Origin of the sequence: Chromobacterium indicum, assembly GCF_039708975.1 — a bacterium.
Classification (GTDB): Bacteria; Pseudomonadota; Gammaproteobacteria; order Burkholderiales; family Chromobacteriaceae; genus Chromobacterium; species Chromobacterium piscinae.
This window is the reverse complement of record NZ_JAYFSJ010000005.1, coordinates 55,962-165,450: the sequence shown is the minus strand read 5'-3', so window position 1 is coordinate 165,450 and position 109,489 is coordinate 55,962. Positions and strand designations below refer to the sequence as shown.

The following is a 109,489-nucleotide window of genomic DNA, read 5'->3' as shown; positions in this document are numbered from 1 at the left end:
TGCAGATCACCATTTCCGAGGAACTGGGCGTCGGCAGCCGCGGCGATTTCTACGACGGCACCGGCGCGCTGCGCGACATGGTGCAGAACCACCTGTTGCAGCTGCTCTGCATCGTGGCGATGGAGCCGCCGGCCAATCTGGAGGCCGACGCCGTCCGCGACGAGAAGCTGAAAGTGCTGAAGGCGCTGCGCCCCTTCGCCGAGCAGGACGTCGCCGCCAAGACCGTGCGCGGCCAGTACAAGGCCGGCGCCAGCGGCGGCCAGCCGGTGGTGGGCTACCAGCAGGAAAACGGCATCCCGGCCGGCAGCCAGACCGAGACCTTCGTCGCCATCAAGGCCGAGATCGACAACTGGCGCTGGGCCGGCGTGCCTTTCTTCCTGCGCACCGGCAAGCGGATGCAGGAGCGCCTGGCCGAGATCGTCATCAATTTCCGCGACGTGCCGCACCAGGTGTTTTCCGGCCCGCTAGGCGGCAGCCACCACGCCAACCGGCTGGTGATCCGCCTGCAGCCGGAGGAAAGCATCCGCCTGTACTTCCTGGCCAAGGAGCCGGGCGACACCATGCGCCTGCAGCCGACCTACCTCGACCTGGACTTCTACAAGGCGTTCAAGGTGCGCCGCGCCGACGCCTACGAGCGCCTGCTCTTGGACGTGATCCGCGGCAAGCTGGCGCTGTTCATGCGCCGCGACGAGCTGATCGAGGCCTGGCGCTGGGTGGAGCCGATCATGGACACCTGGACCGCCAGCACCAACAGCCCGCCCAAACAGTACACCGCCGGCAGCTGGGGCCCGGCCGCGTCCAGCGCGCTGCTGTCGCGCGACGGCATCAGCTGGCACGAGGAGTGCTGACATGAACTGGCTGGAATTCCCCGACGCCGCGCAGCAGACCGACGCGCTGGCCAACAGCGTCGCCGCCCGCTTGGCGGCGGCCATCGAAAGCCGCGGCAGCGCGGCGCTGGCGGTATCCGGCGGCAAGTCGCCGATCCCGCTGTTCAAACTGCTGTCCGAGATGGCGATAGACTGGGCGCGCGTCACCGTCAGCCTGGTGGACGAGCGCTTCGTCACCCCCGGCCACGCCGACAGCAACGGCGCGCTGGTGCGCCAACACCTGCTGCAGGGCCGCGCCGCGACCGCCCGCTTCCTGCCGCTGGTGCGCGCCGTCGCCAATATCGACGCCGAAGTGGCGGCCGACAACCGCGACTTCATCGCGCCGGACGTCGCCATCCTGGGCATGGGCGAGGACGGCCACACCGCCTCGCTGTTCCCCGGCGCGCCGGAGCTGGCCGCCGGCCTGGACCCGGCCAATCCGGCGCCCTTCCTGGCGGTGACGCCGCAAACCGCGCCGCACCGCCGGGTGTCGCTGAGCTACGCCGCGCTGCTGCAGGCCGGCTGCCTGATCCTGTCCATCCAGGGCGCGAAGAAGCGTGAAGTGCTGGAAGCCGCCGCCGCCGGCCCCGACGACGCGCTGCCGATCAGCCATTTCCTGGCCCAGGACAAGGTGCCGCTCGATGTCTACTGGTCTGCCTGAAGCCTGGCCGCGGCTGCTCGGCGACGTCGGCGGCAGCAACGCGCGCTTCGCGCTGGAAACCGCGCCCGGGGTGATTGAAGACATCCTGACGCTGTCCAACGACCGCTACCCGACGCTGGAGGACGCGCTGCGCGACTACCTGGCCCAGGTCGGCGCGCGCCGCGTCGCCCACGCCGCGATCGGCATCGCCAATCCGCTGAACGGCGACCAGGTGACGATGACCAATTGCCATTGGCGGTTTTCGATCGAGGCGACGCGCCGCGCGCTGGGTTTCTCCACGCTGCTGCTGCTCAACGATTTCACCGCGCTGGCGCTGGCCCTGCCCAGGCTGCCGCGCGGCGAGCTCTCAAGGATAGGCGGCGGCGAGCCGCGGCCGGATTCGCCGCTGGCGCTGATCGGCCCCGGCACCGGCCTGGGCGTGTCGGCGCTGGTGCCGCACGCCGGCGGCTGGCGCGCGCTGTCCGGCGAGGGCGGCCACACCTCGTTCGCGCCGGCCAATGAGCGCGAGATCGGCATCTGGCGCTACGTCTCGGCCCGCTTTGGCCACGTGTCCCACGAACGGCTGCTGTCCGGCTCCGGCCTCAGCCTGCTGCACCGGGCGCTGTGCGCGCTGGACGGCGCGGCGGAGCTCGATCTGGCCCCATCCGAAGTCAGCGCCCGCGGCCTGTCCGGCGCCGATGCGCGCTGCCGCGAAACGCTGGAAATCTTCTGCGGATTGCTGGGTTCCGCGGCCGGGAACCTGGCCTTGACCCTCGGTGCCCGTGGCGGGGTATACATAGGTGGTGGTATTGTGCCGCGTTTGAGCGGTTTTTTTGAACAATCCCCATTTCGCCGCCGTTTCGAGGACAAGGGGCGGATGTCGGCCTACTTGGCCGACATCCCGGTTTACCTGATCACCAGCGCCTATCCGGCCTTGCCGGGCGTGGCCGCCCATCTGGCGGACCACCTGGCGCCGCGCGACCCGGCCCCGGTGGACACGACCACCCATCCTCGCGGCGGCACCGCAGGAGACATGCATGCTTGATCGCATTCGCGGCCAGCTGGAACAGCTGTCCTCGGCCGAACGCAAGGTGGCCGATCTGGTGCTGGAGCAGCCGTACACCGTGATCCAGGCCGCCGTCGCCGAGATCGCCAAGAACGCCGGCGTCAGCCAACCCACCGTGATCCGCTTCTGCCGCACCGTCGGCTGCTCCGGCCTGCCCGACTTCAAGCTGAAGCTGGCCGGCAGCCTGGTGACCGGCGTGCCCTACGTCCATTCCAGCGTGCGGCCGGAAGACCCCACGTCCGAGATCGTGGCCAAGGTGTTCGACAACACCGTGTCGGCGCTGCTGAAGTGCCGCAACGACGTCAATCCGCAGGCGATAGAGGCCGCGGTGCGGCTGCTGACCGACGCCAACCGCATCGAGTTCTACGGCCTGGGCAACTCCGGCATCATCGCCGCCGACGCCCAGCACAAGTTCTTCCGCTTCGGCATCCCCACCGTCGCCTATTCCGACACCCACATCCAGATGATGGCGGCGTCGGTGCTGGGCCCGGATGACGTGCTGGTGGCCATATCCAGCTCTGGCCGCACCATGGAGCTCTTGGACGCGGTGGACGTGGCGCTGGCCTCCGGCGCCAAGGTGATCGCGCTGACCACCAGCGGTTCGCCGCTGGCGCGCCGCGCCACGGTGTCGCTGATCGCCGACACGCTGGAAGACAACGAAACCTACAGCCCGATGATTTCGCGCATCGTGCACCTGGTGCAGATCGACATCCTGACCGTCAGCGTGGCGCTGCGCCGCGGCCCGGGCCTGATCCGCCAGCTGGAAAAGACCAAGCACAGCCTGAAGAACCGCAGGCTGGACAATAAACAACAGGAATAGGACGAGACATCATGAGTGAACTGACCGAACTGCCGGCCTGGCAATCCCTGTGGGATCATTTTGCCGAGGCCAAGCACCTGCACATGCGAGACCTGTTCGCCGCCGATCCCGGCCGCGCCGAACGCTACTCGCTGGAAGTGGGCGGACTGTTCCTCGACTATTCCAAGAACCGCATCACCGACGCCACCCTGCTGGGCCTGATGGAGCTGGCGCGCGAAGCCGGCCTGCCCGCGCGCATCAAGGCGATGTTCAAGGGCGAGAAGATCAACCGCACCGAGGACCGCGCGGTGCTGCACGTGGCGCTGCGCAACCGCACCAACTCGCCGATCCGCGTCGACGGCGCGGACGTGATGCCCAAGGTCAACTCGGTGCTGGAGCGGATGGGCAAGTTTGCCCACGCGGTGCGCTCCGGCGACTGGCTGGGCTACACCAACCAGCCGATCACCGACATCGTCAACATCGGCATCGGCGGCTCCGACCTCGGCCCGCTGATGGTCTGTAGCGCGCTGAAGCCCTTCGGCCATCCGCGGCTGAACATGCACTTTGTCTCCAACGTCGACGGCGCGCAGCTGAAGGAAACGCTGAAGAAGGTGCACCCGGAAACCACATTGTTCGTGGTGGAATCCAAGACCTTCACCACCCAGGAAACGCTGACCAACGCGCTGACCGCGCGCGAGTGGTTCCTGGCCCGCGCCCGCGACGAAAAGGCAGTGGCCAAGCACTTCGTCGCAGTGTCCACCAACCAGAAGGCGGTGGCCGATTTCGGCATCGACCCGGCGAACATGTTCGAATTCTGGGATTGGGTCGGCGGCCGCTACAGCCTGTGGTCGGCCATCGGCCTGCCCATCATGCTCTACCTGGGCGAAGAAAACTTCACCGAGCTGCTCAACGGCGCCCACATCATGGACCAGCACTTCATGAACGCGCCGTTCGAGCAGAACATGCCGGTGCTGCTGGCGATGATAGGCGTCTGGTACATCAACTACTACGGCGGCGGCAGCCACGTGATCGCGCCCTACGACCAGTACCTGCACCGGCTGCCGGCCTTCATCCAGCAGCTGGACATGGAGTCCAACGGCAAGAAGACCATGCTGGACGGCCAGCCGGTCGACTTTGAAACCGCGCCCATCATCTGGGGCGAGACCGGCATCAACGGCCAGCACGCCTTCTTCCAGCTCTTGCACCAGGGCACCCATATTTCGCCGATCGACCTGATCGCCTCGCTGGAAAACCGCTCCAGCCTGCCGGGCCACCACGAGATCCTGCTGGCCAACGTGTTCGCCCAGGCCGAGGCCTTCATGCGCGGCAAGACCGCCGACGAGGCGCGCGCCGAACTGGCGGAGCAGGGCCTGAAGGGCGCGGCGCTGGACGATCTGGTGCCGCACAAGGTGTTCGATGGCAACCGCCCCACCAACACCCTGCTGATGAGCCGGCTGGACCCGCGCAATCTCGGCTCGCTGATCGCGCTGTACGAGCACAAGATCTTCGTCCAGGGCGTGATCTGGCACATCAACAGCTTCGATCAATGGGGCGTGGAGCTGGGCAAGCAGCTGGCCAAGACCATCCACGCCGAACTGACCGGCAAGCTGGGCCAGGCCGAGCATGACAGCTCCACCCTCCGGCTGATCCAGCTGTACCGCAAGGTCAACGGCTGAGCCGTTCTCCGGCATTGAAAAAAGCCCCCGTCATCAAACGTGGGCTTTTTTTATTTGGCCAACGTCGGGATATCCCTGATTGTCGGACAGATGAATCGCTGGTGAAATGGCGGCACAAGTCTGAAAAAAATAATGGACTGGTAGATTCATCGGGATGAGTAAGCTCTGCAGTACCGCGCTGGCCGGCTTCATGCTGGCGAGCAGCCTGGCCGGCCATGCCGCCGGCCAGGTTTTCCGCATCGACGGAGATTCCGCCGCCCCCCTGACCCTGCATGGCACCGTGATCGGTCCCGTGCGCTCCGGCAGCAAGGCCGAAGGCACCCTGTTCCAGGCCTATCATCTGAAGCTGGATCATCCGCTGCGGCTGGACGACGACGGCGCCTGCGGCGAGCAGGAAATGCGCAGCCTGGCGCTGAGCCAGGAGGACATGGCCAAGCTGAAGGGCCGCGCCGTCACCGTGCGCGCCCGCGTCTTCTGCCAGGAAGACCGCGCCGGCAGCTACCGGCTGGCCGACATCACCGTGCTGTGAACAGGCCCGCCAGCGCCTGAGCCGCCGCCGCCGTGTCGGCCGCTTCGAATATCCCCCCTACTACCGCGACCGCGTCCGCGCCGGCCTCGACCACTTGCGCCGCGTTGGCCGGCGCGATGCCGCCTATCGCCACCGCGTTGGCGCCCAGCGCCGCCGCCTCGGCGAACAGCGACAGCGGCGCGGCGGCCGCGTTCGGCTTGGTCCGCGACGGAAACACCGCGCCGAAGGCGACGTAGCTGGCCCCGGCGGCCAGCGCCGCGCGCGCCAGCTCGATGCGGTCGTAGCAGGACGCGCCCACCACCGCGTCCGCGCCCAGCCGGACGCGCGCGGCGGCGATGTCGCCGTCGTCCCGGCCCAGGTGGACGCCGTCGGCGCCGATCCGCTCCGCCAATTCGACATCGTCGTTGACGATGAACAGCGCGCCGTGGACACGGCACAGCCGCCGCAGCTCGGCCGCCTGGCGCAGCCGGCGCGCGGCGTCGCCGCTCTTGTCGCGGTACTGCAGCGCGTTCGCGCCGCCGGCCAGCGCCGCTTCGGCCAGCGCGAACAGGCGGGCGTCGTCCAGGCCATCCGGCGTCACCGCGTACAGGCCCTCAACTCTTGGCGGCATCGCCGTCTTCCTCGTCGTCGCCGCGCGCCCAGAACATCCGGTCCGGCAGGAACTGGCCCATGCCGGGGCGGAAGCCGTTGACCAGCGTCTGGTAGGTGTATTCCTGCGCCTCACGCACCGCCTCCGGCAGCAACAGGCCGGTGGCCAGCATGCCGGCGATCGCCGAGGCCAAGGTGCAGCCGGAGCCATGATAGCTGCCGGGCAGCCGCTCCCAGTGGTCGGCGCGCACCACGCCGTCCTGGCCGTACAGGCTGTTGACCACTTCCTTGGTGTTTTCATGGGTGCCGGTGATCAGCAGGTAAGGGCAGCCCAGCCCCAGCAGGCGCTCGGCGCACTGGTCCAGCGTCAGCTCCTCGTCCTCGTCCGGATCGTTGCTGGCCAGCCGACGCGCCTCCAAGCTGTTCGGCGTCAGGATGGACACCTGCGGAATCAGCATGTCGCGCATCGCGCCGATCAGGTCTTCGTCGGCCAGCTCGTGGCCGCCGCCGCTGGCCAGCACCGGGTCCAGCACCACCGGGATGTCCGGGTAGTCGGCGATCAGCTGCGCCACCACGGCGACGTTTTCCACGCTGCCCAGCATGCCGATCTTGAACGCCGCCACCTGCATGTCTTCCATCAGGAAGCGGGCCTGGTCGTTGACCCAGTCCGCGTCCAGCACCATCAGGTCGTTGACGCCCACGGTGTCCTGCACCGTGATCGCGGTGATTACCGACAGCGGATGGCAGCCCAGGCTGGCCAGCGTCAGGATGTCGGCCTGGATGCCGGCGCCGCCGGAGGGGTCGGAACCGGCCAGGGTCAGCACCACGGGAGGGGGGGGAGGAGTGGTCAAGGGCGAACCTCTTCTGTTTTATTGCGGTGGCACGATTTAGAATACCCATTTTATCCGAACACGAGGGCGAAGCGATGCGTACTTGGATGTGTCTGATCTGCGGTTTCATCTACGACGAAGAAGCCGGCCGTCCGGAAGACGGCATTCCGCCGGGCACGCGCTGGGAAGACCTGCCGCCCAACTGGACCTGCCCCGACTGCGACGCCCGCAAGGACGATTTCCAGATGGTGGAAATCTGATGGCCGGAAGACGGACCCGCTGGATCGGCGGCGCGCTGCTGGCCGCGCTATTGGCCGCCTGTGCCCAGGTGAACACCACCGCCGGCGGCGCGGTCGGCGTCAACCGCGGCCAGAGCATGCTGCTGTCCAGCCAGGAAGTGGAGCAGATGTCGGCCAAGTCCTACGCCGGCGAGCTGCAGAAGGCCCGCGCCGCGGGCCGCCTGAACACCGATCCGGCGCTGACCTCGCGCGTGCGCCGCGTGTCGCAGCGCCTGATCGCCCAGACGCCGTCCTTCCGCCCCGACGCCCGCAACTGGCGCTGGGAAGTGAACGTGCTGACCACCGACGACATGAACGCCTACGCGATGGCCGGCGGCAAGATCATGGTCTACACCGGCCTGGTCAAGCAGCTGAAGCTGTCCGACGCCGAGCTGGCCGCCGTGATCGGCCACGAGATCTCGCACGCGCTGCGCGAGCACACCCGCGAGAACATGAGCCAGGCCTACGCGCAGCAAATGGGCCTCGGCCTGGTCGGCGCGCTGGTCGGCCTCAACGACAGCCAGCTGAAGCTGGCCTCGCTGGTGGGCGACGTGACGCTGTCCAAGCCGCACAGCCGCGCGATGGAGTCCGAAGCCGACATCATGGGCCTGGAGCTGATGGCCCGCGCCGGCTACGACCCCAACTCCGCGGTCAACGTCTGGCAGAAGATGCAGGCGGCCGGCGGCGGCAACGGCATGGAGTTCCTGTCCACCCACCCGTCCGGCCCCACCCGCATCCGCGACCTGCAGGCCCATATCCCGCAAGTGTGGCCGCTGTACCAGGCCGCGCCGAAGAAAGGCTGAGCGATGCCGCTGCCCACCGCCCTGTTCGACGAGATGCTGGACCACGCCCGCACGCTGCCGGGCGCCGAGTACGACGTCAAATGGGGCGGGACGCGCGTGGTCTCCATCGGCGGCAAGATGTTCCTGGTCTGCGGCGAAGCCGGCATCAGCTACAAGGTCGACGATGGCGATTTCCTGGCGCTGTCCGGCCTGCCCGGCATGCGGCCGGCGCCGTATCTGGCCCGCGCCCGCTGGGTGCAGGTGGTCTCGCTGGAGGCGCTGGCGCCGGACGACATCCGCCGCGGCATCGAACGCTCGCGCGAGCTGGTGCTGGGCAAGCTGCCGAAGGCGCAACGGCAGGCCTGGTCCTGATCCGGCGGGAACCGGTCCGGCGACGTCCGGTCCATCGCCCCATCCCGCCCCAATAGGAAAGTCGATGAGCTATCTGTACCTGAAAGCCTTCCACATCTTTTTCGTGGTGTCCTGGTTCGCCGGGCTGTTCTACCTGCCGCGGCTGTTCGTCAATCTGGCGATGGCGCGCCAGCCGGCGGAATACGACCGCCTGCTGCTGATGGCCAGGAAGCTGTTCCGCTTCATGACGCCGCTGGGCGTGCTGGCGATAGGCTCCGGCCTGCTGCTGTGGCTGGATTTCGGCATTTCCGGCGGCTGGCTGCACGCCAAGATGGCGCTGGTGGCGCTGCTGGCCGTTTACCATGGCTACTGCGCCAAATTGGGCCGCGACTTCGTCACCCACAGCAACCGCAAGAGCCATGTCTGGTTCCGCGTGTTCAACGAGCTGCCGGTGCTGATTTTGCTGGCGGTGGTGATCCTGGTGGTGGTCAAGCCGTTCTGACGCGCCCCTAACCCTGAATTCGCTTGAGGATTTGATCGATGGCATTGGAAATCGAACGCCGTTTCGTGGTGAGCGGCGACGGCTGGCGCGGCCTGGCCCCGGCCGTGCAATACCGGCAGGGCTATCTGTCGGTGGAAAAAGAGCGCACGGTGCGGGTGCGGGTGGTGGGCGAGCAGGCCTGGCTGACGCTGAAGAGCAATATCAGCAACGTCAGCCGCCACGAGTTCGAATACCTCATCCCGCTGGCCGACGCGCAAACCATCATGGCCGCGATGTGCCCGATGGTGGTGGACAAGCTGCGCCACCGCATCGAGCACGGCGGCTTCGTCTGGGAAGTGGACGAGTTCTTCGGCGACAACGCCGGCCTGGTGCTGGCCGAGATCGAGCTGCCCGGCGAGGACACCCCGTTCGCCAAGCCGGAATGGGTGGGCGAGGAGGTGACCGAGGACGGCCGCTACACCAACGCCTACCTGTCCAAGCATCCGTATAGCCGCTGGTAAAACGGCCCGGCCGGACGAACCAGTCCCGGCCGGCCGGGTCTATCGTCTTTTGCCCGAGCCAAACGCCAGACCGATGTCTACCCCTTCCTCCGAATGGATTCCCACCGCCGCGCTGCTGGGCCTGTACCTGGGCTCGCTGCTGTATTCGCTGTTCCAGGGCTGGCATCAGCGCCGGCTGTACTGGCTGGGCTGCGCGCTGCTGCTGGTCGGCGGCCTGCTGATGATGCTGCTGGCCGAGCCCGCCGCGACCGACTCCGGCGAAATGCCGCCCGGCTTCGGCCTGGGCGTGTGGGTGGCCGCGCTGGGCATCGCCGCCACCGCGGCCGGCGCGCTGACGCGGCGCTGGCGCGCCCGCCGCGGCTGAGCGCCTGTCCCTTTCCCCGGTAGACGGCCGCCCGCGCGGCTCCTAGCATCGCGTCCATCCCCACCTCAAAAAGCGCGAACATGGACGACGCGTCAACTCGCCGGGCCTTGCTGAAAGCCGGCCTCGCCGCCAGCCTGCTGGGCCTGGCCGGCCGGAGCCGCGCCGGCGCCTGGCTGGACCAAGGCTTCGACAACGGCTGGCGCGAGCTGGTGCCTTATCCGCAAAAGATGCCGCTGATGCGCATCACCACCCGCCCGGTGCATCTGGAAACGCCGTTTTCCCAATTCGACCGCGGCCTGATCACGCCCAACGAGGCGGTATTCGTCCGCTACCACCTGGCCGGCCACCCGCTGGACATCGATCCCTCATCCCACACCCTGACCATAGACGGCAAGGTGAAACAGCCGCTGACGCTGACGCTGGCCGACCTGCAAAAGCGCTTCGAGACGGTGCGCCAGACCGTGGTGATGCAGTGCGCCGGCAACGGCCGCGGCCTGTCGCAGCCGCGGGTGCAGGGCGCGCAGTTGGGCAATGGCTCGATGGCCTGCGTCGAGATGGCCGGCGCGCGGCTGGCCGACGTGCTGGCCGCCGCCGGCGTGCAGGATGGCGCGCGCCATATCGCCTGCCGCGGCACCGACCAACCGGCGCTGGAGCAAACGCCGGCCTTCATCCGCTCGCTGGACCTCGCCGACGCGCGGCGGCCGGAAGCGATGATCGCCTGGGAGATGAACGGCCAGCCGCTGCCGGTGCTGAACGGCTACCCTATCCGGCTGGTGATTCCCGGCTTCTACGCCGCCTACTGGATCAAGCACCTGTCGCATATCGAAGTGCTCGACCACGTGTTCGACGGCTGGTTCGCCAGCCAGGCCTACACCGTGCCCGACACGCCGGACAACGGCGTGCCGCCCGGAACCAAGCCGGACAAGACTGCGCGGCTGACGCGGATGAAGGCGCGCAGCTTCATCACCAACCTCGCCCACCTCGACGCCGTCTCCGCGCCGGACGGCCGGCTGGCGCTGCGCGGCATCGCCTTCGACGGCGGCAGCGGCATCCGCCGGGTGGACGTCTCCGCCGACGGCGGCGCCCGCTGGCGGCAGGCGGAGCTGGGCGCGAACGCCGGACGCTTCGCCTTCCGGCCATGGACGCTGACGCTGGACGACGTGAAACCGGGGCCGCTGACGTTGATGGCACGCGCCACCGCCAACGACGGCCAGGTCCAGCCGCTGGTCCAGCCATGGAATCCCGGCGGCTACGCCCGCGACGTGGTCGAGCGGGTGGAGATCGTCGTCGCGGAGACCGGGCGATGAGGGCCGCGCTGCTGGTTCTGGCCCTGGCGGCGGCTCCCGTCGGCGCGGCGAGCATCGCGCTGCCCAATGAGACGGCGATGCTGCCGGACAGCGGCCATCCCGGCTATCTGCCGGCGCTGCAGCGCTGCATGATCTGCCATTCCGTCGATTACATCGCGCTGCAGCCGGACTTCGACGAGGCGCGCTGGCGCGCCGTGGTCGACAAGATGCGGCAGGCGTTCAAGGCGCCCATTCCGGCGGCGGAGGTGGCGACCATCGCCGCCTACCTGGCCGACGCCCAGCGCCGCCGGCTGCTGCGGCCGCATCCGCCCAAGCCCTGAGCGCCGGGCCGGGAACCGTTTGGCCTCGCCGCGTCCAAGCCTTATCATCGGACGCTTGCCCATCCCGCGACGGAGCCGCCATGTTCACGCTTCCCTCCCTGACGCTGGCCGCCTACGGCCTGCTGGCGCTGGGGCTGCTCGCCGCCAGCCTGCGCCAGGAAGCGCCCGGCTGGATCGCCCTGATCACCAGCGCGATGCTGGCGCTGGCCGCCGGCGTGCTGCAGCCGCTGGGCGTGCTGAGCGCGGCCGCCGTCGCCGGGCTGACGCTGGCGCTGCGCCGCTACCCGCGGCCGGAGCTCTACTTGGTGTGGGTCGCCGCGCTGCTGGCGCTGGCGGTGCACGCGTTGCCCGGCTTCGACAATCCGCTGCTGTGGCAGGGCCGGGCCAGCCCGGACAGCGCGCCGTACCGGCTGTTCTGGAGCTACGACAAGGGTTTCGCCGGCCTGCTGCTGCTGCTGAACCTCTGCCGCGCGCCGCTGCCGGAACGGCAGCTGGGCTGGCCGGCCGCGGCGGTCGGCGCGCTGGCGCTGCTGTTCGTGCTCGGCATCGCCGCCGCCGTCGGAACGATAAGCTTCGCGCCGAAGTGGCCGGCCTGGCTGCTGCCGTGGCTGCTGGCCAACTGTTTCCTGGTGTCGCTGGTGGAAGAGGCCTTCTTCCGCGCCGGCGTCCAGCGCTGGCTGGAGCTGCGCACCGAGCCCTTCGCCGCGCTGATGGCGGCGTCGCTGCTGTTCGGCCTGGCCCACCTGGCCGGCGGCTGGTCCTGGATGGGGCTGGCCACCTTGGCCGGCATCGGCTACGGCCTGATCTACGCCGCGCGCCGCCAGCTGTGGCTGGCAGTGCTGGCCCACCTGGCTTTCAACACGCTGCACCTGCTGTTGTTCACCTATCCGAAACTGGCGTGAAGCCGCCGATTCGGGACAGCTTTATACGCTAACTGTCTTGATATGAAAATAAAAAACCATAACGGGTAGCCTGTCGCATCGGTTAAAATCGCGGTCTTCGTTCACCATCCGCGAGCAGCATCGCCATGATTGAAGTCGGCATCGTGATGGGTAGCAACAGCGACTGGGAAGTGATGCAGCACGCCGCCCGCGTGCTGAAGAGCTTCGGCATCGCCTGTGAAACCCGCGTCGTCTCCGCCCACCGCACCCCGGACCTGCTGTTCCAGTACGCGGAAGAAGCCGCGCCCCGCGGCCTGAAAGCCATCATCGCCGGCGCCGGCGGCGCCGCCCACCTGCCGGGCATGCTGGCCGCCAAGACCCACGTGCCGGTGCTGGGCGTGCCGGTGCCGTCCAAATACCTGCGCGGCGAGGACTCGCTGCTGTCCATCGTGCAAATGCCCAAGGGCATTCCAGTGGCCACCTTCGCCATCGGCGAGGCCGGCGCCGCCAACGCCGCGCTGTTCGCGGTGGCGATGCTGGCCGCCACTCGCCCGGAGCTGGCCGAGCAACTGGTCGCCTTCCGCAAGCAACAGGAAGAGACCGTGCTGGCGATGACGCTGCCGGAGGTCGAGTAATGGCCGCCATCCTGCCGCCGGCGATGCTGGGCATACTCGGCGGCGGCCAGCTGGGCCGCATGTTCGCCGTCGCCGCCAAAACCATGGGCTACCGCGTCACCGTGCTGGACCCGGACGAAAACGCGCCGGCGGCGGCCTTCGCCGACCGCCACATCCGCGCGCCGTACAACGACCAGGCGGCGCTGCGCGAGCTGGCCGACAGCTGCGCCGCCGTCACCACCGAATTCGAGAACGTCAACGCCGACGCGATGCGCGAGCTGGCGCGCCGCACCCGCGTGTCGCCGTCCGGCGACTGCGTCGCCGTGGCCCAGGACCGCATCGCCGAGAAGGCGTGGATCAACAAGGCCGGCCTGCCGACCGCGCCCTACTTGGCCATCGAAAGCGTCGAAGACATCCAGGTGGACCTGGCACCCTACCTGCCCGGCATCCTGAAAACCGCCCGCCTCGGCTACGACGGCAAGGGCCAGGTGCGGGTACAGACCGCGGCCGAGGCGCGCGCCGCCTACGCCAATCTGGGCGGCCAGGCCTGCGTGCTGGAAAAGATGCTGGACCTGCAGCTGGAAGTGTCGGCCATCGTCACCCGCGTCAGCTCGGCGCAGAGCGCGGTGTTCCCGGTAGCGGAAAACATCCACAAGAACGGCATCCTCGACGAATCCATCGTCCCGGCCCGCATCGCCCCGGCGCTGGCCAAGCAGGCGCAGGAGATGGCCCGGAAACTGGCCGAAGCGCTGGACTACGTCGGCGTGCTGGCGGTGGAGTTCTTCGTGCTGGCCGATGACAGCCTGGTGGTCAACGAGATCGCCCCGCGGCCGCACAACTCCGGCCACTACACGCTCACCGCCTGCCTGACCGACCAGTTCCAGCAGCAGGTGCGCGCGATGTGCGGTCTGCTGCCGGGCCGCACCGACCTGCTCAGCCCGGTGGTGATGGTGAACCTGCTGGGCGACGTGTGGAAGGACAACGGCCACGAGCCCAACTGGGACGTGCTGGCCGAGGCTCCCAACGCCCAGCTGCACCTGTACGGCAAGAAACAGGCGCGGCCGGGCCGCAAGATGGGCCACTTCAACGTGATGGCCGCCAGCGCCGACGAAGCGCTGGACCAGGCCAGGGCGTTGAAGGACACCCTGTAGCGAAAGAAATGGCGAGGCCGGCGGCTTCGCCATTTTTCATGCCGATGAAGCTGAACGGACTCAACCATCTGACCCTGGCGGTCGCCGACCTGGACCGGTCCTGGGATTTCTACCACGGCCTGCTCGGCGCGCAAGCGCACGCCCGCTGGGCCGGCGGCGCCTACCTGAGCCTGGGCGGACTGTGGCTGTGCCTGTCGCTGGACACGCCCGAACCCGGCCGCGGCTACACCCATTACGCGTTCGATGTCGCCGCCGCCGACTTTCCGGCCTGGTCCGCGCGCTTGCGCGACGCCGGCGTCGGCGTCTGGAAAGACAACCGCAGCGAGGGCGACTCGTTTTATTTTCTGGACCCGGACGGCCACCGGCTGGAGCTGCACGTCGGCTCGCTGCAAAGCCGTCTCGCCGCCTGCCGCGCCCAGCCTTACCCGGATATGGTGTTCTTCGACCAGGAGGCCTGCTGATGGGCGCGATAGACGATCTGCGTGACGCGCTGGCCGCCGCTGCCGATCCGGCGCGCGCGCCGGCGATGCGCGCCTATATGCGCGAGCAGTTCGATTTTCTCGGCGTCGCCGCGCCCGCCCGGCGCAAGGCCGCCGGACCGTGGATCAAATCGCATGACGCGGCCGGCCCCGACGGCTGGCTGGAACTGGCCGACGCGCTATGGCGGCAGCCGGAACGCGAATTCCAGTACGTGGCGGTGGACCTGCTGGCCCGGCACGCCGCCAGGCTGCCGGCCTCCGCCCTGCCGCGGCTGCTGGCGCTGGTTACCGCTAAATCATGGTGGGACACCGTCGACGGCCTGGCGGCCTGGATCATAGGCGAGCTGGTCCGCGCCCGGCGCGAGCTCCAGACCGACATGGACAGGCTATCCGGCGACGGCGACTTCTGGCTGCGCCGCGTCGCCATCCTGCACCAGCTGTACTGGAAGCGCGACACCGACGCCGAGCGGCTATTCCGCTACTGCGCCGCCAACGCCGTCGACCCCGAATTCTTCATCCGCAAGGCCATAGGCTGGGCCTTGCGCGAATACGCTTACACCGACGCCGAGGCCGTGCGCGGCTTCGTCGCGTCCGCCGCGTTGTCGCCGCTATCGCGGCGAGAAGCGCTGAAACGAATCCAACAGAAACCCCTGCCCGCGAAGGAAGCATGATGACCGGACTGAACACCACCCACCTGAAAAGCCTACGCAAGATCTACTCCGGCAAGGTGCGCGACCTCTATGAGATCGACGACCAGCGCATGCTGATGATCGCCACCGACCGGCTATCCGCCTTCGACGTGATTCTGGACGACCCGATCCCGGCCAAGGGCCAGATCCTGACCGCGATCTCCAACTTCTGGTTCGACAAGCTCAAGGACGTGGTGCCCAACCACCTGACCGGCGACCAGCCGGAAGACGTGGTGGCGGCGGAAGACCTGCCGCAGGTGGAGGGCCGCGCCGTGGTCGCCAAGCGGCTGAAGACAGTGCCGATCGAAGCGGTGGTGCGCGGCTACCTGGCCGGCTCCGGCTGGAAGGAATACCAGCAGTCCGGCTCCGTCTGCGGCATCGCGCTGCCGGCCGGCCTGCGCGAGGCGGACAAGCTGCCCGAGCCGATCTTCACCCCGTCCACCAAGGCGGCGGTGGGCGACCACGACGAGAACATCGACTTCGCGCAGTGCGAGGCCATCGTCGGCAAGGAGCTGGCGGCCAAGGTGCGCGACACCGCCATCCTGCTGTACCAGACCGCCGCCGCCTACGCGGCGACGCGCGGCATCATCATCTGCGACACCAAGTTCGAGTTCGGCCTGGACGAAAACGGCACGCTGACGCTGATGGACGAGGCGCTGACGCCGGACTCCAGCCGATTCTGGCCGGCCGACAGCTACCAGCCGGGCAGCAACCCGCCGTCGTTCGACAAACAGTTCGTCCGCGACTGGCTGGAAGCCTCCGGCTGGAACAAGCAAGCGCCGGCCCCGGCCGTGCCGCTGGACGTGCGCGAGAAAACCGCCGCCAAATACCGCGAGGCGCTGGAGCGTCTGACCGGCTAAGCCTCAACTTCGTCGCCGCCGGCGCTCGCTGGCGGCGAAGTTTCCGCTTTCCACCCGCGCTCTGGAAGTGACAAAGTTCTTTTGATAGCATCCAATGCTTTGTCATAAAGCGCGCGCCATGTCATTCGATCTCCCCACCCTGGATACCCCGCGCCTGCGCTTGCTGCCCGCCGCGCCGGAGCTGGCCGCCGCCATGCTGAGCCACTGGCAGCGCAATCGCGAGCACTTCGCTCCCTGGGACCCGAAGCCGGGCCCCGACTTCTTCACCGAAGGCTATTGGACAAAACAGCTGGCGCAGCGCGCGCAAGCATGGCGCGAGGGCCGCGAGGCGCGCTATGTGCTGACCTTGCGCGAAGCGCCGGAACGGATCATCGGCACCGCCAGCCTCAGCAATATCGTGCGCGGCGTGTTCCAGGCCTGCCATCTGGGCTATGGCATCGATCAGAACTGCGAAGGCCAGGGGCTGATGCGCGAGGCGCTGCAGGCGGTGATCCGCCTCGCCTTCGACGAATTGAAGCTGCACCGCATCCAGGCCAATTACCAGCCGCAAAACACCCGCAGCGGCGCGCTGCTGCGGCGGCTGGGTTTTGTCGAGGAAGGCGTGGCCAAGGATTATTTGTTCATCAACGGCGAGTGGCGCGACCACGCGCTGACCTCGCTGCGCAATCCGGATTTCGACGCTTCCGCGCTGCTGGCCTGATTCCGGGCTTGAGCGGCGCTTCGCCTTGCGACTACTATCTAGGCTGTCGTCATCAAGAAGCGACGCATGAGCCTGATCCAGCCCGCACTCGACACCGCGCGCCTGAAGTTGTTGCCGGCCCATCCGGACCTGGCGGCGGCCGCGCTCGACTACTACCGCCGCAACCGCGCCCATCTCGAACCCTGGGGACCGACGCCGGGTCCGCAGTACTACAGCGAGGAATATTGGCGCAGCCAGCTGCGCCAAGGCGCGCGCTCATGGATGGAGGGACATAGCGCGCGCTTCCTGCTGACGATGCCGGCCGAGCCGGAACGGATCATCGGCACCGTCGGCTTCAGCAACATCGTCCGCGGCGTGTTCCAGGCCTGCCACCTCGGCTATGGCATCGACCGCGCGCGCGAAGGGCAGGGCCTGATGCGCGAGGCGCTGCAGTCGGCCATCGCCTTCGCCTTCGACGAACTCAAGCTGCACCGCATCCAGGCCAATTACCAGCCTGACAATGCGCGCAGCGCCGCGCTGCTGCAAAGGCTGGGGTTTTCCATCGAAGGACAGGCCAAGGATTATCTGTTTCTCGACGGAGCCTGGCGCGACCACGTGCTGACTTCGCTGACCAACCCGAACTTCAACGGCCGGCCGCTGCTGGGCTGACGCGACGGTCGCGTCAGCCCAGCCAGGGAAACCCGCTTCACCAACGCAAGGGCAAGCGCATGCACCGTACCTTTCTGACCGCCGCCGACGGCGAAGCCATCCCGCTGTGCGAATGGCTGCCGGACGGCCCGCCGCGCGCCGTGGTGCTGATCTCGCACGGCATGAGCGAATACGCGGCGCGCTACGACCGCTTCGCCGGGACGCTGACGGCGGCCGGCTACGCGGTGTACGCGCACGACCACCGCGGCCATGGCGCCTCGACCGCGCCGCGCGGCTATTTCGCCGCCGACGACGGCTGGCGCAAGGTTGTGGACGACGTGGAGACGGCGCGCCGCCACGCGGCGGAGCGGCATCCCGGCCTGCCGGTCGTCCTGTTCGGCCACAGCATGGGCAGCTTCATCGCCCGCGCCCACTTCCTGCGCTACGGCGGCCAGCTGGCCGGCCTGATGCTGTCGTCCACCGGCTACCGCCAGCGGCCGCTGGCGCTGTTGCTGGGCGCTCTCGCCCGCTTCCTGGGACGGCGCAAGGGCTGGGACCGGCCCAGCCGGCTGATGGCCGCGCTGGTGTTCGGCAGCTTCAACCTGGGCTTTCCGCCGTGGCGGACCAAGATGGAGTGGCTGAGCCGCGACCCGGCCGAAGTGGACGCCTACCTCGCCGATCCGGACTGCGGCTTCGATCCGGCCCCGGGCCTGTGGGCCGATCTGTTCGCCGGCATCGTCGCCATGGAGCAAGGCGAGGCGGCGGGGCAGGGCATCAACCGCCGCTGCCCGGTGCTGCTGTTCGCCGGCAGCCGCGATCCGGTCAGCCTGGGCCGGCTGGCGCTGGGACAGCTGGAGATCCGCTACCGCGACGCCGGCGTGCTGGACCTGCAAAGCAAGGTTTACCCGGGCGGCCGCCACGAGATGCTGAACGAAAGCAACCGCGCCGAAGTGGAAGGCGATATCCTGGCCTGGCTGGCCAGGATCGTCCCCGCCTGAGCGCCGCCTGTTCCCCATTTCGACTGGAGTTTCGCCATGATAGAAGTGCACCACCTGAACGAATCGCGCTCGCGCCGCATCACCTGGCTGCTGGAAGAGCTGGGGCTGGATTACCGGGTGATCCGCTACCAGCGCGATCCTCAAACCCGGCTGGCGCCGCCGGAGCTGAAAGCCATCCACCCGCTGGGCAAGGCGCCGGTGCTGCGCGACGGCGACGCGGTGCTGATCGAGTCCGGCGCCATCATCGACTACCTGATCCGCGCCTACGGCGACGGCCGCTTCGCGCCAGCGCCGGACAGCCCCGACTACAACCGCTACGTCCAGCTGCTGCATTACGCCGAAGGCTCGGCGATGCTGCCCATCCTGCTGCAGCTTTACGTCGGCCGGCTGGGCGAGGCCGGCGCGCCGCTGCATCCGCGCATCCACGGCGAGCTGCAAAACCACCTCGGCTATCTGGACGGCGAACTGGCCGGCCGCGACTACTTCGTCGGCAACGATCTCACCGGCGCCGATGTGCAGCTGTCCTTCGTCGCCCAGATCGCGGTGAAGGGCGATGGCCGCGGCCGCTACCCCAATCTGGCGCGCTTCGTCGACATGATCGAAGCGCGCCCGGCCTACCGCCGCGCCGCCGACCAACACGGCGAATAAGAGCCGCTAAGCAAACCCCTGATCCTGCGCTGCGCCTCCTTGCCGTACGACTGGCACTGCCTGCGTCGACGCGCCTTGGCCCAGGTTCTCTGCGAGATTTTGTTTGGCGGCCCCAAGGCCAGCCGGCGCGGGCGGATCAGGCCGCGATGGTCTCCACCTTGCCGTCCAGCGCCATCAGATAGGTTTCCACCGCCAGCGCCGGATGCTTGTCCAGGATTTCGTCGCGCAGCTTCAGCAGCGCCTTGGCGTGGATGCGGGTTTCCTTGCCTGGGTCCTGCGCGAAATCCTCGCCGAACGCCACTTTGTAGGCGCCGCAGTCCCGGTGGTCCAGCAACACCACCCGCTTGATATGGTGCAGGTCTATCGCCACGCCCAGGTGCTGCCAGAAGGTGGCGTTCCAGTCGGGAAACTTGTCGGTGATCGATACCATCGAGGCTCCGGCCAGCACGATGTGGTCGTACTTGCCGCGCAGGTCCAGACCGTCCATGAATTCGCCGACGGCGTGGACCAGCCGGTAATCCATGCAAGACAGCAGCAGGGCATCGGTGCCGCCCGCCGCCCAGCTGGTCCGGGGCAGGAAGCTGCCCAGCAGCACGGCGCCGCCGCCCAGGCTGGCCAGCTTCAGAAAACCGCGGCGGCCGAGCGGACGCTCCTCCAGCGAGGCCAGGCAATCGGCGCGCTCATGGCGCGATGTTTCGCACATATTGTTCTCCTTTGTCATATTCGAATGGCCATCCAGCCGATTATAGCGGCAGCCGCGGCCGACAGCCGGCGATTCCATTGACAACTTACTTACCAGTAAGTATCTTGGCCACAGGGTTGACATCGCCAGACGAATCAAAGGCTTGGGCGCGCCCCGCCCGGGCCGCCACATAACGGACACGAGGAAGAAACATGAGCGCTTACCCGCACCTGCTGGCCCCGCTGGACCTGGGTTTCACCACGCTGAAAAACCGCGTGCTGATGGGTTCGATGCATACCGGCCTGGAAGAATCCCCGAACGGCTTCGAAAAAATGGCCGCCTTCTACGCCGAGCGCGCGCGGGGCGGCGTGGCGCTGATCGTCACCGGCGGCGTCGGCCCCAATGCCGAAGGCTGCGTGGCCGAGGGCGCGGCCCAGCTGTCCGACGCGCACGAGGTGGAAAACCACCGCCTGGTCACCGACGCGGTGCACCGCGAAGGCGGCAAGATCGCGCTGCAGATCCTGCACTCCGGCCGCTACAGCTTCCAGGAAAAGTGCGTGTCGGCCTCGCCGCTGCTGGCGCCGATCAACTTCTACACCCCGCGCGAGCTGTCCGACGCCGATGTGTGGCAAACCATCGCCGACTTCGCCAACTGCGCCAGGCTGGCCCAGCAGGCCGGCTACGACGGCGTCGAGGTGATGGGCTCGGAAGGCTATCTGATCAACCAGTTCATCGCCCGCGCCACCAACAAGCGGACGGACGACTGGGGCGGCAGCTTCGAAAACCGCATCCGCTTCGCCATCGAAACCGTCAAGGCGGTGCGCGCGGCGGTGGGCAGCGACTTCATCATCATCTACCGGCTTTCGATGCTGGACCTGGTGCAGGACGGCAGCAGCTGGGACGAGGTGGTCCACCTGGCCCGCGAGATCGAAAAAGCCGGCGCCACCATCATCAACACCGGCATCGGCTGGCACGAGGCGCGGGTGCCCACCATCGCCACCATGGTGCCGCGCGGCGGCTTCGCCTGGGTGACCAAGAAGCTGATGGGCCAGGTGAAGATCCCGCTGATCACCACCAATCGCATCAACACCCCGGAAGTGGCCGAAGACATTCTGGCCGGCGGCTGCGCTGACATGGTGTCGATGGCGCGCCCCTTCCTGGCCGACCCGGACTTCGTCAACAAGGCGGCGGCAGGCCGCGGCGACGAGATCAACACCTGCATCGGCTGCAACCAGGCCTGTCTGGACCACATCTTCCAGGGCAAGCTGACCTCCTGTCTGGTCAACCCGCGCGCCTGTCGCGAAACCGAGCTGAACTACGAAAAAACCGCCGCGCCGAAAAAGCTGGCCGTGGTCGGCGCCGGCCCGGCCGGCTTGGCCTTCGCCACCGTCGCCGCCGAGCGCGGCCATAGCGTGACGCTGTTCGACGCCGCGGCCGAGATCGGCGGCCAGTTCAACGTCGCCAAGCAGATTCCGGGCAAGGAAGAGTTCTACGAGACGCTGCGCTACTTCAAGCGCCGCCTCGAAACCACCGGCGTCGAGCTCAAGCTGGGCGCCCGCGTCGCCGCCGATGATCTTTCCGGCTTCGATGAAGTGGTGCTGGCCACCGGCATCGCGCCGCGCAGCCCGGCCATCCCCGGCGTCGACCACCCCAAGGTGCTCAACTACCTGGACGTGCTGAAGCACAAGAAGCCGGTGGGCAAGAAAGTGGCCATCATCGGCGCCGGCGGCATCGGCTTCGACACCGCCGAATACCTGTGCCATGAGGGCCGTTCCACCTCGCTGGACGCCGAAGCCTTCATGCGCGAGTGGGGCGTGGACATGACGGGCGACACCGCCGGCGGCCTGGCGCCGCAAGGACCGCAGCCGCATCCGAGCCCGCGCGAGGTCTACTTGTTGCAGCGCAAGACCAGCAAGGTGGGCGAAGGCCTGGGCAAGACCACCGGCTGGATCCACCGCGAAAGCCTGAAGATGAAACGGGTGAAGATGCTGTCCGGCGTCAGCTACGACCTGATCGACGACGCCGGCCTGCACATCACGGTGAAGGGCGAGCCGCAGCTGCTGCCGGTGGACACGGTGGTGATCTGCGCCGGCCAGGACCCGCTGCGCGAACTGCAGGCGCCGCTGCAAGCTGCCGGCAAGCCGGTGCACCTGATAGGCGGCGCCGATGTGGCGGCCGAACTGGACGCCAAGCGCGCGATCGACCAGGGCTCGCGGCTGGCCTCGGCCATCTGAGCCCCCGGCCTCGGGCAATCCGACGCGCCCAGCCCCCGCCGCCGCGGGGGCTTTTTCACGCGCGCCGCTTTTTGGCGGGACTGCCGGACAATCTATTAACGAGTGTTTCAATCCAAGCCGACTTAACATCTGCCACACATTACTCGATCAGCATGGCGCGGCCGCTCACGCGGCTCGTTCTTAACAATACCTATCACAGGAGAAATGCCATGCCCTCCCAACCCACCTGGCGCCGCGCCTGCCTGAGCCTGGCGCTCGCCGCCGCCGCGCTGCAAAGCCACGCCGCCCCGTCGCCGCTGCTGGACGCCAGCCACCCGGTCGACTGGTGGTTCGCCTTCAAATTCAACGCCGCGTCCTTCCCAGGCTGCGGCGGCGCCGCGCCGGTCAATCGCTGCCAGTTCGGCGGCGCGCCGCAGGGCTATACCAGCGCCGGCAGCTACAGCCAGCAGTACATCTACGCCAGCAGCAGCCAGCCCAGCCTCGCCCAGGGCAACGGCTGCGTCGGCGACACCCCGGCCGATCCGGTCGGCGCCACCTTCGGCCAGATCTACAACGGCGCGCTGAACTACGTGGTGTGGAACGACCAGTTCTACGACGATCCGGCCATCGCCAGTTGCTCCGGCAACGCCTGCCTGGCGCCCTGGGGCCACTCCAAGGGGGTGCTGGCCTGGGACGCGCAGGGCAACGGCGTGGTGATGCAGGTGAGCACGCCGTCGTGGCCGGCCTCCGGCAGCGCCCAGTTTCCGCGCACCAGCGATGGCAACACCCTGGGTTGCGTGGCCGACAACGACATCGAGGTCAGCCAGCACTTTTTCTCGCTGAAGCTGAGCCGCGCCGACGTGCTGGCGGTGCTGCAAGGGTTGGCCAACGCCAGCGCGGTCACCGATCCGGGCAACCCGCAGATCGTCAGGAACGGCGGCCCGGCCGACATCCAGAACGCGGTGAGCCTGCTGGGGCAGAAGTCCGACAGCGCGACGCCGCAAGTCAGCAAGCTGTCCAGCGGCGTCACGCTGATTTCCAAGCCTTCGGCCTTGCAAGTGCCGCCGTGGCAGCTGGTTTCGGCCGAGCTGGGCGGCGTCGCGCTGCGCGCCGCCACCTGGTGGGAATCCGGCAAGAGCACCGCCATCCCGAGCACCGCCAAGCCAGGCAAGCCAGCCTGCTGGGATAGCCGCCTGCCGACGCCGGGCCCGGTGGCCATCGCCACCTCCGGCAGCTGGCAGGGCCAGGCCTTCTCGCTGAAGGGCGGCCCCGGCAAAAACTACAACCATGCCAAGATCGGCGTCAGCACCAGCGGCGGCGCGTCCTACGCGATCTTCGGCGACATGAACCAGGAAGGTGCGCTATCCGGCGACTGCGCCAGCTCCCAGAACGGCCGCGGCGGCCTGTTCTTCGCGCTTCCCAACACCGCGCTGGCGCAGTCCATCGCCAAGCTGATCGGCGGCTCCACCGCCGCCGCCGCGCGCTAAGCCCGCGCCCGCCGGGGGCCGCGCGACCATGCGGCCCCGGCATGGGAAGCGGGCGGCGCAGCGCCTTGCCGGGCAGTCCGCCTCGCCTCGTCGACGAAAAATCGACAATTGTCATTGCCATTTACGCAATGATTTGCCATTTTCATCATGAACACCCGCTCGCCGTTTCCCGCTTTTCCATCCCGCCGGCCGCGCCGGCATGTTTTCGAGGAGCGTTGATGAAACTCAAATCCCTGTTGTGCCTGGCGGCCATGCTGCCGCTGGCGGCCTGGGCCGCCGATCCGCTGCCCGCCTTCCATGGCGACGCCAAGCAGTCGTCGGTTTCCGGCCTGTCGTCCGGCGCCTTCATGGCGGCGCAGTACCAGGTCGCCTATTCCGCGTCGGTAGTCGGCGCCGGCGTGGTGGCCGGCGGCCCCTACTATTGCGCCCAGGGCTCGCTGCCCGGCACCGTGGCGTGCATGGCCGGCCCGCCGCCCCAGCCGGCCCAGCTGCTGGCCAGCGCCAAGCTGTTCGCCGCGGCCGGCCACATTGATCCGCTGGCCGATCTGGCCAAGCGCCGGGTCTACCTGTTCAGCGGCACCCAGGACAACACGGTCCGCACCCCGGTGGTGGACGCCGCCGCATCCTTCTTCCAGCTGGCCGGCGTGCCGGCGGCGCAGATCGCCTACCAGAAGCAGCTGCCGGCCGGCCATGCCCAGATCACGCCCAGCTTCGGCAACGCATGCGGTGCCACCGCCTCGCCCTATATCAACCACTGCACTTGGCAGGGCCAGGGCTATGACCAGGCCGGCCTGATCCTGAAGCACATCTACGGCGCGCTGCAGCCCAAGCCTCAGACCACTAGCGGCAAGCTGCTGAGCTTCGATCAGACCCCCTATGCCGCCGCCGGCAGCAGCCTGGCCGCCGAGGGCTACGTCTACGTGCCGCGCGCCTGCTTCGCCGGCCAGGCCTGCAAGGTGCATATCGCGCTGCATGGCTGCCAGCAGTACGCCGGCAAGGTGGGCGACGCCTTCTACGCGCACGCCGGCTATAACGAGTGGGCGGACGACAACCGCATCATCGTGCTGTATCCGCAAACCACCACCTCGGCGGCCAATCCCCAGGGCTGCTGGGACTGGTTCGGCTATACCGGCCCCGCCTACGCCTGGAAGAGCGGGCTGCAGATGCGGGCGCTGAAGGCGATGGCCGACCGCCTGGTTTCGGCGCCCTGAAACGAAGCGGAAACGACGATGCCCCGCCAAGGCGGGGCATCGGACAAGCGAAGCGAGCGGCGGCTTAGGCGGCGGCGCGGCGGGCCTTGACCGCATCGGCCAGCTGGCGCAGCAGCGTCTCGGTATCCTCCCAGCCCAGACAGCCGTCGGTGATGCTCTGGCCGTACTTCAGCTCGCAGCCCGGCTTCTGGTCCTGGCGGCCTTCCACCAGATGGCTCTCCACCATCACGCCGAAGATGCCGCGCTCGCCGCCGGCGATCTGGCCGGCGACATCGGCGCTGACTTCCATCTGGCGGCGATAGTCCTTGCGGCTGTTGGCGTGGCTGAAGTCCACCATCAACTTCTGCGGCAGGCCGACGGCGGCCAGTTCGGCGGCGGCGGCGCGCACGTGCTCGGCCGAGTAGTTGGGCTCCTTGCCGCCGCGCAGGATCACGTGGCAGTCCGGGTTGCCGCCGGTGGAGACGATGGCGGAATGGCCGGTCTTGGTCACCGACAGGAAGTGGTGCGGCACGCTGGACGAGCGGATCGCGTCGACGGCGATCTTCAGGTTGCCGTCGGTGCCGTTCTTGAAGCCCACCGGGCAGGACAGGCCGGAGGCCAGCTCGCGGTGCACCTGGCTTTCGGTGGTGCGGGCGCCGATCGCGCCCCAGCTGATCAGGTCGGCGAAGTACTGCGGCGTGATCATGTCCAGGAACTCGGTGGCGGCAGGCATGCCCAGGCTGTTCAGCGTCAGCAGCAGGCGGCGCGCGATGCGCAGGCCGGCGTTGATGTCGTAGGACTCGTTCAGGTGCGGATCGTTGATCAGGCCCTTCCAGCCGACGGTGGTGCGCGGCTTCTCGAAATACACCCGCATCACCACCACCAGCTCGTCCGCCAGCGCGGCGCGCAGCGGCGCCAGCTTCTGCGCGTACTCGACCGCGGCGTCGACGTCGTGGATGGAACAGGGGCCGATCACCACCAGCAGCCGGTCGTCCTCGCCGCGCAGCAGGGCCGAGATCTCGCGACGGGTGTTGTAGATCAGCTCGGACGCCGATTCGCTGATCGGCAGTTCGTACAGGTGGGCGATCGGGGGAAGCAGTTCCTTGATTTCACGGATTCTGACGTCGTCGGTCTGGCGTTGCATGCGGTAGTCCCTTGTGGCTATGTCGTTTTCTGCATAGCAGCAAGATAACCGGATTTGTCCGCGGGTGACAACCGCCAGACAAAAAGCGCCACGGCCTTGCGGCGGTGGCGCTTGATGTCGGGAAGAGGCGACGCTTAGTCGGCGTACTGGCGCTTCATCCGTTCGCGGCGCTCCTGCGCCTCGACCGACAGCGTGGCGGTCGGACGGGCCATCAGCCGCTTCAGGCCGATGGGTTCGCCGGTGTCTTCGCAGAAGCCGTAGGAGCCGTCATCGATCTGGCGGATGGAAGCCTGGATCTTCTGCAGCAGCTTGCGCTCGCGGTCGCGGGTGCGCAGCTCCAGCGCGTACTCTTCTTCCAGAGTGGCGCGGTCGGCCGGATCGGGCGTGGCTTCTTGTTCTTGCAGGTGGTTGGCGGTAGCGTTGGCGTTTACCAGCAACTCCTGCTGCATTTGCAACAACCGGTCCTTGAAAAACTCAAGGTGGTCGGCGTTCATGTAATCATCGCCTTCCCAGTTGAGGATATCCTGTTCGGTCAGCTTGGCCATGTTTGGTGCTTCCAGCATAGAGTTGGCAACAGGCGGAGAAGATTACCGGCGGGCTAATGTTTGCGCAACTGTATTCAGCGCGAATCCCAATAATCACCGATTGCACTAACATTTTATATAGCCCGTTTCAGTACCGATAACAAGTCCGCCCGAATTGGCAGAAATATAATGGGAATGCCGGTTTCGACCCGATGTCGCCTTACAAGTTCAAAGGCGGCAAAAGCCGCCTTTGAATTCGGGCGAATCCGTTGCGGACTTGCCTCATTACAGCCGGATGCCGGTGTTTATTTCTGGCTCAGCACCCACTTCACCAGCGCCTTCAGGTCGGCGTCGGGAATATTCGGATGCGGGGTCATCGGGATCGGCCCCCAGACGCCGGAACCGCCATTCTTCACCTTGGCGATCAGCTTGGCCTCGGCGCCCTTGTCGCCGGCATATTTCTTGGCCACATCCTTGTACGCGGGGCCGACCAGCTTCTTGTCCACCGTGTGACAGGCGGTGCAGCTGTATTTCTGGGCCAACTGCAGGTTCGCCATCGCCGGCGCGGCGGCGGCGCCCAGCAGCAGGGCGGCGAGCAAGGTTTTTTTCATCGTGGTTCTCCCTATCGCGTTTCACGGGGCCGCCCGGACGGGCGGCCATTGTCAAAAGCATGACAAATAACCTGTTTCATCATCCCATGACATTGAGTTGGGTCAAGAACACTGCTTCAAGCCAGGCCACCGGGGCGGCCAGGATCACCCAGACGATCACCGACAAGGCCATCGGTGCCAGGTCCACACCACCCACCACCGCGCGGCGGAACGGGCGCAGGAACGGCCGGGTCAGGCTGTCCAGCACCGGCGCCAGCGGATTGTAGGGATTGACCCAGCTGAGCACTGCCTGGACGATCACCGCGCCCAGCAGCAGCTTCAGCGACAGCTGGAACACCGCCAGCACCGACCACAGCGACAGCACCATCCAGGCCTGCGGCAGCGCGAAGATCTCCGGCCGCCACCACAGCAGCACCATCAGCACACGCGCCAGCAGGCACACCAGCCAGGCCAGCAGCAGGGTGGCGGTGTCGTAGCTGCGCACCGACGGCACCAGCTTGCGCGTCGGCAGCACCAGGAAGTTGGTGGCCGCCACCACGAACTGGCACAGGGGGTGCTTGAACGGCGCGTGGGCGACCTGCAGGTAGAAGCGCAGCACCAGCACCAGCGCGAACAGGTCGGTCAGAATCTGGATCAGGGATTGCAAGGTAGAAACGAACATGATGCGGCATCACTCCTGGCTGAGTTCGCGGCCCATCTCGATCGAGCGGTCGCGGCAATCCATCGCGCCGGCGACGATGGCCGCCTTGACGCCTTCGGCTTCGAAACGCGCGATCGCGCGCTCGGTGGTGCCGCCCTTGGACATCACGTTGCGGCGCAGCTCGGCCACCGGCAGCGGGCTCTGCCGCGCCAGCTCCACCGCGCCGTCGAACGTCGCCAACGCCAGCTCGCGCGCCTGGGCTTCGCTGAAGCCGGCTTTCACGCCGGCCTCTATCATGCTTTCTATGAAGTAGAACACGTAGGCGGGGCCGCTGCCGGACACGCAGGTGATGTCGTCGATGCCGGCCTCGTCGGCCAGCCACACGGTCAGGCCGGCGGCGCGCATCACGGTCTCGGCCGCCTCGCGGTCAGCGGCGGATACCGCGGCGTCCGCGTACAGGCCGGACACGCCCTTGCCGACCATGGCCGGAGTATTGGGCATCACCCGCGCCACGCGCTCGGAGCCCAGCCAGCGGCGCAGCGCGTCCAGGCGGATGCCGGCGGCGATCGACACCGTCAGCGCGCCGTTCAGCCGCGGCGCCAGCGCCAGGCACAGCTCGCGCAGTTGCTGCGGCTTCACCGCCAGCACCACCACGTCGTCGGCGGAAAAGCGCTCGGGCAGCGCCTGGCCGCCGCTGACGCCGAAGTCGGCCGCCAGCTGGTCCAGTTTGTCCTGCTGATGTTCGACCACGTGGATGCGGTGGCCGCCCTGGCGGGCCAGGCCGCCGATGATGGCGCCGGCCATATTGCCGCCGCCGATGAATGTGATCCGCATAGCGTCCCCTTGTGTATGCGTCGGCTCCGGCGCGCGCCGGAAGCCGGAATGTTCAATGTTGGTAGTCGCGCTGGCCGAAGATGGCCGAACCCACCCGCACCAGGGTGGCGCCCTCGGCCACCGCCGCCTCCAGGTCGGCCGACATGCCCATCGACAGCGTGTCGAGCGCCAAGCCCTCGGCGTTCAGCTGCTGCAGCAGGCCGCGCAGCCTGGCGAATTGCGCCGCCAGCCGGGCCGCGTCCTGGGTCGGCTCCGGAATGCACATCAGGCCGCGCAGGCGCAGCCTGGGCAGCGCCGCCACCGCGCGGACCAGCGCCGCAGCCTCTTCCGGCGCGCAGCCGCTCTTGCTGTCCTCGCCGGATACATTGACCTGCACGCAGACGTTCAACGGCGGCAGGCTGTCCGGCCGCTGCGCCGACAGGCGCTCGGCGATCTTCAGCCGGTCTATCGAATGCGCCCAGTGCGCGCGCTCGGCGACGACGCGGGTCTTGTTCGACTGCAGGGGCCCGATGAAGTGCCATTCTATATCCAGGCCGGCCAGCGCCTCGCACTTCTGTTGCAACTCCTGCACATAGTTCTCGCCGAAGGCGCGCTGGCCGCAATCGTAGGCGGCGCGCAGGTCGTCGGCGGGGAAGGTCTTGCTCACCGCCAGCAGCGCGGCGGCGCCCGGCGCCCGGCCGGCGGCGGCTGCGGCCGCGTCCAGCCGCAGCCGCACTTGCTGGAGTCGGGAAGAAAGGGAATCGGTCATGTCGTTTTCATTTCCGTGAAGCGCCCGGCGCGGACGCGGCGGGGATATCCGGCCGCCCGGCAAGCGCATACAATGGATTGCGGATCCGGCCATGCCAACGGGAAAACCGGCGGGCGACTATGCATAGTGGAGAATTATATGGAAATTTCCGAGCTCCTGGCTTTTACCGTCAAGAACAAGGCTTCCGACCTGCACCTGTCGGCCGGACTGCCGCCGATGATACGGGTCAACGGCGACATCCGCCGGATCAATCTGCCGCCGCTGGACCACCATGACGTGCACGACATGGTGTACGACATCATGAACGACTACCAGCGCAAGACCTTCGAAGACACCTACGAGTGCGACTTCTCGTTCGAGCTGCCCGGCATCGCCCGCTTCCGCGTCAACGCCTTCATCCAGAACCGCGGCATGGCCTCGGTGTTCCGGGTGATTCCCAGCAAGGTGCTGACGCTGGAGCAGCTGTCGGCGCCGCGCATCTTCCAGGACATCGCCAACTACCCGCGCGGCCTGGTGCTGGTGACCGGCCCCACCGGCTCCGGCAAGTCGACCACGCTGGCGGCGATGATCGACTATGTCAACGAAAACGCCTTCTCGCACATTCTTACCGTGGAGGACCCGATCGAGTTCGTCCACGAAAGCAAGAAGAGCCTGATCAACCAGCGCGAGCTGGGCCTGCAGACCCACAGCTTCGCCAATGCGCTGAAAAGCGCGCTGCGCGAAGACCCGGACGTGATCCTGGTCGGCGAATTGCGCGATCTGGAAACGATACGGCTGGCGCTGACCGCCGCCGAAACCGGCCACCTGGTGTTCGGCACGCTGCACACCAGCAGCGCGGCCAAGACCATAGACCGGATCGTCGACGTATTCCCCGCCGGCGAAAAGGAAATGGTGCGCTCGATGCTGTCGGAATCGGTGCGGGCGGTGATCGCCCAGACGCTGCTGAAAACCAAGGACGGCTCGGGCCGGGTCGCCGCGCACGAGATCATGATAGGCACGCCGGCCATCCGCAACCTGATCCGGGAGAACAAGATCGCCCAGATCAACTCGATGATACAGACCGGCCAGCAGCACGGCATGCAGACGCTGGACCAATGCCTGGCCGACCTGACCCGGCGCAATATGGTGTCGCCGAACGAGGCGCGGGCCAAGGCCAGCAACAAGGACGCGTTCTGAGCCCCGCCGCGGCGGAGGCCGGCCGCGAGCGCCCGCCGCGACGATAGCGGGCTAGACTGTATCAGCAGCTCACGCAGGAAACGCCGCCATGGAAAAAGACCAGGCTTCCAAATTCATCCACGACCTGCTCAAGCACGCGACGGGCAAGAACGCCTCCGACATCTTCATCTCCGCCGACTTTCCGCCGGCGATGAAGATAGACGGCAAGATCACGCCGGTGGCGCCGCAGGCGCTGACCGCCCAGCAAAGCAAGGAACTGGTGCGCGCGGTGATGAACGATCGCCAGACCGAAGAGTTCGAGACGAAGAAGGAAGCCAATTTCGCGATCAACCCGCCCGGCGTCGGCCGCTTCCGCGTCAGCGCCTTCGTCCAGCAAGGCATGGCGGGCATGGTGCTGCGCAAGATCAACACCGATATCCCCACCTTCGACCAGCTGACCCTGCCCGAGGTGCTGAAGGATATCGCGCTGATCAAGCGCGGGCTGGTGATCTTCGTCGGCGGCACCGGCTCGGGCAAGTCCACCTCGCTGGCCGCGCTGGTGGACTGGCGCAACACCCATAATCAGGACCACATCATCACGATCGAAGACCCGATCGAGTACGTGCACACCCACAAGAAATCCATCGTCACCCAGCGCGAGATCGGCGTGGATACCGAAAACTGGGAAATCGCGCTGAAGAACACGCTGCGCCAGGCGCCGGACGTGATCCTGATGGGCGAGATCCGCGACCGCGAGACCATGGCCTACGGCCTGCAATTCGCCGAAACCGGCCACCTGTGCCTGGCCACGCTGCACGCCAACAACGCCAACCAGGCGCTGGACCGCATCCTCAACTTCTTCCCCGAGGAACGCCACCAGCAGGTGCTGATGGACCTGTCGCTGAACATGCGCTCCATCATTTCGCAGCGGCTGGTGCCGCACAAATCCGGCAGCGGCCGGGTGGCGGCGGTGGAGATCCTGCTCAACAGCCCGCTGGTGTCGGACATGGTATTCAAGGGCGAAATCGCCGGGCTGAAGGAGGTGATGGGGCGCTCGCGCGAGGCCGGCATGCAAACCTTCGACCAATCGCTGTTCGAGCTGTACGAGGCCGAGCTGATCACTTACGAGGACGCGCTGCGCAATGCCGACTCCATCAACGACCTGCGCCTGAGAATCAAGCTGTACAGCGAGAGCGCGCGCAACCGCGATCCGCTGGAAGGCATAGACCACCTGGATATCGTCTGAGACCGGCCCCGCGCCGGCACCCGCCATGCAATTCGACGCCAACACCACCGTACTGATCATCGAAGACTCCCACACCGTGCGCCAGGGGCTGCGCACCATGCTGTCCATGGCCGGCATCACCCGCTCCGAAGCCGTCAGCAACGCCAGCGAGGCCCGCAACCGGCTGCGCGGCAAGCACTACGAAGTGGTGCTGTGCGACTACAACCTGGGCGAGGGCATGGACGGCCAGGAATTGCTGGAAGCGATGCGCAAGGGCGGCAACCTGCCGCTGTCCACCATCTGGATCATGATCACCGGCGAGCGCCATTACGAACGGGTGGTGGCCGCCGCCGAGATGGCGCCCGACGACTACATCCTCAAACCGTTCGCCTCCCAGCTGCTGCTGGACCGGATGAACCTGGCCGGCCAGCGCAAGACCTTCCTCGCGCCGGCGCACAAGCTGCTGGCCCAGGGCAAGGTGGAGCAATCGATACAGGTGCTGCTGCAGCTGGCGCGCGAGACGCAGAACGCGCAGTACCGGCTGGACGCCAAGCGCCTGGCCGCCGAGCTGCTGGTCAACGAGGGCCGCCAGAGCGAGGCGCTGACCATCTACCAGGAGCTGCTGACCCAGCGCGTGATCCCCTGGGCCAAGATGGGCGTCGCCCGCATCGTCGCCGAGCAGGGCGAGAGCCAGGAATCCAACGCGCTGCTGCGGGAGATCATCGCCGACGCGCCGCGCTACACCGACGCCTACGACCTGCTGGCGCAAAACCTGATCGACGACGGCCAGTACCAGACCGCCGCCGTGGTGCTGGAAAAGGCGGTGGCGATCTCGCCGCGCAACTTCAACCGCCTGAAGAGCTGCGGCACCGCGCTGCTGCGCTGCGGCGACCCGACCAAGGCCGCCGACTACCTGCAGCGGGCGGTGGAAATCGGCCGCAACAACAACTTTTTCGGCCCCGACGTGCTGGTGGACCTGCTGCAGGCCTACAGCGAAAGCGGCCAGACCCAGCAGCTGGACCGGCTGCAATCGGAGATCGCCGGCCGCATCGACGAGCTGCCCGGCGGCAAGCTGACGATGGCGGTATGCCGCGCGCTGACCGCGCTGGCCCAGCAGCGTCCCAGCGACGCGCTGGCCCAGCTGCAGGGCGTGGCCGGCGAGCTGCGCGCCCGCGAAACCGACTTCTCCTCCGCCCAGCGCTTCCTGTCCGCCGCGGTGCGGCTGCCGGCCGAACTGAGCAACGAGCTGCCGCAGCAATGGGGCCACGGCATCGCGCTGCGCTTCGCCGACGGCCGTCACGAGCTGGGCACGCTGCTGGAAATCTCCCACAAGCACGAAGCCGGCCACGCCGCCATCGAAAACGCCTACGAAACGCTGCAGCAGGAGAGCAACAAGGCGGTGGAGCTGGCCGGCAACGGCAAGCTGGAAGACGCCGCCACGATGCTGTACCAGCTATCGCAGGAAACGCTGAACGAGCGCATCAGCATGAACGCCTGCGCGCTATTGCTGCGCAACTGCGAAAACCTCCACAAGGCGAACCGCGACTTCGCCGAGGCGCAGCGCCAAGTGCAGCGGCTGATCGATTGGCTGCCGGAAGACAACGAGCGCGTGCGCGGCTTCCTGCGCCGGCTGCACGCGCTGAACCCAGACTGCGAATAAACCCGCCCGGCAACCCTTCCGCCGGCGCGCCGGCCCACGCGAGAGGCGATATGGCATTCGACGAAAACACCACGGTGCTGATCGTGGACGACGCCCACAGCATGTCCCAGGGCATACGCGCCATCCTGGCCATGGGCGGCGTCACCCAATCGGAAACCGCCAGCCACGCCGGCGAGGCGCAGAACCGGCTGCGCGGCCGCCGCTACGACGTGGTGCTGTGCGATTACAACCTGGGCCTGGGCATGAACGGCCAGGAGCTGCTGGAGGCGACCCGGCGCTCCGGCGCGCTGCCGCTGTCCACGCTGTGGGTGATGATCACCGGCGAGCGCAACTACGGCCAGGTGGCCAGCGCCGCCGAGCTGGTCCCCGACGACTACATCCTCAAGCCGTTCACCACCCAGCAGCTGCTGGACCGGCTGGAGGCGGCCGCCCGGCGCAAGGCCTTCCTTTCCCCGGCGCACCGGCTGCTGGACAAGGGCAAGACCGAGCAGGCGATCCAGACCCTGGGCGGGCTGATCGCCGAAGCCGACAGCCGCCAGCGGCGGCTGGACGCGCAGCGGCTGTGCGGCGAGCTGCTGGCGCGCGAAGGCCTGCACGAAGCCGCGCTGCGGCTTTACCGCGAGGTGCTGTCCAAGGATGAGCCGCCCTGGGCCAAGATGGGCGTCGCCCGCATCCTGTCCGAGCAGGGCGACGGCGGCGGCGCCAATACGCTGCTGGACCAGGTGATCGCCGAAGCCCCGCGCTACACCGAGGCCTACGATCTGCTGGCGCAGAACCTGACCGACGACGGCAAATATTCGGACGCCGCCGGCGCGCTGGAAAAGGCGGTGGCGATCTCGCCGCGCAACTTCAACCGGCTGCACCACTACGGCACCTCGCTGCTGCGCAGCGGCGACGCCACGCGGGCGGTGGAGCCGCTGCAGCGCGCGGTGGACATCGGCCGCGGCAACAGCTTCTTCGGCCCGGAGGCGATGGTGGACCTGCTGCAAGCGCGCTGCGAAAGCGGCCAGACCCAGCAGCTGGACCGGCTGCAGCACGACATCGCCGCGCGCCAGGGCGAGCTGCCCGGCGGCCCGCTGACCATGGCGGTGTGCCGCGCGCTGACCGCGCTGGCCCAGCAGCGGCCGCAACAGGCCGAGACCCATCTGGCCGAGGCCGCCGAATGGATGAACGCGCCGGAAACCGACTTCGCCAGCGCGCTGCGTTTCCTGTCGGCGGCGGTCAAGCTGCCCGACGAGCATGGCGCCGAGCGCGCGCCGGACTGGGCGCGATCCATCGCGCTGCGCTTCGCCGACAGCCGCCACGAGCTGGGCAGCCTGCTGGAAGTGGCCACGCCGCGGCCGGCTTGCGGCGACGCTGCGCGCGCCGCCTACGCCGAGCTGCAGGACAAGAGCCGCGCCGCGCTGGACCAGGCCAACCAGGGCAGGCTGGAAACCGCCGCCGCGATGCTGCACGGCGATGCGATGCGGACTTTGAACTGCCGGCTGGGCCTATACGGCTGCGCGATGCTGCTGCGCATCGCCGAAAACCGGCAGGAGGCCGGCCAGGACTACGCCGGCGAGATGCAGAGCCTGCGCGAGCTGCTGCACTGGCTGCCGCACGACAACGAACGGGTGCGCGGCTTCGTCAAGCGCCGCCAGGCGCTGATCCGCCACGAGGATTGAGGCCGGCATGCGCGCCTTCCTGGCCTGCCTGCCGCCGCCGGAATGCCTGGCCGGGCTGCAAGCATGGCAGAAGCGCTTGCGGCGACAGGCTGGCGGCCGCGCGCTTGCCGCGGCCCAGCTGCACCTGACCCTGGTTTTCCTGGGAGAACTGACGCCGCTGCGGCTGCAACAGGCCGCCGACTGCGCCGAACGGGCGGCGGCCAACCTGCCGCCCGCCATCGTGCTGAACGGCTGCGGCAGCTGGGGCGGCATCGGCTGGTGCGGGCCGGCCCACCCGCCGCCGGCGCTGCGCGCGTGGGTGGAAACATTGAAAACGGAGCTGCGCGCAACGGGTTTGGCCATCGAGACGCAATCCTACCACCCGCACCTGACCTTGCTGCGCCGCCTGGCGCGGCCGCTGCCGGAACAGGCGCTGCCGCCGTTGGCGCTGCCATTGGAGGAAGTGGCGCTGCTGGCGTCCGAGCTGCGCGCCGACGGCGCCCGCCACTACCGGCTGGACGGCTGGCGGCGCCAGCCCGGGGCCAGTTGACGCGCCCTAGTTCTTGTCGCTGAACAAGCCGCCCAGCAGCGAGCCCTGTTCTTTCGATTCCCCGCCGGCGCGCGGCGCGGCGGCGACGATGCGGTCGGCCAGCCGCGACAGCGGCAGCGATTGCAGCCACACCCGCCCCGGGCCGGTCAGCTTGGCGAAGAACAGTCCCTCGCCGCCGAACAGCGCGCTCTTCAGCTTGCCGACGTATTCGATGTCGAAATCGACGCTGGGCTGGTAGGCCACCACGCAGCCGGTATCCGCCCGCACCGTCTCGCCCGGCTGCAGCTGCAGCTCGGTCAGCGCGCCGCCGGCGTGGAGGAACACGTAGCCGTCGCCCTCCAGCTTCTGCATGATGAAGCCCTCGCCACCGAACAGGCCGGTGCCGATTCGCTTCTGCCAAGCCAGGCCCAGGCTGACGCCCTTGGCGCCGGCGAGAAAGCTGTCCTTCTGCGCGTACAGCACACCGCCCAGCTCCAGCAAATGCACCGGCACGATCTTGCCCGGCGTCGCGGCGGCGAAGGCCACCTTGCGCCGGGCATGCGACTGGTTGGCGAACACCGTGGTGAATACCGACTCGCCGGTCAGCAAGCGCTTGCCCGCGCCCAGCAGCGAGCCGAGCACGCCGCCCTCGCGGCCGGAGCCGTCGCCGAACACGGTGTCCATCGCGATGCCGTCCTGCATGTAGTACAGCGCGCCGGCCTCGCCAACCGCCGCCTCGCCCGGGTCCAGCTCCACCTCGACGTACTGCATGTCGTCGCCGAACACCTGGTAGTCGATCACGTCCATCGTCATGCCCAACCCCCTTTGCAATCGCCGATCAAGCCTTGTCGGCCGGATCGTCCCAGCGCGCCGCAGCCGCCTCGTCGCTGGCCTTGGCGTCCACCCAGTGGCGGCTGCCGTCGGCCAGGATCTCGCATTTCCAGAACGGCGCCTGCCGCTTCAGATAGTCCATCAGGAAGGAAGCGGCCTCGAAGGCGTCGCGCCGGTGGCCGCTGGCCGCCACCACCAGCACGATGTCGTCGCCCAGCGCCAGCCGGCCGACGCGGTGGATCAGCGTCACCCCCTTCAGCGACCAGCGCTTGCGCGCCTCGCAGACGATGTCGGCCAGCGCCCTCTCAGTCATGCCCGGATAATGCTCGAGCTCCAGCGCCACCACATCCTGGCGGTCGCCGTAGTCGCGCACCAGGCCGGTGAAGCTGACCACCGCGCCGCAGGCCGGATTGGCCGACCAGCGCCTCACCTCGGCGCCGACATCGAAGTCCTCGGTCTGCACCCGGATATGGTTGACCGTCATCTCAGCCCCCGGTCACCGGCGGAAACACCGCCACTTCGTCGCCATCGGCCAGCGGCGTGTCCGGCTTCGCCATCTCCTGGTTCACCGCTACCCGGAACACCTTGTCCGCGGCCAACTCCAGCGCCCAGGACTGGCCGCGCTGCCGCAGCTCGGCCAGCAGCTCGGCCACACTGGCCGCCTCGCTGTCCAATTGCTCGCTCTCCACACCCAGCGTCTCGCGCAGCCGGGCGAAATACAGCAGGCTCAATTTCATGGGTCCCTCCTGATTCTTGATCCGAATACCGGCAGTGTATGCAAACCGCCGGGCCGGGCCAATCCCGGCGCGCAAACATCGCTCATTGGCAAAAAAAAACCCGCCGCGAGGGCGGGTAGGGCAGTCTGCATGGCAACCGGCGTCGCTCGGATGAGCCTAGGCCGGTGTGCATACGAATCCCATTCCTGAAATGACAAATGAATTATTGCTTCCCAGGCAAAGCCTTGCAAGCGCTTTTACATCTTGCTTACAAAGCCCGCCTCGCCTCATTCATCGTCATCCGGCGCTCAACGCACGATTTGCGCGAGCTCGCCCTTCAGGTAGCGATTGGCCATCGAGTCCAGATTGACGGCCTTGATCTTGCTGGCCTGGCCGGCGGAGCCAAAGGCCTCGTAGCGGGCGATACAGATGTCGCGCATCGCTTCGATGGTCTTGGCCAAGTATTTGCGCGGGTCGAACTCGGCCGGGTTCTTGGCCATGAACTGGCGGATGGCGCCGGTGGACGCCAGGCGCAGGTCGGTGTCGATGTTCACCTTGCGCACGCCGTGCTTGATGCCCTCGACGATCTCCTCAACCGGCACGCCGTAGGTTTCGCCCAGGTCGCCGCCGTATTGGTTGATGATCTGCAGCCATTCTTGCGGCACGCTGGAGGAGCCGTGCATCACCAGGTGGGTATTGGGGATGCGGGCGTGGATTTCCTTGATGCGGTCGATGCGCAGCACATCGCCGGTGGGCTTCTTGCTGAACTTGTACGCGCCGTGGCTGGTGCCGATGGCGATCGCCAGCGCGTCCACGCCGGTGTCCTTGACGAAGCGGGCGGCTTCTTCCGGGTCGGTCAACAGCTGGCTGTGGTCGAGCACGCCTTCGGCGCCGACGCCGTCTTCCTCGCCGGCCATGCCGGTTTCCAGGCTGCCCAGGCAGCCGATCTCGCCTTCCACCGACACGCCGCAGGCGTGGGCGAAGTTGACCACGGTGCGGGTGACGCCGACGTTGTAGTCGTAGTCGGCCGGGGTCTTGCCGTCGGACTTCAGCGAGCCGTCCATCATCACCGAGGAGAAACCCAGCTGGATCGATCGCTGGCAGACGTCCGGGCTGGTGCCGTGGTCCTGGTGCATTACCACCGGGATGTGCGGGAATTCTTCGATCGCGGCCAGGATCATGTGGCGCAGGAAGGGGGCGCCGGCGTATTTGCGGGCGCCGGCCGAAGCCTGCACGATCACCGGCGCGTCGACCTTGTCGGCGGCTTCCATGATGGCGCGCATCTGTTCCAGGTTGTTGACGTTGAAGGCCGGCAGGCCATAGCTGTATTCAGCCGCGTGGTCCAGCAACTGGCGCATGGAAACGAGTGCCATGAGTTTCTCCTTCGGGAAGCCCCGCGCTTCGCGGGGCCGGTTCGAAAAAAACGGCTGACGATGGCGAATCGGCAGCCGTGATGGTTATTGTCGAGACAGGCCGGTCAGCAACAAGCCGGCGCCGACGAAGGCGCCGCCGCTGAAGCGGTTGACCAGCCGCAGCCGGCGCGCGCTGTTCAGCCAGCGCGCCAGCCGGGCCCCGCCGCTGGCGTAGCTCAGCTGCCAGCAGGACTCTATCAGGTAGAACGTGGCCGCCAGGATGGCCAGCTGCGGCCCCTGCGGCTGATGCGCGTTCATGAATTGCGGGAACAGCGCGGTGAAGAAGATGAAGGCCTTGGGGTTGCTCATCGCCACCAGGAAGCCGCGGCGGAACAAGGCCCACGGGCCGTGTTTGCCGCTGTCGTCCTCGCGCAGCTCGGCCACCGGCTGCGGCAGGCTGCGCCAGGTCTTGACGCCCAGGTACACCAGGTACAGCGCGCCGGCGTACTTGACGATGGAGAACAGCAGCTCGGACGTCGCCAGCAGCGCGCCCAGGCCGGCCACCGAGCCCAGCATGATCAGGCCCAGCGCGGTCATCAGCCCGCAACAGGTCATCAGCGTGCGGCGCACGCCGTAATGGATTCCGTGCGTCATCGCCAGCAGCATATTGGGGCCGGGCGTGGCGGAAACAAAGAACACGGTGGTGACGAACAACAGCCAGGTTTGCAGCGACATCACATTCTCCTGCTGGGGGGATACCCGCCAGTATAACGGAGCGGCCACCTCAAGCGGCTGGTCATGGGCCCGCGGTACGCCAAAATAGCCATTTTCTTCAAGCGCATGGCGGCAAACGCCGCCATGCGATCCTTCCCTTTAACCCGCGCGCTCAGCCAGGATGGCCACCGCCGGCAGCTCCTTGCCTTCCAGGAATTCCAGGAAGGCGCCGCCGCCGGTGGAGATGTAGCTGAGGCGCTCGGTGATGCCGTATTTGGCGATCGCCGCCAGCGTGTCGCCGCCGCCGGCGATCGAGAACGCCTTGGACTGGGCGATGGCCTGGGCCAGCGTCTTGGTGCCGTTGCCGAACTGGTCGAACTCGAACACGCCGACCGGGCCGTTCCACACCACGGTGCCGGCCTGGGCGATGATGGCGGCCAGTTGCTGGGCGGAATCCGGGCCAATGTCCAGGATCATGTCGTCGGCGGCCACTTCGGCCACGTTCTTGGTGGTCGCGGCGGCGGTTTCGGCGAATTCCTTGGCGCACACCACGTCGGACGGCAGCGGCACATCGCCGCCGCGGGCGCGGATCTTGGCGATGACGCGCTTGGCGTCTTCCACCAGATCAGCCTCGGCCAGCGATTTGCCGATGGCCTTGCCCTCGGCCAGCAGGAAGGTGTTGGCGATGCCGCCGCCGACGATCAGCTGGTCCACCTTGTCGGCCAGCGCTTCCAGGATGGTCAGCTTGGTCGACACCTTGGAGCCGGCGACGATGGCCACCAGCGGGCGGGCCGGCGCCTGCAGCGCCTTGCCCAGCGCATCCAGCTCAGCCGACAGCAGCAGGCCGGCGCAGGCGGCTGGCGCGAACTTGGCCACCGCGTGGGTGGAAGCCTCGGCGCGGTGGGCGGTGCCGAAGGCGTCGTGGACGAAGACGTCGCACAGCGCGGCGTAAGCGCGGCCCAGCTCGTCGTTGTTCTTCTTCTCGCCCTTGTTCAGGCGCACGTTCTCCAGCATCGCCACCTCGCCCGGCGCCAGCTCGACGCCGGCGTGGAAGTCGGCGATCAGGCGCACTGGCTTGCCCAGCAGCTCGGACAGGCGGGCCACCACCGGCGCCAGGCTGTCTTCCGGCTTCGGCTCGCCCTCGGTCGGGCGGCCCAGATGGGTCATCAGCAGCACGGCGGCGCCGGCGTTCAGGCAGTGCTCGATGGTGGGCAGGCTGGCGCGGATGCGGGTGTCGTCGCCGATCACGCCGTTCTTCAGCGGCACGTTCATGTCCACGCGGATCAGCGCGCGCTTGCCGGAAAGATTCTGTTCGGAGAGTTTGTTGAATTTCATCGTTTCACTCGCTCGGTTGGATGCGGAACGGTCCGGCAAGCGGCGGGCCGCCGGTCTTGCGGAACAGGCTAGGGCGAAACCACGGGCAATCCTATTTCGACGCGCGGGCTGTCGCAAAATTTCCCGTCCGCTGCCGCCGTATCCGGCGCGCTAGGCGCGCTAACCGGTGATCGCCCCTATCCGGCAGTGTATGCCGATCAGGCGGCGTCACTTTAACACCAATCAAATTTTTTGCGCGCCCTATGTAACAAAACAACAGGGCGAATGGCATGAAACCGCCGCCCGCCCCGCCGTTCTGCGCCGTCCGCCTCAGCGGCCGAACATCGCGCGCGCGGTGCGCAGCATCTGGCAGCTGAAGCCCCACTCGTTGTCGTACCAGGCCAATACCTTGACCAGGTTGCCGCCGGTCACCTTGGTCAGCGTGGAATCGAAGGTGGACGCTTCTTCGGTGTGGTTGAAGTCGCCGGACACCAGCGGCAGGGTGTTGAAGCCCAGGATGCCCTTCATGCTACCGTTGGCCGCGCCCTGCAGGATCTCGTTGATCTCGTCCTTGCAGGTGTCGCGCATCGCGGTGAAGGTCAGGTCCACCAGCGACACGTTGATGGTCGGCACGCGCACCGCGAAGCCATCCAGCTTGCCCTTCAGCTCCGGCAGCACCAGGCCGACAGCCTTGGCCGCGCCGGTCTTGGTGGGGATCATGTTGTCGGTGGCGGAGCGGGCGCGGCGCAGGTCCTTGTGCTTGACGTCGGTCAGCACCTGGTCGTTGGTGAAGGCGTGGATGGTGGTCATCAGGCCCTTCTTGATGCCGATCGCGTCGTTCAGCGCCTTGGCCACCGGCGCCAGGCAGTTGGTGGTGCAGCTGGCGTTGGACACCACGGTCATCTCAGGCGTCAGCGTGTCGTGATTGACGCCGTAGACGATGGTGGCGTCGACATCGTCGCCGCCCGGCGCGGAGATCAGCACCTTCTTGGCGCCGGCGTCGATATGGGCCTGGCACTTTTCCTTGCTGGTGAAGGCGCCGGTGCACTCCAGCACCAAGTCCACCTCCAGCGCCTTCCACGGCAGCTCGGCCGGGTTGCGGGTGCTGAAGAACGGAATCTTGTCGCCATTCAGGATCAGGTGTTCGCCATCCTGCTCGACGCTGCCGGGGAAACGGCCGTGCACGGTGTCGAACTGGGTCAGGTGGGCATTGATGTTCAGGTCGCCGGAGGCGTTGACCGCCACCACCTTGAAGTCGTCGTGCAACTTGTTTTCGTAGATGGCGCGCAGAACTTGGCGGCCGATGCGGCCGTAACCGTTGATGGCGAGGCGGATGGTCATGCTTCTCTCTTCTCCAGGGCACTGAATGTAGTGGCGTCACTACATGACACGGCAAAAAAAGACCACCGGTTCACCGGTGGTCTGTTTACGTCTTAACGCAGAACGGCGCGGATCTTGGCGACCACGTTTTCCGCGGTGAAGCCGAACTCCTTGAACAGCTGGCCGGCCGGCGCGGATTCGCCGAAGTGGTCGATGCCGACCACATCGCCTTCCAGGCCGACGTACTTGCGCCAGAAGTCCGGATGGCCGGCCTCCACCGCCACGCGCGGCAGGCCCGCCGGCAGCACGCTCTGCTGCCAGGCCTTGTCCTGGGCGTCGAACACATTGGTGCAAGGCATGGACACCACGCGCACCGGCACGCCTTCGGCGGCCAGGGTTTCCTGCGCCTTCAGCGCCAGCTCCACTTCAGAGCCGGTGGCGATCAGCACGGCCTTCGCGCCGGCCGCGTCGCGCAGCACGTAGCCGCCCTTCTTGATCGCGGCGGTCTGCGCGGCGTCTCGGGCGACGAAGGGCAGGTTCTGCCGGCTCAGCACCAGGCTGGACGGGGTGGTTTTCTGCTCGATCGCGTGCGCCCAGGCCACCGCGGTCTCGGTGGTGTCGCACGGACGCCAGACGTGGTGGTTGGGGATGTAGCGCAGCGTGGCGGTCTGTTCCACCGGCTGGTGGGTCGGGCCGTCTTCGCCGAGGCCGATCGAGTCGTGGGTGAACACGAAGATCGGGTTGATCTTCATCAGCGAGGCCATGCGCAGCGCGTTGCGGGCGTATTCGCTGAACATCAGGAAGGTGCCGCCGTACGGGCGCAGGCCGCCGTGCAGCGTCATGCCGTTGATGATGGCGGCCATGCCGAACTCGCGCACGCCGTAGCTGATGTAGTTGCCGTTGCCTTCGCCGTCTATCCATTTGCTGCCGGACCAGTTGGTCAGGTTGGAGCCGGTCAGGTCGGCGGAGCCGCCGACGAACTCGGGCAGGGACGGAGAGAACGCTTCCAGCGCGATCTGGCTGGCCTTGCGGGTGGCCACGGTCTGGGCGGCGTCGGCGATCTTGGCGACGGCGGCGGCCTGGGCTTCGGCCCAGCCGGCCGGCAGCTCGCCCGCCATCCGGCGCTCGAACTCGGCGGCCAGCTGCGGATGCGCGGCGCGGTAGGCGTCGAAGCGCTTGTTCCACTCGATCTCGGCGACGGCGCCCTGGTCGCGGGCGCTCCACTCGGCGTAGATCTCGGACGGGATTTCGAACGGCGCGTGCGGCCACTTCAGCAGATCGCGCGCGGCGGCGATCTCGGCGGCGCCCAGCGGCGCGCCGTGGCAGTCGTGGCTGCCCTGCTTGGTGGGAGCGCCGAAGCCGATGGTGGTGCGGCAGCAGATCAGCGTCGGCTTGTCGGCGCTCTTCTTGGCGGTGGCGATCGCGGTGGCGATCTCGGCCGGATCGTGGCCGTTGACGTTGCGGATCACCTGCCAGCCGTAGGCTTCGAAGCGGGCCGGGGTGTCGTCGCTGAACCAGCCTTCGACGTGGCCGTCGATCGAGATGCCGTTGTCGTCCCAGAAGGCGATCAGCTTGTTCAGGCCCCAGGTGCCGGCCAGCGAGCACGCCTCGTGGCTGATGCCTTCCATCAGGCAGCCGTCGCCCAGGAAGGCGTAGGTGTGATGGTTGACGATTTCATGGCCGTCGCGGTTGAATTGGACGGCCAGCATCTTCTCGGCCATCGCCATGCCGACGGCGTTGGTGATGCCCTGGCCCAGCGGGCCGGTGGTGGTTTCCACGCCCGGCGCGTAACCGTATTCCGGGTGGCCCGGCGTCTTGGAGTGCAGCTGGCGGAAGTTCTTGAGGTCGTCGATGGAGAGATCGTAGCCGGTCAGGTGCAGCAGGCTGTAGATCAGCATCGAGCCGTGGCCGTTGGAGAGAACGAAGCGGTCGCGGTCGGCCCAGTCCGGGTTCGCCGGATTGTGCTTCAGGTGATCGCGCCACAGGACTTCGGCGATGTCCGCCATGCCCATCGGCGCGCCCGGGTGGCCGGATTTGGCTTTTTCCACGGCGTCCATGGAGAGGAAGCGAATAGCGTTGGCAAGCTCGGTGCGGGTAACCATGCAGGTAAAACCTCAAGACTATTGGGAACCGGTACGACGGTCCATCCCTCGCGCTCGATGCGGCTGGCGACAGGGGCACTCCGTCGCAAAACCGCGAGATTATCGCCGATTTTGCCCTTTCCCGGCAACCGGCCGCCCCGGCGCAAATTGAGTACAATCAGGCATACGCAACGATCAAACGCAGTCTTTCGACATATTCGATCAACATTGCGCGACCGCGCGCGCCTTTCCGGAGAACCCCATGCAGCAACCCAACAGTCCGCCCATCCATCGCAAAGTCGGCGCCGGCCAAGGCTGGCGCTGGTTCGTGGAAGCCTTCCAGATCGTGCGCCAGCAACCGTTGACCTGGGTGCTGCTGACCCTGGTCTACCTGGTGATCCAGATCGCGCTGAGCGTGGTGCCGGTGCTGGGCGATCTGGCCAGCGCGCTGATCGGCCCGCTGTTCGCCGCCGGCTTCGTGATGGCCGCCGCCAAGTCCGAGCGCGGCGAGGAGCTGGAGCTGGCCGACCTGTTCGCCGCCTTCCGCCAGATGCCCGGCCCGCTGCTGCTGCTGGGCGCGATGATCTTCGGCCTGATGCTGGTGGTGATCGTGGCCGCGGTGGCGATGGGCGTGTCTGGCGGCCTGATGGGCGGCCTGCTCGGCAAGGCGGCCGGGGCGGGCGCGTCCACCGCCGCGGGCGGCGGCGCCGCCGTCGCGCTGGGGGCGCTGGCCCTGATCGGCGGCGTGCTGGTGGGCATGGCCTACTGGTTCGCGCCCACCATGGTGGCGCTGAACCGCATCGATCCCTGGCCGGCGCTGCGCGCCAGCCTGAAGGCCTGCCTGAGCAACTGGCTGCCGCTCTTGGTGGCCAGCCTAGTGCTGGGCCTCAGCTGCATGGTGGCGTTGCTGCCGCTGGGCCTGGGCCTGCTGCTGTGGATCCCGGTGGCCTTCGTCACCGCCTACACCGGCTGGCGCGACGTGTTCGCGCCGCAGCAGTAAGCCGCGCGGCCGGCAAGGCCGCGCAGCCAAACGAAACGGGCAGGGCCTCTCGGCGCCTGCCCGTTTTCGCTTCCGCGCTCAGCCTTCGACGATGGCCAGCGCGAAACCGTCGTAGCCCTTGCCGCCCACGGTTTGGATCGCGGTGGCGGACAGCCGGGGATGGCTGCCCATCAGCTCGATGAAACGGCGGGTGCCGACGATGGCCGGATCGGGATTGGCCGGATTAGCCACCTCGCCCTGGCGCGCGACATTGTCGCCGACGATCACCGTGCCCGGCCGCGACAGCCGCAACGCCAGCTCCAGATACACCGGGTTGTTGGGCTTGTCGGCGTCGATGAACACCAGGTCGAACGGCGGCGCGCCGTCGTCTATCAATCGCTGCAGCGAGTCCGCCGCCGCGCCCGGGATGATGTCCACCTGGCCGGCGACGCCGGCGCGGGCCAGATTGGCGGCCGCCACCTCCACATGCCGGGGTTCGTATTCCAGCGTCACCAGCCGGCCGTTCTCCGGCAGCGCGCGCGCCAGCCAGATCGTGCTGTAGCCGCCCAGGGTGCCGATCTCCAGAATCCGGCGCGCACCGTGGATGCGCGCCAGCAAGTTGAGGAATTTTCCCTGGTTGGGCGCCACATTGATCGCCGGCAGCCCGGCGGCGGCGCTGTCGGCCAGCGCCGCCTCCAGCGCGGCATCCTGCGGAACCAGCTGTTGGCAGAAATAATCGTCCACCGCGTTCCATTGCGCTTGCATCGTCATCTCTCGATTCTCCATCAGGCCACGCCCTCGCCGCCGTGGGCCTGGTAGGCGGGGCGGCGGCGCAGGCGTTCGAAATAGGCTTCGGTCTTGGGCAGCGCCGGCTTGTCGAATGGCGTCAGCAGCCAGCGCTGCACCGATACCCCCAGCACGATGTCGGCCAGCGTGAACGCGTCGCCCCGCGCCCAGCCCTCGCCCAGCTGCGACTCCAGCACCGCCATCTGCTTCTTCCACGCCGCCACGCTGTCGGCGATGCGCGCCGGGTCGCGATGGTCGGGGCTGTTGCGGCTCAGCGCGTGGAAGGCGTAGCTCCAGGCGGGGTTCAGATCGGCGGCCTGCCAGTCCATCCAGCGCTCGATCTGGGCGCGGGCGGCCGGATCGGCCGGCAGCAGGTCGTGGCGGCCGTGCTTGGCGGCCAGGTAGCGGCAGATGGCGTTGGACTCGGACAGCGTCACCCCGCCGTCCACCAGCGCCGGAATCATCGAGAACGGATTCAGCGCCAGGAATTCCGGATCGGCGACCGGGCGCACGCCGCGCCCCCAGTCCTCGCGCTCGTAGTCGAGGCCGATTTCATGGCAGGTCCACAGCACCTTGCGGACATTGATGGAGTTGCTGCGGCCGAGAATGCGGAGCATGGCGGCTTCCTCGCGGTGGGAAAACCGCCAGTATATCCGATTCATGCCGTATGATTATTTAGCCGGCAGCCGCCGCGCAAGATATCCTCAAATCCGGCGCTAGGCCTCTTCCAGCCCCGCCCGCAGCAGCCGGGCGTGCAACACCATGTTCTCCAGCGTCAGCCGCGCGGTGGCCGCCAGATAGACCAGCATCCGCTTGGCCTCGTCCGGCTCTTCCGAACGAAACACCAGCTCGCGCTCCAGCAGCGAATCGACGATCAATTCGCGCAGGTTTTGCTCGTCGAACGGCAGGTCGGCGTAATCGATCGGGTCCTCCGACTCCACGTCCTCCACCAGGCACAACAGGCTTTCGCGACTAAGCATGTCCATGATCCCCTCCCGCGTGACGGCCCGGCGGGCCCTTGATTCAGTGTAGCCGCCCGCGCGTTGGCGCTACACTTGGCAACCCCGCAGCCAACGATCACTCCCATGCGCAAAGCCGAACGCCTGTTCCAACTGGTCAACCTGATCCGCGCCCGCCAGCCCATCACCGCGGCGGAGCTGGCCGAGCGGCTGAGCGTGTCGGTGCGCAGCATCTACCGCTACATCGACGATCTGTCGGTCAACGGCATCCCGGTCTACGGCGAAGCCGGCGTCGGCTACCGGCTGGACGAGAACTTCGAACTGCCGCCGCTGACGCTGAACTCGGCCGAGCTGGAAGCGCTGACGCTGGCGATGGACATGCTGTCGCGCGCGGTGGGCAACGACCTGAGCCGGGCGGCGCAAAGCCTGCTGGCCAAGATCTACGCCAGCCTGCCCGACGCGCGCGCCAGCGACGGCGAAGGCGCGGTGCTGGCCTTCACCGAGCCCTTCGACGACGCGCACAAGGCGCGCTGGGACCAGCTGCGCCTGGCCATCGCCGAACGCGCGGCGCTGGACATCGACTACTTCAGCCTGGCCCAGGCCCGCACCCGGCGCACGGTGTTCCCGCTGGGCCTGCTGTACTGGGGCGGCAAATGGACGCTGGTGGCGTGGTGCGGCCTGCGCGGCGACTACCGCAGCTTCCGCGTCGACCTGATCCAGGCGCTGCGGCGGACCGAGTCCTCGCCGCCGCCATCGCACGCCAGCCTGGCCGACTACCTGCGCCGGCAGCAGCAGGCGTGGCGGCGCGAGCATGCCACTGACAATACGCTGTCAGCAGGGGCATTCTAAACTGTCGCATGGGCGCGGCAGTCTGAGCCATTCCGCCGCCCGCAACGAAAGGAAAACCATGCCCTCCCATCCCTTCTGCGTCCGGCTCGCCGTGCAGGACGCCGGCGCCACGCTGGACTTCTTCGAGTCGCTCGGCTACCAAGTCGTCCGCGACAGCCTCTCCCGGCACGAAACCGTGTACGCGGTCCGCGAGGGCGGCGCCACGCTGTTCACCGTGCAGCCGCGCGCGGGCGCCTGCGCCTTTCTGCCGCGCTCGGCCCCGGGCCCCTCTCCGGCCAGCGCCGTTTTCTATCTTCATGTCGATGACATTTTCGCCAAACTGGACCAGGCAGGCGACAAGATAGACATCATCGCCAGGTACGAAGACGACCACTGCCGGATCTGCTACTTCCCCGACCCGGACGGCTATGTTTTCGCCTTCATCGAACGGGAAGAAGCGGCCGCGTGAACGCATGATATGCTGAAGACATGAACACGATCCCCACCCCCTCTCTACCGCTGCTGCTGTCGCTGGAAGAAGGCGTGTGGCAAGCCTTCGTCGCCGGCGACGCCGATGCCGACGCCGCGCTGCTGGACGACGACTTCGTCGGCGTCTACGCCAGCGGATTCTCCAACCGGGACGAGCACGTCGCGCCGCTGCGCGCCGGCCCCGCCGCCGTCCGCTACCAGCTGGATCAGGCGCGGCTGGTCTGGGCCGCCCCCGGCGCCGGCCTGCTCAGCTACCGCGCGCAATGGCTGCGCCCCAACGCCGAACAGGAGGAAACCATGTACATCTCCTCGTTGTGGCTGCATCGGGATGGCCGGTGGCGCAACCTGTTCAGCCAGGACACCCCAGTTCCATAGTCCAGGCCCTGCGCGGCGCGGCTTCACGCGGCGCGATCATGCGCGTTGACAGAAATGGCGGCTTATCCACAACGCTCGCCGACTTCCTCTTTTATCCACAGCCATCGCCGATGGCATGAGGCCACTCCCAGACTGGCCAAGGAGACCGTCCATGCGCATGTCCCGCTCCACCATACTCGCCCTGCTGGCGCTGAGCGCCGCGCCGCAGATCCATGCCGCGGCCTGCACCGCCAACGCTAATGTCCAGACCAGCGCCAAGTCCGACGCCGACAACCGCGCGGCCGGCGGCAAGGGCGGCCACGTCGGCCTGCACATGAAAAACGCGGCGCTGCCGCTGCCGCCCAGCGGCGCGCAAAGCCAGATCGACAAATCGGTGTTCGAAAACTGGGCCGCTTTCAAGCAGTCCTTCGACAAATGGAGCAAGGACACCACCAAGCCGCACGTCAATTGCGGCACCAGCGGCGGCCCCAAGGACATCGTCGACGCCGGCCTGGTCGGCGTCACCCAAGGTTGGAAATGCACCAAGGCCGGCGACAACGGCCTGTGCGAAACCTGGCAGAAATTCACCCCGGTCAAGGTCTGCTTCTGGTATTACAACGCGCCCGGCAGCGGCGGCACCGCCGGCAAATGGCTGCTGAACACCGCCTATCCGTCGCTGAACGCGGATTGTTCCTGACGCCTTGTCCCCCGTCATGGCCGGCATGCCGCCGGCCGCGGCCGCTCTGCTAGAATGGCGGCTTCGATTCTCCATTCCCCTTCCATGCGCAGCCGTCTCTCCGCCGTCATCGCCAGTTGGCCCTTCCTGATCTCGCTTCTGCTGTTGCTGGCCAACGATTGGTGGCTGAAGCCAAGCCATCCGGGCTGGCTCAGCGGCAAACTGTCCGATTTCGCCGGCCTGATGCTGATCGGCCTGCTGCTGCAGGCGGCCTGGCCGCGCCGCTTTCTGGCATCGGCCACCGGCCTGGCGCTGGCCTGGCTGTGGTGGAAAAGCCCCATGTCGACGCCGGCGATCCAGTCCTTCAACACCGCGCTGCCGTTCGCCATCGCCCGCACCGTCGACTACGGCGACCTGATCGCGCTGTGGGTGCTGCCCTTGTGCCGGCTGGCCTGGCTGCGGCATGAGCGGATGGCCGCGCTGCCGGCGGCCGCTCGCCGCAGGCTGGCGCCGCCCTTGGCGCTGGCGGCCGTGCTGGCCTGCGCCGCCTCCGCCGTTCCGTACAGCCAGCAATACGGCGTGCGCGCCCGCGTCGCGGCCGCCCGACTGGACCGCGCCAAAGTGATCGAGGCGCTGGACGCCGTGGCGGCGCAATACCGGCTGCGCTGCGAGCGCTGCGATCCGGGGCAGGACGATGGCTATTACAGCGGCGGCCAGCCCAAGGTGCGGCTGAAATACCGCTTCGCATCGGAGCAGGAAGTGCGTTTCGACATCTGGACGGTGCTGCCGGGAGTGTTCAACGGCAGCGAGCGCGAACGGCTGCAGGCGATGCGCGGCAGCATCCGTCAGGAAATGGCGCGGCGCTTGCCGCAGCTGGACTATCTGGAACCGGTCAACTGAGCGTTATCCACAGCGGACGCCCGATCATCCCACTTACCCACAGCTACCACGCGCAGCGTCGCCCAGACGCGTCCAGCGCGGCCAGATCCTCGGCGAATTCGACTTCGCGGCCGCCGACGCCGCGGTAATGGAAACCGTAATAGCGGGCGCCCTGATGGACCGTGGTATAGCGGCCATGGACTTTCCCGTCGACGATCTCCAGCCATTCGTCGGTGAACTGCCAGGGCCGGTCCTCGGCCAGAATTTCATGCTCGCCGCGCAGCCATGCCAGCGTGATCGGCCGGCCGCGCTTGCCATAGCGGACATAGGCCGCCTGCCAGCCGGCGTCCGCGTCGCCGACCACGGTGAACTGCAAATGGACCGGCTTGCCGCCGTTGTCGGCGCTGAAGCAGCGGGTCTCGCTGTCGACCGCGGCCCAAGCCGACCAGGGCAGGCACCACAGCAGCGCCATCCCCAGCATCGCCCGCTTCATTCCGTCCTCGCCGCCGCCGGAAGGCGGCCGGCCAGCCTCAGCGTCTGCGGCAGCAGCAAAGCCCACAGCAGCGCCAGCAAGGGCAGCAGCAGCCACCATGCCGCGCCGGGCTGCAAGGCCTGCAGCTTGAACGCCGCGTAACGGGCCAGCGGCGCGGCGATCGCGCCCAACAGCATCAGCACGCGCGGCGACGGCCGCCAGGCCTGCAGCAGCCACACCCACCAGCAGGCGAAACCCAGCCACCACACCATCATCCACAAAGGCAGCGCGCCGACGCCGACGAAGCGCAGCAGACCCGCGGCCGCCAGCGCCAGATCCAGCAGGCAGCCGATGCCGGCCAGCAGCAGCGCCCGCCCGCGCAGGCCGCGCGGCAGGGCCTCCCACAACAGCAGGGCGGCGGCCAGCGTCACCATCACCCAGCGGTCGCGGCACACGGTCAGCAGCAGCCACCAGCCGCCGAAGGCGAGGCTGGCGAGCGCGGGTTTGAGCCAAAGCTTCATCGAGGCCGCCTAGGCGTCGTAACCCAGATTCGGCGCCAGATCGCGCTCGGCCTGCTCGATGCTGACGCCGCGGCGCTCGGCGTAACTGGTTACCTGGTCCTTCTCCACCTTGCCGACGCCGAAATAGCGCGATTGCGGATGGCTGAAATAGAAGCCGGACACCGCGGCGGTGGGCAGCATCGCGTAGCCCTCGGTCAGCGTCATGCCGATGGCCGGCGCGTCCAAGAGCTGGAACAGCTCGGTCTTCACCGTATGGTCCGGGCAGGCCGGATAGCCGGGCGCCGGGCGGACGCCGCGGTACTGTTCGTCTATCAGCGCCTCATTGTCCAGATGCTCGTCGGCGGCGTAGCCCCAGAACTCGCGCCGCACGCGGGCGTGCATCAGCTCGGCGAAGGCCTCGGCCAGGCGGTCGGCCAGCGCCTTCAGCAGGATGGCCGAGTAATCGTCGTTGGCGTCCTCGAAGCGCTTCACGTGCGGCTCGATGCCGATGCCGGCGGTGACGGCGAAAGCGCCGATGTAGTCGTCGACGCCGCTGTCCTTGGGCGCGACGTAGTCGGCCAAGGCCCAGTTGGCCTTGCCGTCCATCTTGGGCAGCTGCTGGCGCAAGCCGACCCAGGTCATCAGGCTGGCGCGGTTGTCCGGATCGCGGATTTCGATGTCGTCGCCATTGACGCTACTGGCCGGGAACAGGCCGATCACCGCGTTGGCGGCCAGCCAGTTCTCGTCGATGATCTGCTTCAGCATGACTTGGGCGTCTTCATACAGCGCGCGCGCCGATTCTCCGACGATCTCGTCATTCAAAATGCGCGGGAAGCGGCCGGCCAGCTCCCAGCTCTGGAAGAACGGCGTCCAGTCGATATAGGCGGCGATCTCGGCCAGTGGATAGTTTTCGAAACGGCGCACGCCCAGCCATCGCGGCTTGGGCGGCACATAATCGGCCCAGTCTATCTTTTCCTTGTTGGCGCGCGCGGCCTCCAGGCTGACCACCTTGCGGTTGGCCTTGTTGGCGTGGCCTTCGCGCGCGCGCTGCTGCTCGGCCAGGTTTTCGGCGACGAAGGCGTCCTTCAGGGTGTCGGACAACAGGTTGGAGCAGACGCCCACCGCGCGGCTGGCGTCCGGCACGTAGATGACCGGCTGCCGGTAGTGCGGCGCGATCTTCACCGCGGTATGCACCTTGGAAGTGGTGGCGCCGCCGATCAGCAGCGGCACTGCGTGATCCAGCCGCTGCATCTCCTTGGCAACGTGGCTCATCTCCTCCAGGCTGGGGGTGATCAGGCCGGACAGGCCGATGATGTCGGCCTTGTGCTCGACGGCGGCGTCCAGGATCTTCTGGCACGGCACCATCACGCCCAGGTCGATCACCTGGTAGTTGTTGCAGCGCAGCACCACGCCGACGATGTTCTTGCCGATATCGTGCACATCGCCCTTGACCGTGGCCATGATGATGATGCCCTTGGCCGGCGCGTCGGCCAGGCCCAGTCGGATTTTCTCTTCCTCGATGAACGGCTCCAGGTGGGCGACGGCGGCCTTCATCACCCGCGCCGATTTCACCACCTGCGGCAAAAACATCTTGCCGGCGCCGAACAGGTCGCCGACCACGTTCATGCCGTCCATCAGCGGGCCTTCGATCACGTGGATCGGCCGCGCCGACTTCAAGCGCACCTCCTCGGTGTCCTCGACGATGAAGGTGGTGATGCCCTTGACCAGCGCGTGCTCCAGCCGCTTTTCCACCGGCCAGCCGCGCCAGGCCAGGTCCTCGCCCTTTTTCTCGCCGACCGCCTCGCCCTTGAATTTCTCGGCCAGCTCGATCAGGCGCTCGGTGGCGTCGCCGCCGTCCTTGGGATGGCGCATCAACACCACGTCCTCGATGCGGTCGCGCAGTTCGGCGTCGACCTCGTCGTACACCTCCAGCGCGCCGGCGTTGACGATGCCCATGGTCATGCCGCGCTGGATGGCGTGATACAGGAACACCGCGTGTATCGCTTCGCGCACCTTGTTGTTGCCGCGGAAGCTGAAGCTGACATTGGACACGCCGCCGGAAATCTTGGCGTGCGGCAGGTGCTGCTTGATCCAGCCGGTGGCCTCGATGAAGTCCAGGCCGTAGCGGGCGTGCTCGTCTATGCCGGTGGCGACGGCGAAGATGTTCGGGTCGAAAATGATGTCTTCCGGCGGGAAGCCCACCTCGTCCACCAGGATGCGGTAGCTGTGGTCGCAAATCTCGATCTTGCGGGCGTAATTGTCGGCCTGGCCTGTCTCGTCGAAGGCCATCACGATCACCGCCGCGCCGTAACGGCGGATCAGCCGCGCCTGCTCGACGAACTTCTCCTTGCCTTCCTTCATCGAGATCGAGTTGACGATGCCCTTGCCCTGGATGCATTTCAGGCCGGCCTCGATCACCTCCCACTTCGAGCTGTCGATCATGATCGGCACGCGGGCGATGTCCGGCTCCGACGCGATCAGATTCAGGAAGCGCACCATCGCGGCGTGGGCGTCCAGCATGCCCTCGTCCATATTGATGTCGATCACCTGGGCGCCGTTCTCCACCTGCTGCCGCGCCACATCCAGCGCGGTGGCGTAGTCGCCGTTGAGGATCAGCTTGGCGAAGGCGCGGCTGCCGGTGACGTTGGTGCGCTCGCCCACATTCACAAATAAATCACTGTCGCCGATGTTGAACGGCTCCAGGCCGGACAATCGGCACTTGGCCTCGATCTGCGGCAGCGCGCGCGGCGCGACGCCGTCCACCGCGCGGGCGATGGCGGCGATGTGTTCCGGCGTGGTGCCGCAACAGCCGCCGACGATGTTGATCAGTCCGCTCTCCGCCCACTCGCGCACGTACTCGCCCATCGCCTGCGGCTCCAGGTCGTAGCCGCCGAAAGCATTGGGCAGGCCCGCGTTGGCGTGCACCGACACATAGGTGGCCGACACCCGCGACATTTCCTCCACGTAAGGCCGCAGCAGGTCAGGGCCCAACGCGCAGTTGAGGCCGAAGCTGGCGGCGTCGGCGTGGGACAGCGAGTTGTAGAAGGCCTCGGTGGTCTGGCCGGTCAGCGTGCGGCCGGACTGGTCGGTGATGGTGCCGGAAACCATGATCGGCAGGCGCGGCGTATCCGGATGCTCGTCGAAGTACTTGTGGATGGCGAACACCGCCGCCTTGGCGTTCAGCGTGTCGAAAATGGTTTCCACCAACAGCAGGTCGGCGCCGCCGGCCACCAGGCCGTCTATCGCCTCGGTGTAACTCTCCACCAGCGCGTCGAAGCTGACGTTGCGGTAGCCGGGGTCGTTGACGTCCGGGCTGATGGAACAGGTGCGGTTGGTGGGGCCGAGCACGCCGGCGCAGAATCGCGGCTTGGCCGGGTTCTTCGCGGTTTCCGCTTGGCACAGCTCTTTCACCAGCCGCGCCGCCTCGCGGTTGATCTCCCACACCAGCTCTTCCATCCGGTAGTCGGCCATCGCGATGGAGGTGGCGTTGAAGGTGTTGGTTTCGATGATGTCGGCGCCGGCGTCCAGATAGGCCTGGTGGATGCCGGCGATCACGTCGGGGCGGGTCAATGCCAGCAGATCGTTGTTGCCTTTGACGTCGCAACGCCAGTCGGCGAAACGCTCGCCGCGGTAGTCGGCCTCGTCCAGCTGGTGGCGCTGGATCATCGTGCCCATGCCCCCATCCAGGATCAGGATGCGTTGCGATAACTGCTGATAAACGGGATGAAGGAATGGCTTTGTCATGGCGGTGGCTGGTATTTTGTCTAAAACGAAAGCAAACGCTGGTAACCGGTTGGCTTCAATCCATCTTAACATCGTCATTCGATGCGTCAGTCTTCCGGCAATAGAATATTGAGAGAGTACCCATATGGCCAGTTTGCATAAGAAATGGCTGTTGCCGTTGTGTCTATTTTCCGTGATAGCCCAGGCCGAACCGGCGCCATTGCGAATCGGCGTATCGGATACCGACGCCGCGCCGATCGCGGTGCTGGCCGAGGACGGCAGCACGCTGAGCGGGGGCCTGGCCCGCGATCTGGGCGCGCTGCTGGCCGACGAGATGGGCATGAAGCCGCAATTCACGCTGCTGGCGCGGCGACGGGTGGAGCCATCGATAGAGACCGGCAAAGTGGACATCATCTGCAATGCCAACCCGGACTGGTTCGCCAACTCCGCCCGCCTCAATTGGAGCCATGAAATCTATCCGTTGACCGAGCGCATGCTGTCGCTAAAAGGCCAACCGCCACTGCGGCAGCTGGACGATCTGGCCGGCAAGCGCATCGGCACCATCCACGGCTACCATTACCCGTCGCTGGAATACCTGTGGTCCGGCAACCGCAGCGAGCGCGTCACCGAGGCCCGCTTCGACCTGCTGCCCAAATCGCTGGAGAAACGGCTGAGCGATGTGGCCATCGTCACCGAGCTGACCTATGTCTGGTGGGCGCGCGGCCATGCCCAGGAGGCGGCCAGCTTCAAGATCCATCCGCTGGTGGTGTCGTCGCAGCCAACGATGTGCGCGCTGTCACAGCGCTCGCCGGTGAAGCTGGACCAGTTGAACCGCGCGATCGACCGCCTGCACAAGAGCGGCCGGCTTAAAACGCTGATGTCGCACTACCTATGGCAGGAGTAAGCGCCGCTTCCGGCTGATCCTCCGCGCCGCCGGACCGGGACGGGCCGCCCAACTCGCATGCTAAAATGGCGTTTTTGCAGCGAAAAAGCGTCCCGACATGAGCGATCTGTTAGCCGGCCTGAATCCCGAACAACTGCGCGCCGTCACCTGGCCCGCCAAGAGCGCGCTGGTGCTGGCCGGCGCCGGCAGCGGCAAGACCCGGGTGCTGACCACCCGCATCGCCTGGCTGTTGTCCACCGGACAGACCTCGCCGGCCGGGGTGCTGGCGGTCACCTTCACCAACAAGGCCTCGCGCGAGATGCAGACGCGCCTGTCGACGCTGGTGCCGGTCAATGTGCGCAATATGTGGATCGGCACCTTCCACGGCCTGTGCAACCGCTTCCTGCGCATCCACTACCGGGACGCCGGCCTGCCGCAAACCTTCCAGATCCTCGACTCCGCCGACCAGCAGGCGGCGATCAAGCGCCTGCTGAAAAGCCTGGAGCTGTCGGACGAGAAATACCCGCCGCGCGCGGTGCAAAGCTTCATCAACGGCAATAAGGAAGCCGGCCTGCGCGCCGAATCGCTGCCGCCGGCGCTGAACCCGTACGAAGCCAAGCTGGTGGAGCTGTACGCCGCCTACGACGCCCAGTGCCGGCGCGAGGGCGTGGTCGATTTCGCCGAGCTGCTGCTCAGAAGCTACGAGCTGCTGTCCCGCAACGAGGCGCTGCGCGCGCATTACAGCAGCCGCTTCGCCCACATCCTGGTGGACGAATTCCAGGACACCAACCGCCTGCAATACGCGTGGCTGAAACTGCTGGCCGGCGGGCACGGCGCGCTGTTCGCCGTCGGCGACGACGACCAGAGCATCTACGCCTTCCGCGGCGCCGAAGTGGGCAATATGCGCGCGCTGCTGTCCGACTTCCAGGTGGCCGAGCCGGTGCGGCTGGAGCAGAACTATCGCTCGATGGGCAACATCCTCAACGCCGCCAACGCGCTGATCGAACGGAACGACGGCCGCCTGGGCAAGAACCTGTGGACCGACGCCGGCGAGGGCGAAAAGATCCGCTTCTACCAGGCCGGCAGCGACGGCGACGAGGCCGAATTCATCATCGATGAGGTCAAGAGCCTGCACCGCGAAGGCCTGGCGCTGTCCGACATGGCGGTGCTGTACCGCTCCAACGCCCAATCGCGGCTGTTGGAGCACGTGCTGGTCAACGCCCAGATTCCGTACCGGATCTACGGCGGCCTGCGCTTCTTCGAGCGCCAGGAGATCAAGCACGCGCTGGCCTACCTCAGGCTGGTCGCCAACCCGGACGACGACAACGCGCTGTTGCGGGTGATCAATGTGCCGGCGCGCGGCATCGGCGCGCGCAGCGTGGAAAATCTGCAGGCCGCCGGCCGCGAGCAGGGCATTTCGCTGTGGCAGGCCGCCTGCGGCGCCGGCAGCGGCCGCACCGCCGCCAAGATCGGCGAATTCGTGCTGCTGATCGAGCGGCTGCGCGAGCAGAGCCGCGACTTCAGCCTGGCTGAAACCATCAGCCTGGTCATCGACCGCAGCGGCCTGCGCGACATGTACGAGCAGGACAAGAAAGACGGCGAGGAGCGGCTGGCCAACCTGGACGAACTGGTCAACGCCGCCGCCAGCTTCCTGCCCGACCAGCCAGAGCAGGCGCTGACCGAATTCCTGTCCGCCGCCAGCCTGGAGGCCGGCGAGCACCAGGCCGACGCCGGCAGCGACGCGCTGCAGCTGATGACGGTGCACGCGGCCAAGGGCCTGGAGTTCGACGCCGTATTCGTCAGCGGCCTGGAAGAAGGCTTGTTCCCGCACGAGAACAGCGTGATGGACGGCAAGGGCCTGCAGGAAGAGCGCCGGCTGATGTACGTGGCCATCACCCGCGCCCGCAAGCGGCTGTACCTCAGCAGCGCGCAGAGCCGGATGCTGCACGGCCAGAGCCGCTACCCGATCCCGTCGCGCTTCATCGACGAGATTCCGGCCGAACTGATCCATTCGCTGTCTGCTACAGTGAAAGCACCCGTTGCGCCGCAGCAGACGCGGCGCGCCGCCGCCATGCCGCGCCGGCAGGCGGAAAACGCCTACGGCCTGTCCATCGGCCAGGCGGTCAGCCACGCCAAGTTCGGCATCGGCGTGGTGATAGACGCCGAGGGCAACGGGGAGGATGTGCGGCTGCAAATCAACTTCGCCGAACACGGCGTCAAATGGCTGGATATGCGCTATGCGAAACTGAGCCCGGCCTGAGCCGGGACGCGCGCGCCGCCGACACTGCGATCCGCAACCACAGCACAGCGAGCCGACGAGGCGTCATGAGCGAAACCACTCCCTCCCCGGCAGCGGCGCCCGCGCCGGTGCACCACGTGAAGGCGGCGCCGACCCGCAGCGCCGCCTTCGATGATCCCTACGCCAAGCGGCTGTTTTTGATCATAGACAGCCTGCCGCAGATGCAGCGCGCATTGGCGATGACCCTGTCGTCGTTCGGCGCCAACTCGGTCGAATACGCGGCCAAGGCCAGCGACGCGCTGGCCAAGATGGCCAAGTACGAGTTCGACGTGGTGCTGTGCGACTACGATCTGGGCAACGGCTACGACGGGCTCTACCTGTTCGAGGAGATCCGGGAGCGCAACCTGCTCAAGCAGTCCTGCGTGTTCATGATCGTCACCGGCGAACGCCGCGCGCAGCGGGTGATCTCCGCCGCCGAACTGACGCCCGACGACTACCTGCTCAAGCCGTTCACCGGCGAGGTGCTGCGCGACCGCCTGGAGCGGGCGATGCGCAAGCGCGAGGCCCTGCGGCTGGTCGACGAGAGCGTGCTGCGCCACGAATACCTGTCCGCCATCGAAACCTGCGGCCTCAAGATCGAGGAAAACGGCGAGTTCGCGCTCGACTTCATGCGGCTGAGAGGCTCGCTGGCGCTGAAGATCAACGACTTCGACACCGCCCGCGACGCCTATATGCAGGCGCTGCGCGTCCGCCCCTCCACCTGGGCCAAGATGGGGCTGGCCAAATCGCTGGCCGGGCTGAAGTCCCACGACGAGGCGCGGCTGCTGTTCGAGGCGGTGCTGGCCGACAACAACCAGGTGATGGAAGCCTACGACTGGCTGGCCCGGCTCTACCGCGGCCACGACCTGGGCCGCGCCCAGCACACGCTGCAGACCGCGACCGAAATGTCACCGGTGGTGTTCCGCCGCCAGCAGCAGCTGGCCCAGATCGCGCTGCTCAACCACGACCTCGCCACCGCCGAGACCGCCTGCCAGCAGACGCTGGACATCGCCAAATACTCCTGGCACCGCAGCCCCACCCATTACGCGGCGCTGCTCCGGGTCCAGCTGGCCCGGGGCGACAGCGGCAACGCCGCCCGCACGCTGGCCAGCCTGCGCCACGACTACCGCTACAACGAGGAAGGCGAGTGGCTGGCCGGCGTGATGGACAGCCAGCTGCAAACCAAGAACGGCAACGCCGACAAGGCCCGCGAACTGCTGCAGGCCGCCGGCGAGCGCTTCAAGCAGCTGGCCCCCAAGCTGGATCAGGAATCGCAGCTGGAGTACGCGCGCGCCTGCTACCAGCAGGGACGGGACGGCCAGGGCAACGACGTGATGGAATACCTGGTGCGCAACCACCACGACGACGAGGACATGCTGGCCCACTTCGGCGACATGTTCGAGGAGATCGGCCTGGGACAGGCCGGCCGCCAGCTGATCGCCCAGAACGTCAAATCGGTGCTGGAGCTGAACAACCAGGCGGTGCGCGAAGCGCAGTCCGGCCAGTTCGACGCGGCGATCGACCGCTTCGTCAAGGCGCTGGATGAAATGCCGCACAACGTGCAGATCATGCTCAACCTGATCAACGCGGTGATGGCCTACGTCAGCCAGAACGGCTGGCACGAAAGCCATATGCGCCGCGCCTACGAGCTGCTGGGCAAGGTGCGCGACATCGCGCCCACCAACAACAAGTTCCAGAAGATCCTGCACTCCTGGCGCGCGCTGGTGAACAAGATGGACAAGCCGCAATGGGCGCTGTGAGCGCGCTGCGGGCGCTGGTGGTGGACGACGAGGCGCTGGCCTGCGAGCGGCTGCGCCAACTGCTGGCCGATTGCGGCGTCGAGGAGGTCCATTGCCTCGCCGACGGCAAGACTGCGCTGGACTGGCTGGCCCGCCACCCGGTCGACGTGCTGCTGCTGGACATCAGCATGCCCGGCCTGGACGGCATCGCGCTGGCCCGCCAGCTGCGGCAGCAGGCGCTGGCGCCGGCGCTGGTGTTCAGCACCGCCCACGACCACTTCGCGGTGGAGGCCTTCGAACTGGACGCCGCCGACTATCTGCTCAAGCCGGTGCGGCGCGAGCGGCTGGAACAGGCGCTGCAACGCGCCCAGATGCGGCGGGAAGGCCGGCAGCAGCCCAGCTTCACCGTGCGCCAGCGCGGCCGCCTGCTCAACGTGCCTTTCGCCGACGCGCGCTACCTGAAGGCCGAGCTCAAATACGTCACCCTGGTCACCTCCGACAACGAATACCTGCTGGACGACGCGCTGGTGGCGCTGGAGCAGCGGCTGGGCGAATCGGCGCTGCGCATCCACCGCAACTGCCTGGTGATGCGCCACGCGGTGCAGGAGCTGTGCCGGGGCGACGACGGCGACGACGAACAGTGGATTGTCAGACTGCGCGACATCCCGACGCCGCTGCCGGTCAGCCGCCGCCAGATCCATGCGCTGCGCGCCGCGCTGAGCGTAGGCAATTGATTACGTACTACTACTTAAAACCGACATTCCCCGGTTTATTGCTAAAAAATAGACCCGTTGTTCTTATAGAATCGTTCACTGCTGAATATATGTCGATGGTTTTAACATGCACGCAAGACTGGTCTATGCTGGGTGCCTCGTCCTATGGCTGATACTGAGCGCGCTTGCCGCCCTGTCCATCGCCAGCCGCTCCCTGCTGGGCGCCGAACAGCAATTCAACAGCCAGCTCCAGCAATTGACCGAGCAATTGAAACAGCGCCTGCTCGCCAATGAAACCATACTCGACAGCTACGCCACCTTCAGCAGCATCGACCACCGCACCGAACACCGCCAGAAGCACCCCTTCGTCGCGCAACTGCTGCGCCGCTATCCGCAAATCACCACGCTGGCCCATATCGAACGCGTGCCGGCCGGACAGGTCGCCGGCTACGACCGCGCGCTGCAGCGCGATTACGGCGCCGCTTACCGGCTGCGCGGCTTCGCCGGCAGCGTCCGCCTGCCGGAACAGGACGCCTACTTCCCGCTGATGTACGCCGAACCGCAGTCGCAGGCCAATCTGCGGCTGGTCGGGAGGGACGCCTGGCAGCAGCCGCGGCTGCGCGAGGCGCTGCAGGACTGCATCAACAGCGGCCGCGCCACGCTGTCGCGCCAGCTGCGGCTGCAGCCCCAGGGCGACCCCGGCTATGTGTTGCTGCGCGGCGTGGACGACCGCCTCGACGACCAGTTGATCGGCCTGCTGCCCCAGCATTTCGTGATGCTGTTCGTCCGCGCCGATTCGCTGCTGCCAACCGACATCGCGCTGCAGCCGGGCATGGAAGTCAGCCTGTACCACCGCGACGACCCCTTGCGTCCGCCGGAAGGCCAGGCGCTGCACCTGGGCGGCGCCCACCCCAGCGCGTTGGAGAAATTGCTGTTCCCGCGGCTGGAGACCAGCCAGTTGCTGGGCGGCGGCAGCCAGCCGCTGCGGCTGACGCTGAGCTGGCAGCAAGGCTGGGCGCAGATCGGCTTGTTCGAATGGACGGTATGGATGCTGCTGTCGCTGCTGCTTGGCCTGGGCATCGGCCTGGCCGGCTTCAGCTTCGTGCGCAGCAGCGACAGCCGCCGCCAGCGCGAAAGCCAGCTGTTCCACCTGGCCAACCACGACCGTCTCACCGGCCTGGCCAACCGCAACCTGTTCTACGACCGGCTGCAGCACGCGATCAGCCGGATAGACCGCAGCGGCAAGCGTCTGGGCCTGCTGTTCCTGGACCTGGACCGCTTCAAGCCGGTCAACGACACCTATGGCCACATGGTCGGCGACCGGGTGCTGCAACTGATCGCCGCCCGCATCCGCGACGTGATCCGCAATGAAGACACCGTCGCCCGCATCGGCGGAGACGAATTCGTGATCCTGATGGAAGACATCGAGTCCAACCGCGAGGCGGACAAGGTGGCGGCGCGGCTGAAGCAGGCGATACAGATGCCTTACCAGATCGACCAGCACCGCGTGCTGGTCGGCGTCAGCATCGGCATCGCCTACTACCCGGAAGACGGCCTGCTGATAGACGAGCTGCTTGCGGTGGCCGACCGCAAGATGTACGGCAACAAGCAGTCTCCCAACCGCCATTCCGAAACCGTGGACTAGCGCCCGCCGGATTACGCCAGCGTCAGCTCCACTTCGATATTGCCGCGGGTGGCGTTGGAATAGGGGCAGATGCCGTGCGCGGCTTCGATCAGCTTCAGAGCCGCCTCGCGCTCGACGCCCGGCAGCGACACCGCCAGCTTGGCGGCGATGCCGAAGCCGTGGGCGATCGGCCCGATCGACACCTTGCCGGTCACCGATACCTCGGCCGGCAGCCGCACGCCGGCCTGCTGCGCGGCCACCTTGAGCGCGCCGATGAAGCAGGCGGAATAGCCGGCCGCGAACAGCTGCTCCGGATTGGTGCCGTCGCCGCCCAGGCCGCCCAGCTCGCGCGGGGTGCTCAGCTTCGCCACCAACGCGCCGTCGCTGGATTCGGCCCGCCCGTCGCGGCCTCCGGTGGCGGTGGCTTCGGCGGTATACAGTACTTTCTGCAGAAGGTTCATCTGGCTCTCCTTGGCGTGTCGCCATTACGATTAAAATAATATGCTATTAAATAGTGCGCTACTTAATTATCAAAACCCTGACGGGTTCATTGCAGCAGTTGGTCCCGCAAATCGCACAGCGATTGCCGCAAACCGGCGATCTGATCCAGCTGCAGGCCGCTGCGGCACAACAGCTGCAACGGAATCCGCTCCGCCTGCCCGCGCAGCGCGCGTCCGGCTTCGGTCAGCTTGACCACCACCACCCGCTCGTCGCTGGGCAGCCGCCTGCGCTCCAGCCAGCCGGCCGCCTCCATCCGCTTCAGCAGCGGCGTCAGCGTCGCCGAATCCAGATACAGCCGCTCGCCGATGTCGGACACCGAGCGCTCGTCCTGTTCCCACAACACCAGCAATACCAGATACTGCGGATACGTGACGCCCAGCGGCTTCAGGTTGTCGCGGTACACCTTGTTCATCGCCAGCGAGGCGGAGTACAGCGCGAAACAGAGTTGCTGGTCCAGCTTCAGCAGCGCGTCCGGCGGCGGACAAATGTTTTCTTGCTCCATGTCCGCATATTAAATAGTGCGCTATTTAATTGCAAGCAATTAATTTGGCAAGCCAGGCTTCGATGCGCCCGCGCTCCGGCGGGCGCGGACCCCTGCTCAGGCCGCCACCCGCACCGGGCCGCGTCCCAGGTCGGCCAGCGAGCGGCATACTTGGTGCCAATCGCCCAGGCTGCGCACGCCCTGCAAGATGACGCGCGCCAGCGGATCGTTGCACACCGCGGGGCCGAACTGCATCAGCATTTCGTGCAGCGCGAAACGCAGGGTATGGCTGTCCTGCAGCAACGCGTCCACTTCCTCGTGCACTTCCTGGCTGACCCGCATGTCGCCCAGCGCGTCCAGCTGCACCTGGTGGCGCGGGCAAAAGCCGGAGCGGATCAGCGCCAGGTCGTCGTTGATGTCCTCGGCGAACAGCAGCGCGCTGTGCTGCAGGTAGCCGCAGGCGACGATCAGGCTTTCCAGCGAATGCGGAGCAACGGTGGGGCCGCCTACCGGAAGGGTGGTCATTGTGGTTCTCCTCTTGTAATTGGATTTTGCGGCTATTTGAGCATTGCACCCACTGGCATGACAATGGCTCATCGCCTCTGGTTGCAAGCTTTTACTCGAGATTTACAACGAAATTAAGCACTTGCAGCCAAGACAAACATCGGCCGGCGTCGTACCATCGACACACTCCACACCGGCGTCCATCATGCACATCGTTTATCTCCACGGCTTCAACTCCGGCCCGCAATCGCTGAAGGCGGGCGAAACCGCCGCCTGGCTGCGCCAGCACGCGCCCGACATCGTCCTGCACTGTCCGCGGCTATCGCCGCATCCGGCCGAAGCCATCCGCCAGGCCGACGAACTGGTTTCCGGCCTGCCGGCCGACACCCTGCTGATCGGCAGTTCGCTGGGCGGCTTCTACGCCACGCATCTGGCCGAACTGCGCGGCCGTCCCGCCGCGCTGATCAATCCCGCGGTGCGCCCGGACCGGGATCTCGAGCGCTTTCGCGGCGAACAGGCCAACCCCTACACCGGCGAGGTCTACACGCTGGGGGACGACGACTTGCGGGCCCTGCTGTCGCAGAGGGTGGCGGCGCCGACGGCCGGCCGCTACTGGCTGTTGCTGGGCAGCCGCGACGAGACGCTGGATTGGCGCGAAGCGGCCATCCATTACCGCCACAGCCGGCAGACTGTATTCAACGGCGACGACCACCGGCTGAACAACTGGCCCAAGGTATTGCCGGGTGTGGTCTCCTGGGCAAGGCGGCGACTGTCCAGCCAGGCTTGACGGCCTGTCGAGCCGCCCCCGCTTGCCCGCTCGGCGCGGCCCGGCGCAGACTGTGCCATCCACTCGCAAAGGAAACGCCATGAGCCAAGCTATCGTTTTCACGGAAACCGGCGGCCCGGAAGTGCTGCGCCTGCAGAATGCGGAAATCGGCCCGCCCGGCCCCGGCCAGGCGCGGGTGCGCCATACCGCGATCGGCGTCAATTTCATCGACACCTACCAGCGCAGCGGCCTGTATCCGCTGCCGCTTCCCAGCGGCCTGGGCAGCGAAGCCGCCGGCGTGGTGGAGGCTGTGGGAGAGGGCGTGGCGGGAATCGCGCCCGGCGACCGCGTCGCCTATGCCGGCGGCCCGCTGGGCGCCTATTCGACCGAACGGCTGATCGCCGCCGAACACCTGGTCAAGCTGCCGGACGGCGTGTCCGATGAAACCGCCGCCTGCGCGATGCTGCAGGGAATGACCGTCGAATACCTGGTGCAGCGCACTTTCCCGGTGCAGCCGGGCCAGACCGTGCTGTGGCACGCCGCCGCCGGCGGCGTCGGCCAGATCGCGCTGCAGTGGCTGTCGGCGATGGGCGTCCACGTCATCGCCACCGTGGGCTCTGAAGCCAAGGCCGAGATCGCCCGCGGCCTGGGCGCCGCCCACGTGATCCTGTACCGCGAGGAAGACGTGGCGGCGCGGGTGCGCGAGATCACCGGCGGCAAAGGCGTGCCGGTGGCGTTCGATTCGGTGGGCAAGGATACCTTCGAGGCCTCGCTGAACAGCCTGAGCCCGCGCGGCATGATGGTGACGTTCGGCAACGCGTCCGGACCGGCGCCGGCGCTGGCGCCGCTGGAATTGACCAAGCGCGGCTCGCTGTTCCTGACCCGGCCCAGGCTGGGCGATTACATCGCCACCCGCGCCGAGCTGGAAGCCTCATCCGCCGCGCTGTTCCGCCGCCTGCGGGACGGCACGGTCAAGCTCGCGCCATCGCACCGCTACCCGCTGGTGGAAGCCGCGCAGGCGCACCGCGATCTGGAAGCCCGCCGCACCACCGGTTCCGTCATCCTGCTGCCCTGATTCCGGGCGTTATTCGTCCAACGGCAGCGATGGCCGGCCGCAGCCGTCGCGGCGGCGGCCGGCGTCGCAGGCGGCGTCGTCAACCGCGCAAGGCCGCTGGCCGCGCGCGGCGCAAGGCGCCGATGGCAAGCGCTCGTCCACGCAGGCGCGGCGTTGCGCGCCCAACATGCCTTCGCACGACGATTGCGCCGCCAGCAGCGCTTCGCAGCGCTTGGCGTCACGCTGGCGCTGGCAACTGAGAGGGGGGGTGTAATAGGCGAGGCAGGTCCGGCGCCTGGACTCGGGCAGATCCAGGCAGCTGCGCAGCCCCTGCAGATGCGCCTGGCAGCGCTGGGGCGCCACCGCGTCGGCGCAGTCGTCCTTGGCGCCCCATCCGGCAAGCGGAAAAGCGGACAGCCCGCACAACAGCAGACCCGTCAAGGCCCGCCTTCCCAGGCTTGCGCCGCGCTTTCCCCCTTGCATCATCGTCCTGTCCTTTCCCCAGCGGACGTCGAATCAATCGGATTGGTTTTGCATCTGCTCCTGCCGGCGTTTATCCTGCCAAAAATTGGGCTTGCTGGGTACTGATTTGACATGATCGTCCGGCGGAGGCAACAGACGGCTGGACTGATGCTGGACCGGATCGAAGCCGATGTCGCCGTTGCGCGCGGCTTCGCGCTGGCGCAGATTGCGCAGCCGGCGGTTGTTGCATGACTGATCGCCGTCGCACCCGCGCGCCGACGGCCGGCCCTCGGCATGCCTGCCGGGTCCCGGACCGGGGAAATGCTGCGCCAGCGCGGCCTGCTGCGCCAGCAGGCCGCCCAGCGCCAGCATGATCAGATATCGCTTCATGTCGATATTCTATCCTGTCTGTTGACCGCGCTGCCATCGCCGCTCAAAGCGGCGAAACGCAAGCCCGGCAAGGCATCGGATGCGGATCAGCGTCGCAGCGATCCGTTTTCCGGCAGGGGCGGATTCGGCCAGCGTCATGAAAATACTGCATATTTCCCGCTTGAAACGGCTTCCGCGCCGGCCATTTGTTCCAGCTTAAGCGCAAGCATTTGCGCGGACGTCAATGGGGACGTCACAATTGTTAACGACTGTATCGCGACGTGGCGGCTTAACATCTGTAAAAAACAAGGCGTCCCAGCCTGCGCCATGCCGCGCTAAGCTGGCAGCCGGAACACTGAAGGAACAGCATATGGAACATAATAAAATCCTGGTCGTCGACGACGACGCCAAGCTGCGCGAACTGCTGACCCGCTACCTGACCCAGCAGGGCTATATCGTGGAAACGCTGCCCGATCCCAAGGATCTGGACCGCAAGCTGGCGCGCAACCGCCCCGACCTGATCGTGCTGGACGTGATGATGCCGGGCGAGGACGGGCTGGCGGTGGTGCGCCGGCTGCGCGCCCAGGGCGAATCGCTGCCGGTGATCATGCTGACCGCCCGCGGCGAGGACATCGACCGCATCCTGGGCCTGGAAATGGGCGCCGACGACTACCTGCCCAAACCCTTCAATCCGCGCGAGCTGACCGCGCGCATCCAGTCGGTGCTGCGCCGCCATCACACCACGCCGGCTCTGGCGGCGCTGCACGACGCCGACGACGTGGTGGAGTTCGGCGAGTTCGTGCTCAACCTCGGCCAGCGCGAGCTGCGCCGCGGCGGCCAGCCGGTGTCGCTGACCAGCGCCGAATTCGCGGTGCTGTCGGTGCTGGTCAGCCATCCGCGCCGCCCGTTGACCCGCGAACAGCTGATGGAGCTGGCGCTGGGCAAGGGCAACGGCGAATCGCTGGACCGCAGCATCGACGTGCACATCTCCCGCCTGCGCAAGGCGCTGGAAAACGGCGAGACCGACAGCCAGCTGCGCTACATCCAGACAGTGTGGGGCTATGGCTACGTGTTCGTGCCGGACGGATCGCCCAGGGAGTAGGTCTTGTTACGCAAGCTGTTAGGCTCGTTGTTCTTCCGGCTGGCGCTGCTGGTGGTCACCGTGGTGATCACCACCCAGCTGTTCACCATCTGGCTGGCCAACAACGAGCGCCACAAGCTGCTGGAGCGGCAGCTGTACATCCAGGTGCTGGACACGCTGTCCTTTCTCGAGGACTCGATGACCGGCATGGTGGAGGAGGAGCGGCAAGCCTTCCTCGACAACTACAACCGCCCCGGCCTGCCCAGCCTGCTGCCGTTCAACGCCGACCGCGGCCAGCAGTTCAGCGAGGATCTGCCCAAGATCGGCGCGATGCTGGCGCAGCGGCTGTCGCATGACCTGAACGAGCCGGTGCAGGCTCATTACGCGCGCCGGGCCGACCACAGCGAGCTGTGGGTGCACGTGCACGTGCTGGACCAGCCCTACTGGCTGGTGATCCCGTTCGGCCGCTACCGCGACCGCATGATCAGCCCGATGCTGCAGGCATCCTTGCTGGCGGCGCTGTTCGCCACGCTGCTGGCGTCCTTGCTGGCCTGGCGCATCACGCGGCCGATCAGCCAGGTGGTGCAGGCCAGCCGCCAGCTGGCCAGCGGCTCGATGCCGCAGGCGATTCCGGAAACCGGCCCGCGCGAGATGCAGCTCTTGGCGCACAACTTCAACGGCATGGCCCAGGCGCTGGACAACGCCGCGCGCGAGCGCCGGCTGATGCTGGCCGGCCTGTCGCACGACCTGCGCACGCCGCTGACCCGGCTGAAGCTGACGCTGGAAATGCAGGAAGCCAGCACCGACCAGCACGACATGCTGTCCGACATCGACGAGCTGTCGCGCATCGTCCGCCAGTTCATCGACTTCGCCCGCGCCGAGGAAACCAGCCGGCTGGAGCCGGTGGCGCTGGCCGATCTGGCCGCCAGCGTGGTGGCGCGCTTCCGCCGCGAGAACATGGACGCGCGGCTGGACATCCGCGACGAGATCGAACTGCGGGCCGACGCGCTGGCGCTGGAGCGGCTGCTGAGCAATCTGCTCGAAAACGCGCGCCGCTACGGCCGCCCGCCGGTGGTGATCCGGCTGGAGAAAGCCGCCGGCGACGCCATGCTCAGCGTGATCGACCACGGCGACGGCATCCCCGCCGCGCTGCGCGAAACCGCGCTGGCGCCGTTCGAGCGGCTGGCCGAGCACCGCGGCACCGACGGCGGCAGCGGCCTCGGCCTCGCCATCGTCTCGCGGGTGGTCAAGCAGCACGGCGGCGCGCTGGAGCTGACCGACGAGGACGGCGCTTTCAAAGTGGCCATCCGCCTGCCGCTGGGCGAGACGCTCAACGAAAGCGCAGCATCATCCACAAGCCAGCCAGGCTAAGGCCCAGCCCGGCCAGCCGGCCCGGCGACAGGTTCTCGCGGAACAGCCAATAGCCTAGCGGCAGCAGCAAGGCGGTGCTCAGCACATTGGAGCTGAGCGCCGCGTAACCCAGATTCCAGCCGGCGCGGTAAGCCAGCAAGAAGCCCATCTCGATTCCCAGTATCCCCAGCGCCACCCCCAGGCTGCTCCAGTTCAGCGCCGATATTCCGCGCTGGCCCGCCGGCAGCCACCACATGCCCGCCAGACACAGCGACATCGCCAGGCCATAGCTGACCGCCAGCGAAAAGAACGGGTTCGCATCCTGCGGCAGCTGCTTGATCGACAGGTGGTAAACGACTGAGCCCGCCACGGCCAGCAATAGTGCGGCGAAAAACATTTCCTTCTCCCTACAACGGATATCGACTGTCCGATGCTAAACAAGCGCTGGCGTTATCGGTAGACTGTAAAAATCGCCAATTGTTATAAGAAAACCATATGACTGCCGACATCGACACCGCGCTGCTGCGCGCGCTGGCCGCGGTGGCCCGCCATGGCAGCATCAACCGCGCCGCCGCCGAACTGGGCCGCAGCCAGCCGGCGCTGAGCCTGCAATTGCGCAAGCTGGAGTCCCATTGCGGGCAGACGCTGCTGCGGCGCTCCACCCGCGGCGTGGCGCTGACGCCAGCCGGACAGGCGCTGCTGCCCTACGCCGAGCGCATCGTCAGCCTGGCCGAGCAGATGGTGCCGGCCGCGCCGGCCGCCGCGCCGCGGCTTTGCCGGGTAGGCCTGATAGAAGACGTGGTCAGCCAGCATCTGCCGCGGGTGCTGGCCGACTTCGCCGCCACCCATCCCGGGTTGAAGCTGGAGGCGAAAGTCGCGCCGGGAAGGGAGCTGAGCGCCGCCTATCGCCGGAAAGAGCTGGATCTGCTGATCGCCAATCCGCGCTTGTGCGGACTGGAGCAAGCGCCGGCCTGGGCGATGGAGTGCGCGCTGCCGTGGCTGGCGGCCGGCGGCGTCTGCCCCGAGGAGGAAGAGCTGCCGCTGGTGCTGTTCGCCGCGCCGTGCAGCTGGCGCGACGCGATGCTGCAGGCGCTGCAATTGGCCGGCCGCCGCCATCGGGTGGCGTTCGAGAGCTCCAGCCTGCTGGCGGTGCAAGCGGCGCTGGAAGCGGGACTGGGCGTCGGCGCGCTGCTGCCGGATGTCGTCAGCGGCAAGTTGCGTCCCTTGCCGCCGGACAGCCTGCCCGCCTTGCCGCCGGTGCCGCTGGCCTTGTACCGGCATCCCGACCGCGCCGGCGATCCGGATCTGGAAACGCTGGGCCAGCTGTTCTTCCGCGAACTGAGCCGGCTGTCCGCCTAGCGCCGCGCGTTCAGCGCCAATACGCCAGCCAGGATCAAAGTCGCGCCCAGCAGCATCGCGGCGCCGATGGTTTCGCCGAGGAACAGCGCGCCCCACAGCACGCCGAACACCGGCACCAAGTAGGTGACGCCGCTGGCGCGGGTGGCGCCCAGACGGTTGATCAGCCGGTAAAAAATCAGATAGGCCAGCGCGGTGCAAAACACCGCCAGCAGCGACAAGGCGATCCAGGCCTGCGCCGGCGGCGGATTCGCCGGCCAGCCATGCCACGCCAGCGGCAGCATCAGCAGCGCGCCGCTGGCCAGGCCGCCGCAGGCGGTCACCAGGGGCGGCATGCCGGGCAGCCAGCGTCTGGCCATATGCCCGGCCCAGCCGTAGCTGGCGGTGGCGCCCAGCATCGCCAATACCGGCGCCAGCGAGCGGACCTCGAAACGCGCGCCGTGGCCGGCCAGCAAGGCCAGCACGCCGGCCAAGCCCAAAGCCAGGCCCGCCGCCCGCCGCGCAGACAGCCGCTCGCCAGCCAGCGGCCACGCCCACAGCGCGGTCATCAGCGGCGTGGTGGCGTTCAGCACCGAGGCCATGCCGGCCGACAAGGACAGCTGCGCCCAGGCGATCAGGCTGAATGGAAACGCGGTGAAAAACACGCCGACCACGGCGATGGGCAGCCAGTTGCCGCGCCACAGCGGCCATTGCCCGCGCCACAGCAGCAGCGGCAGCAACAGGCAGGCGGCCAGGCCGACCCGCAGCGCGATCAGCGGCAGCGGACCGAAAGCCGGCGCGGCGACGCGCATGAACAGGAAAGACCCGCCCCACAGCGCCGCCAGTAAGACAAGCAAGGCGAACTCCCGCTTTTGCCCGCTCACGCCGTCGCCTCTTCGCGACTGAGCCGCGCGCTTTCCCAGCCTATCAGGTCCAGCTTGCGCGCCTCGCCCCAGCGGTAGCCGCCCAGCGCGCCCTCGGCTCGGATCACCCGGTGGCAGGGAATCAGCCAGGCCACCGGATTGGCGCCCACCGCGTTGCCCACCGCGCGCGCCGCGCCCGGCCGCCCCATTTTTTCCGCCAACTGGCCGTAACTGAGCAAGCCGCCGTAGGGCACGGCCAGCAACGCCCGCCATACCTGGATCTGGAAATTACTGCCCTGCACCCGCAGCGCCAGCGGCGAGCCATCTGCTTCGGACAAGGGATCGAACAGCCGTTCGCACAGCGCCCGCCCCTGGCCGGGAACGTGGCACAGCGCGGCGCGCGGCCATTGCGCGCGCAGCCAGGCCTCAGCCTCGTCGTCATCCGCCAGAAACTGCAGCGCGCACACGCCGCGCGCGGTCTGCGCCAGCAGCGCTGGCCCGAAGCGGCTGGGCTCGACGCTCCAGACGATGTCCAGCCCGGCGCCGCCTTGCTGGTATTCGCCGGGCGTCATCGCCTCCAGCGTGACGAACAGATCATGCAGCCGGCTGCTGCCGGACAGGCCCAGCTCATGGGACAGCGGCAGCAGCGGCGCGCCCGCCGCCAGCCGCGCCTTGGCCGCCTCGCAGGTCAGTTGCTGGATGAAGCGCTTGGGGCTGACGCCGGCCCAGCGGCTGAACAGCCGCTGCAACCGCGATTCCGACAGATACAGCGCGGCGGCCACGTCGGCCAGCTGCGGCTGCTCGCCTGCATGGGCGACCAGGTAGCGGATCGCGTCGCGGACGCGCGCGTAATCGCGGCCGGCTTCCGCATCCGCGGACAGGATGGCTTCCATCTCATTCGCTCCGGTTCAACCGCAAAGCGTAGCAGCCGTGCGCGGGAAAACGCAGCATCGCGAACGCGATCTCCGGCCGCGCCTCCCAACGCGTCAACTTGGCCTCGGCCTCGCGCGTCGGCAGCAACGCCGCTTCCAGCAGGGTTTGTTCGCCGTCGTAGGCGCGCAGCGCCACGCTTTCGCCAAGGTAGGCCTCTTCGCCGGCACGGCTCAGCAGCGACGCCAGCTCCGGCAAGGGTTCCGGCTGCGGCTCGGCGGCCAGGAAAACCGGACCGTACTCGCGGTAGGGCCCAATCTGGCGGAAAGGGCTGTAGCCCGCCAGGATCAGCATTTCGCCCGGACGGGCGCGGCGCAGCGCGTCGCGGAACGGTTCGCCGCCGGCGGCCGGCCGCCGCCGCACCGGCTGGCCGAGGGCGTCGATGCCTTCGCGCCGCGCCCGTTCGGCGAAAACCGGGTCCAGGGTTTCCAGTTGCCAGGCCATGCCGCTCTCCTTCGTATCATTGCGATGTCCGAAGTCTATGGCGGCGCGCGCCCGGCGGCGACCCGATTCTTGCCGTCCTCGCCAAGCGTCAGCCGGCGTGCAGCAGCGAGTACTGGATTTCCGACAGCGCCTGCGGCACGCGGATGAAGGACAGCGGTTGTCCCAGCAAACGCGCCATATGCGAGGTGGAGAACAAGCCGCACAGCTCGTGGTGGCCGTTGGACGGATTCACTTCCACCACCAGCGCGTGCTGGCGGCCCAGATGCTGCATGGTGGCGACCAGCTGGCCGACATTGGCTATGGCCACGTCGGCCAGGCTCAACGCGTCCAGCCGCCCGCGCGGCGTCATCACATCGGATACCTGGATATCGGCGTAGTGCTTGCCGTGTTCCTTCATGCATTGGATGGGCCGCTCGCCCAGCAGGTCGACGGCGGTGACCAGACCCAGCAGGCTGCCGTCGTCGTCATGGACGAATAGCAGGCGGATGCCGTGGCTGACCATGCGCTGATGGGCTTCGCGCAGATCGGCGTCGGCGCGTATGCCTATCGGATTGACCAGCTTCAGGTCGGTCATCACGCTCAACGCCGGACTGTCCACGCCTATCGGCGGATGGGGCCGCTGGTCCAGTCTCACCAGGTCGGTGGTGCGCGGCAGAGTCAGAGTGGGCAAGGGAGAAAAATCTTTAGCCATGACGGCTCCTCGCAGGGCGACTCGAAAAGGCGAAAACGGGCCGGCCCGCCCAGTGCGGTCGACCCTGTTTTCAACTTAGCGGAACTTTGCGTTTACTATTGGCCTCATTAGTATGTTTGTTCTACTTTTGTAAAAATCTATGAAGCATAACGCCACCCACCAAACCCATGCCGGAAGATTTCGCCAACGAACGCTGGCCTGGATGTTGCCCGCCGCGCTGCTGATGGCCGGCCAGGCCCGCGCCGAAGCCTGGTCCTATCCCGGCTGGCAAGACGGCGCCGACACCCGCGTCAAGGCGCAGGCGCTGTTGCAGACGCTGAACGCCACCCTGCTGAGCAATCCCAGCGCCACCCGCACGCTGCAGCAATGGTGCGGCGAGCACAAACTGGCCGCCGAGGCCCGCATCCGCGCGCTGCGCGACACCGCCACCCGCAAGCCGGCCGACGCCGAGATCCGCCGCCAGCTGAAGGTGGGCGCCGACGAGCCCATCGGCTACCGCCGGGTTCAGCTGGCCTGCGGCGACCGCGTGCTGTCCGAAGCCGACAACTGGTACGTGCCGTCGCGGCTCACCGCCGAGATGAACCGCCTGCTGGACACCACCGACACGCCGTTCGGCGCCGCGGTCAAGGCGCTGGACTTCACCCGCCGCACCGAAAGCGCGAAGCTGTTGTGGTCGCCGCTGCCGCAAGGCTGGGAAACCCGCCCGCTGCCGGCCGCCGACGCCAAGCGCGGCCTGGACATCCCGGAACAAGTGCTGCAGCACCGCGCCGTGCTGTACAAGGACGGCAACACGCCGTTCAGCCTGGTGGTGGAAACCTACCGCCGCGACCTGTTCGCCTTCCCCTTGAATCCGCGCGAAGGCAGCCAATGAAAGCCCCAACCATCGCCGCCGCCTGCCTGGCGGCGCTGTCGCTGAGTCCGGCCGCCCAGGCCGACCGCCTGGACGACATCCTCGCTCGCGGCGAGCTGCGCGTCGGCACCACCGGCGACTACCTGCCGTTCAGCCGGCTGGACTCCGCCAGCGGCCAATACCGCGGCCTGGACATCGACATGGCCGAGGATCTGGCGCGCGCGCTGGGCGTGAAGCTGCAACTGGTGGCCACCAGCTGGCCGACGCTGATGCGCGACCAGCGCGACGGCAAGTTCGACATTGCGATGAGCGGCATCTCCATCAGCCTGGAGCGGCAGAAGCAGGCGCTGTATTCCGCCGCCTACCTGAACGACGGCAAGACGCCGATCGCCCGCTGCGACAACGCGGCCCGCTTCCAGACGCTGGAACAGCTGAACCGCAAGCAAACGCGGCTGGTGGTCAATCCGGGCGGCACCAACGAGCGCTTCGCCCGCCAACGTCTGCCGGATACCAATTTGACGGTTTTCCCCGACAATAACCGCATTTTCCAGCAGATCATCGACGGCAAGGCCGATGCGATGGTCACCGACGCGGTGGAAACCCGTTACCAGCAGAAGCTGCATCCGGAATTGTGCGCCATCCATCCGGACAAGCCGTTCGACTTCTCGCAGAAAGCCTACCTGCTGCCCAACGAGTGGCGCTGGAAAGCCTGGGTCGATCAATGGCTGAGCCAGCGGATGCAGGACGGCGGCTTCGCCAGGCTGTCCGCCAAATGGCTGGGACAATGACGCCAGCCATGAAAAAAACCGCCCGGAAGGGCGGTTTTTCATTTTTAGGCCACACGGCCCGAAAAAAGCTGTGAGCGGCCATCAGGAAGACAGCGCCTGGCGGATCAGCGCCAACATCCGTTCGCTGGCGCCGCGGTGGGCGTCGCGGAAGCGCGCCGCGCCCTGGCGCATCGCCTCGCCGGCGGCGGGATCGTCCACCAGCGCCAAGGCCGTCGACACCAGCTCGGCGGCGTCGCCCACCTGGCGGCCGGCGCCGGCGGCCAGCGAATCGGCGGCGGCCTGCTGGAAATTGAACACCGACGGGCCGAACAGCGCCGGCACGCCCATCTGGGCCGGCTCGATCAGGTTGTGGCAGCCGTAAGGCAGCAGGCTGCCACCGATGAAGGCGACGTCGCACGCTCCAAGGTAGCCGAACATCTCGCCCATGCTGTCGCCCAGCCACAACCGGGTGTCGGCGGCGATGGCGGCGCCGTCGCTGCGGCGCTGCGGCTTCAGGCCGCGCTCGGCGGCCAATCTTTCCACCTCGTCCCAGCGTTCCGGATGGCGCGGAACCATCACCAGCAGCGCATCACCGACCGCATCGCCAGCGGCCAGCCAAGCATCCAGAATCAGCGCTTCCTCGCCTTCGCGGGTGCTCGCGCACAGCAGCGCGCGCCGCCCGCCGGCCCGCGCTCGGAAGTCGGCGGCCAGATGACGTTGCGATTCAGGCACTTCAATATCATATTTGCTGCTACCGCAGACGCGGACGTTTTTCGCGCCTAATGCAAGCAAACGGCTGGCATCTTCCGCCGTTTGCGCGGCAACAGCGGTCAATTTCGCCAAAGCCGGCGAAATCAGGCCGGCGATCTTGCGATAGCCGTTCAGCGATTTTTCCGACAATCTGGCATTGGCCAGCAGCAAAGGCACCCGCTGCGCCGCCGCCGCGTGGATCAGATTGGGCCAGATCTCGGTTTCCATCAGCACGCCGCAACGCGGCCGGTAGGCGCGCAGAAAATCGGCGGCGGCCTGTGGATAATCGTAGGGCAGGTAGCGGATCTCGGCGTCCGGGTACAACTGCTCGGCGGTGGCGCGGCCGGTCGGCGTCATCTGGGTCAGCAACAGCGGCGCGTCCGGCCATTCGCGGTGCAGCGCGGCCACCAGCGGCTGCGCGGCGCGCGTCTCGCCTACCGACACCGCGTGGATCCAGATCGCGCCGGTGGCCTTGGGCGACAGAGCCTGTCCGAAACGCTCGTCCCAGTGCTCCAGGTAAGCCGGCGCCTTGCGCGCCCGCTTCCTCAGATAGCGCCGCACCAGCGGCGTCAGCGCGCGCCACAGGCCGTTGTACAGCGCCAGCTGCCAGCTCATGTCCAATCCCGCCGCGATTGCAGCGCCGCCAGCACCTCATCCACAGTGGGACACTGGCCGATATTGCCCAGATTGGTCGCCCACGGCGTTTCCACCACGCCGGTCTGCTGCGGATCGGTATCGGTGTAAATGGCGGCCACCGGCACGTTCAGCGCGTTGGCCAGGTGCACCAGGCCGGTGTCCACGCCTATCACCGCGCTGGCGTGGCCCAGCAGCCCGGCGGCTTCGCCCAGGCTCATCTTGGGCGCCACCACCGCGGCCGGCAGCTGCGCGGCCAGCCGTTCGGCGCGCGCCTTTTCCTTGTCGCTGCCCCAGGGCAGCACCGTCACCATGTCATGATGGGCCGACAGCGCGGTTCCCAGCGCCACCCAACGCGCTTCCGGCCATTCCTTGGAGGCGCGGCTGGTCGCGTGCAGCAGCACCGCGTAGCGGCCGCTGAGCATCCAGCTGGGCCGCTCGCCGGGCCGGACGCCGAACCGCGGCTGGCCCTCCGGCGCGTAGCCGAAGCTAAGGCCGAACAACTGCCGGTTGCGCGCGATCGCGGACAACTTGCGGGAAACCTTGTGCTTCTTGTCGTAGAACAGGCTGGCCAAGGCCTCGCGCGCGCTGCTCCAGCCCAGCCCGGCCAACGGCGCGCGCGCCCAGCGGGCGGGAATCGCGCTCTTGAGCAAGCCCTGGCTGTCCAGCACCAGGTCGAAGCGCGCGTCGCGCAGCTTTTGCTTCAAAGCCTTCAGTTCGCGCCAGGCGGCGGGCTGCCACAAGCGCCGGCGCCAACTGCGCCAGCTCAGCGTCAGCACCTCGTCCACCTGCGGGTGCAGGCGGGCGATGTCGGCGAAGCTTTCCTCGGTCAGCCAGCTCAAGCGGATATTCGGGTAATGCGTTTTCAGCTCGGTAATGGCCGGCCAAGTGTGGATAAGGTCGCCCATCGACGAGGTGCGCACAATCAGCACATTCATCATGGCGCGCATTGTACCCGAGCGGGGCTGTGGTTAACCACGTAAAATCCCTCGTGACGGGATGTGGATAAGAGGCTGTGAATAAGTCCTGCCGGATTTATCCACAATCTGCCCTGCCATTGCCCTATACAATAATCCCATGCCTATCAACAGGGCAAACCTATGAAGCAAAGGCCTTTTTAGCAATTGTCCACAGCAAAGTGCCACCTTCAGCAGTTTCATCATTTTATAGTTGCGTTAATGAAAAACCGCTGAGGCAGGCCAGCTTGGATGCAAAAAAAGTCGTGCACAAACCAGTCTGCAAAACTGGATCAACAACTGTGGACAACCATGGGTCTGCAGAAATCGTCAAAGTTATCCACAACTGCTCACCCGATTGCGAGCACGGCTGGCAACAGCTTTTGGATAGAATCAATGTATTGAAAATAAACGGATAAATGTACTTATCCACAAGAAGAAGCAACCTTCTACCAGTTTCATCATTTTATAAATGGGAATACATGAAAAGATGCGAGTAGCTGTCAGCGCGGTGCTAATCACCAAGAATGCAGACAAACAATTGGAACAATGTCTGCAGAAATTGAGCTTTGTGGACGAGATCGTGGTTGTGGATTCCGGCAGCAGCGATAGCACATTGGCAATAGCCTCCGCCTATCAGGCTAAAGTTATCCACCAGGAATGGCTGGGATTCGGTCCGCAGAAGCAATTCGCGGTCAGCCAGGCCAGCCACGACTGGGTGCTGTGCCTGGATGCGGACGAATACCTGTCCGAAGAATTGTCCTTGTCTATCAATAAGATGCTGGAAAATCCACAGGCCGCCGCCTATCGCTTTCCGCGCTGCAACCGTTTCATGGGACGTTTCCTGAAACACGGCGAGGGTTATCCGGACTGGTCGCTGCGCTTGTTCGATCGCCGCCGCGCGCGCTGGTCCGACGACGCGGTGCACGAGTACGTGATCTGCGACGGACCTGTGGAAAAATTGGGGGGAGACCTGATGCACGAGTCCGGCGAGGACATCGCGCTCTATTTATCCAAGCAGAACCGCTATACCTCGCTGCAGGCGGAACAGCTGTACAAGCGCGGCAAGAAGGTGGGCGCCGGCAAGCTGCTGTTCAGCCCGTTGCTGCGCTTCTTCAAGTTCTATTTCGTCCGCCGCGGCTTCCTGGATGGTTTGCCGGGCCTGGTGCACATTTCGATCGGCTGCTTCAACAGCTATATCAAGTACGCGAAGCTGATCGAACTCCGCCGGCTGAACAAGAACGGCTGACAAGCTTCTGAACGACGGGCGGCTGGCGCGGGCCTGGTTCGCCGCGCGAAATGACATTTGGTTTGTCTGCCGGATTCCCTTAGGATGGGTGTTTGCTTCGGAACCGACCACATGAACCCCATTCTCATCCGCACCATGACGGAAGCCGACATCGACGCGGTGGCGCGCCTGTGCGGCGACCTCGACTATCCGACCACCCCCGAGCAGCTGGCGTCCCGCTACGCCACGGCGCGGGACGCCGTCGACAACGAGATCTGGGTGGCGGAACGGGAGGGCGAGGTGGTCGGCTGGATCCACGGCCACGGCGGCCATCTGCTGCAAGCGGACAGCTATGTCGAAATCGGCGGCATCGTCGTCGATCCTGGCTGCCGCGGCCTGGGCATAGGCCGGCTGCTGCTGGAAGCCTGCGAACGGTGGGCGCATGAACGCGGCTATCCGCGCATCCGGCTGCGCTCCGGCATCCACCGCACCTGGGCCCACGCCTTCTACCACCGCATCGGCTACCAGCAGAAAAGCACCGGCATCACCTTCGCGCTCGATCTGCCGCGGCGGGACTGAGCGCGGCAGGCCTATCCACACGCTTCGAGACCACACCCATGCCCATCCGCTTTCCCGCGCCGCTCCAGCCCGGCGACGCCATCGCCGTCACCGCCTTTTCCTCCGGCGTCCATCCGCAGCTGCACGGCCGGCTGGACGACGCGCTGAACGAGCTGCGCGCGCGCGGCTACCGCGTGGTGGAGGGCGAATGCCTGCGCGACGAGAAACACGATGCCAGCGCATCCGCCGCGGCGCGGTTGGCCGAATTGCGGCGTTTCCTGTTCGACCCCGGCATCCGCGCCATCCTGCCGCCTTGGGGCGGCGAGCGGGCGATCGAGCTGCTGCCGGGCCTGGATTTCGCCGCGCTGGCCGAGCTGCCGCCGAAGTGGGTGGCCGGCTTCTCCGACGTGTCCACGCTGATGGCGCCGCTGACGCTGCGCGCCGGCTGGGCGACGCTGCACGGCCCCAACCTGATGGATCTGCCCTTGAAGGATCGGGCATTCGGCAACGAGGCGCTGCTGGCGGCGTTGGAAACCGGCATGCCGCCGGCGCAGACGCAGCATGGCCGCTACTGGCGCTGGGACGAGCCGGGCCGGCAGTTCGCCAACCGGGTGCGGCTGCTGGGCGGCGGGGGCGGGAAAATGGAGGGCAGATTGATCGGCGGCTGCCTGGACGTGCTGGCGTCGCTGCAGGGCACGCCGTATTTCGATCTGGACGCGTTCAAGGCGGAGCCGGCCATCCTGTACCTGGAAAACTGCGAACTCGCGCCCTGCGGCGTTTTAAGGGCCCTGGCGGGCATGCGGCTGTCCGGCGCGCTGGATGGCCTCGCCGGGCTGGTATTGGGCCGCAGAGGCGGCCCTGACGCGGCCGACGGCGATGCTTTGAGCTACGAGGGGGCGTTGCGCGCCGCTTTGGACGGTTTGCCGTATCCGGTGGCGGTGGATGCCGACATCGGCCACGTGCCGCCGCAATGGAGCCTGCTCAACGGCGCCTGGGCGACGCTGGAGGTGTTCGGGGAGGGGGAGGCCAGGCTGGCGCAGCGCGCGGCGCGCTGAGGACGTTTACAGCGCCATCCGGTAGAACACCACGCGCTCGGTTTCCTCGAAGCCCAGGCCCAGGTGCGCTTGCTGTGAGACCAGATTGTCGAGGCCGGTGTCGGAGGCCAGCTCGGCGCAGCCGCGGCGGATGGCCCAGTTCTTGGCCGCAGCCAGCAGCAGGGCCGCCATGCCGGCGCGCCTATGCTCCGGCGCCACGTACAGGCCTTCGACGAAGGCCACCGGCGAGCTGGAGGTGCCGTTGACGTAATCGACGCGCAGCGCGAGCTCGATCAGGCCGACGGCGTCTCCGCGGCCATCGAGCGCGACAAAGGCGGCGCAGCGGCGGACATCGGCGCTCTGGGCGTCGATTTCCTCCTGGTGTCTATCTAGCGGGCAGTGCGGCCACAGCGCGGCGCGCAGGGCCAGCCAGGCGTCGGGACGGGAGGCGGCGGGGACGACGTTCATATCGACTCGAACTCCGGCTGCGGCAGGTGATGGCGCTGCACCAGGATCTTGTCTACCCGGGTGCGGTCCATGTCCACCACCTCGAAGCTGAAGCCGTTCCATTCGAACCGGTCGGTGACGCTGGGCACGCGGCCCAACTGGTGCAGGATCACGCCGGCCAGGGTGTGGATGTTGCCGCCGGCCTCGCCGGGCAACTGAGCCTCCAGCTCGAAGAACTCGCGGAAATGCTCCAGCGACACCATGCCGTCCACCAGCCAGCTGCCATCCTCTCTCTGCACGATCTCGTCGCTTTCGCCGCCAATGGCTGGCAGGTCGCCGACGATGGCTTCCATCACGTTGTTGATCGACACCAGGCCCTCCAGCTCGCCGTATTCGTCCACCACCAGCGCGCTGTGGCTGCGCGCCTGCTTGAACTGCTCCAGCAATTGCATCAGCGAGCAGGTGGACGGCACGTACAACGGCGGCGACAGCTCGGCGGCGAAGTCCAGCGGCTCGCCGCGCAGCAGGCGGTCCAGCAGGGTCTTGGCGTTGAGCACGCCTATCACTTGGTCGGTGTCGCCGCGGCAGACCGGAAAATGGCTGAATGGATAGGCCAGCAACAGCTCGCGATTGCGTTCCGGTCCGTCTTCCAGGTCCAGGATCACCACGTCCTTGCGCGGCGTCATCACCGCCGACGCCTTGCGGTTGTCCAGGCGGAAGATGTTTTCCACCAGTTCCTGTTCGGCGCGGTCGAACACGCCTTCGTCGGCGCCCTGTTCCATCAGCGTGCGGATCTCGTCTTCGGTGATCGACGGCTCGTCGCTCTTCTTGGCGCCCAAGAGGCGCAGCAGGCCGTCGGTGACGCGGCTGAACACCTGCACCAGCGGGCCGCTGGCGCGCGACAGCAGCAGCATCGGCCGCGCCAGCGCCATCGCCACCCGTTCCGGGTTCAGCAGTGCCAGCCGCTTGGGCACCAGTTCGCCCAGGATCAGCGACAGCGTGGTGATGAACAGCACCATCAGCGCCACCGACAGCGGCTTGCTGTACGGCGCCAGCAGCGGCACGTCCAGCAGCGCGCTGCGGAGATGCTCGGACAGCGCCGCTTCGCCGTAGACGCCGGACAGGATGCTGATCGAAGTGATGCCGATCTGGACGGTGGACAGGAAGCGGGTGGGCTCGGAAGCCAGCGCCAGCGCGGCGCGGGCGCCCTTGTGGCCGTCTTCGGCCTTTTGCAGCAGCCTGACCTTGCGCGAGGAGACGATGGCGATCTCGGCCATCGCGAACACGGCGTTCAACAGGATCAGGCCCAGCAGCAGCAGGATTTCCACGATGAGAGCGGGGGAGTGGAGGAGCTACTAGCTTAGGGCAAGCGGCCCGCCGCGGAAAGCGGCGCGGCGGCGGCGGCGTTTCAGAACAGCGTGTTTTGCGCGGCGGGAGCCGCTTCCCAGCGCACCGGCTGGCGGCCGCGGGCGATCAGCCAGGCGTTGACCTGGGAAAAGTGGCGGCAGCCGTGGAAGCCGCGGCTGGCGGACAAAGGCGAGGGGTGGGCGGCGGTCAGCACCAGATGGCGGCTGGTGTCGATGCGTTCGGCCTTGGTCTGCGCCCAATTGCCCCACAGCAGGAACACGCAGCCGGGGTTGTCGCGGTTGACGGCGTCGATCAGCGCGTCGCTGACTGGCTGCCAGCCAAACTTGCCGTGGCTGCCGGCCTTGTCCCGTTCGACGGTGAGCACGCTGTTGAGCAGCAACACGCCCTGCTGCGCCCAGTGGCTGAGGTCGCCGCAGGCGGGAATGCCGTGGCCGAGGTCGGCCGCCAGCTCCTTGTAGATGTTGCGCAGGGACGGCGGCACGCGCGCGCCGTCTGGCACCGAAAACGACAGGCCCATCGCCTCGCCGTCGCCGTGGTAGGGGTCCTGGCCCAGGATCACCACCTTGACGTCGGCCGGCGCGGCGAAGGTCAGCGCGTTGAACACCTGGGGCGGGGGCGGAAACAGCGTCTTGCCGTCGCCTTGCTGCAGGACCAGCTGGCGGTCGATTTCGGCCAGACGGGCGGCGATGGCGGGTTGGCCCAGCACCTTTTCCCAGGCGGGGTGGACGCGGGCGAGGGCGGGAGCGAGGTAGGTCAGAGAAGACATATCGGGTTCTTTGCTATGGATCGCCAGGCGGTTAACGTGGCTTGGAAAGATGGCTGCGCGATTCGTTCCAAAACAAAACACCGCCCGGGGGCGGTGTTTGCAGGGCGCGTCGCGTCAGAGGGGCGACGAACCGTCCAGTCCAGCATCAATACCGGGCGACGGCCGGGTCTACCTGGGTCGACCAGGCGTCGATGCCGCCCTGCAGATTGATCACGTTCTCGAAGCCGGCGTTCAGCAGGAACAGCGCCACCTGGGCGCTGCGCATGCCGTGGTGGCAGATGGCGACGATGGGCGCGTCGTCCGGCAGCTCGCTCATCCGGATCGGGATCAGATTCATCGGGATGTGCACGCTGCCTTCGATGTGCGCCAGCTGGTATTCCCAGCCTTCGCGCACGTCCAGCAGCACCGGGCGCGCGGCCTGCGGGTCGGCCAGCTGCGCCGCCAGCGCCGGAGCGGTGATTTCGCGCAGCATGATCAGAAGCTGAAACGGGCGGGTTCAACCGCCTCGAATTTCTGCAGCCGCTCGACACAGGTCTCGAACAGCGCGGTTTCGCGGAAGCTGGTGTCGGTTTCGCGCTCGATCAGCTTGCAAGCCATCACCGGCAGATCGCCGGCCACCAGGATCAGGCGGCCGCCGACGGCCAGCTGGTCCTTCAGTTCTTGCGGGACTACCGGCAGCGAGCCGCCGACGACGATCACGTCGTAAGGCGCTTGCTCGGCCAGGCCCAGCACGCCGTCGCCCTCGACCAGGGTGGCGTTGGCAACGCCGGCCTTTTTCAGGTTGGCGGCCGCGCGTTCCTTCTGCGCCGGATCGATTTCCACGCTCACCACCTGCTTGCCCATCTTGGCCAGCAGCGCGGTCAGGTAGCCGCTGCCGGTGCCGATTTCCAGAATCTTGTCGCTCGGCTGGATGGCGGCGTCCTGCACCAGGCGCGCTTCCATCTTGGGCTGCAGCATCTTGCTGCCGTTGGGCAGCGGCAGTTCGGTGTCGACGAAGGCCAGCTGGCGCTGATTGTCGGCGACGAAGTCCTCGCGTTTCACGTGAAACAGCAGATCCAGCACGTTGGTATCCAGAACATCCCACGGACGAATCTGCTGTTCGACCATGTTGAAACGGGTTTTTTCGAAATCCATCAACTTAAACTCCGGAGGGCTGGGAGTCCGCTCCGCCCATGGAGGACAGCGTCGGCGGCAAGGACTCGAGTGATGACGATAACTTGCGATTATCCCATATTTGCCTTACCTTCACACGGCATCGCTAGGGGTCCTGCGCCTGGCGTTCGGCGCAGATGGCTACCAAAGTGTAGGCCATGGCGCCGGATGACGGAGCGCGGGTGAGAAATACCCTTGGAACCTGACCCGGATAATACCGGCGTAGGGAAGCGTCACCTGCCCGCCATGGCCACGCCATACCCGCAGCCGGCCCGTCCGGACCGCTCCTTGCGCCGCTTCATCGCTTTTGGAGACCCGCCCGATGAACGCGCCCGTGAACAAACAGATGGTGGTGGACGCCGCCGCCATCCAGCCTTTGCCCAATTCCCGCAAGATTTATGTAGCAGGCAGCCGCCCGGACATTCAAGTGCCGATGCGCGAGATTCGCCAGGCCGACACGCCGACCCAATTCGGCGGCGAGAAAAATCCGCCCATCTTCGTTTACGACACCAGCGGCCCTTATAGCGATCCGGCCGCCCGCATCGACATCCAGAGCGGCCTCGCGCCCTTGCGCGCCGCCTGGATCGCCGAGCGCGGCGACTGCGAGCGGCTCCCCGGCCTGTCCAGCGAATATGGCCGCGCCCGCGAGGCCGACCCCAGGCTGGCCGAGCTGCGCTTCAATTTGCAGCGCAAGCCGCGCCGCGCCAAGGCCGGCGGCAACGTCAGCCAGATGCACTACGCGCGCCGGGGCATCGTCACGCCGGAAATGGAGTTTGTCGCCATCCGCGAGAACCTGAACCGCCGCGCCTATGTGGAATCGCTGAAGGCCGCCGGCAACCAGCGGCTGCTGGATCTGATGACGCGCCAGCATGCCGGGCAAAGCTTCGGCGCCCAGCTGCCGGAAGAGATCACGCCGGAATTCGTGCGCCAGGAAGTGGCCGCCGGCCGCGCCATCATCCCGGCCAACATCAACCACCCGGAATCCGAGCCCATGATCATCGGCCGCAACTTTCTGGTGAAAATTAACGGCAATATCGGCAATAGCGCGGTAACGTCGTCGATCAGTGAGGAAGTGGACAAAATGACCTGGGGCACCCGCTGGGGTGCGGATACCATCATGGACCTGTCCACCGGCAAGAACATCCACGAAACCCGCGAGTGGATTCTGCGCAACAGCCCGGTGCCGATCGGCACCGTGCCCATCTACCAGGCGTTGGAAAAGGTGAACGGCAAGGCCGAGGATCTGACTTGGGAAATCTTCCGCGACACGCTGATCGAGCAGGCCGAGCAGGGCGTCGACTACTTCACCATCCATGCCGGCGTGCGCTTGGCCTACGTGCCGATGACCGCCGGCCGGATGACCGGCATCGTGTCGCGCGGCGGCTCCATCATGGCCAAGTGGTGTCTTGCGCATCACCGCGAGAATTTCCTCTACACCCACTTTGAAGAGATCTGCGAAATCATGAAGGCCTACGATGTGGCCTTCAGCCTGGGCGACGGCCTGAGGCCGGGCTCAGCCTGGGACGCCAACGACGAGGCGCAGCTGTCGGAGCTGAAAACCCTGGGCGAGCTGACCGAGATCGCCTGGAGGCACGACGTGCAGGTGATGATTGAAGGCCCCGGACACGTGCCGATGCAGCTGATCAAAGAGAATATGGACAAGGAGCTGGAATGGTGCCGCGAAGCGCCCTTCTACACCCTGGGGCCGTTGACCACCGACATCGCGCCCGGCTACGACCACATCACTTCGGCCATCGGCGCCGCGCAGATCGGCTGGTACGGCACCGCGATGCTGTGCTACGTGACGCAGAAAGAACACCTGGGTCTGCCGAACAAGAACGACGTCAAGGAAGGCATCATCACCTACAAGCTGGCGGCGCACGCGGCGGATCTGGCCAAGGGCCATCCCGGCGCGCAGATCCGCGACAACGCGCTGTCCAAGGCGCGCTTCGAATTCCGCTGGGAAGACCAGTTCAACCTGGGGCTGGACCCGGACAAGGCGCGCGATTTCCACGACGAGACGCTGCCGAAAGACAGCGCCAAGGTCGCGCACTTCTGCTCGATGTGCGGTCCGCACTTCTGCAGCATGAAGATTACCCAGGACGTGCGCGAATACGCGGCCAGCCAGGGCATAGGCGAGCAGGACGCGCTGCGCGAGGGGATGCGGGAAAAGTCGATCGAGTTCGTCAAAGGCGGCAGCAAGCTGTATGGCAAGGTCTGATCAATAGGTCAATTTTGGTATTTTTATGATTTTTTTGGCATAAAATGTCATCGGGTCGGCTTGTGAGCCGGCCCGTTTTTCATTTGGATCGCCAAAACATGCTGAAATCGTTTTTTGCCGCCGCGGAGACCGGCGGCGCCACTGTGGCCACCCGCCTGTCGAACCCGCGCCTGCAGTCCGGCGAAACGCTGCGCGGAGAGGTGAGGGTCTGCGGCGGAGCGGTCGACCAGCGCATCGCCAAAATAGAATTGCTGCTGCTGGCCGAGGCCGCAGGCGAGCGCGGCGGGGAAACCCTGTTGCTGGCCAGCCTGCCGGTCAGCGGCCCATGCCGGATTCCGGCCGGCTGCGAATGGCGCTTGCCGTTTCTGCTGCCCTTGCCGGAGGCGACGCCGGTCAATTGCCACCCGGCCCTGGGCGGCGAGCCGCTGGTGTGGGTCCATACCGACCTGGCCTTGGGCCAAGCGCGGGACGCCGGCGACAGCGACCGGCTGCAGGTGCTGCCGCCGCCGCGCATGGAAGCCTTGTTGCAGGCGTTTTCCCGGCTGGGCTGGGAGTTGGCGGGCGCTGGGGTGGAAGCCGGCATCGCCTATGTCGGCGGCGTCGCCGGCTCGCTGGGCTGCTATCAGGAATTGGAGCTGAGGCCGCGCGACGCCGGCTGGAACTGGAGCCAGATCCGGCTGACCCTGGTTCCCGACAGCCATGGGGTTGTCCATGTATGGATGGAAATCGCCGGCGATGGCCGCGACTATTGCCTGAGCCTGAGAATGGAGCCGGGTTGGGAGGCGGTGGACTGGACGGCGGAGATTCGCGCCAGGTTGGGCTTGTAAGCGCGGAAAACCGGCCGATGGGGCTGATTAGGCGTTCGCCGCGGAACAGAGGCGGCGGCGGGGGTCTAGCATGAGGAGGTGAAGCCAGCTTAGGGAGTCGATGATGGACACCAGCAATCATTTGTTGCCCGGCCTGTTTCGCCAGCTGGGCTTGCCGGACGAGCCCGCCGCCATCCGGGCCTTCATCTCCAGCCACCCGCTGCCGCCGCGCGTCGCCTTGGCCGATGCGCCGTTCTGGACGCCTGCCCAGGCCGCCTTCTTGTGTCAGGCGCTGGAGTGCGACGCCGAGTGGAGCGAGGCGGCGGACGAGTTGGCGGTGCTGCTGCAGCAGGGCGAGGGCTGACGATTGTGGATAAACCCGCTGATGGGCGGCGGCTTGTGGATAAGTCGCCGATCGCCTGTTTCCTTTTTCTGAGCTTAGAGGCCGCGCGGGAGTTGGGCGCTGGACAGGCTGGACGCCAAGGCCGTGCCGGCGCCGGTCCTGAGTGGACAGATGGCCAGTTTCGCCGCGGAGAAGGTAGTTGCCGGGATTGAATAGCGGCAAACCGGCATATAGCTTTAAGAGAATATCGTCGTCCTGGGGAACGGGATGAAACAGACCGATCAGACCCTGCTGGAACAGTTGCGGATCACCGAGTTCGAGATCGAGCAGCGCAAGCATCTGTTCGCGCTGGAGCCGCGCGACGAAATGCTGTTGCGCGCCGCCGGCAACCTGGTGGAGTCGCATCTGGAAGAGCTGGTGACGCGTTTTTACGAGCTGCAGACCAGCACGCCGGAGATCGCGCTCTTGATCGGCGACGCCGACACCCTGCAACGGCTGCGCGCGGCGCAGCGCCGCTACGTGGTGGACCTGTTCAGCGGCATTTACGATCTGGAATACGTCAACATCCGCTTGCGCATCGGTCTGGTGCACAAGCGCATCGGCGTGGAGCCCAAGCTGTACCTGGCGGCGGTGGATTCGCTGAAGTTCCTGCTGGCGGAAAAGCTCACCGAGCTGATCCCCGAGTCTGATGTGCGGCTGCATACGCTGCTGGCGTTGGACAAGCTGATGATGTTCGACGTGGCGCTGGTGTTCGAGACCTATATCCGCAGCCTGGTGGCCGAGATCGAAACCTCGCGCAACAAGTCCGAACAATACGCGCGCGCGCTGGAGGAAAAGGTGGCGACGCGCACCCGCCAGCTGGAGGAGCTATCGCGCACCGATCCGCTGACCGGCCTGCTCAACCGCCGCTATCTGGACGAGACGCTGACCCGGATGCTGCGCAGCGCGCAGCGCCGCTACGAAAAGGTGGCTCTGGTGTATCTGGACGTCGACGATTTCAAGCTGCTCAACGACAGCGAGGGCCACCAGCGCGGCGACGAGGTGCTGCGCATGCTGGGCGAAATCATCGGCCGCACTACCCGCCTCGAGGACGGCTGCTTCCGCTACGGCGGCGACGAATTCTGCATCGTGCTGCCCAATTGCGACCGCAAGCAGGCGGAGGAGGTGTTTCTCGCCCGCCTGAACGAGGAGTTGGCGGCTGTTCTGCCCGGCCTGACCCTGAGCGCGGGCTGTTCGGAAACCGGGCCCGATGATTTCGTGCTGCCGGAAGAGCTGTTGGGCAAGGCCGACCAGCGCATGTATGAGATGAAGCAACGCCACCGGATGGAGGTGGCCGCCGGTCCGGGCAAGACCGGCGAGCAAGCCAGCGTAGATCAGCCCATTGTCGGCCGCTAGAGCCGGCGCACCTGGTCGCGCCCCGACTGCTTGGCCAGATACAGGGCCTGGTCGGCCTTCTGCTGGGCGTCGGCGAAGTCCTGCTGCCGGCAATGCCATTCATGCACGCCGGCTGAGAACGCGCAGCGCAGTTCCGGCTGCTTGGGCAGCGGCGCCAACTGGCGGAAGGCCTGCAGCAGCCGCTCCGTCGCCAGCACCCCGTCCTCGATGTCCGCGTCCGGCATCAGCAGGCAGAACTCCTCGCCGCCATAGCGGATCAGCATGTCGTTGTCGCGGATGCCGCCCCGCAGCACGGCGGCCAGCACCTGCAGCACCGCGTCGCCGGCCGGATGGCCGTAGCGGTCGTTGACCGACTTGAAATGGTCGATGTCCAGCATCACGACGCAGACGCGCTCCACCGACGCTTCCAGCGTGCGCAGCCAGTATTGCAGCGCGCGGCGGTTGCCGGCGCCGGTCAGCGGGTCGAAGTTGGCCGCGTCCTCCAGCCGGTTGTGCTGGCGCTGCAGCACGATGTTGAGGAAGCCGACCGCGCCGCACACCTGGGCGGCGGCGGCGAAAGCCAGCGCCAACTGGTGCAGCTGGTCCAGGCTGTCCGGCGCAATGGCGGTTTGCAGCCGGAGGTAGAAATCGCTGGCGTCGCGCCAGACGAACAGCAGCGCGCCCAGCAGGAACAGCAGCGCGGTGGGGCTGAAGCGGTTGCGGCTGACCAGCCGCTCGGCGCGCTGGTACAGCCAGGCCGCGGCCAGGTAGAGCAGTGGAATCTCGGCGCTTTCCAGCATCAGCATCAGCGGGCGGTAGGGCAGCAGCTTGTCCAGCGTGGAAACCAGGCCGACGGCCAGCCACAGCCAGTTGGGCGGCTTCAACCCGGTGACGCGGGCGATGATGGTCAGCTGCAGCGCGATGCCGGCGTTGCTCATGCCGCTGCCCAGCGCCAGCCGCAGCATCTCTCCCTTGCCGGGCTCGACATAGCCTTCCACCAGCATGCCGGCGGCCAGCAGCAGCGAGGCCTGCAGCCAGCGGCGCCGAGCCCGGATGAGGTCGGAGCGCACGCTGTGCTGCCAGGTGATGAGACCGATGCTGGCGACCGCCAGCGAAACCATGATCAGCAGGGAATTGGACATGCGCGCCTATTGCGGAAGGATGAAACCATCGTCTCATCCTAGCAAAGGGGTTTTCGCGCTGTCACGGTCAGAAGCGGGCTGTCACCTTGCGACGCACGCTGTAATCGGGCCGCAGGCTGGCTTCGGCGTCGAGGAAATAGCGGTTGCTGTCCAGCATGAAATGCGGATCGTTGCTGGGCTCGGGGTCGGACCAGCGCTGGAACAGGCTGTCCACCTGGCCGGGAAGGCGGCAGGCCGCCAGCTCGGAGCGGAACGGGCGCTCGCCGAAGACGCGGGCGATCTCCGCCAGCAGCTGCAGGTGCGGGGCGCGAGTGTCGCGCGGCAGCAGCAAGACCAGCAGGCTGTGCACCGGCTCTCCGTCCAGCGCGTCGAAATCCAGCCCCCGCTTCAGGCCGAGAAACAGCGCGCGCACGTCGGCCAGGCCGGCGATGCGCGCGTGCGGCAGCGCCAGGCCGTGGCCCAGCGCCGTGCTGCCGGTTTCCTCGCGCTGCTGCAGCGCGGCCTGCAGCGCCGGCGCGTTCAGCGCGTGGCGCTGGCCCAGTTGGCGGGCGGCGTATTCGAACAACTGGCGCTTATCCGATATGTCGACGTCCAGCAGGATGTCGCTGCCGCGGCAGATGTCGGCCAGGGTTTGCATGGACCTTCTCCTGTGTGGTGGATGCAGGCTCATGCTAGGTCGGCGTGTCTAAATTGAATCTAAATAAACGGCGGCCGGACATCAAAATCTTGTTAACGCTATTCTTTCTTCGGCAGGATGGCGCCCTTGAGCGCCGACGCCTGTTCCTTCAGCTTGTCCACCTGCTGTTGCACCTCGGGATTTTGGGCGGCGGCGGAGGCGGCCAGCTTGGCCGCGCCGATCGCGGCGCTGGCCTGGTCCTTCAGCTGGCCGAGCGGCGCGCTGGCGCTGTCCACGCCCTGGTGCACGCTGCCGATGGCGGCCGACGCGGCCTGCTGCAGCTGGGTGGTTTGTTGCTGGTTGCAGCCGGCGAGCAACAGCGCGCTGCCGGCGGCGAGCATCACGATACGCATGGTTTTGTCCTAAACGGTGAAAGATGCTGTTAAAGAGCGGGGCAAGGGGGAGCAAGTTCCATTTTGTCGGACAACCAGCCCGGAATGACATTGGCAATGCGGGCGTTTGGGTTTAAGTTGTCGTCTCCCCCTTTACCGCCACGGAGTCCCGGATGATCACCGTCAGCGTCACCTATCCCCAGCGCGCCGGCGCGCGTTTCGATTTCGACTACTATCTGCGGCAGCACATGCCGATGGTGCAGCAACTGTTGGGCAATGCCCTGAAGGGCGCGAGGGTGGACCGCGGCTTGTCCGGCGCCGAGCCCGGCAGCGCGCCCGATTACGTCGCGCAGGCGACGCTGCTGTGCGAATCGACGGAGGCTTTCCAGCAGGCCTTCGGCCCGGTGGCCGCGCGCATCATGGGCGACATTCCCAATTACACCGACATCCAGCCGGTCATCCAGTACAACGAGGTGGCGCTGTGGGACGAGCGCCAGCCCGGCGTCAGCGGCTGGTACGCCAACGCGCAATAGGCGCTAGCAGCCTGTTCCGAAGTCTCGCCGACGCGCAGCGGGCATTGAACAGGTTCTCAGGCCAGGATGCGCGCGGCCAGGTCTCCCGGGGCCTGGCCGATGGCCAGCCGCGGCGCGCCGTGCCAGGCGGCCATCCGGCAGAGCGCGGCGGACAGGTCGTCGGCCAGCCGCTGGCTGACGCGCGCTCCCGGCTCCAGGTGCAGCGACTTGACCTCGAACACGCCTTCCTTGCGGTGGGCCTTGGCGTCCAGCCGGCCCACCAGCTTGCCGCGATTGAGGATGGGCAGGGTGAAATAGCCGTAGCGGCGTTTGGGCGCCGGCGTGTAGCACTCGATCTTGTAATCGAAATCGAACAGCTCCAGCGCGCGCTTGCGGTCCCACACCAGCGGGTCGAACGGCGACAGGATGGCGGTGTTGCCGCTGTTGAGCTTGTCGGCCGCGGCCAGTTCCAGCTCGGCGGCCAGGCTGGCGTGGACGAAGGCGTCGTGGCTCCAGCCTTCCACCCTCGCCGGGATCAGCTCGCCCTTGTCGGCCAGGCCGTGCAGCAGCTCGCCGTACGGCGCGCGCTTCAACCGGTAGTAGTCGGCCGCCCAGCCGGGCTTGACCACGCCCAGCGCGCGGCAGCTGTTGCGCACCATGTCCAGCTGCGCGTCTTCCGGCGACGGCAGGTCGCGCGCGTCGTCCCAGCCGGGCAATACCCGTTCGGCCAGGTCGTAGACGCGCTGGAACCCGCGCCGCTCCTTCACCATCAGCCGTCCCAGCGTGAACATCACTTCCAGGTGGCGCTTCTCCGGCTTCCAGTCCCACCAGCCGTTGCCCTTGCCGCCCTTGCGCTCGAAATCGGCCGAGCGCGCCGGGCCGTGGGCGCGGATGTGCTCGACGATGGCGTCGATGTCGGCGCGGTGTTGGTCCAGCCAGCGCTGCGAGTATTTCCAGCCCATGCTTTCGGCGTTCAGCATCCGGTGGCGCAGCAGCCGGTAGTCTTCCGTCGGCACGAAGCAGGCTTCGTGCGCCCAGTATTCGAACAGCGCGCCCTCGGCCAGCAACTGGTCCAGCCAGGCCGGGTCGTAGGCGCCGATGCGGCTGTACAGCACCAGGTAGGGGCTGCGGGCGACCACGCTGATGGTGTCGATCTGCAGCAGCGCCATGCGGCGGATGGCGGCCAGCGCGTCCGTCTTGGCCGCCTTGCGGCGCGGCGCGGCGAGCAGGCCCTGGGCGGCCAGTTGCAGGTGGCGGGCGTGTTGCAGCGATAGATGGAGGGTCATGGCCGAACCGGGAAGCGACGGGAAAAACGACTATACCAGCGGCGACCGTCGCCGTGTAATGCCGAAGGCATGACAAGCCGGCGCGCTTGTGGCAGGGTGGACAGTCCGTTTTCCATCCGGAGCAATGGCCATGATCAGCCATATCGACCACATCGTCCTGACCGTGCGCGACATTGAGGCGGCGGCGGCGTTCTACCAGCGCGCGCTGAAGCTGGAGGCGGTGACCTTCGGCAACGGCCGCCGCGCGCTGCGTTTCGGCAACCAGAAGATCAATCTGCAGTCATTGGGCCAGGAGACCCGCAATCATGCGGCGATCGGCTCCGGCGATCTGTGCCTGATCGCCGCCATCCCCCTGCCCGGAGTGATCGAGCATCTGAAGCGCGAGGGCGTGGCCATCGTCGAGGGGCCGATCACCCGCAGCGGCGCGATGGGCCCCATCACCTCGGTGTATTTCAAGGATCCGGACGGCAATCTGGTGGAAGTCAGCAGCTACAGTTTTTGATTCTCCGGACGGAAGGCCGCGCAGAGGGCGGAGGCGGGACAGGAACGATGCGGAATGGTTTGGATACTGTCTTTTTTATGTTATTGAAATGGTGTTGTGATTGTCGTTTAATTCAACGTCATTGCCGGGTAGCCGGCGATTCAACCCGGACGCCGGATGCATGCCGGCGCCCATTCCCAGGGCGATTTCATGGACAGCAGCAAAGCAGTGATTCAACGTTTCAACCGCGAGGTGATAGAGAACCGCGACATGGGGGCATTCGCCGAGTTGGTGGCGCCCGACTTCGTCAATCACTCGGCCCCGCCCGGCGTCCCCTCGGGGCCGGACGGTTTCGCCGGCTTCTTCACCGGCATGCTGCACCCGGCCTTGTCCGACATCCGCGTGCACATCCATGAGCAGATCGAGGAAAACGGCAAGGTGGTGACGCGCAAGACCATAGAAGCCACCCACACCGGCGCCTTCTTCGGCCAGGCCGCCAGCGGCAAGCGCATCGCCATCAACGCGATGGACATCGTGGTGGTGCGCGACGGCAAGTACGCCGAGCACTGGAGCTGCGCCGACCTGTACGGCGCGCTGGCCCAGATCCGCGGCGCCTGAGGCGGCGCGCTCAATCACTGCCGCGGGCGCTGAGGAAATCCCGCACCAGCTTGTCGTAGCTGCCGTCCTTGCGCATGCCCTCCAGCGCCAGGTCGAAGCGGGTCAGCAGCGCCTGCTGCTGCGAATGCTTGTTGATGGCGAGGTGGGAATGGTTGGCCGCCAGCGCTTCCGCCGACAGCGCGAAGCCATGGTAGCCGCCCTCCCGCAGCGCCAGCTGCAGCGGTTCGCGTATGCCCAGCACCACGTCCAGCCGGCCCAGCTTCAACTGCTGCAGATTCTGCTGGTCGCTGTCGCCGTCGAAGGCGGCGAACTTGCCGTCCTTGCGGGCCTGGTCGAATGCGTCGCCATAGCTCCAGCCGGCCATCACCCCCACTCTTTTGCCGTTCAGATCCTCCAGCCGGCGATAGGCTTGGCCGCCGGCGCGCGGGTAGGCCATGACCACCCGTTCGGTAAACAGCGGCTGGCTGAAGTCGAACAGCTTTTCCCGGCTGGCGGTCTTGATGATGCCGCCGGCGGCGGCGCTGCCGCCGCGCAATTCCTGCAGCGCCATGCGCCAGGATACGGCGCGAAGGGTGACGGCGATGCCGGCGCGTTCGCAGGCTTTGGCGACCAGCAGCGGGTAGAGCCCGGCCGCGCCCGGCTTGCCTGCGTACATCAGCGGCGGGTTGCTGGCGTCGAAGTCGACGATCAGGCCGGGCGGCTCGCCGGCGCGGCTGGCTAGGCAGGCGGTCAGCAACAGCAGCGACGCCAGCGCCTTGCGGAAAAACATCGGCCGCATCGGGACGGGCTCTTGGAGGTGGTCACTGTTGCAGCATAGTACCTGCGGCGGGCGGGCAAGAAAAAACGGAACCCGAGGGTTCCGTTGTCGCTGCCATGCCGGCCGAGTCTTACGGATAGACGATGCGCAAGAGATTGGTGGAGCCGGGGGTGCCGAAGGGCACGCCGGCGATGATCACCATCGGCTTGCCCTGCTCGGCCAGGCTGAGCTTGGTCGCGCAGAAGGTGGTTTTCACCACCATGTCTTCCAGGTTTTCGGCGTCCGGACCGTGGTAGGCGACCACGCCCCACACCAGCGTCAGCCGGCGCGCGGTTTCCAGCTTGGGCGAGATGCCCAGGATGGGGGTGGACGGGCGTTCGCGCGCCAGCGACAGACAGCTGGCGCCGCTGGTGGTGAAGGCGACGGCCACGGTGACCGGCAGCAGGGTGCTGACCTTGCGCACGCAGGCGGCGATGGCGTCGGTGCGGTCCGGCTCGTCGGCGGCGCTGTAGTCCAGCGCCATCACCTTGCGGTAGTCGGGCGCGCTTTCCACGCGGCGGATGATGCGGTCCATGATCTGCACCGCTTCCAGCGGATACTGGCCGGCGGCGGTCTCGGCCGACAGCATCACCGCGTCCGCGCCTTCGTAGACCGCGGTGGCCACGTCGTTGGCCTCGGCGCGGGTCGGCGTCGGCGCGGTGATCATCGATTCCAGCATCTGGGTGGCGACGATCACCGGGCGGCCCAGGTGGCGGCAGTGGTGGACGATGCGGCGCTGCGCCACCGGCACGTCTTCCGGCGGCAGCTCCACGCCCAGGTCGCCGCGCGCCACCATCACGCCGTCGGCCAGCGTGGCGATGGCTTCCAGATCGTCCACCGCCGACGGCTTCTCGATCTTGGCGACGATGCCGGCGCGCTTGCCGATGATGCCGCGCAGTTCCTTGACGTCGGCCGCGGTCTGGACGAAGGACATCGCCACCCAGTCGGCGCCTTCCTCCAGCGCGAACTCGGCGTCCTTGCGGTCCTTGTCGGTGATGGCCGACAGCGGCAGCACGGTGTTGGGCAGGTTGAAGCCCTTGTTGCTGGACAGCTCGCCGCCGACGGCGACGCGGGTGACGATGCGGCGCGGATGCATTTCCGTCACCTCGAACGCCAGCTTGCCGTCGTTGACTAGGATGCGGTGGCCGGGCTCCAGCGCTTCGAACGCTTCCGGATGCGGCAGGGTGGCGCGCTCGGCGCCGCCGTCGGTCTCGTCCAGCGTGAATTCGTAGCGGTCGCCGGTTTTCACCGTGGCCGGCTGCGGAAACTTGCCGATGCGCAGCTTGGGGCCCTGCAGGTCCACCAGCACGCCTATCGGGCGATCCAGCGCTTTCTCCGCGGCGCGGATGGCGGCCAGGCGGGCGCGATGGTCGTCATGGCTGCCGTGGCTCATATTGAGCCGGAAGATGTTGACCCCGGAACGGGCCAGTTCCAGGATTTTTTCCGGAGTGCTGGACGAGGGGCCGAGCGTGGCGAGTATTTTGGTGTTGCGAAGCATGACAGTCCTTTGCGGCCCATGCGGCCGAGTAGCTTGGAACCATTGCGTAATTCTTGCGGCGGGCGGTTGCCGGACGGGGCGCCGCGTCGCGTATCCGGTTGCGGCGATGATGCCATATCGCCGTTTTCGCTTTCTTGCGCTGGGTCGAATGCCCGGCGTTTCGCGCCGCGCGGCCCGTTGTGGAACCGGAGCCGGCCTTGCCGTTCATGCTGCCATATCTGCGTTGTAGCGGCAGGATTACGTGTTTGCGGCCATTTGTTGGCGAAACAACGTTTTGCGACGATGGTCTGATCGAAGCGTCCGCTTTTTAGTTTCGGTTATTTTCTTATTTTTTCGTTTTCATGCAAGCAGCTGTAGCGCATGCAAATGCTTGTTGCAGTGCGAAATAGGCGCTTTCCTCATCCATTTGTCCTGAAGCCTAGCCTGTTCTCGCCGCGAGGGCGGGAAAGGCGCGCTGCTTTTCCGGAACGGGGATGTGGAAATCGGCGCGTGTGAAAATGTAGCGCGGAGCTACATCTTTCAGTGAATTGATATTAAAGGATTTATTCTGTATCGCGCTGACGGCGATCTCTGGTTGCAGCGCGGAAAATGTATTTTTTTTTACCGGAAGATTGACAAGGTTCTGTTCGGGCCTAGAATTGTCCGCAAATAAAACGAACGTCATAAGCAAAAAAACAAACATTCGCGCAACGTCGACACCCAGGCATGTCCACCATGCCGCCTTACCGGCAAACAGGAGAAAGTCATGACCGATCAGTACGTGCTGGCCCTGGACCAGGGCACCACCAGTTCCCGCGCCATCCTATTCAACCGCGGCGGCGACATCGTGTCGCTGGCGCAGAAGGAATTCCGCCAAATCTATCCGCAGCCGGGCTGGGTCGAGCATGATCCGCAGGAAATCTGGGGCGGCCAGGTGGGCGTGGCCGCGGAAGCGGTGGCCAAGGCCGGCATCGACGGCCGCAGCATCGCCGCCATCGGCATCACCAACCAGCGCGAAACCACCATCGTCTGGGACCGCGAAACCGGCCAGCCGGTGTACAACGCCATCGTCTGGCAGGACCGCCGCACCGCCGAGTTCTGCGACGAGCTGAAGTCGCGCGGCCTCTCCGAGCTGATCCGCTCCAAGACCGGCTTGCTGGTCGACGCCTATTTCTCCGGCAGCAAGATCAAGTGGATTCTGGACAATGTGCCGGGCGCGCGCGATCGCGCCCGCGACGGCAAGCTGGCCTTCGGCACCGTCGACAGCTGGCTGATCTGGAACTTCACCCACGGCAAGGTGCACGTGACCGACGTGTCCAACGCCTCGCGCACCATGCTGTACAACATCCACACCCTGGAATGGGACGCCGAGCTCTTGGACATCATGGGCATCCCGGCCAGCATGCTGCCGGAAGTGAAAAGCTCCAGCGAAGTGTACGGCCACACCCACGCCGCCCACCTGGGCCGCGAAATCCCGATCGCCGGCGTGGCCGGCGACCAGCAGGCCGCGCTGTTCGGCCAGCAGTGCACCACGCCGGGCATGGTGAAGAACACCTACGGCACCGGCTGCTTCATGATGCTGAACACCGGCGACAAGCCGATCGAATCCAAGAACAATCTGCTGACCACCATCGCCTGGTCCGTGGACGGCAAGGTGCAGTACGCGCTGGAAGGCTCGATCTTCATCGGCGGCGCGGTGGTGAAATGGCTGCGCGACGGCCTGGGCATCATCCGCCACTCGGCCGACGTCGGCCCGCTGGCCCAGGAAGTGAAGGACAGCGACGGCGTCTACCTGGTGCCGGCCTTCGCCGGACTGGGCGCGCCGCACTGGAACGCCAGCGCCCGCGGCACCATCGTCGGCGCCACGCTGGGCACCAAGGCCGCCCACATCGCCCGCGCCGCGCTGGACAGCATCGCTTACCAGACCCGCGACGTGCTGAAGGCGATGGAAGCTGACGCCGGCATGAGCATCGCCGAGCTGCGCGTCGACGGCGGCGCCACCGTCAATGAGCTGCTGATGCAGTTCCAGTCCGACATTCTGGCCGTGAACGTGGTGCGCCCCAAGATCACCGAAACCACCGCGCTGGGCGCCGCCTACCTGGCCGGCCTGGCCGTCGGCTACTGGAAGAGCGTGGACGACATCCAGGGCCAATGGCAGTTGGACCGCCGCTTCCAGCCGGCGATGCCGGCCGGCGAAGTGGCCGCCAACGTCAAGGGCTGGCAACGCGCGGTCAATGCCGCCAAGGTGTGGGCCGACGACCAGGACTGACGGCGCGCGGGCCTGCCCGCTCCTAAGCGATGACGGCATGACCCGCCGCGCCAAGCGGCGGGCAACTCAAGATAAAGTTGGAAAGAGACAATCATGAATCCTTTGATGGGCGAATTCATCGGCACCGCCTTGCTGGTGCTGCTGGGCAACGGCGTGGTGGCCAACGTGCTGCTGAAGAACACCAAAGGCCACAACAGCGGCCTGATCGTGGTGGCCTTCGGCTGGGCGATGGCGGTGTTCGTCGGCGTGTTCAGCGTGGCGGCGATCAGCGGCGCGCATTTGAACCCGGCGGTATCGGTGGCGTTGGCCGTGGCCGGCAAGTTCCCGTGGGACAAGGTGCCGGGCTATGTCGCCGCGCAGATGCTGGGCGGCATGGCCGGCGCCGGCCTGATGTGGCTGATCTACCGCAAGCACTACGAAACCACCGACTGCGCCGACACCAAGCTGGCCACCTTCTGCACCGGCCCGGCCATCCGCAGCCTGCCGGGCAACCTGGTGTCCGAGATCGTCGCCACCTTCGTGCTGGTGTTCGCCATCCTGTCTATGGTGGCGCCCAAGATGTCGCTGGGCGCGATCGATGCGTTGCCGGTGGCCCTGTTGGTGCTGGGCATCGGCGTGTCGCTGGGCGGCACCACCGGCTACGCGATGAGCCCGGCGCGCGATCTGGCGCCGCGCATCATGCACGCCATCCTGCCCATCCCCGGCAAGCGCGACAGCGACTGGGGCTACGCCTGGGTGCCGGTGGTCGGTTCGCTGATCGGCGGCGCGCTGGCGGCGCTGGCTTTCACGCTGCCGCTTTGATGTTCTAGTCGTTTCGACGCCGCCGTGTCCGCACGGCGGCGTTTTCACAGGCTGGCGCCAGCCAGCCTGGCGCGGGACCGCCGCCGACAGAGCGCGCGGCCCGCCGGAGCGATCCGCCCCACGGGCGACGCCTTATGGTTTCGCCCGGGACGGTGGATGGCTGTTGTCCGCACCTCAACTCGGAAAGAAGTCCCATGATCAGTCTGTTCAAACCCGCGCCACACCTTCCCCCGCTGCCCGACGCGCAGCAGCACGGCCTGTACCGCCGGCTGCGCTGGCAGATATTCCTCGGCATCTTCATCGGCTACGCCGGCTACTACCTGGTGCGCAAGAATTTCTCGCTGGCCATGCCTTATCTGGTGGAGCAGGGCTTTTCGCGCGGCGACCTCGGCTTCGCGATGTCCGGCGTCGCCATCGCCTACGGCTTGTCCAAGTTCCTGATGGGCGCGGTGTCCGACCGCTCCAACCCGCGCGTGTTCCTGTCCGCCGGCCTGGTGCTGTCCGCCGCCGTCTTCCTGCTGATGGGCTTCGCGCCGTGGGCCACTTCCAGCGTCGGCATCATGTTCGTGCTGCTGTTCCTCAACGGCTGGTTCCAGGGCATGGGCTGGCCGGCCTGCGGCCGCACCATGGTGCACTGGTGGTCGCAGAAGGAGCGCGGCGGCGTGGTGTCGATCTGGAACTGCGCGCACAACGTCGGCGGCGGCCTGATCGGCCCGCTGTTCATCCTGGGCATGGGCTGGTTCAGCGACTGGCGCGCCGCCTTCTACGTGCCGGCCGCCGCCGCGATCGGCGTCGCCGTCTTCGCCTGGCTGACCATGCGCGACACGCCGCAGTCTTGCGGCCTGCCGCCGGTGGAGGCCTATCGGAACGACTATCCGGAAGACTACAGCGACACGCACGAGCAGGAGCTGACCGCGCGCGAAATCTTCAAGAAATACATCCTGCCCAACAAACTGCTGTGGTACATCGCGCTGGCCAACGTCTTCATCTACCTGCTGCGCTACGGCGTGCTGGACTGGGCGCCGACCTATCTGAAGGAGGTCAAGCACTTCTCGGTCGACAAGTCGTCGTGGGCCTATTTCCTGTACGAGTGGGCCGGCATCCCCGGCACGCTGCTGTGCGGCTGGATGTCGGACAAGCTGTTCCGCGGCAACCGCGGCGCCACCGGCGTGTTCTTCATGGCGCTGGTGACCCTGGCCACCGTCGTCTACTGGCTGAACCCGGCCGGCAACCCCACCGTGGACATGCTGGCGCTGATCGCCATCGGCTTTCTGATCTACGGCCCGGTGATGCTGGTGGGCCTGCACGCGCTGGAGCTGGCGCCGAAGAAGGCCGCCGGCACCGCCGCCGGCTTCACCGGCCTGTTCGGCTACCTGGGCGGCTCGGTGGCCGCCAATGCGGCGGTCGGCTACACCGTCGACCATTTCGGCTGGGACGGTGGCTTCGCGCTGCTAATCGGCTCCTGCGTCGCCGCCATCGTGCTGCTGGCGCTGACCACCTGGCATGGCCATCAACAGGGCAAGCTGGCCTCGGCTTGACGCGATGGGCGCGGCCGGCGACGCGTCGGCCGCGCAGAAGCCCATTCGCGTACATAAAACGCGCAAAATAAAACGTAAAACGAAAATCTTGTGTTGTATTAAGGTTCGTTATTAATTATTCTGGGTAGTAAAGCTGGCAAGGCCAGTCCGGACTTTAGCGAGGTATGCGGTGGAAACTTACGATCTGGTAATCATAGGCGGCGGCATCAACGGCGCGGGCATCGCGCGCGACGCCGCCGGGCGCGGCCTGTCGGTGCTGCTGTGCGAGAAGGACGACCTGGCCTCGCATACGTCGTCGGCCAGCACCAAGCTGATCCACGGCGGCCTGCGCTATCTGGAATATTACGAGTTCGGCCTGGTGCGCAAGGCGCTGCAGGAGCGCGAGGTGCTGCTGAAGGCCGCGCCGCACATCATCTGGCCGCTGCGCTTCGTGATGCCGCACGCGCGCGACCAGCGCCCGGAATGGATGATCCGCGCCGGCCTGTTCCTGTACGACCATCTGGCGAAGCGCGAAGTGCTGCCGGGTTCGGAAACCATCAGCTTCGCCAGGCATCCGTCGGGCGCGCCGCTGAAGGACGCGTTCAAGCGCGGCTTCGTCTATTCCGACGGCTGGGTGCAGGACGCGCGGCTGGTGGTGCTGAACGCGATGGACGCCGCCGAGCATGGCGCGAAAATCCATGTCCGCACCGCCTGCGTCGCCGCCCGCCGCGATGGCGAGCACTGGCTGGCCACGCTGGAGCGCGAGGACGGCTGCCGCTTCGAGGTCCGCGCCCGCGCGCTGGTCAACGCCGCCGGGCCGTGGGTGCAGAGCCTGATCGAAGACAAGCTGGCGATGCCGTCCAGCAAGTCCATCCGCCTGGTCAAGGGCAGCCACATCGTGGTGAAGAAGATCTTCGACCACCCGTTCGCCTACATCTTCCAGAACCCGGACAATCGCATCATCTTCGCCATTCCGTACGAGAAGGATTTCACCCTGATCGGCACCACCGACGTCGAATACCACGGCGACCCGGCCCAGGTGGCGATAGACGGCGACGAGATCCACTACCTGTGCGAGATGAGCAACCGCTATTTCCACAGCCAGATCGCGCCCGCCGACGTGTTGTCCACCTATTCCGGCGTGCGCCCGCTGCTGGACGACGCGTCCGACAACGCGTCCAGCGTCACCCGCGACTACGCGCTGGAGATGGACCTGAAAGGCGCGCCGCTGCTGTCGGTGTTCGGCGGCAAGATCACCACCTTCCGCAAGCTGGCGGAAGAGGCGGTGGACAAGATCGCGCCGCTGCTCGGCTGCGGCAAGGCCACCTGGACCGCCGGCGCGCCGCTGCCGGGCGGCGACATGCCGGGCGCCGATTTCGGCCGCTTCCTGCAGGGCCTGCGCCAGCGCCATCCGTGGCTGCCGGAAGCGCTCGCCGAGCGCTGGGCGCGCGCCTACGGCACCCGCGTCTCCAAGCTGATCGGCAAGGCGGACAGCCTGGCCGGTCTGGGCAAGGAAGTGCTGCCGGGCCTGTACGAGGCCGAGCTGGCCTATCTGGCTGACGCCGAATGGGCGACCCGCAGTGAGGACATCCTGTGGCGGCGCTCCAAACTGAAGCTGCACCTGCCGGCCAACGCCGCCGAGGTGGTGGACGCCTGGCTGGCCGCGCGCGCGCAGCCGCCGCGCGAGGCGCTGAGCGCCTGAGCGGTTTTCCCGATCTACAATACAGCCCGGTTCGCCGGGCTGTTTCGTTTCCGGCGCCGGCGCGCTAATGCCTCATTAAAAGCTTTCGTTTCACGACCTTGGCGGCATTGGCTAGCATGGTGCGGATGTCGATGAAGGGAGCGAAGATGCGCATTGCCTTGAGTGAGGCCCTGTTGGGCCGGATGCCGGAAATGGAAGTCAGCGGGCTGCTGGCGCTGGACCTTGACGCGGCCGGCTTGCCGGAAGCGGAGCTGGCTTTGCCGGCGCATGAGGCCGATCTGGACGCGCTATTGCTGCGCTGGAAGGAAATCTACCGCGCGCTGCCGGGCGACAAGAAGGCGCGCTGTTCGCTGGAGTATCTGGCGAAAGCGGCGCAAAAGGGCAAGCTGCGCCGCATCCTGCCGTTGGTGGACCTGTACAACCAGGCTTCCCTGTTGAGCCTGGCGCCGTTCGGCGGCGAGGACGTGGACAAGCTGGACGGCGAGCTGACGCTGGATCTGGCGCGCGGCGACGAAGCTTTCCTGCCCCTGGGCCGCGCCGAGGCGGAGCGCGCGCTGCCGGGCGAGGCGGCGTGGCTGAACGGCGGGCGCGAAGTGGTGTGCCGCTGCCTGAACTGGCTGGAGTCCGACCGTTTCAAGCTGACCGAGTCCAGCCGCAACGCGGTGTTCGTCAGCGAGCGGCCGGATGCCGGTTTCCCGTCCGGCGAAGCCGGCATGGATTGGCTGGAGCGGCGGCTGGCGCCGCATGCCGGCCGGCTGCTGCGGTTCCGGCTGAACGCCGCCAATCCGTTTTTCTCGGCCTGAAAACGCGCGTCCGGCTTCGGACGCGCGGCCTGGCCCTCACAGGCGGAACTTGCCCACCATGTCCTGCATGTGCGTGGACAGCCCGTTCAGGCTCACCACCGCGCCGTGCAGCTCGCCGGCGGCCAGGGTATTGTCGGCCACCATCTGCGACACCGTTTCGAAGCTGCCGGCGATGCTGTTGCACACGGTTTTCTGTTCCGCGATGGCGTCGCGGATCTGCACCACCCCGCCGCTGGCCTCCTGCACGCTGTCGTTGGCGGCCTGCAGGTTGGACATCACCGTTTCCATGGTGCCGCGGCTTTGCCGGGTGGCGTCCAGGCCGCTTTGCACCGTCGATCCCACTGATTGCGCGTTCTGGCTCAGCTGTTCCGTCACCAGTTTGATCTCGCTGGCCGCCTTGGCCGAGTTTTCCGCCAGCTTGCGCACTTCGTCGGCCACCACCGCGAAGCCGCGGCCCATCTCGCCGGCGCGCGCGGCCTCGATCGCCGCGTTCAGCGCCAGCAGATTGGTCTGCTCGGCGATGTCGCGGATCTGGCTGGTCAAATGGCCGATGGCCTGGGTGCTGTCGCGGAAGGCCTGCGAGGCGGTGTCGACCTGGCCCATCACCGTGTCTATGGTTTCCGCCTGGCGGCGCAGCCGCGCCACTTCTTCCAGCCCCTCGCGCGTCTTCTGCGCGCTGTTGTGCGAATCCTCGCTGATGCGCGAGGTCTGATCGGCGATGGTGTCTATGCTGGTGGCCATCTGTTCCAGCGAGGCGGCATTGCTGGCGATGGCGTCGTTCTGCGTTTCGGCGCCGCTGGCCAGCGCGCGGGCGGAGCGGCCCAGCTCCTGGCTGGTGTCGCCCACCTGCCTGGCGGCCTGGATCAGCTCGCTTATCAGCGCGCCCAGATGGATGCGCACCGTTTCGCTGCAGGCGGCGATGCGGCCGATCTCATCCATTCGCCCAGGCTGGAACGGCCGGGTGAAGTCGCCGTCGGCCAGCCGGGTCAGGTCGGCGACCACCTGGCGGGCGCGGCGGATGATGGTGGCGTTGACGTAATACAGGAAGAAGCCCAGCCCCAGCGCGGTGCCGATGGCCATGGCGACGCCCACCCGCCATAGCGCGGCGTTGGCGCTGGCTTCCGCGTCGGCCGCGTCGGCCTTGGCGCGCTTGGCCAACAGGTCGCTGGCCTGGGTCAGCAGGTCGGTCGGCGGGCGGTCCATGCCGGCCACCTGTTTGTCTCCGACCTTGGCGTCGCCGCCAGACTGTTTGAACGCCTCCAGGCCGCGGCGGTAGTCTTCGCCCATTTTCTGGTGGGCGGAGACGAATTGCTGCAGCAATTGCTGAGCCTGGGGATCCGATACCGACGCCGCCAGCGCGCTGCCCTCGTCGTGGACCTGGCCTTCCTTCTTCTCGAAATTGCCCCAGTATTTGGCCAGCTTGGCCGGATCCTGGCCGCGCAACAGCGTGTCCTTCCACTCCTGAACCTGCTTCTTGAAGTCCACTTGCATGGTCAGCACCTGCCGCACGCTCTGCTGGTCGGCCGCCACCTGGTCGCGGAAAGTGCGGATGCCGCCCCATAGCTGGTACAGGGAAAACAGCGACGCGCACAGCAGGATGGCGACCACCAGGCCGACGATGGCGGCCAGCTGTCCGGCCAGAGAGGTTTGGCGCTCCATGTGAAGCTCCCGACAAGAATGATTCTGTTCTAGTTGTAGGGCAGATTGTCTCTAACTAGGAAAGAATACTTAGCGGGGGCCGGGTTGTGGATAACTTGTCTTGTTGAAGATGGTTGTGGGTAAGTGGCAGGTCACTTCAATTGCGCGGCCAGCGCGCCGGCCGCGCGCGTCCTTTCCCAGCGCAGCCAGAGAAACAGCAGGCAAGCCAGCGCGCAGGCGACGGAGCATAGGGCGAGCGACGCGCGGTAGCCCCAGATCGCGGCGATGCCGCCGCCCAGCAGCGCGCCTAGCGCCATGCCGGCGGATATCGCGTTGGAGTACAGCGTGGACGCGTAGCCCAGACGCTCCCGGGCCAGTTGCTGGCATAGCTGGAGCCCCGCGGTGGCGCTCAAGGCGATGCAGGCGGCAGGCAGCCATTGAAGCAGCAGAATGAGCTGCCAGGCATCGACCATGACGAATACGATGTAATAGCCCGCGCCCAGCATGGCGGCGGCCAGCAGCTGTTTTTCAGGCGGCCAGCGGCGGCTGATCTTGCCGGACAGCATCATCAAAGGAATCTCTATCGCGGCGGTTAATCCGAACAGCACCCCTGGCAGCCATGCGGGCGCATGCGGCTGCAGAGCCAGGTGGAGCGGCATCTGGATGATGTAATTATTGATTGCGACATAGAGCACCCCGATGCCGGCGGCCACCAGCCACATCGCTTTGCCGGGTTTGTCGTCGATCGCGTCCGCCGCGGGCGCGGCTTGCGGTTTGTCGCTGGCGGGAAGCCGATAACTGGCCAGCCAGATCAGGCCATAGATGGCGATCAAGAGCGCGAATGCGGCCTGGTAGCCAAGGGCGGCGGCGATGCCGAATGAAAGAGGGGGGCCGATCACCCAGGCCAGGGACACCATGGCGCGCATGGAGCCCAGCATGCCCGCGCTGTTGCCCGACGATCGCGACGCCGCCAGCGCAAACAGTTGCGGCGCGGCAATCGAGGTCAGGCTGACCAGGCTCAGGCTGGCCAAGGCCAGCCAGACCTTGTCGCGCAGCGTGGCGAAAGCGAGGAAGGCCAGCATGCCCGCCAGCGCGGATAGACGGATCAACCGCTGCCGCGGCCGGCCGTCGTCGGAGCGTGCGCCTACCCAGTGCGACGTCAGCATGGCGCAGCCGATGGACAGCGCCATATACACGCCGACGAAGCCGGGGCTGGCCCCCAGCTCGCGCACGAAGAAAGAGCTTTGCAGGGGATTGAACAGCGCGGTGCTCATGCCTGTGAGGAAGATGCTGGCGAGCAAGGAGGAGTCGCGGAAGGTCATGGATGGCGTCCCATCAATGGAATAAGGCCTGAGCCGGGGCGGGCAAAGCGTAGAGCAGGGCGGCGAAGCGGAATGAGTGCGCCGGCTGCCAGTCCGCATGATGCGTCGGCAGCCGAGCCAGCCAGCTCAACTGCCTGAGGGCCGCTTCCGGGTCTGGTCGCAGCGCGGCGGCCAGCCATGCTTCTGGCACGATGAACTCGGCCATGCCGCGCAGCGAAGCATAGGCCTGGATCGCGTCGGCTTCGCCGCGCCGGATGCGCATCTCGATGCGGGGGCCATTCGACCAATGCAGGTCGAGGCGGATATCGTCCCGCCGGTTTGAGCCGAATCGCAGTTCGACCGGCGCGTCGGGCCAGTCGGCGAGCAGGCCGCACAGGGCCAAGGCGTCAGCCAGCCGATCCGCTGGCGCCGCGGTAGTCCATTCCCATCGCAGCGTTTCCAACTGCTTGGGAGGCAGCGATTGCCGGAGCGCGCCGCGAACATCGGCGCGATAACCGGCGGGAAGGCCGCTTTTCAGCCAGGGGCTGGAAAGGTCGGGCCGCGGTCCGTTCCGCAGCAGCAGCTGGGCGAAGCGGGAGGGGGGCAGGTAAGCGGGCAGGCCGGCCGCCAGCGTCTCCTCCAGTCGCCGGGGCAGCTCGGAGTCGTTGCCGGCGGCGTATAGGCAGGCGGGTGCGGCCGGCATTGCCGGGAGCGTGTCCAAATGGATTCCCGCTATCGTTTTGGACGCCGGCAGCGCGGCTTCTGGCGTGCCTTGCTCTTGCCGCCACGCGATGAGCGGAGGCGCGCCGAGAGCGGCGCGGGCCGCCGCCATCCAGGGCTGGGCGGACAAGGGTTGGAACGACGCGTCCAGCTGCGCGGATCCGCCATTGGATATGCGCTCGCACAGCTCGGTGGCATGGATCGCCAGTTCGCCGCCGCATAGCAACGGGGAATGATTGCGGATCGCCAGGCAAAGGTTGGCGATACCCATGCATTGATCCATTTCCATGCCGTAATCGTGGATAAAGCCCGCGCCGCGCTCAGGCGCGATGGTGCGGGTCTCCACGTGTTGGCCGTCGCCCAGGGGCCGGCGGCGGGAAAGGCGCAGAGGGGAAAAATAATCCCAGCAGTCTTCCAGCGCCAAGCTGCCCTCATCGCCATGAATGGCGATGCTCCTGTCCGCGGTGTCGCATACGATGCCGCAGGTGAGATGGCCGGTGACGCCATTGGCGAAATCCAGCACGCTGGTGGTGAAGTCGGGCGAGGGGCCGGGGGGGAGCGGCGCCCCCGCAACCCGCTTGTCGGGGATCGCCGTCCGGGTGAGGCTGTCCACCGATTTGACCGGGCCGAACCAGGCCAGCGCGATGGACAGCGAATAGGCGCTGTGCTCGGCGGTGCAACCGGTTTCGAATTCGTTGGCGTAGGGCCAGCCCACGCCCAGCGGGTTGATCCAGCGCTCCGGCCTGGCCAGGTCGACGCGGAAATCATGCATGGACAGATGCAGGAAACGGGGACGGCCGATCGCGCCTTGTTCCAGCAGCTGAGCCGCCAGCGTCACCGCAGGGCTGAGCAGGCAGGACGGCGCTGCGCCGAGCAGAACCCCGTGGTGCTGGGCGACCCGCTGCAAGGTTCTGGCCTGTTCGCCGGTCATCGCCAGCGGTTTTTCGCTGTATAGGTGCTTGCCGGATCGCAGAATGCGCAGATTGGCGTCGAAATGCTGTTGCGGCGGGGTCAGGTTGACGACGATATCGATGTCGGAATCCGCCAGCAGGGCGTCAAAAGACGGATAGGCGCGGGCATGGAAATGCGCGGCCCAGCGCGAGGCGCGCTGTTCATCGGTATCGTAGCCGCCGCATATCGAGAACAGGGCGCGGTGGTTGAATGCCGCCATCGCGTAGTAATAGGCCATGTAGCCGCAGCCGAGAATGGCGACTTTCAACATAGCGCGCTTTCCACCGGCGCCGCGCGGGCTGGGCGCGGCAGGTAAGCGTTGACGTCCAGCGGCTTGTTGTTGGCCGCCAGGCAGTCCAGGTATGCGAGCAGCTGAGGTTGCGGATAACGCGCGGCCAGGCGGCGCAGCGTGTCGGCGACGCGCTGTTCGCGTTGCGCATTGGAGGCCACCTCCTCCTGGTGCGGGAGGTGAATGGATCGGCATTCGCGATCCAGCGTCCAGTGCGAATCCGGGCTGTTGAACAGGCGAATGGCGAGGTCGAAATCCTCGCCGCCCCACTGGCGGAAATCATCGTCGAAGCCGCCCGCTTCATGAAAATGCGCGCGCTCCAGCGAGACATGGCAGGTCCAGAACACGTCGAACGGCACCGGCCAGTCGGAAAGATCGTCGCCATGGCGCAGATAGCGCCCCTCGCGCACATCGGCCACCCGCATGGCGCGCAATGCGGCGATGGATGCTTCTACCCGCTCTGGATCGACGCGGCGGGGCCAGTCGGGATCGGGGCTGGGGCCGCCCCACTCGGTGTGCAGGGTCTGCGCCATATAGCCGTAGACGTAGCCAATCACGATTTGACGGGGCCGCGCGGCATGGCGGCGGCAATGCGCGGCCAGTCCCGTTTCCGCCAATAGCACGCCGGAGTCCAGAAATAGAATGATGTCGCCGTTTGCCGCCGCGACGCCTTGATTGCGCGCGGTGGCGGCGCGGAAGCCCTGGTCGGGTTGCCATAGGTATTGCAGGGACAGCGCGGAGGCGAAACGGGAGGCGACTTGTTCGGTGTCGTCGGATGAACCGTCGTCGCAGACGATCACTTCGAACTGGCGGCGCGGCAGGGTTTGTCGCTCCAGGGCGCGAAGCGAGGCGGCCAGCAGCGCCGAGCAATTGTAGGTTGGAATGACGATCGAAATTTTCATGATGGCCGGAAGGTATATTTCGATAAGGCTGGTTTCGCGGTGACGACTCGGAAACCGGCGGCGCGTGCAGCGAAGCGACTCAGCTTGTGGCCGTTTCTTGCGGCCTTTCCTGGATGGGCAGCGGGTCACGCCGCGCCAGCGCCAGTCCGTCGCCGCCGAACAGATGGCAATGGCGCGGGTCCGGCGCCAGGAAGCGGCGCTCGCCCGGGCGCGGCTCGGTCTCGTGGCCGGGCAGCTTCAGCGCGATGGTCTCGCCCTCGCCTTCGTGGCGCAGGTAGACGATCTGCTGGTCGCCCAGGTGCTCCACCAGCTGCACCGTCGCCGGCAGGCCGGATTCGGCGAAGTACAGGTGCTCGGCGCGCACGCCCAGCGTCAGCGGGCCGTCGCCGGCATCGGCCAGCGGCAATGTCAGGCGGAATGCGCCCGGCAGTTCCAGCTCGATGCCGGCGGCGTGCTGGTCCAGCGCCCGCGCCGGGATGAAGTTCATCTTGGGCGAGCCGAGGAAGCCGGCGACGAAGCGGTTGGCCGGGCGGTTGTACAGCTCCAGCGGCGTGCCCACCTGCTCGATGCGGCCGGCGTTGAACACCGCGATGCGGTGGCCCATGGTCATCGCCTCCACCTGGTCGTGGGTGACGTAGATCATGGTGCTGCCCAGCTCCTGGTGCAGCCGGGCCAGCTCGATCCGCATCTGCACCCTGAGCGCGGCGTCCAGATTGGACAAGGGCTCGTCGAACAGGAACACGCCGGGCTTGCGCACGATGGCGCGGCCGATGGCGACGCGTTGGCGCTGGCCGCCGGACAGGGCCTTGGGCTTGCGCTCCAGCAGGTGCTCGATCTGCAGCGTCTGCGCGGCGCGGCGCACGGCGGCGTCGACTTCGGCCTTGCTCTTGCCGGCCAGCTTCAGGCTGAAGGCCATATTGTCGCGCACCGTCATGTGCGGGTAGAGCGCGTAGCTCTGGAACACCATCGCCAGGCCGCGCTTGGCGGGCTCGATTTCGTTGGCCAGCCTGTCGTCTATCCACAATTCGCCGGCGCTGATGTCCTCCAGCCCGGCGATCATCCGCATCATCGTCGATTTGCCGCAGCCGGACGGACCGACGAAAACCATGAATTCGCCATCGCGGATGTCCAGGCTGACATCGTGGATCACTGCATTGCCGTCGTCGTACACCTTGCGGATGTTCTTCAGCGAGAGTCGGGACATCTCATTGCTCCTGATGGGGTTGGCCCAGGTCCACCGGCAGCCGGCCGGCGGCGGCGATTTCGCCGGCCAGGCAGCGGCTGGCCGCGAAGAGCGCGGCGTCGGCGAAGCCGTAGCTGATCAAGGCCGGCGCGGCGATGTCGGCGGCGGCGTAGGGGTTCCATAATGCCAGATGCAAGTCCGGCCTCCATTCCTGTTGCTCGCGCCGGCCGTAGCGCTCGCGGGTGGTCGAGGCCAGCACAGTGAACAGGCCGTCCTGCGGCAGCGTCGACCAGGCCAGCGAGGCGCGCTCCTTGAAGCGGACGACCTCCAGCGCGTGGCGAAGGGACAGCGCGGCGATCAGCGCGTCGGCCGCCAGTCCTTCCTCGGACACGCCGTCGGACGGCGCCTGGTCCTGCACCACCAGCCGCAGCCTTTGGCCGGCCGGCAGCGTCGGGATCTCGCCATGAGC

The 109,489-nt window shown here is 66.9% G+C and carries 118 protein-coding genes (2 of these 118 only partly in view); 66 read left to right on the top strand and 52 right to left on the bottom strand.

Features of this window, described 5'->3' with window-relative positions; all coding sequences use genetic code 11:
• The 6 genes from zwf to VA599_RS08800 form a co-directional block, all read left to right on the top strand.
• Positions 1–848, top strand: the 3' portion of a protein-coding gene (gene zwf / locus VA599_RS08825; RefSeq protein WP_104945804.1) for a glucose-6-phosphate dehydrogenase. The gene continues 631 nt to the left of window position 1, outside the view; only the last 848 of its 1,479 coding nucleotides appear in the window; its start codon lies off the left edge, out of view; its stop codon occupies positions 846–848.
• A gap of 1 nt (position 849) precedes the next feature.
• A complete protein-coding gene (gene pgl, locus VA599_RS08820; RefSeq protein ID WP_346788296.1) occupies positions 850–1,527 on the top strand; it encodes a 6-phosphogluconolactonase in 678 nt (225 codons plus the stop codon).
• Positions 1,508–2,551: a glucokinase gene (locus VA599_RS08815; RefSeq protein WP_346788295.1), complete on the top strand. Its 1,044-nt coding sequence runs from the start codon at positions 1,508–1,510 to the stop codon at positions 2,549–2,551. Before pgl ends, VA599_RS08815 begins: the two co-directional genes overlap by 20 nt.
• On the top strand, positions 2,544–3,392 hold the full coding sequence (hexR, locus tag VA599_RS08810) for a transcriptional regulator HexR (RefSeq protein ID WP_021478900.1): 849 nt from the start codon (positions 2,544–2,546) through the stop codon (positions 3,390–3,392). Before VA599_RS08815 ends, hexR begins: the two co-directional genes overlap by 8 nt.
• A gap of 11 nt (positions 3,393–3,403) precedes the next feature.
• Positions 3,404–5,047: a glucose-6-phosphate isomerase gene (pgi, locus tag VA599_RS08805; RefSeq protein WP_346788294.1), complete on the top strand. Its 1,644-nt coding sequence runs from the start codon at positions 3,404–3,406 to the stop codon at positions 5,045–5,047.
• Positions 5,048–5,201: 154 nt separating this feature from the next.
• The gene (locus tag VA599_RS08800) at positions 5,202–5,576 is read left to right on the top strand and encodes a hypothetical protein (protein ID WP_346788293.1); all 375 of its coding nucleotides are present in this window, start codon (positions 5,202–5,204) and stop codon (positions 5,574–5,576) included.
• On the opposite strand, the gene thiE is transcribed toward VA599_RS08800, so the two are convergent.
• Positions 5,563–6,186 carry a thiamine phosphate synthase gene (thiE, locus tag VA599_RS08795; RefSeq protein WP_346788292.1) on the bottom strand — a complete coding sequence of 208 codons (624 nt, stop codon included), beginning with the start codon at positions 6,184–6,186 and terminating at the stop codon, positions 5,563–5,565. The genes VA599_RS08800 and thiE overlap by 14 nt on opposite strands.
• The gene (thiD, locus tag VA599_RS08790) at positions 6,170–7,015 is read right to left on the bottom strand and encodes a bifunctional hydroxymethylpyrimidine kinase/phosphomethylpyrimidine kinase (protein ID WP_346788291.1); all 846 of its coding nucleotides are present in this window, start codon (positions 7,013–7,015) and stop codon (positions 6,170–6,172) included. Before thiD ends, thiE begins: the two co-directional genes overlap by 17 nt.
• A 74-nt stretch (positions 7,016–7,089) precedes the next feature.
• Between thiD and VA599_RS08785 the strand changes: the two genes are divergently transcribed.
• The 18 genes from VA599_RS08785 (at position 7,090) to VA599_RS08700 (ending at position 19,045) form a co-directional block, all read left to right on the top strand.
• Positions 7,090–7,254 carry a rubredoxin gene (locus VA599_RS08785; protein WP_011133707.1) on the top strand — a complete coding sequence of 55 codons (165 nt, stop codon included), beginning with the start codon at positions 7,090–7,092 and terminating at the stop codon, positions 7,252–7,254.
• Entirely contained in the window at positions 7,254–8,075 is an 822-nt protein-coding gene (locus VA599_RS08780; RefSeq protein WP_021476084.1) for a M48 family metallopeptidase, read from the top strand. The genes VA599_RS08785 and VA599_RS08780 overlap by 1 nt, the downstream gene beginning before the upstream one ends.
• A 3-nt stretch (positions 8,076–8,078) precedes the next feature.
• Positions 8,079–8,426 carry an MmcQ/YjbR family DNA-binding protein gene (locus tag VA599_RS08775; protein ID WP_346788290.1) on the top strand — a complete coding sequence of 116 codons (348 nt, stop codon included), beginning with the start codon at positions 8,079–8,081 and terminating at the stop codon, positions 8,424–8,426.
• 64 nt (positions 8,427–8,490) lie between these two features.
• Positions 8,491–8,907, top strand: a complete 417-nt coding sequence (locus tag VA599_RS08770; RefSeq protein ID WP_021476082.1) for a CopD family protein — start codon at positions 8,491–8,493, stop codon at positions 8,905–8,907.
• A gap of 38 nt (positions 8,908–8,945) precedes the next feature.
• Complete coding sequence (locus VA599_RS08765) at positions 8,946–9,407, top strand: CYTH domain-containing protein (protein ID WP_346195963.1); 462 nt, start codon at positions 8,946–8,948, stop codon at positions 9,405–9,407.
• Between the two features lie 73 nt (positions 9,408–9,480).
• Complete coding sequence (locus tag VA599_RS08760; RefSeq protein WP_346788289.1) at positions 9,481–9,771, top strand: hypothetical protein; 291 nt, start codon at positions 9,481–9,483, stop codon at positions 9,769–9,771.
• Between the two features lie 80 nt (positions 9,772–9,851).
• Positions 9,852–11,078, top strand: coding sequence for a molybdopterin-dependent oxidoreductase (locus VA599_RS08755; protein WP_346788288.1), 1,227 nt, complete (start codon positions 9,852–9,854; stop codon positions 11,076–11,078).
• On the top strand, positions 11,075–11,398 hold the full coding sequence (locus VA599_RS08750) for a hypothetical protein (RefSeq protein ID WP_346788287.1): 324 nt from the start codon (positions 11,075–11,077) through the stop codon (positions 11,396–11,398). Before VA599_RS08755 ends, VA599_RS08750 begins: the two co-directional genes overlap by 4 nt.
• Positions 11,399–11,478: 80 nt before the next feature.
• The gene (locus VA599_RS08745; RefSeq protein ID WP_346788286.1) at positions 11,479–12,300 is read left to right on the top strand and encodes a CPBP family intramembrane glutamic endopeptidase; all 822 of its coding nucleotides are present in this window, start codon (positions 11,479–11,481) and stop codon (positions 12,298–12,300) included.
• Between the two features lie 125 nt (positions 12,301–12,425).
• A complete protein-coding gene (gene purE / locus VA599_RS08740; protein ID WP_221667520.1) occupies positions 12,426–12,914 on the top strand; it encodes a 5-(carboxyamino)imidazole ribonucleotide mutase in 489 nt (162 codons plus the stop codon).
• A complete protein-coding gene (locus tag VA599_RS08735) occupies positions 12,914–14,044 on the top strand; it encodes a 5-(carboxyamino)imidazole ribonucleotide synthase (protein WP_346788285.1) in 1,131 nt (376 codons plus the stop codon). Before purE ends, VA599_RS08735 begins: the two co-directional genes overlap by 1 nt.
• A gap of 44 nt (positions 14,045–14,088) precedes the next feature.
• Positions 14,089–14,505 (top strand): fosfomycin resistance glutathione transferase, encoded by a 417-nt coding sequence (gene fos / locus VA599_RS08730; RefSeq protein ID WP_346788376.1) that lies wholly within the window; start codon positions 14,089–14,091, stop codon positions 14,503–14,505.
• Positions 14,505–15,194: a DNA alkylation repair protein gene (locus VA599_RS08725; protein WP_346788284.1), complete on the top strand. Its 690-nt coding sequence runs from the start codon at positions 14,505–14,507 to the stop codon at positions 15,192–15,194. Before fos ends, VA599_RS08725 begins: the two co-directional genes overlap by 1 nt.
• Positions 15,194–16,072, top strand: coding sequence for a phosphoribosylaminoimidazolesuccinocarboxamide synthase (locus tag VA599_RS08720; protein ID WP_021477325.1), 879 nt, complete (start codon positions 15,194–15,196; stop codon positions 16,070–16,072). Before VA599_RS08725 ends, VA599_RS08720 begins: the two co-directional genes overlap by 1 nt.
• Before the next feature lie 118 nt (positions 16,073–16,190).
• Entirely contained in the window at positions 16,191–16,772 is a 582-nt protein-coding gene (locus tag VA599_RS08715; RefSeq protein WP_346788283.1) for a GNAT family N-acetyltransferase, read from the top strand.
• A 66-nt stretch (positions 16,773–16,838) separates the two neighbouring features.
• Complete coding sequence (locus VA599_RS08710; RefSeq protein ID WP_021477327.1) at positions 16,839–17,420, top strand: GNAT family N-acetyltransferase; 582 nt, start codon at positions 16,839–16,841, stop codon at positions 17,418–17,420.
• 59 nt (positions 17,421–17,479) lie between these two features.
• The gene (locus VA599_RS08705; protein ID WP_346788282.1) at positions 17,480–18,397 is read left to right on the top strand and encodes an alpha/beta hydrolase; all 918 of its coding nucleotides are present in this window, start codon (positions 17,480–17,482) and stop codon (positions 18,395–18,397) included.
• Positions 18,398–18,433: 36 nt separating this feature from the next.
• Positions 18,434–19,045, top strand: coding sequence for a glutathione S-transferase family protein (locus VA599_RS08700; protein ID WP_021477329.1), 612 nt, complete (start codon positions 18,434–18,436; stop codon positions 19,043–19,045).
• Positions 19,046–19,181: 136 nt separating this feature from the next.
• On the opposite strand, the gene VA599_RS08695 is transcribed toward VA599_RS08700, so the two are convergent.
• Positions 19,182–19,748, bottom strand: a complete 567-nt coding sequence (locus VA599_RS08695) for a carbonic anhydrase (RefSeq protein ID WP_021477330.1) — start codon at positions 19,746–19,748, stop codon at positions 19,182–19,184.
• 191 nt (positions 19,749–19,939) lie between these two features.
• On the opposite strand from VA599_RS08695, the gene VA599_RS08690 reads away from it, so the two are divergent.
• From VA599_RS08690 to VA599_RS08680, 3 genes are all read left to right on the top strand, one after another.
• Positions 19,940–21,961, top strand: coding sequence for an NADPH-dependent 2,4-dienoyl-CoA reductase (locus VA599_RS08690; protein WP_021477331.1), 2,022 nt, complete (start codon positions 19,940–19,942; stop codon positions 21,959–21,961).
• Between the two features lie 209 nt (positions 21,962–22,170).
• Positions 22,171–23,427, top strand: coding sequence for a deoxyribonuclease II family protein (locus VA599_RS08685; protein ID WP_346788281.1), 1,257 nt, complete (start codon positions 22,171–22,173; stop codon positions 23,425–23,427).
• A gap of 218 nt (positions 23,428–23,645) precedes the next feature.
• Complete coding sequence (locus VA599_RS08680; RefSeq protein ID WP_104945788.1) at positions 23,646–24,638, top strand: extracellular catalytic domain type 2 short-chain-length polyhydroxyalkanoate depolymerase; 993 nt, start codon at positions 23,646–23,648, stop codon at positions 24,636–24,638.
• Between the two features lie 64 nt (positions 24,639–24,702).
• Here VA599_RS08680 and aroG read toward each other — a convergent pair whose 3' ends face one another.
• The 6 genes from aroG to VA599_RS08650 form a co-directional block, all read right to left on the bottom strand.
• Positions 24,703–25,761, bottom strand: a complete 1,059-nt coding sequence (aroG, locus tag VA599_RS08675) for a 3-deoxy-7-phosphoheptulonate synthase AroG (RefSeq protein WP_346788280.1) — start codon at positions 25,759–25,761, stop codon at positions 24,703–24,705.
• 134 nt (positions 25,762–25,895) lie between these two features.
• Positions 25,896–26,306, bottom strand: a complete 411-nt coding sequence (gene dksA, locus VA599_RS08670) for an RNA polymerase-binding protein DksA (protein ID WP_021478430.1) — start codon at positions 26,304–26,306, stop codon at positions 25,896–25,898.
• A gap of 284 nt (positions 26,307–26,590) precedes the next feature.
• Entirely contained in the window at positions 26,591–26,896 is a 306-nt protein-coding gene (locus VA599_RS08665; RefSeq protein WP_021478429.1) for a c-type cytochrome, read from the bottom strand.
• Between the two features lie 79 nt (positions 26,897–26,975).
• Positions 26,976–27,557, bottom strand: a complete 582-nt coding sequence (locus VA599_RS08660; RefSeq protein ID WP_166438753.1) for a YggT family protein — start codon at positions 27,555–27,557, stop codon at positions 26,976–26,978.
• A 9-nt stretch (positions 27,558–27,566) separates the two neighbouring features.
• Entirely contained in the window at positions 27,567–28,370 is an 804-nt protein-coding gene (gene proC, locus VA599_RS08655; protein WP_346788279.1) for a pyrroline-5-carboxylate reductase, read from the bottom strand.
• A gap of 52 nt (positions 28,371–28,422) precedes the next feature.
• Positions 28,423–29,118: a YggS family pyridoxal phosphate-dependent enzyme gene (locus VA599_RS08650; protein WP_346788278.1), complete on the bottom strand. Its 696-nt coding sequence runs from the start codon at positions 29,116–29,118 to the stop codon at positions 28,423–28,425.
• Between the two features lie 138 nt (positions 29,119–29,256).
• Here VA599_RS08650 and VA599_RS08645 point away from each other — a divergent pair, with 138 nt between their 5' ends.
• The 5 genes from VA599_RS08645 to thpR all read left to right on the top strand — a co-directional run bounded on the left by VA599_RS08645 (position 29,257) and on the right by thpR (position 35,351).
• Positions 29,257–30,294: a type IV pilus twitching motility protein PilT gene (locus VA599_RS08645; RefSeq protein WP_021475421.1), complete on the top strand. Its 1,038-nt coding sequence runs from the start codon at positions 29,257–29,259 to the stop codon at positions 30,292–30,294.
• Between the two features lie 88 nt (positions 30,295–30,382).
• Positions 30,383–31,519, top strand: coding sequence for a PilT/PilU family type 4a pilus ATPase (locus VA599_RS08640; protein WP_021475422.1), 1,137 nt, complete (start codon positions 30,383–30,385; stop codon positions 31,517–31,519).
• 25 nt (positions 31,520–31,544) lie between these two features.
• Positions 31,545–33,158, top strand: a complete 1,614-nt coding sequence (locus VA599_RS08635; RefSeq protein WP_021475423.1) for a response regulator — start codon at positions 31,545–31,547, stop codon at positions 33,156–33,158.
• Positions 33,159–33,208: 50 nt separating this feature from the next.
• Positions 33,209–34,822: a response regulator gene (locus tag VA599_RS08630; RefSeq protein ID WP_346788277.1), complete on the top strand. Its 1,614-nt coding sequence runs from the start codon at positions 33,209–33,211 to the stop codon at positions 34,820–34,822.
• A gap of 7 nt (positions 34,823–34,829) precedes the next feature.
• Complete coding sequence (gene thpR, locus VA599_RS08625; protein ID WP_346788276.1) at positions 34,830–35,351, top strand: RNA 2',3'-cyclic phosphodiesterase; 522 nt, start codon at positions 34,830–34,832, stop codon at positions 35,349–35,351.
• Between the two features lie 6 nt (positions 35,352–35,357).
• Here the strand turns inward: thpR and VA599_RS08620 are convergent, their stop codons facing one another.
• The 8 genes from VA599_RS08620 to tkt all read right to left on the bottom strand — a co-directional run bounded on the left by VA599_RS08620 (position 35,358) and on the right by tkt (position 43,679).
• Complete coding sequence (locus VA599_RS08620; protein WP_346788275.1) at positions 35,358–36,143, bottom strand: TIGR00266 family protein; 786 nt, start codon at positions 36,141–36,143, stop codon at positions 35,358–35,360.
• Between the two features lie 25 nt (positions 36,144–36,168).
• Positions 36,169–36,645 carry a molybdopterin synthase catalytic subunit MoaE gene (gene moaE / locus VA599_RS08615; RefSeq protein WP_346788274.1) on the bottom strand — a complete coding sequence of 159 codons (477 nt, stop codon included), beginning with the start codon at positions 36,643–36,645 and terminating at the stop codon, positions 36,169–36,171.
• A 1-nt stretch (position 36,646) separates the two neighbouring features.
• The gene (gene moaD, locus VA599_RS08610; protein WP_021475428.1) at positions 36,647–36,898 is read right to left on the bottom strand and encodes a molybdopterin converting factor subunit 1; all 252 of its coding nucleotides are present in this window, start codon (positions 36,896–36,898) and stop codon (positions 36,647–36,649) included.
• A gap of 287 nt (positions 36,899–37,185) precedes the next feature.
• Positions 37,186–38,250 (bottom strand): class II fructose-bisphosphate aldolase, encoded by a 1,065-nt coding sequence (gene fba, locus VA599_RS08605; RefSeq protein WP_021475429.1) that lies wholly within the window; start codon positions 38,248–38,250, stop codon positions 37,186–37,188.
• Between the two features lie 84 nt (positions 38,251–38,334).
• Positions 38,335–38,964, bottom strand: a complete 630-nt coding sequence (locus VA599_RS08600) for a LysE family translocator (RefSeq protein WP_021475430.1) — start codon at positions 38,962–38,964, stop codon at positions 38,335–38,337.
• 138 nt (positions 38,965–39,102) lie between these two features.
• Complete coding sequence (locus VA599_RS08595) at positions 39,103–40,278, bottom strand: phosphoglycerate kinase (protein WP_346788273.1); 1,176 nt, start codon at positions 40,276–40,278, stop codon at positions 39,103–39,105.
• Between the two features lie 309 nt (positions 40,279–40,587).
• Positions 40,588–41,598 carry a type I glyceraldehyde-3-phosphate dehydrogenase gene (gap, locus tag VA599_RS08590; protein WP_046156051.1) on the bottom strand — a complete coding sequence of 337 codons (1,011 nt, stop codon included), beginning with the start codon at positions 41,596–41,598 and terminating at the stop codon, positions 40,588–40,590.
• 92 nt (positions 41,599–41,690) lie between these two features.
• A complete protein-coding gene (gene tkt, locus VA599_RS08585) occupies positions 41,691–43,679 on the bottom strand; it encodes a transketolase (RefSeq protein ID WP_104945782.1) in 1,989 nt (662 codons plus the stop codon).
• Between the two features lie 241 nt (positions 43,680–43,920).
• Between tkt and VA599_RS08580 the strand changes: the two genes are divergently transcribed.
• On the top strand, positions 43,921–44,658 hold the full coding sequence (locus VA599_RS08580) for a BPSS1780 family membrane protein (RefSeq protein WP_104945781.1): 738 nt from the start codon (positions 43,921–43,923) through the stop codon (positions 44,656–44,658).
• Between the two features lie 78 nt (positions 44,659–44,736).
• On the opposite strand, the gene VA599_RS08575 is transcribed toward VA599_RS08580, so the two are convergent.
• From VA599_RS08575 to VA599_RS08565, 3 genes are all read right to left on the bottom strand, one after another.
• Positions 44,737–45,408, bottom strand: a complete 672-nt coding sequence (locus tag VA599_RS08575; protein ID WP_346788271.1) for an O-methyltransferase — start codon at positions 45,406–45,408, stop codon at positions 44,737–44,739.
• A gap of 14 nt (positions 45,409–45,422) precedes the next feature.
• Positions 45,423–46,040: a glutathione S-transferase family protein gene (locus VA599_RS08570; RefSeq protein WP_346788269.1), complete on the bottom strand. Its 618-nt coding sequence runs from the start codon at positions 46,038–46,040 to the stop codon at positions 45,423–45,425.
• A gap of 99 nt (positions 46,041–46,139) precedes the next feature.
• Complete coding sequence (locus tag VA599_RS08565) at positions 46,140–46,409, bottom strand: hypothetical protein (protein ID WP_021475438.1); 270 nt, start codon at positions 46,407–46,409, stop codon at positions 46,140–46,142.
• Positions 46,410–46,508: 99 nt separating this feature from the next.
• On the opposite strand from VA599_RS08565, the gene VA599_RS08560 reads away from it, so the two are divergent.
• From VA599_RS08560 to VA599_RS08540, 5 genes are all read left to right on the top strand, one after another.
• Entirely contained in the window at positions 46,509–47,231 is a 723-nt protein-coding gene (locus VA599_RS08560; RefSeq protein WP_021475439.1) for a helix-turn-helix transcriptional regulator, read from the top strand.
• 58 nt (positions 47,232–47,289) lie between these two features.
• Positions 47,290–47,679: a VOC family protein gene (locus tag VA599_RS08555; RefSeq protein WP_346788268.1), complete on the top strand. Its 390-nt coding sequence runs from the start codon at positions 47,290–47,292 to the stop codon at positions 47,677–47,679.
• Between the two features lie 20 nt (positions 47,680–47,699).
• Positions 47,700–48,074, top strand: a complete 375-nt coding sequence (locus tag VA599_RS08550) for a DUF4440 domain-containing protein (protein ID WP_346788267.1) — start codon at positions 47,700–47,702, stop codon at positions 48,072–48,074.
• Between the two features lie 151 nt (positions 48,075–48,225).
• Positions 48,226–48,750 (top strand): hypothetical protein, encoded by a 525-nt coding sequence (locus tag VA599_RS08545; protein ID WP_346788266.1) that lies wholly within the window; start codon positions 48,226–48,228, stop codon positions 48,748–48,750.
• Between the two features lie 84 nt (positions 48,751–48,834).
• Positions 48,835–49,629, top strand: coding sequence for a hypothetical protein (locus VA599_RS08540; protein ID WP_346788264.1), 795 nt, complete (start codon positions 48,835–48,837; stop codon positions 49,627–49,629).
• 43 nt (positions 49,630–49,672) lie between these two features.
• Here VA599_RS08540 and VA599_RS08535 read toward each other — a convergent pair whose 3' ends face one another.
• From VA599_RS08535 to metH, 3 genes are read right to left on the bottom strand one after another with little or no spacing between them, the layout of a single operon-like run.
• Entirely contained in the window at positions 49,673–50,101 is a 429-nt protein-coding gene (locus tag VA599_RS08535; protein ID WP_346788263.1) for a hypothetical protein, read from the bottom strand.
• Positions 50,098–50,601: a DUF2878 family protein gene (locus VA599_RS08530; RefSeq protein ID WP_346788262.1), complete on the bottom strand. Its 504-nt coding sequence runs from the start codon at positions 50,599–50,601 to the stop codon at positions 50,098–50,100. Before VA599_RS08530 ends, VA599_RS08535 begins: the two co-directional genes overlap by 4 nt.
• A gap of 9 nt (positions 50,602–50,610) precedes the next feature.
• Positions 50,611–54,324 (bottom strand): methionine synthase, encoded by a 3,714-nt coding sequence (gene metH, locus VA599_RS08525; protein WP_346788261.1) that lies wholly within the window; start codon positions 54,322–54,324, stop codon positions 50,611–50,613.
• A 124-nt stretch (positions 54,325–54,448) separates the two neighbouring features.
• Here metH and VA599_RS08520 point away from each other — a divergent pair, with 124 nt between their 5' ends.
• The 5 genes from VA599_RS08520 (at position 54,449) to VA599_RS08500 (ending at position 61,561) form a co-directional block, all read left to right on the top strand.
• Entirely contained in the window at positions 54,449–55,207 is a 759-nt protein-coding gene (locus VA599_RS08520) for a substrate-binding periplasmic protein (RefSeq protein ID WP_104945773.1), read from the top strand.
• A gap of 97 nt (positions 55,208–55,304) precedes the next feature.
• Positions 55,305–57,446, top strand: coding sequence for a UvrD-helicase domain-containing protein (locus VA599_RS08515; protein WP_346788260.1), 2,142 nt, complete (start codon positions 55,305–55,307; stop codon positions 57,444–57,446).
• Between the two features lie 65 nt (positions 57,447–57,511).
• Entirely contained in the window at positions 57,512–59,224 is a 1,713-nt protein-coding gene (locus VA599_RS08510) for a tetratricopeptide repeat-containing response regulator (protein ID WP_021479188.1), read from the top strand.
• Positions 59,212–59,937: a LytR/AlgR family response regulator transcription factor gene (locus VA599_RS08505; RefSeq protein WP_346788259.1), complete on the top strand. Its 726-nt coding sequence runs from the start codon at positions 59,212–59,214 to the stop codon at positions 59,935–59,937. The genes VA599_RS08510 and VA599_RS08505 overlap by 13 nt, the downstream gene beginning before the upstream one ends.
• Positions 59,938–60,043: 106 nt before the next feature.
• Positions 60,044–61,561 carry a diguanylate cyclase domain-containing protein gene (locus VA599_RS08500; RefSeq protein ID WP_346788258.1) on the top strand — a complete coding sequence of 506 codons (1,518 nt, stop codon included), beginning with the start codon at positions 60,044–60,046 and terminating at the stop codon, positions 61,559–61,561.
• A gap of 11 nt (positions 61,562–61,572) precedes the next feature.
• Here VA599_RS08500 and VA599_RS08495 read toward each other — a convergent pair whose 3' ends face one another.
• The 3 genes from VA599_RS08495 to VA599_RS08485 form a co-directional block, all read right to left on the bottom strand.
• A complete protein-coding gene (locus tag VA599_RS08495; protein ID WP_104945769.1) occupies positions 61,573–62,001 on the bottom strand; it encodes an organic hydroperoxide resistance protein in 429 nt (142 codons plus the stop codon).
• Between the two features lie 86 nt (positions 62,002–62,087).
• Positions 62,088–62,543, bottom strand: coding sequence for a MarR family winged helix-turn-helix transcriptional regulator (locus tag VA599_RS08490; RefSeq protein WP_104945768.1), 456 nt, complete (start codon positions 62,541–62,543; stop codon positions 62,088–62,090).
• A 96-nt stretch (positions 62,544–62,639) separates the two neighbouring features.
• A complete protein-coding gene (locus VA599_RS08485; RefSeq protein ID WP_021479193.1) occupies positions 62,640–63,047 on the bottom strand; it encodes a hypothetical protein in 408 nt (135 codons plus the stop codon).
• A 184-nt stretch (positions 63,048–63,231) separates the two neighbouring features.
• Between VA599_RS08485 and VA599_RS08480 the strand changes: the two genes are divergently transcribed.
• A complete protein-coding gene (locus VA599_RS08480) occupies positions 63,232–63,813 on the top strand; it encodes a YqiA/YcfP family alpha/beta fold hydrolase (protein ID WP_346788257.1) in 582 nt (193 codons plus the stop codon).
• A 79-nt stretch (positions 63,814–63,892) separates the two neighbouring features.
• Complete coding sequence (locus VA599_RS08475; protein WP_346788256.1) at positions 63,893–64,867, top strand: quinone oxidoreductase family protein; 975 nt, start codon at positions 63,893–63,895, stop codon at positions 64,865–64,867.
• A gap of 9 nt (positions 64,868–64,876) precedes the next feature.
• Here VA599_RS08475 and VA599_RS08470 read toward each other — a convergent pair whose 3' ends face one another.
• Together VA599_RS08470 and VA599_RS08465 are read right to left on the bottom strand one after the other, a co-directional pair.
• Positions 64,877–65,287, bottom strand: a complete 411-nt coding sequence (locus VA599_RS08470; protein ID WP_346788255.1) for a hypothetical protein — start codon at positions 65,285–65,287, stop codon at positions 64,877–64,879.
• A gap of 75 nt (positions 65,288–65,362) precedes the next feature.
• The gene (locus VA599_RS08465) at positions 65,363–65,698 is read right to left on the bottom strand and encodes a hypothetical protein (RefSeq protein WP_021474928.1); all 336 of its coding nucleotides are present in this window, start codon (positions 65,696–65,698) and stop codon (positions 65,363–65,365) included.
• A 349-nt stretch (positions 65,699–66,047) separates the two neighbouring features.
• Here VA599_RS08465 and ompR point away from each other — a divergent pair, with 349 nt between their 5' ends.
• Together ompR and VA599_RS08455 are read left to right on the top strand one after the other, a co-directional pair.
• Complete coding sequence (gene ompR / locus VA599_RS08460; protein WP_021474929.1) at positions 66,048–66,779, top strand: osmolarity response regulator transcription factor OmpR; 732 nt, start codon at positions 66,048–66,050, stop codon at positions 66,777–66,779.
• Between the two features lie 3 nt (positions 66,780–66,782).
• A complete protein-coding gene (locus VA599_RS08455) occupies positions 66,783–68,129 on the top strand; it encodes an ATP-binding protein (RefSeq protein WP_346788253.1) in 1,347 nt (448 codons plus the stop codon).
• Here the strand turns inward: VA599_RS08455 and VA599_RS08450 are convergent.
• Positions 68,089–68,505, bottom strand: a complete 417-nt coding sequence (locus VA599_RS08450) for an EamA family transporter (RefSeq protein WP_346788252.1) — start codon at positions 68,503–68,505, stop codon at positions 68,089–68,091. The genes VA599_RS08455 and VA599_RS08450 overlap by 41 nt on opposite strands.
• A gap of 98 nt (positions 68,506–68,603) precedes the next feature.
• Between VA599_RS08450 and VA599_RS08445 the strand changes: the two genes are divergently transcribed.
• On the top strand, positions 68,604–69,467 hold the full coding sequence (locus tag VA599_RS08445) for a LysR family transcriptional regulator (RefSeq protein ID WP_346788251.1): 864 nt from the start codon (positions 68,604–68,606) through the stop codon (positions 69,465–69,467).
• Here the strand turns inward: VA599_RS08445 and VA599_RS08440 are convergent.
• The 4 genes from VA599_RS08440 to VA599_RS08425 form a co-directional block, all read right to left on the bottom strand.
• Positions 69,464–70,327 (bottom strand): DMT family transporter, encoded by an 864-nt coding sequence (locus VA599_RS08440; protein WP_346788250.1) that lies wholly within the window; start codon positions 70,325–70,327, stop codon positions 69,464–69,466. The two genes, VA599_RS08445 and VA599_RS08440, sit on opposite strands and share 4 nt — an antisense overlap.
• Positions 70,324–71,199 (bottom strand): methylated-DNA--[protein]-cysteine S-methyltransferase, encoded by an 876-nt coding sequence (locus VA599_RS08435; protein WP_346788249.1) that lies wholly within the window; start codon positions 71,197–71,199, stop codon positions 70,324–70,326. Before VA599_RS08435 ends, VA599_RS08440 begins: the two co-directional genes overlap by 4 nt.
• A gap of 1 nt (position 71,200) precedes the next feature.
• Positions 71,201–71,680 (bottom strand): DUF1203 domain-containing protein, encoded by a 480-nt coding sequence (locus VA599_RS08430; RefSeq protein ID WP_346788248.1) that lies wholly within the window; start codon positions 71,678–71,680, stop codon positions 71,201–71,203.
• Between the two features lie 88 nt (positions 71,681–71,768).
• The gene (locus VA599_RS08425) at positions 71,769–72,371 is read right to left on the bottom strand and encodes a CBS domain-containing protein (RefSeq protein ID WP_021474936.1); all 603 of its coding nucleotides are present in this window, start codon (positions 72,369–72,371) and stop codon (positions 71,769–71,771) included.
• 139 nt (positions 72,372–72,510) lie between these two features.
• On the opposite strand from VA599_RS08425, the gene VA599_RS08420 reads away from it, so the two are divergent.
• Both VA599_RS08420 and VA599_RS08415 read left to right on the top strand, forming a co-directional pair.
• Positions 72,511–73,242 (top strand): chorismate--pyruvate lyase family protein, encoded by a 732-nt coding sequence (locus VA599_RS08420; protein WP_346788247.1) that lies wholly within the window; start codon positions 72,511–72,513, stop codon positions 73,240–73,242.
• The gene (locus tag VA599_RS08415) at positions 73,239–74,009 is read left to right on the top strand and encodes a transporter substrate-binding domain-containing protein (RefSeq protein ID WP_346788246.1); all 771 of its coding nucleotides are present in this window, start codon (positions 73,239–73,241) and stop codon (positions 74,007–74,009) included. Before VA599_RS08420 ends, VA599_RS08415 begins: the two co-directional genes overlap by 4 nt.
• A gap of 81 nt (positions 74,010–74,090) precedes the next feature.
• Here VA599_RS08415 and waaA read toward each other — a convergent pair whose 3' ends face one another.
• Both waaA and waaC read right to left on the bottom strand, forming a co-directional pair.
• Positions 74,091–75,353, bottom strand: a complete 1,263-nt coding sequence (gene waaA, locus VA599_RS08410; RefSeq protein WP_346788245.1) for a lipid IV(A) 3-deoxy-D-manno-octulosonic acid transferase — start codon at positions 75,351–75,353, stop codon at positions 74,091–74,093.
• On the bottom strand, positions 75,350–76,309 hold the full coding sequence (waaC, locus tag VA599_RS08405; RefSeq protein WP_031295214.1) for a lipopolysaccharide heptosyltransferase I: 960 nt from the start codon (positions 76,307–76,309) through the stop codon (positions 75,350–75,352). The genes waaA and waaC overlap by 4 nt, the downstream gene beginning before the upstream one ends.
• Before the next feature lie 77 nt (positions 76,310–76,386).
• On the opposite strand from waaC, the gene VA599_RS08400 reads away from it, so the two are divergent.
• From VA599_RS08400 to VA599_RS08385, 4 genes are all read left to right on the top strand, one after another.
• On the top strand, positions 76,387–76,746 hold the full coding sequence (locus tag VA599_RS08400; RefSeq protein WP_346788244.1) for a hypothetical protein: 360 nt from the start codon (positions 76,387–76,389) through the stop codon (positions 76,744–76,746).
• 71 nt (positions 76,747–76,817) lie between these two features.
• Entirely contained in the window at positions 76,818–77,576 is a 759-nt protein-coding gene (locus tag VA599_RS08395; RefSeq protein ID WP_346788243.1) for a glycosyltransferase family 2 protein, read from the top strand.
• Between the two features lie 111 nt (positions 77,577–77,687).
• Entirely contained in the window at positions 77,688–78,134 is a 447-nt protein-coding gene (locus tag VA599_RS08390) for a GNAT family N-acetyltransferase (RefSeq protein WP_158677458.1), read from the top strand.
• 38 nt (positions 78,135–78,172) lie between these two features.
• Positions 78,173–79,168 (top strand): S66 family peptidase, encoded by a 996-nt coding sequence (locus VA599_RS08385; protein WP_346788242.1) that lies wholly within the window; start codon positions 78,173–78,175, stop codon positions 79,166–79,168.
• A gap of 6 nt (positions 79,169–79,174) precedes the next feature.
• On the opposite strand, the gene aac(6') is transcribed toward VA599_RS08385, so the two are convergent.
• From aac(6') to VA599_RS08360, 5 genes are all read right to left on the bottom strand, one after another.
• Positions 79,175–79,615 carry an aminoglycoside 6'-N-acetyltransferase gene (gene aac(6') / locus VA599_RS08380; protein WP_021474944.1) on the bottom strand — a complete coding sequence of 147 codons (441 nt, stop codon included), beginning with the start codon at positions 79,613–79,615 and terminating at the stop codon, positions 79,175–79,177.
• Positions 79,612–80,922 (bottom strand): hemolysin family protein, encoded by a 1,311-nt coding sequence (locus tag VA599_RS08375; RefSeq protein WP_021474945.1) that lies wholly within the window; start codon positions 80,920–80,922, stop codon positions 79,612–79,614. The genes aac(6') and VA599_RS08375 overlap by 4 nt, the downstream gene beginning before the upstream one ends.
• 80 nt (positions 80,923–81,002) lie before the next feature.
• Positions 81,003–81,728, bottom strand: coding sequence for a uracil-DNA glycosylase (locus tag VA599_RS08370; RefSeq protein WP_346788241.1), 726 nt, complete (start codon positions 81,726–81,728; stop codon positions 81,003–81,005).
• Between the two features lie 145 nt (positions 81,729–81,873).
• Positions 81,874–82,200, bottom strand: coding sequence for a rhodanese-like domain-containing protein (locus VA599_RS08365; protein ID WP_104945755.1), 327 nt, complete (start codon positions 82,198–82,200; stop codon positions 81,874–81,876).
• Positions 82,201–82,202: 2 nt separating this feature from the next.
• Complete coding sequence (locus VA599_RS08360; protein WP_021474948.1) at positions 82,203–82,862, bottom strand: protein-L-isoaspartate O-methyltransferase family protein; 660 nt, start codon at positions 82,860–82,862, stop codon at positions 82,203–82,205.
• Between the two features lie 364 nt (positions 82,863–83,226).
• Here VA599_RS08360 and thiC point away from each other — a divergent pair, with 364 nt between their 5' ends.
• The 4 genes from thiC (at position 83,227) to VA599_RS08340 (ending at position 87,645) form a co-directional block, all read left to right on the top strand.
• Positions 83,227–85,101, top strand: coding sequence for a phosphomethylpyrimidine synthase ThiC (gene thiC / locus VA599_RS08355; RefSeq protein ID WP_429838608.1), 1,875 nt, complete (start codon positions 83,227–83,229; stop codon positions 85,099–85,101).
• 98 nt (positions 85,102–85,199) lie between these two features.
• Entirely contained in the window at positions 85,200–85,928 is a 729-nt protein-coding gene (locus tag VA599_RS08350; RefSeq protein ID WP_021474950.1) for a sporulation protein, read from the top strand.
• A 103-nt stretch (positions 85,929–86,031) separates the two neighbouring features.
• Positions 86,032–86,271, top strand: coding sequence for a DUF2789 domain-containing protein (locus tag VA599_RS08345; RefSeq protein ID WP_104948020.1), 240 nt, complete (start codon positions 86,032–86,034; stop codon positions 86,269–86,271).
• A gap of 246 nt (positions 86,272–86,517) precedes the next feature.
• Positions 86,518–87,645, top strand: coding sequence for a GGDEF domain-containing protein (locus tag VA599_RS08340; RefSeq protein ID WP_021474952.1), 1,128 nt, complete (start codon positions 86,518–86,520; stop codon positions 87,643–87,645).
• Here the strand turns inward: VA599_RS08340 and VA599_RS08335 are convergent.
• The 3 genes from VA599_RS08335 to VA599_RS08325 form a co-directional block, all read right to left on the bottom strand.
• Positions 87,642–88,766 carry a GGDEF domain-containing protein gene (locus VA599_RS08335; RefSeq protein WP_346788239.1) on the bottom strand — a complete coding sequence of 375 codons (1,125 nt, stop codon included), beginning with the start codon at positions 88,764–88,766 and terminating at the stop codon, positions 87,642–87,644. The two genes, VA599_RS08340 and VA599_RS08335, sit on opposite strands and share 4 nt — an antisense overlap.
• Positions 88,767–88,833: 67 nt before the next feature.
• Complete coding sequence (locus tag VA599_RS08330) at positions 88,834–89,403, bottom strand: PTS sugar transporter subunit IIA (RefSeq protein ID WP_346788238.1); 570 nt, start codon at positions 89,401–89,403, stop codon at positions 88,834–88,836.
• A gap of 98 nt (positions 89,404–89,501) precedes the next feature.
• The gene (locus tag VA599_RS08325) at positions 89,502–89,795 is read right to left on the bottom strand and encodes a hypothetical protein (protein ID WP_021474955.1); all 294 of its coding nucleotides are present in this window, start codon (positions 89,793–89,795) and stop codon (positions 89,502–89,504) included.
• A 152-nt stretch (positions 89,796–89,947) separates the two neighbouring features.
• Between VA599_RS08325 and VA599_RS08320 the strand changes: the two genes are divergently transcribed.
• Entirely contained in the window at positions 89,948–90,307 is a 360-nt protein-coding gene (locus VA599_RS08320; RefSeq protein ID WP_021474956.1) for an EthD family reductase, read from the top strand.
• Positions 90,308–90,363: 56 nt separating this feature from the next.
• Here VA599_RS08320 and VA599_RS08315 read toward each other — a convergent pair whose 3' ends face one another.
• Entirely contained in the window at positions 90,364–91,572 is a 1,209-nt protein-coding gene (locus VA599_RS08315; protein ID WP_346788237.1) for a winged helix-turn-helix domain-containing protein, read from the bottom strand.
• A 130-nt stretch (positions 91,573–91,702) separates the two neighbouring features.
• On the opposite strand from VA599_RS08315, the gene VA599_RS08310 reads away from it, so the two are divergent.
• Entirely contained in the window at positions 91,703–92,074 is a 372-nt protein-coding gene (locus VA599_RS08310) for a VOC family protein (RefSeq protein WP_346788236.1), read from the top strand.
• 189 nt (positions 92,075–92,263) lie between these two features.
• Positions 92,264–92,671 carry an ester cyclase gene (locus tag VA599_RS08305; RefSeq protein ID WP_021474959.1) on the top strand — a complete coding sequence of 136 codons (408 nt, stop codon included), beginning with the start codon at positions 92,264–92,266 and terminating at the stop codon, positions 92,669–92,671.
• Positions 92,672–92,681: 10 nt separating this feature from the next.
• On the opposite strand, the gene VA599_RS08300 is transcribed toward VA599_RS08305, so the two are convergent.
• Together VA599_RS08300 and pyk are read right to left on the bottom strand one after the other, a co-directional pair.
• Positions 92,682–93,449, bottom strand: a complete 768-nt coding sequence (locus VA599_RS08300) for a substrate-binding periplasmic protein (RefSeq protein WP_346788235.1) — start codon at positions 93,447–93,449, stop codon at positions 92,682–92,684.
• Between the two features lie 109 nt (positions 93,450–93,558).
• The gene (pyk, locus tag VA599_RS08295) at positions 93,559–94,965 is read right to left on the bottom strand and encodes a pyruvate kinase (RefSeq protein ID WP_021474961.1); all 1,407 of its coding nucleotides are present in this window, start codon (positions 94,963–94,965) and stop codon (positions 93,559–93,561) included.
• Positions 94,966–95,710: 745 nt separating this feature from the next.
• On the opposite strand from pyk, the gene glpK reads away from it, so the two are divergent.
• The 5 genes from glpK to VA599_RS08270 all read left to right on the top strand — a co-directional run bounded on the left by glpK (position 95,711) and on the right by VA599_RS08270 (position 102,036).
• On the top strand, positions 95,711–97,213 hold the full coding sequence (gene glpK, locus VA599_RS08290) for a glycerol kinase GlpK (protein WP_021474962.1): 1,503 nt from the start codon (positions 95,711–95,713) through the stop codon (positions 97,211–97,213).
• Positions 97,214–97,306: 93 nt separating this feature from the next.
• Positions 97,307–98,014 (top strand): MIP/aquaporin family protein, encoded by a 708-nt coding sequence (locus VA599_RS08285; protein WP_021474963.1) that lies wholly within the window; start codon positions 97,307–97,309, stop codon positions 98,012–98,014.
• A gap of 194 nt (positions 98,015–98,208) precedes the next feature.
• Entirely contained in the window at positions 98,209–99,552 is a 1,344-nt protein-coding gene (glpT, locus tag VA599_RS08280) for a glycerol-3-phosphate transporter (protein ID WP_104945749.1), read from the top strand.
• Positions 99,553–99,721: 169 nt separating this feature from the next.
• Positions 99,722–101,233, top strand: a complete 1,512-nt coding sequence (gene glpD, locus VA599_RS08275; protein ID WP_346788234.1) for a glycerol-3-phosphate dehydrogenase — start codon at positions 99,722–99,724, stop codon at positions 101,231–101,233.
• 146 nt (positions 101,234–101,379) lie between these two features.
• Positions 101,380–102,036 carry a B3/B4 domain-containing protein gene (locus VA599_RS08270; RefSeq protein WP_021474967.1) on the top strand — a complete coding sequence of 219 codons (657 nt, stop codon included), beginning with the start codon at positions 101,380–101,382 and terminating at the stop codon, positions 102,034–102,036.
• A 36-nt stretch (positions 102,037–102,072) separates the two neighbouring features.
• On the opposite strand, the gene VA599_RS08265 is transcribed toward VA599_RS08270, so the two are convergent.
• The 6 genes from VA599_RS08265 to nagZ form a co-directional block, all read right to left on the bottom strand.
• On the bottom strand, positions 102,073–103,695 hold the full coding sequence (locus VA599_RS08265; protein WP_104945747.1) for a methyl-accepting chemotaxis protein: 1,623 nt from the start codon (positions 103,693–103,695) through the stop codon (positions 102,073–102,075).
• Between the two features lie 131 nt (positions 103,696–103,826).
• Complete coding sequence (locus VA599_RS08260; RefSeq protein ID WP_346788233.1) at positions 103,827–104,996, bottom strand: sugar efflux transporter; 1,170 nt, start codon at positions 104,994–104,996, stop codon at positions 103,827–103,829.
• Between the two features lie 13 nt (positions 104,997–105,009).
• Positions 105,010–106,917 carry a Gfo/Idh/MocA family protein gene (locus tag VA599_RS08255; RefSeq protein ID WP_346788232.1) on the bottom strand — a complete coding sequence of 636 codons (1,908 nt, stop codon included), beginning with the start codon at positions 106,915–106,917 and terminating at the stop codon, positions 105,010–105,012.
• A complete protein-coding gene (locus tag VA599_RS08250; RefSeq protein ID WP_346788231.1) occupies positions 106,911–107,837 on the bottom strand; it encodes a glycosyltransferase in 927 nt (308 codons plus the stop codon). Before VA599_RS08250 ends, VA599_RS08255 begins: the two co-directional genes overlap by 7 nt.
• Before the next feature lie 79 nt (positions 107,838–107,916).
• Entirely contained in the window at positions 107,917–109,041 is a 1,125-nt protein-coding gene (locus VA599_RS08245; RefSeq protein WP_346788230.1) for an ABC transporter ATP-binding protein, read from the bottom strand.
• A 1-nt stretch (position 109,042) separates the two neighbouring features.
• On the bottom strand, positions 109,043–109,489 hold the final stretch of the coding sequence (gene nagZ / locus VA599_RS08240) for a beta-N-acetylhexosaminidase (RefSeq protein ID WP_346788229.1). The gene runs 1,071 nt beyond the window's last position; 447 of the gene's 1,518 nt are visible here — the last part of the coding sequence; the start codon falls outside the window, past its right edge; its stop codon occupies positions 109,043–109,045.

Excerpts from the sequence above, each read along its gene's own strand:
- aroG (WP_346788280.1), bottom strand. The coding sequence starts at position 25,761 with ATGCAACGCCAGACCGACGACGTCAGAATCCGTGAAATCAAGGAACTG.
- VA599_RS08285 (WP_021474963.1), top strand. The coding sequence starts at position 97,307 with ATGAATCCTTTGATGGGCGAATTCATCGGCACCGCCTTGCTGGTGCTG.
- VA599_RS08570 (WP_346788269.1), bottom strand. The coding sequence starts at position 46,040 with ATGCTCCGCATTCTCGGCCGCAGCAACTCCATCAATGTCCGCAAGGTG.
- VA599_RS08555 (WP_346788268.1), top strand. The coding sequence starts at position 47,290 with ATGCCCTCCCATCCCTTCTGCGTCCGGCTCGCCGTGCAGGACGCCGGC.
- VA599_RS08305 (WP_021474959.1), top strand. The coding sequence starts at position 92,264 with ATGGACAGCAGCAAAGCAGTGATTCAACGTTTCAACCGCGAGGTGATA.
- waaC (WP_031295214.1), bottom strand. The coding sequence starts at position 76,309 with ATGAATGTGCTGATTGTGCGCACCTCGTCGATGGGCGACCTTATCCAC.
- VA599_RS08575 (WP_346788271.1), bottom strand. The coding sequence starts at position 45,408 with ATGACGATGCAAGCGCAATGGAACGCGGTGGACGATTATTTCTGCCAA.
- VA599_RS08365 (WP_104945755.1), bottom strand. The coding sequence starts at position 82,200 with ATGCTGCGCGAAATCACCGCTCCGGCGCTGGCGGCGCAGCTGGCCGAC.
- gap (WP_046156051.1), bottom strand. The coding sequence starts at position 41,598 with ATGACCATCCGCCTCGCCATCAACGGTTACGGCCGCATCGGCCGCCAA.
- ompR (WP_021474929.1), top strand. The coding sequence starts at position 66,048 with ATGGAACATAATAAAATCCTGGTCGTCGACGACGACGCCAAGCTGCGC.
- VA599_RS08340 (WP_021474952.1), top strand. The coding sequence starts at position 86,518 with ATGAAACAGACCGATCAGACCCTGCTGGAACAGTTGCGGATCACCGAG.
- VA599_RS08650 (WP_346788278.1), bottom strand. The coding sequence starts at position 29,118 with ATGACCGATTCCCTTTCTTCCCGACTCCAGCAAGTGCGGCTGCGGCTG.
- VA599_RS08630 (WP_346788277.1), top strand. The coding sequence starts at position 33,209 with ATGGCATTCGACGAAAACACCACGGTGCTGATCGTGGACGACGCCCAC.
- VA599_RS08270 (WP_021474967.1), top strand. The coding sequence starts at position 101,380 with ATGCGCATTGCCTTGAGTGAGGCCCTGTTGGGCCGGATGCCGGAAATG.
- VA599_RS08550 (WP_346788267.1), top strand. The coding sequence starts at position 47,700 with ATGAACACGATCCCCACCCCCTCTCTACCGCTGCTGCTGTCGCTGGAA.
- VA599_RS08360 (WP_021474948.1), bottom strand. The coding sequence starts at position 82,862 with ATGGATTTCGAAAAAACCCGTTTCAACATGGTCGAACAGCAGATTCGT.
- VA599_RS08265 (WP_104945747.1), bottom strand. The coding sequence starts at position 103,695 with ATGGAGCGCCAAACCTCTCTGGCCGGACAGCTGGCCGCCATCGTCGGC.
- pgi (WP_346788294.1), top strand. The coding sequence starts at position 3,404 with ATGAGTGAACTGACCGAACTGCCGGCCTGGCAATCCCTGTGGGATCAT.
- VA599_RS08540 (WP_346788264.1), top strand. The coding sequence starts at position 48,835 with ATGCGCAGCCGTCTCTCCGCCGTCATCGCCAGTTGGCCCTTCCTGATC.
- VA599_RS08770 (WP_021476082.1), top strand. The coding sequence starts at position 8,491 with ATGAGCTATCTGTACCTGAAAGCCTTCCACATCTTTTTCGTGGTGTCC.
- VA599_RS08565 (WP_021475438.1), bottom strand. The coding sequence starts at position 46,409 with ATGGACATGCTTAGTCGCGAAAGCCTGTTGTGCCTGGTGGAGGACGTG.
- thiC (WP_429838608.1), top strand. The coding sequence starts at position 83,227 with ATGGTGGTGGACGCCGCCGCCATCCAGCCTTTGCCCAATTCCCGCAAG.
- glpK (WP_021474962.1), top strand. The coding sequence starts at position 95,711 with ATGACCGATCAGTACGTGCTGGCCCTGGACCAGGGCACCACCAGTTCC.
- VA599_RS08725 (WP_346788284.1), top strand. The coding sequence starts at position 14,505 with ATGGGCGCGATAGACGATCTGCGTGACGCGCTGGCCGCCGCTGCCGAT.
- VA599_RS08330 (WP_346788238.1), bottom strand. The coding sequence starts at position 89,403 with ATGCAAACCCTGGCCGACATCTGCCGCGGCAGCGACATCCTGCTGGAC.
- VA599_RS08420 (WP_346788247.1), top strand. The coding sequence starts at position 72,511 with ATGAAGCATAACGCCACCCACCAAACCCATGCCGGAAGATTTCGCCAA.
- hexR (WP_021478900.1), top strand. The coding sequence starts at position 2,544 with ATGCTTGATCGCATTCGCGGCCAGCTGGAACAGCTGTCCTCGGCCGAA.
- VA599_RS08345 (WP_104948020.1), top strand. The coding sequence starts at position 86,032 with ATGGACACCAGCAATCATTTGTTGCCCGGCCTGTTTCGCCAGCTGGGC.
- VA599_RS08315 (WP_346788237.1), bottom strand. The coding sequence starts at position 91,572 with ATGACCCTCCATCTATCGCTGCAACACGCCCGCCACCTGCAACTGGCC.
- VA599_RS08640 (WP_021475422.1), top strand. The coding sequence starts at position 30,383 with ATGGAAAAAGACCAGGCTTCCAAATTCATCCACGACCTGCTCAAGCAC.
- VA599_RS08815 (WP_346788295.1), top strand. The coding sequence starts at position 1,508 with ATGTCTACTGGTCTGCCTGAAGCCTGGCCGCGGCTGCTCGGCGACGTC.
- VA599_RS08755 (WP_346788288.1), top strand. The coding sequence starts at position 9,852 with ATGGACGACGCGTCAACTCGCCGGGCCTTGCTGAAAGCCGGCCTCGCC.
- thiE (WP_346788292.1), bottom strand. The coding sequence starts at position 6,186 with ATGCCGCCAAGAGTTGAGGGCCTGTACGCGGTGACGCCGGATGGCCTG.
- pgl (WP_346788296.1), top strand. The coding sequence starts at position 850 with ATGAACTGGCTGGAATTCCCCGACGCCGCGCAGCAGACCGACGCGCTG.
- VA599_RS08535 (WP_346788263.1), bottom strand. The coding sequence starts at position 50,101 with ATGAAGCGGGCGATGCTGGGGATGGCGCTGCTGTGGTGCCTGCCCTGG.
- VA599_RS08385 (WP_346788242.1), top strand. The coding sequence starts at position 78,173 with ATGCCCATCCGCTTTCCCGCGCCGCTCCAGCCCGGCGACGCCATCGCC.
- VA599_RS08435 (WP_346788249.1), bottom strand. The coding sequence starts at position 71,199 with ATGGAAGCCATCCTGTCCGCGGATGCGGAAGCCGGCCGCGATTACGCG.
- glpT (WP_104945749.1), top strand. The coding sequence starts at position 98,209 with ATGATCAGTCTGTTCAAACCCGCGCCACACCTTCCCCCGCTGCCCGAC.
- VA599_RS08320 (WP_021474956.1), top strand. The coding sequence starts at position 89,948 with ATGATCACCGTCAGCGTCACCTATCCCCAGCGCGCCGGCGCGCGTTTC.
- VA599_RS08485 (WP_021479193.1), bottom strand. The coding sequence starts at position 63,047 with ATGACCACCCTTCCGGTAGGCGGCCCCACCGTTGCTCCGCATTCGCTG.
- VA599_RS08475 (WP_346788256.1), top strand. The coding sequence starts at position 63,893 with ATGAGCCAAGCTATCGTTTTCACGGAAACCGGCGGCCCGGAAGTGCTG.
- VA599_RS08710 (WP_021477327.1), top strand. The coding sequence starts at position 16,839 with ATGAGCCTGATCCAGCCCGCACTCGACACCGCGCGCCTGAAGTTGTTG.
- VA599_RS08595 (WP_346788273.1), bottom strand. The coding sequence starts at position 40,278 with ATGAAATTCAACAAACTCTCCGAACAGAATCTTTCCGGCAAGCGCGCG.
- tkt (WP_104945782.1), bottom strand. The coding sequence starts at position 43,679 with ATGGTTACCCGCACCGAGCTTGCCAACGCTATTCGCTTCCTCTCCATG.
- waaA (WP_346788245.1), bottom strand. The coding sequence starts at position 75,353 with ATGAGCTGGCAGCTGGCGCTGTACAACGGCCTGTGGCGCGCGCTGACG.
- VA599_RS08720 (WP_021477325.1), top strand. The coding sequence starts at position 15,194 with ATGACCGGACTGAACACCACCCACCTGAAAAGCCTACGCAAGATCTAC.
- VA599_RS08645 (WP_021475421.1), top strand. The coding sequence starts at position 29,257 with ATGGAAATTTCCGAGCTCCTGGCTTTTACCGTCAAGAACAAGGCTTCC.
- VA599_RS08510 (WP_021479188.1), top strand. The coding sequence starts at position 57,512 with ATGAGCGAAACCACTCCCTCCCCGGCAGCGGCGCCCGCGCCGGTGCAC.
- VA599_RS08680 (WP_104945788.1), top strand. The coding sequence starts at position 23,646 with ATGAAACTCAAATCCCTGTTGTGCCTGGCGGCCATGCTGCCGCTGGCG.
- VA599_RS08780 (WP_021476084.1), top strand. The coding sequence starts at position 7,254 with ATGGCCGGAAGACGGACCCGCTGGATCGGCGGCGCGCTGCTGGCCGCG.
- pyk (WP_021474961.1), bottom strand. The coding sequence starts at position 94,965 with ATGCTTCGCAACACCAAAATACTCGCCACGCTCGGCCCCTCGTCCAGC.
- thpR (WP_346788276.1), top strand. The coding sequence starts at position 34,830 with ATGCGCGCCTTCCTGGCCTGCCTGCCGCCGCCGGAATGCCTGGCCGGG.
- VA599_RS08250 (WP_346788231.1), bottom strand. The coding sequence starts at position 107,837 with ATGAAAATTTCGATCGTCATTCCAACCTACAATTGCTCGGCGCTGCTG.
- proC (WP_346788279.1), bottom strand. The coding sequence starts at position 28,370 with ATGCGGATCACATTCATCGGCGGCGGCAATATGGCCGGCGCCATCATC.
- VA599_RS08620 (WP_346788275.1), bottom strand. The coding sequence starts at position 36,143 with ATGACGATGGACGTGATCGACTACCAGGTGTTCGGCGACGACATGCAG.
- VA599_RS08500 (WP_346788258.1), top strand. The coding sequence starts at position 60,044 with ATGCACGCAAGACTGGTCTATGCTGGGTGCCTCGTCCTATGGCTGATA.
- VA599_RS08690 (WP_021477331.1), top strand. The coding sequence starts at position 19,940 with ATGAGCGCTTACCCGCACCTGCTGGCCCCGCTGGACCTGGGTTTCACC.
- fos (WP_346788376.1), top strand. The coding sequence starts at position 14,089 with ATGAAGCTGAACGGACTCAACCATCTGACCCTGGCGGTCGCCGACCTG.
- VA599_RS08495 (WP_104945769.1), bottom strand. The coding sequence starts at position 62,001 with ATGAACCTTCTGCAGAAAGTACTGTATACCGCCGAAGCCACCGCCACC.
- VA599_RS08775 (WP_346788290.1), top strand. The coding sequence starts at position 8,079 with ATGCCGCTGCCCACCGCCCTGTTCGACGAGATGCTGGACCACGCCCGC.
- VA599_RS08765 (WP_346195963.1), top strand. The coding sequence starts at position 8,946 with ATGGCATTGGAAATCGAACGCCGTTTCGTGGTGAGCGGCGACGGCTGG.
- VA599_RS08700 (WP_021477329.1), top strand. The coding sequence starts at position 18,434 with ATGATAGAAGTGCACCACCTGAACGAATCGCGCTCGCGCCGCATCACC.
- VA599_RS08465 (WP_021474928.1), bottom strand. The coding sequence starts at position 65,698 with ATGAAGCGATATCTGATCATGCTGGCGCTGGGCGGCCTGCTGGCGCAG.
- VA599_RS08390 (WP_158677458.1), top strand. The coding sequence starts at position 77,688 with ATGAACCCCATTCTCATCCGCACCATGACGGAAGCCGACATCGACGCG.
- VA599_RS08745 (WP_346788286.1), top strand. The coding sequence starts at position 11,479 with ATGTTCACGCTTCCCTCCCTGACGCTGGCCGCCTACGGCCTGCTGGCG.
- VA599_RS08370 (WP_346788241.1), bottom strand. The coding sequence starts at position 81,728 with ATGTCTTCTCTGACCTACCTCGCTCCCGCCCTCGCCCGCGTCCACCCC.
- VA599_RS08685 (WP_346788281.1), top strand. The coding sequence starts at position 22,171 with ATGCCCTCCCAACCCACCTGGCGCCGCGCCTGCCTGAGCCTGGCGCTC.
- VA599_RS08425 (WP_021474936.1), bottom strand. The coding sequence starts at position 72,371 with ATGGCTAAAGATTTTTCTCCCTTGCCCACTCTGACTCTGCCGCGCACC.
- VA599_RS08310 (WP_346788236.1), top strand. The coding sequence starts at position 91,703 with ATGATCAGCCATATCGACCACATCGTCCTGACCGTGCGCGACATTGAG.
- VA599_RS08430 (WP_346788248.1), bottom strand. The coding sequence starts at position 71,680 with ATGGCCTGGCAACTGGAAACCCTGGACCCGGTTTTCGCCGAACGGGCG.
- VA599_RS08505 (WP_346788259.1), top strand. The coding sequence starts at position 59,212 with ATGGGCGCTGTGAGCGCGCTGCGGGCGCTGGTGGTGGACGACGAGGCG.
- VA599_RS08325 (WP_021474955.1), bottom strand. The coding sequence starts at position 89,795 with ATGCGTATCGTGATGCTCGCCGCCGGCAGCGCGCTGTTGCTCGCCGGC.
- VA599_RS08665 (WP_021478429.1), bottom strand. The coding sequence starts at position 26,896 with ATGAAAAAAACCTTGCTCGCCGCCCTGCTGCTGGGCGCCGCCGCCGCG.
- VA599_RS08260 (WP_346788233.1), bottom strand. The coding sequence starts at position 104,996 with ATGACCTTCCGCGACTCCTCCTTGCTCGCCAGCATCTTCCTCACAGGC.
- VA599_RS08635 (WP_021475423.1), top strand. The coding sequence starts at position 31,545 with ATGCAATTCGACGCCAACACCACCGTACTGATCATCGAAGACTCCCAC.
- VA599_RS08560 (WP_021475439.1), top strand. The coding sequence starts at position 46,509 with ATGCGCAAAGCCGAACGCCTGTTCCAACTGGTCAACCTGATCCGCGCC.
- fba (WP_021475429.1), bottom strand. The coding sequence starts at position 38,250 with ATGGCACTCGTTTCCATGCGCCAGTTGCTGGACCACGCGGCTGAATAC.
- VA599_RS08415 (WP_346788246.1), top strand. The coding sequence starts at position 73,239 with ATGAAAGCCCCAACCATCGCCGCCGCCTGCCTGGCGGCGCTGTCGCTG.
- purE (WP_221667520.1), top strand. The coding sequence starts at position 12,426 with ATGATTGAAGTCGGCATCGTGATGGGTAGCAACAGCGACTGGGAAGTG.
- moaD (WP_021475428.1), bottom strand. The coding sequence starts at position 36,898 with ATGAAATTGAGCCTGCTGTATTTCGCCCGGCTGCGCGAGACGCTGGGT.
- VA599_RS08785 (WP_011133707.1), top strand. The coding sequence starts at position 7,090 with ATGCGTACTTGGATGTGTCTGATCTGCGGTTTCATCTACGACGAAGAA.
- VA599_RS08395 (WP_346788243.1), top strand. The coding sequence starts at position 76,818 with ATGCGAGTAGCTGTCAGCGCGGTGCTAATCACCAAGAATGCAGACAAA.
- VA599_RS08490 (WP_104945768.1), bottom strand. The coding sequence starts at position 62,543 with ATGGAGCAAGAAAACATTTGTCCGCCGCCGGACGCGCTGCTGAAGCTG.
- VA599_RS08520 (WP_104945773.1), top strand. The coding sequence starts at position 54,449 with ATGGCCAGTTTGCATAAGAAATGGCTGTTGCCGTTGTGTCTATTTTCC.
- dksA (WP_021478430.1), bottom strand. The coding sequence starts at position 26,306 with ATGGCCAAGCTGACCGAACAGGATATCCTCAACTGGGAAGGCGATGAT.
- VA599_RS08445 (WP_346788251.1), top strand. The coding sequence starts at position 68,604 with ATGACTGCCGACATCGACACCGCGCTGCTGCGCGCGCTGGCCGCGGTG.
- VA599_RS08800 (WP_346788293.1), top strand. The coding sequence starts at position 5,202 with ATGAGTAAGCTCTGCAGTACCGCGCTGGCCGGCTTCATGCTGGCGAGC.
- VA599_RS08335 (WP_346788239.1), bottom strand. The coding sequence starts at position 88,766 with ATGTCCAATTCCCTGCTGATCATGGTTTCGCTGGCGGTCGCCAGCATC.
- VA599_RS08760 (WP_346788289.1), top strand. The coding sequence starts at position 9,481 with ATGTCTACCCCTTCCTCCGAATGGATTCCCACCGCCGCGCTGCTGGGC.
- VA599_RS08695 (WP_021477330.1), bottom strand. The coding sequence starts at position 19,748 with ATGTGCGAAACATCGCGCCATGAGCGCGCCGATTGCCTGGCCTCGCTG.
- VA599_RS08580 (WP_104945781.1), top strand. The coding sequence starts at position 43,921 with ATGCAGCAACCCAACAGTCCGCCCATCCATCGCAAAGTCGGCGCCGGC.
- VA599_RS08735 (WP_346788285.1), top strand. The coding sequence starts at position 12,914 with ATGGCCGCCATCCTGCCGCCGGCGATGCTGGGCATACTCGGCGGCGGC.
- moaE (WP_346788274.1), bottom strand. The coding sequence starts at position 36,645 with ATGACGGTCAACCATATCCGGGTGCAGACCGAGGACTTCGATGTCGGC.
- VA599_RS08350 (WP_021474950.1), top strand. The coding sequence starts at position 85,200 with ATGCTGAAATCGTTTTTTGCCGCCGCGGAGACCGGCGGCGCCACTGTG.
- VA599_RS08600 (WP_021475430.1), bottom strand. The coding sequence starts at position 38,964 with ATGTCGCTGCAAACCTGGCTGTTGTTCGTCACCACCGTGTTCTTTGTT.
- VA599_RS08245 (WP_346788230.1), bottom strand. The coding sequence starts at position 109,041 with ATGTCCCGACTCTCGCTGAAGAACATCCGCAAGGTGTACGACGACGGC.
- VA599_RS08660 (WP_166438753.1), bottom strand. The coding sequence starts at position 27,557 with ATGTTCGTTTCTACCTTGCAATCCCTGATCCAGATTCTGACCGACCTG.
- VA599_RS08705 (WP_346788282.1), top strand. The coding sequence starts at position 17,480 with ATGCACCGTACCTTTCTGACCGCCGCCGACGGCGAAGCCATCCCGCTG.
- VA599_RS08715 (WP_346788283.1), top strand. The coding sequence starts at position 16,191 with ATGTCATTCGATCTCCCCACCCTGGATACCCCGCGCCTGCGCTTGCTG.
- VA599_RS08300 (WP_346788235.1), bottom strand. The coding sequence starts at position 93,449 with ATGCGGCCGATGTTTTTCCGCAAGGCGCTGGCGTCGCTGCTGTTGCTG.
- VA599_RS08450 (WP_346788252.1), bottom strand. The coding sequence starts at position 68,505 with ATGTTTTTCGCCGCACTATTGCTGGCCGTGGCGGGCTCAGTCGTTTAC.
- VA599_RS08480 (WP_346788257.1), top strand. The coding sequence starts at position 63,232 with ATGCACATCGTTTATCTCCACGGCTTCAACTCCGGCCCGCAATCGCTG.
- VA599_RS08530 (WP_346788262.1), bottom strand. The coding sequence starts at position 50,601 with ATGAAGCTTTGGCTCAAACCCGCGCTCGCCAGCCTCGCCTTCGGCGGC.
- VA599_RS08750 (WP_346788287.1), top strand. The coding sequence starts at position 11,075 with ATGAGGGCCGCGCTGCTGGTTCTGGCCCTGGCGGCGGCTCCCGTCGGC.
- VA599_RS08515 (WP_346788260.1), top strand. The coding sequence starts at position 55,305 with ATGAGCGATCTGTTAGCCGGCCTGAATCCCGAACAACTGCGCGCCGTC.
- metH (WP_346788261.1), bottom strand. The coding sequence starts at position 54,324 with ATGACAAAGCCATTCCTTCATCCCGTTTATCAGCAGTTATCGCAACGC.
- VA599_RS08255 (WP_346788232.1), bottom strand. The coding sequence starts at position 106,917 with ATGTTGAAAGTCGCCATTCTCGGCTGCGGCTACATGGCCTATTACTAC.
- VA599_RS08545 (WP_346788266.1), top strand. The coding sequence starts at position 48,226 with ATGCGCATGTCCCGCTCCACCATACTCGCCCTGCTGGCGCTGAGCGCC.